Source organism: Streptomyces sp. SDT5-1 (assembly GCF_052245995.1).
GTDB lineage: Bacteria > Actinomycetota > Actinomycetes > Streptomycetales > Streptomycetaceae > Streptomyces.
In genome coordinates, this window is sequence record NZ_CM125963.1 from 6,585,360 (window position 1) to 6,696,786 (window position 111,427).

Here is a 111,427-nt window from a genome sequence, read left to right on the forward strand (position 1 = left end):
TTCGGCCCGCTGCTGCACGAGCCGTCGAAGGTCGGCTGGGGTCCCGACTTCTGGAAAGTCTTCTTCCCCGGCCTGATGGGCATGATCGGCTTCTGGTCGACGCTGTCCCTGAACATCCCGGACTTCACCCGCTTCGGGAAGGGGCAGCGGGCGCAGGTCTGGGGCCAGACCATGGGTCTGCCGACGACCATGACGCTCTTCGCGCTGATGTCGGTGCTGGTCACGGCCGGTTCCGAGAAGGTGTACGGGGCGCCGATCTGGGATCCGGTGGCGCTGGCGGGGAAGACGGACAACGTGTTCGGGCTGCTGTTCGCCCTGGTCACGGTGTTCGTGGCGACGATCTCCGTGAACGTCGCGGCGAACGTCGTGTCCCCGGCCTACGACCTGGCGAACCTGGCCCCGAAGCTCATCAGCTTCCGCACCGGCGCGATCCTCACCGGCGTGGTGGGCGTGCTCGTCATGCCGTGGAAACTGACGTCGACGCCCGAGCTGTACATCTTCACGTGGCTCGGCGTCGTCGGCGGCCTGCTCGGCACGGTCGCCGGCATCCTGATCGCGGACTACTGGATCGTGCGGCGCACGGTGCTGCACCTGGCGGACCTGTATGTGCGCGGCGGGCGCTACTGGTACCGGGGCGGCTGGAACTGGCGCGCCGTTCTCGCCTTCGCGGTCGGCGGCGTACTGGCCGTGGGCGGCTCGTACTCGACGCTGAACGCGAAGGGCGAGAAGGCGGGCCCGTTCCCCGTCGACGGCCTGATCCCGTTCCTCAAACCGCTGGCCGACTACGGCTGGGCGGTCGGCCTCGCGGCGTCACTCGCCCTCTACACGGGGCTGATGCTGGGGGAGCGCCGCTCCCAGTAGGCGCCGCTCTCAGTAGGCGCCGCTCTCAGTAGGCGACGGGCCACCCCGAGCTCCAGTCGAGCAGGTTGATGCCGAGCTTCGGGGTGCCGTTGTCCTGGCCGTCGTAGTAGTGGTAGACGATGAGATCGCCGTCGACGTCGCTCATGATCGACTGGCCGCCGGGGCCGATGTAGCGGCCGTGCGACTCGAGGACCGGGGTGCCGCCGTTGTTCGTCATGGCGACACCGTTCTTGTCGTAGTAGGGGCCGGTGACGCTGGTGGCGCGGCCGACCTTGACCTTGTACGTGGAGCTGGTGCCCGCGCAGCAGGTGTCGTACGAGGCGAACAGGTAGTAGTAGGCGCCGTGCTTGACGACGTACGGGGCCTCGACGGCCTTGGTGCCGGTGGGGCGCGCGGCCAGCGAGTAGCGCTTGGTGTCGCCCGCGTGCTGCTTGCCGGTCGCCGGGTCGACGCGGATCATCTTGATCCCGCTCCACCAACTGCCGAACGACAGCCACCACTTGCCGTCGCCGTCGACGAAGAGGTTCGGGTCGATGGCGTTGTAGTCGCTGGACGTGGTGGAGGTGTAGACGACGCCGTAGTCGGTCCAGGAGCCGGGCTCGCCGGTCGTCGAACCGGCGAGGCCGATCGCCGACTTGTTGGAACCGAAGGTCGAGACGGCGTAGTACATCAGGTACCTGCCGCCGTGGTACGAGATGTCGGGTGCCCAGGCCTCCGTCGCGTACGAGGACCACCACGAGGGTTTGGTGGTGAAGGCGTCGCGGCCCGCGGTGAAGGCGGTGCGGTCGGTCGACGAGCGTTCGGCGAGGCCGCCGCCGGTCGCGTAGAGCAGGTACGTGCCGGCGGAGGTGCGGATCATCGTGGGGTCGTGGACGACGGTGGCGCCGGTGACCGTACCGGGGTTGGGGTACGCCGACGCGGTCGAGGGGATCAGGGCCAGCAGCGCGGCGGCGGGGAGGGCGAGTAACGCGGTTCTTCGTGAAGCGCGGGGCATGGGGGGCTCCCTTGTTCGGCATGTCGAATGCCATTCGTGTGTCCGGACGGGAACGTAGGGTCGAAGGCTTCGCGCGTCAATGAATCGCGCAGCTTCCTCTGAATCCGCTTTCTGTGACGTGAGCCATTGACGGATCGCCCTCCGATCAGGTTTGGTATACCAAACTGGAGAGGCGGGCGCTGTGTGCACTGTGTGCGCCCTGCCCGTCAAATGCCCGAATTGGGCGGCCAGTTGGCGCGTGAGGAATCGGTGTTTTCTTCGCGTACACCTCTTGATTACCGCAAAACCCGCCAGTAGCGTCATCCCGCCAAGAGGAAGTCATATTCCTCATCGCGGAAATTGTGGACATCCAGGAGCGCGTCATGGCTGCCGTGCACGAACAGACCCCCACCGCCGCTGTCGACGGGCCCGCCCGTACCAGTCCGGGTCTCTACAGTCCCGATCTGGCCCCCACCAAGAAGGAGGGCCGCCGCTGGGGCGCGTACAACGTCTTCACGCTGTGGGGCAACGACGTGCACAGCCTCGGCAACTACGCCTTCGCCGTCGGGCTGTTCGCGCTCGGGCTCAGCGTCTGGCAGATCCTCATCGCCTTCGCCGTCGCCTCGCTGCTGCTCTTCGGGCTGCTCACGCTCTCCGGCTACATGGGCCAGAAGACCGGCGTGCCGTTCCCCGTGATGAGCCGGATCGCCTTCGGCATCCGCGGGGCGCAGATCCCCGCCGCCGTGCGCGGGGCCGTCGCCATCGCCTGGTTCGGCATCCAGACGTATCTCGCCGCCGTCGTCCTCGGCGCCGTGATCAAGAAGCTGGCGCCCGGCGCCGCCTCGCTCGATCACAACTCGATCCTGGGCCTGTCCACCCTCGGCTGGATCACCTTCCTGACCCTGTGGGTCGTCCAGGTCGTCATCGTCAGCTACGGCATGGAACTCATCCGCAAGTACATGGCGTTCGCCGCGCCGACCATCCTCATCACGATGTGCGCGCTCGCCGTCTGGATCTTCGTCAAGGCGGACATGACCATCGCCGTGTCCACCGGCTCCGCGCCCACCGGCTTCGACGCCTGGCGGCAGATCCTCGAGTCCGCCGCGCTGTGGGTCGTCATCTACGGCACCTTCGTGCTCAACTTCTGCGACTTCACCCGCTCCGCGAAGAGCCGCCGCGCCATCGTCACCGGCAACCTCGTCGGCATCCCGCTCAACATGCTGTTCTTCGCCGGCATCGTCGTCGTGCTCTCCGGCGGCCAGTTCCAGATCAACGGCAAGGTCATCGCGGGTCCCGAGGACATCGTCGCGACCATCCCCAGTACGCCGCTGATGGTCCTCGCCTCCCTCGCCTTCATCGTCCTGACCATCGCGGTCAACCTGCTCGCGAACTTCGTCGCGCCCGTCTACACGCTGGTCAACCTGTTCCCGCGCAGGCTCGACTTCCGCAAGGCCGGCGTCGTCAGCGCCGTCATCGGCCTCGTCATCCTGCCGTGGAACCTCTACAACAGCCCGACCGTCGTGAACTACTTCCTCGGCGGCCTCGGCGCCCTGCTCGGCCCGGCCTTCGGTGTGGTCATGGCCGACTACTGGCTCGTCCGCAGGACCCGCGTCAATGTGCCGGACCTCTACACCGACGCCCCGGACGCCGACTACCACTACAAGTCCGGCTTCCACCTGCGCGCCGTCGGCGCCTTCGCCCCGGCCGCCGCGGTCGCGGTGGTGATCGCCCTCGTGCCCGCCTTCAAGGCGGTCTCCGGGTTCTCCTGGTTCATCGGCGCCGGACTCGCCGCGCTGCTCTACGTTGTCGTCGCGGACCGCAGCAGGACCGCCGTCGACCAGGACGGCGAGGAGATCGCGGTACCCGCCGCCTGACCCCCGCCGTCCCCGCACCACCCCGAAGCACAACAAGAAGAAAGCTGTAGCCCGCCATGCGCATTCTCGTCTGCAACGTCAACACCACCGAGGACATGACCGAGAGCATCGGCGCGCAGGCCAGGGCCGTGGCCTCGCCGGGCACCGAGATCGTGCCGCTCACCCCGGCGTTCGGCCCCGACTCCTGCGAGGGCAACTACGAGAGCTACCTGGCCGCGATCGCCGTCATGGAGACGGTCCGCGCGTACCCGGAGCCCTTCGACGCCGTCGTGCAGGCGGGCTACGGCGAGCACGGCCGCGAGGGGCTCCAGGAGCTCCTCGACGTACCGGTCGTCGACATCACCGAGGCCGCCGCGAGCACCGCGATGTACCTCGGCCACAAGTACTCCGTGGTCACCACGCTCGACCGGGCCGTGCCGCTCATCGAGGACCGCCTCAAGCTGGCCGGGCTCACCGACCGGCTCGCCTCCGTACGGGCCAGTGGCCTCGCCGTGCTCGACCTGGAGCGCGACCCGGACGCCGCGGTCAAGGCCATCGTCGAGCAGTCGGCGCGGGCCGTGGAGGAGGACAGGGCCGAGGTGATCTGCCTGGGCTGCGGCGGAATGGCGGGCCTCGTGGACGAGGTCAAGGCGCGCACGGGTGTGCCCGTCGTGGACGGCGTCGCGGCGGCCGTGACCGTCGCGGAGTCGCTGGTCAGGATGGGCCTGAGCACGTCGAAGGTGCGCACGTACGCGCCGCCGCGCCCCAAGACGTTCACGAACTGGCCGCCCCGGCGGGGCTGAGTCAGGAGCCCTTGGCGGAGTCGAGCGCGGCCGCCGCGTCCTTGGCGGCCCGCAGGGCGCCCTTGCTCATCGTGCCGGCCGACGGGGCGCCCTTGGACTCGAAGTCGCTGCCGTTGTACGTGACGGTGACCAGCGCGTTCCCCTTGCGGAACGTCAGCACGGCCTCGCGGGTCTGCTGCTTGTCCTTGGACGTGGAGTCGGTCGTCAGGGCGGCCTCGTCGCCGATGTCCTGCTTGCTGCCCTGCGCGGCCTCACTGGCGGCGAACGCCTTCTTGGCGAGGTCGTCGGAGTCCTTCACCTCGAAGGAGACGTCGAGCCAGCGGTAGTCGTAGCCCTTCAGAGCGCTCCACGAGCAGCCGCGGCGGATCGACTCGTCGGTCGCCGACAGCTCCTTGCCGGCCGTCTTCGCGTCCGGCACCAGCGACTTCACGGTCGACGCGGGCAGCGTCCCGCACGGGGCGGGCGGCCGCTCGTACGTCTTCGCGGCGACGGTCTCGCCGGGCTCGTCGGGCGCCGCGGAGGACTCGGATGCCTCGGGGCGGTCCTCGCTGGCGGACGGGGCCGCCATCGGGCCCGACGAGTAGGCCCAGCCCGCGCAGGCGAGCACGGCGACGGGCAGCAGGCGTGCGGTCAGGGTGACCGGAAGCGGGAGAGAACGCACGGCGTACGTCCCTTGCGTCAGGGTGGGTGGGGGACGCCAGTCTCACACGAGTTCCTGTGCACCGATACCGCCACTTCCGTCACCGTGACATCACCCTGGGGCGTCACCCCTGAGGGTCCACGGGATCGCAGGTGCGGACGGGTAGGATCCGCACACGTTGTTGGTGGTCGCGGATGCAGGGTCCGCCGAGGTGGTTGGGGGTCGGTGTGGCAGCCGGTCGTGTGGTGCGCTTCGACGGAGCGCGTGGTTACGGATTCATCGCGCCGGACGACGGCGGCGAGGACGTCTTCCTGCATGTGAACGACCTCCTGATCCCCGAGTCGTACATCCGCACGGGCCTGAAGGTGTCGTTCGACATCGAGGAGGGCGACCGCGGGCCCAAGGCCTCGTCGGTGCAGCTCGCCGAGGGCGCCTCCGCGCCCGCGCCGGGACGGCACGCGGCGGACGGCGACGACGTGCTGTGCGACGTGCTGCGTGTCGACGAGTTCACCAACGAGGTCACGGAGCTGCTGCTGCGCGCGGCCCCCTCGCTGACGGGCGATCAGATCCTGGCCATCCGCAAGGAGTTGGTGCAGAGCGGCCGCAAGCACGGCTGGGTGGACAGCTGATCCCTGCGGGGGCGTCCCCGCCGCGGTGCCGACTCGTGAGGCCCGGCGACTGACCGATCGGTCAGCTGCCGGGCCGATTTGTTGATGCAGATCCGCTTTGTCGCGTGGGGTTATCCAATCTTCACCAAGGGTTGTCCGGATCCCGGACAACCCTCTTGTGTGCGGACTGTATGCGAAATACGTTCTTCCGTATTCCTTGATCGCTCACCGATCGCCCACCCCTCATCCCTGGCGGAGGTACGCCCTCGTGCGCCGAACAGCGGTTGCCCTGACGGCAGTTGTCCTGGCGATGTCCACTCTGGCGGGCTGCGGCTCCCTTCAGTCCTCGGCCACGGAGGTGGGCGGGGAGCGGATGACCGACGACCGTCCGGTCCGTGACGGCGGAACGCTCACCGTCGCCCTCAACGCCGACCCCGACAAGCTCGACCCGACGCTCGCCCAGACCCTCGTGGGCCGCACCGTCTTCGCGGGCATGTGCGAGAAGCTCTACGACGTCAACCGGAAGGGCGAGGTCGTCCCGCAGCTCGCCACCCGCCTGCCCAAGGTGTCGAAGGACGGCCGCACCGTCACCTTCGACGTGCGCAAGGACGCCAAGTTCAGCGACGGCACGAAGCTCACCGCCGACGCCGTCGTCACCTCCCTGCTGCGCCACCGCGACCTGTCGGGCTCCGCCCGCGCCACCGAGCTGACCCCGCTGAAGTCGGCGAAGGCCACGGGCCCGTACGGCGTGCGGCTCACCCTCAAGCAGCCCTACGTGCCGCTGACCGCCGTGCTCGCCGACCGCTCCGGCATGGTGATGTCGCCGACCGCGCTCAAGAAGTACGGCAAGAACTTCACCAACCACCCGTCCTGCGTCGGCCCGTTCCGGTTCGTGGAGCGCGTCGGCGGCGACCGCATCGTCGTCGCCAAGGACCCCCACTACTACGACGCCAAGGACGTCCACCTGGACCGGGTGATCTACAAGCCCATCCCCGACGGCAGCGTCCGCCTCGCCAACCTGCGCTCCGGCGACGTCCAGGTCGGCGACCAGATGGTCCCCGTCGACGTGAAGAGCGCCCTCACCGACAACAAGCTCCAGCTCTTCAACTCGCCCTCGCTCGGCTACCAGGGCATCGGCATCAACGTCGGCAACGTCAAGGGCCTCGGCCAGGCGCCCGGCAAGGTCGACACCCCGATGGCGAAGGACGTCCGCGTCCGCGAGGCCTTCGAGCTGGCCATCGACCGCACCCTCATCAACAAGGTCGCCTTCCAGGGCATGTACGAGCCGGCCTGCGGCCCGATGTCCCCGGCCTCCGCGATCGCGCCCGGCGTCAAGGCCTCCGAGTGCCCCAAGCGGGACGTACCGAAGGCCAAGAAACTGCTGAAGGAGGCGGGCGTCAAGGGCGCGGTCCACATCGAGCTGAAGATCCCCACGACGCCCGAGTGGAGCCGCATCGGCCAGGTCATCCAGGCGATGGTCAAGGACGCCGGCTTCGCCCTGACCCTGCGCCCCACCGAGTACGCCACGATGCTCGAGGAGACCGACGACGGCCACTACCAGGCCTTCCAGAGCGGCTGGTCGGGACGCCTCGACCCCGACGGCAACATCGCCAGCTTCCTCCAGACCAAGGGCGCGATGAACGCCTACGGCCTCGGCAACCCCAAGATCGACAAGCTGATCAAGCGCGGCCGCACCGAGTCCGACCCCGCCGAGCGCGACAGGATCTACGCCGAGCTGATCCGCGAGGTGAACGCCGAGCACGCCCTGATCTACCTCTACCGCCAGAAGAACTACGTCGTCACCGGGAAGGACGTCGCGGGCCTGCACGTCTACGGCGACGGCCTCGTCCGAGTCAAGGATGCGGGGTACGTCAAGTGACGACCGCTCAAGTGGCCCTCCAGAAGGCCGAGTCGAAGAAGGCGGGGTGGCTCGCCGGGCACCCCATGGCCAGGTACGTGCTGACCCGCGTGCGGCAGTCCGTGGTCACGATGTTCCTCGTGTCGATCGTCGTGTTCGCCGGCATCCGCGCGCTGCCCGGCGACCCGGCGCTCGCCCTCGCCGGTGAGGAGCGCAGCCCGAAGGCGCTGGCCGCGATCCGGGCCGCGTACGGGCTCGACGACAACATCGTCGTCCAGTACGGCCGGTTCATCGGGCACGCCCTCCAGGGCGACCTCGGCAACTCCTCGCGCACCGGGCTCCCGGTCTCCGACGCCATCGCGCAGGCGCTGCCCGTCACCCTCGAACTCGCCGCCCTGTCCCTGCTGTTGGCGATCGTCCTCGGCGTCGGCGCCGGAGTGGTCGCCGCCGTGCGGCGCGGCAGGACGGCCGAGTGGATCGCCAACGCCCTCGCGCTCCTCGGCCTTTCCGTGCCGACGTTCTGGCTGGGCATCGTCCTGGTCCTCGCCTTCGCGATCGCCGTACCGGTCTTCGCGGCCTCGGGCTTCGTCCCCTTCGGCACCGACCCGATCGACAACCTGCGCCGCATGGTGCTGCCCGCGATCGTCCTCGGCTCCGGGCTCGCCGCCGTCGTCATGCGCCAGACCCGCGCCGCGATGCTCGACTCGCTCTCCGCGGACTACGTGCGCACGGCCCGCGCCAAGGGCCTCTCGCGCCGCGAGGTGATCGGCGGGCACGCGCTGCGCAACTCGCTCGTCACCGTCGTCACCGTGCTCGGCCTCCAGCTCGGGCATCTGATCTCCGGCGCGGTCGTCACCGAGCAGATCTTCGTCCTCCCCGGCTTCGGCAAGCTCACCATCGACGCCGTCTTCACCCGTGACTACGCGACGCTGCAGGGCGTGGTGCTGTGCACGTCGTTCGCGTACATCTTCATCAACCTGCTGGTCGACGTGGCGTACTCGGTCATCGACCCGCGCATCCGGCTCGGAGGTGCCCGGTGACCACGCTGGCTCTCACAGGAATACGCGCCCGCGCCGCCGGGAACGCCAAGCTGCGCGCCCTGCGCAAGAACAAGCTCGCCATGACCGGCGCCGTCATCGCCGCGATCTTCGTGCTCGCCGCGCTGTTCGCGCCGCTCGTCGCCCCGTACGACCCGGCGCGCGCCGACTTCGACGACGTGCTCGCCGCGCCGAGCTGGGCGCACTGGCTGGGCACCGACGACCTCGGACGCGACCAGCTGTCCCGCGTCGTGTTCGGGGCCCGCGCCTCCATGCAGGTCGGCGTGCTCGCGGTCGTCCTCGCCTTCGTCGTCGGCGTCCCGCTCGGGCTGCTCGCCGGGTACTACGGCAAGGTGGCCGACAGCGTCGTCTCCCGCGTCACCGACACGATGCTCGCCTTCCCGTTCCTGGTGCTCGCCGTCGGCCTCGCCGCCGTCCTCGGCCCCTCGCTCACCAACGCGACGATCGCCATCGGCATCTCGCAGATCCCGGCCGTCATCCGCATCTCCCGCGCCGAGACGCTCCGCCTCAAGCACGTCGACTACGTGGCCGCGGCCGTCGCCAACGGCGGCGGTGACGGCACCATCCTGTTCCGGCACATCCTGCCCAACGCCACGTCGGCGCTGATCGTGCAGGCCACCGTCGGCATCCCCACCGCCATCATCGGCGAGGCCCTGCTCAGCTTCCTCGGCCTCGGCGTGCAGCCGCCCGCCCCGTCCCTCGGCGTGATGCTCTCCTCCGCCCAGTCCTTCCTCGCGCAGGCGCCCTGGATGGCGGTCTTCCCCGGCCTCGCCGTCGTCGCCGCGACCCTCGCGTTCAACCTGCTCGGCGACGGCCTGCGCGACGTCCTCGACCCCCGTGGAGCGACCCGATGACCACCGATCCAGTCCTCAGCGTCCGCGACCTGTCCGTCTCGTTCCGCTCCGACACGCGCACCGTGCACGCCGTCGACCAGGTCTCCTTCGACCTGCACGCGGGCGAAGTGCTCGCCGTGGTGGGCGAGTCGGGCTGCGGCAAGTCCGTCACCTCCATGGCCGTCATGGGCCTGCTGCCGCCCACCGCGCACATCACCGGATCCGTCCGGATCGGCGACAAGGAGCTCGCGGGCGCCGACGACAGGACGTACGGGAAGATCCGCGGCAACGACATCGCGATGATCTTCCAGGAGCCGATGACGTCCCTGAACCCGGTGCTCACCATCGGCCGGCAGATCGGCGAGGTGCTCCGCCGCCACCAGGGACTCACCAAGAAGCAGGCACGCGCGCGTGCCGTCGAACTCCTCGACCTCGTCGGCATCCCCGCGCCGGCCGAGCGCGTCGACGAGTACCCGCACCAGCTCTCCGGCGGCATGCGCCAGCGCGTCATGATCGCCATCGCGGTGGCCTGCGACCCGGCCGTCCTCATCGCCGACGAGCCGACGACCGCGCTCGACGTCACCGTGCAGGCGGGCATCCTGGAGGTGCTGCAGTCGCTGCGCGAGCGGCTCGGCACCGCCATCGTCCTCATCACGCACGACCTCGGCGTGGTGGCCGACACCGCCGACCGGGTGCTCGTCATGTACGCGGGGCGTCCCGTCGAACAGGCGCCGGTGCACGAGCTGTTCGCCGACCCCAAGCACCCGTACACACGCGGCCTGCTGTCCGCCGTGCTCCGCCCCGGCGGCGAGGGCAAGCGGCGGCTCCCCGAGATCCCCGGCCTCGTGCCGAGCCTCGACTCCCAGCCCGACGCCTGCACGTTCGCGCCGCGCTGCGCCCGCGCCGACGACACCTGCACGTCGAGCCGTCCCGGCCTCAAGGCCGTCGCCGCGGACGCCGGGGCCGACGCCCCGCACCGCGCCGCCTGCTGGCACCCGCACACCCTCCAGGAGACCGCGTCATGAGCCCCGAGCCCGTGCTTGAACTGATCGACCTGGAGCGGCACTTCGCGGGGTCCGGCGGCACCGTGCGCGCCGCCGACGGCGTCACCCTGAGCGTCGGCCGCGGCGAGGTCGTCGGCCTCGTCGGCGAGTCCGGCAGCGGCAAGTCGACCGTCGGCCGCTGCGCCGTCCGCCTCGACGAGCCGACCGGCGGCACCGTCCGCGTCAACGGCACCGACGTCACGTCGATGTCCCGGCGCGCCCTGCGGCCCCTGCGCAAGGACTTCCACCTCGTCTTCCAGGACCCGTCGTCCTCGCTCGACCCGCGGATGACGGTCGGCCAGATCATCGCCGAACCGCTCAAGCTGCACGGCCTGGCCAAGGGCGAGGCGGCCCGCGCTCGCGTGGCCGAACTCCTCGCCCAGGTGGGCCTGCGGCCCGAGCACGCCGACCGGCACCCGCACGAACTCTCCGGCGGCCAGCGCCAGCGCATCTCCATCGCGCGCGCGTTGTGCGTCGACCCCGACCTGCTGATCGCCGACGAGCCGACCTCCGCGCTCGACGTCTCCGTGCAGGCATCCGTCCTCAACCTGCTGGCCGACCTGCAGCGCGACCGCGGCTTCGGCTGCCTGTTCATCACGCACGACCTCGCGGCCGTCGAATACCTCGCCGACCGGATCGCCGTCATGTACCTCGGCCAGATCGTCGAACAGGCCCCCACGCGCGAGCTGTTCGCCGACCCCAAGCACCCGTACACGCAGGCGCTGCTCTCCGCCGCGCCCGTCCCGGACCCGGCCACGCAGCGCAGCCGCGAACGCATCGTGCTCAGCGGCGAACTGCCCAGCCCGCTGGCGCCTCCCGCCGGCTGCCGCTTCCACACGCGCTGCCCGCTCGCCGTCGACCGCTGCCGCACCGAAGTCCCGGCGCTGCGCACTCTCGACGGCGGCCGGGAGGTCTCCTGCCACCTCGTCGCCGAGGACGGCACGGCCCCCGACGCGGCAGCGTCCCCGGAGGCGCTGTCGGCAGCGTCTCGTACGATCCCCACCACCCGCACCGCCACCAGCTAGGAGCCTCCTTGTTCACCACCCGCCCGACCCTCCAGGGCACCTTCGGCATGGTGTCCTCCACGCACTACCTCGCCTCCCAGTCCGCCATGGCCGTCCTGGAGGACGGCGGCAACGCGTACGACGCCGCCGTCGCCGCCGGCTTCGTGCTGCACGTCGTCGAGCCGCACCTCAACGGGCCAGCGGGCGAGGTGCCGATCATCCTGGCGCCGACCGGGGGAGAGGTGCGGGTGCTGTGCGGGCAGGGCGGGGCCCCGGCGGGCGCCACCGTCGCGCACTACAAGTCCCTCGGCCTCGACCTCGTCCCCGGCACCGGACCGCTCGCCGCCGCCGTGCCCGGCGCGTTCGACGCCTGGATGCTGCTCCTGAAGGACCACGGCACCAAGACCCTCGCCGACGTCCTCAAGTACGCCATCGGGTACGCCGAGGACGGGCACGCGCCCGTGGAGCGCGTCGGCGAGACCGTCGAGACCGTCCGCGAGCTGTTCGAGACCGAGTGGCCCTCGTCCGCCGAGGTCTACCTCGTCGACGGCAAGTCCCCGAAGCCCGGCGAACTGCTGCGCAACCCGCAGCTCGCCGCCACCTGGAAGCGCCTCATAGCCGAGGCCGAGGAGACCGGCGGCGCCGACCGCGCCGCCCAGATAGAGGCCGCCCGCGCGGTGTGGCGCGAGGGCTTCATCGCCGAGGCCCTGGTCCGCCAGGCGCAGCGCCCCACCAAGGACACCAGCGGCGAGCGCCACGTCGGCACCCTGACGCTCGACGACCTCAAGGGCTGGTCGGCGTCGTACGAGGCCCCGGCGACGTACGACTGGAACGGCTGGACGCTGTGCAAGGCCGGCGGCTGGAGCCAGGGCCCCGCCTTCCTCCAGCAGCTCGCCCTGCTCCCGCCCGAGCTGCCCGCCTACGGGTCCGCCGACTACGTGCACCTGCTCGTCGAGGGCTGCAAGCTCGCCATGGCCGACCGGGAGGCCTGGTACGGCGACGCGGCCGACGTCCCCGTGGAGGCGCTGCTCTCCGACGAGTACAACGCCGCGCGGCGCGCCCTCATCGACCCCGACAAGGCCTCCCACGAGCTGCGCCCCGGCAGCCCGCTCGGCGTCGAGCCGAAGCTCAGCGCGCACGCCCACGCCGTCGCCTCCGGCGAGGAGGGCTTCGACGCCATGGGCGTCGCGGGCGCGGGCGAGCCGACCGTCGCCAAGAGCCCCACGTCCCCGGTGCCCGGCGAGCCCGACGTGCGCGAGGACGGGCTGACCCGCGGTGACACCTGCCACATCGACATCGTCGACCGCTGGGGCAACATGGTCGCCGCCACGCCCTCCGGCGGCTGGCTCCAGTCCAACCCGGTCGTCCCCGAGCTGGGCTTCCCGCTCGGCACCCGGCTCCAGATGACCTGGCTCGACGAGGGCCTGCCGAACTCCCTGACGCCCGGAAAGCGGCCCCGCACCACGCTCACCCCGTCCCTCGCCCTCAAGGACGGCGTCCCGGTGATGGCCTTCGGCACGCCCGGCGGCGACCAGCAGGACCAGTGGCAGGTGCACTTCTTCCTGGCCGTGGCGCTGCGCTCCGCGGTGCGCGGCGGGCTCGACCTCCAGGGCGCCATCGACGCCCCGAACTGGCACAACGACTCGTTCCCCGGTTCCTTCTTCCCGCGCGGCATGCGGCCGGGGTCGGTCACCGTCGAGTCCCGCATGGACGGCGACGTCGTCGCCGAGCTGCGCCGCCGCGGCCACGACGTGACCGTGGGCGATGCATGGTCCGAGGGGCGGCTGTGCGCCGTCGCCCGCGACCCGCGCACCGGCGTCCTGTCGGCGGCGGCGAACCCGCGCGGCATGCAGGGATACGCGGTCGGTCGCTGACCCGTCACGCAGCGTGTGGCCCCCGGAAATCATCCGGGGGCCACCTCCCGTTCACCTGCCATGAGGGCGCTGTCAGTGGAGTGTGTTCTCATGGAGTCATGATCGAAACAAAGACGGAAAGCATCGACGACTTTCCGACCATCGAAGAGTTCCTGAACACGCACATCGACCACCGGCTCACGACCGACGTCGAGAGCATCGTCCGAGCCGCCGCGGCGGCCGAGATCACCCCGCGCTTCCGCCGGCTCGACGCCGACGAGATCGAGGAGAAGAGCGCACCGCACGACCTCGTGACGGTCGCCGACAAGCGCGCTGAGGAACACCTCACGCGCGAGCTCGCCGCCCGCCTGCCCGGCTCCGTCGTGGTCGGCGAGGAGGCCGTCGCCGCCGACCCCCGCACGTACGAGGCGCTCAGGGGCGACGCCCCCGTGTGGATCGTCGACCCCGTCGACGGCACCCGCCAGTTCGTGCACGGCGACCCCGGCTTCTGCACCCTCGTCTCCCTCGCGGTCGACGGCGTGGTGCTCGCCTCCTGGACGTACGCACCCGCGCTCGACGAGATGGCCGTCGCCGTCCGCGGCAGGGGCGCGCGGCTCAACGGCGAGGTGCTGCACGCAGGACCCCCGGCGCCCGGCGCCGACCTGCGGATCGCGACCTCGCACCCCGACTTCACCACCGACGAGCAGAAGAAGGCCCTGCTCGGGCTGTGGACGGACGGCGTCGCGCCGCGCCCGTGCGGCTCGGCGGGCCTGGAGTACCTGGGCATCGCCCGCGGCACCGTCGACGCCATCGCGTTCAGCTGGGAGCTGGCCTGGGACCACGCGGCCGGCATGCTCCTCGTCGAGGAGGCCGGCGGCGCGCACCTCACGCGCGACGGCGAGCCCTTCTCGATCCGCGGCGGGAACGCGCTGCCGTTCACGGCCGCGCGGGACGCCGACACCGCCCGGCGCGTGGCCGGACTGCTCGCGGGCTGACCCGCGGACCGGCGCTGTCGGTGGCCCGGCATATCCTGTGCGGGCAGTGGCCATCGGCTGACAAAGGAGTCCGAAGGTGCCGTCGATGCTCGATGCCGTCGTGGTGGGTGCGGGGCCGAACGGGCTGACCGCGGCCGTTGAACTGGCCAGGCGCGGCTTCTCCGTCGCCGTGTTCGAGGCCGGGGGCACGGTCGGCGGCGGCGCGCGCACCGAGGAGCTGACGCTCCCCGGCTTCCGGCACGACCCGTGCTCGGCCGCCCACCCCCTCGGCATCAACTCCCCGGCCTTCCGCGACCTGCCCCTCGAGCGCTACGGGCTCGACTGGGTGCAGCACGAGCTACCGATGGCGCACCCCTTCCCCGACGGCACGGCGGCGACCCTGTCCCGGTCCGTCGCCGAGACCGCCGCGTCGTTCGGGCCGCGGGACGCGGGCACGTACCGGCGCCTGATCGAGCCGCTGCTGCCGCACTGGGACACCCTCGTGCGGGACTTCATGTCGCTGCCGCTCAGCGCGCTGCCCCGCGACCCGGTCACGCTCGCCCGGTTCGGCCTCGTCGGCCTGCCGCCGTCGACCTGGCTGATGCGCCGCTTCCGCGACGAGAAGGCCCCCGCGCTGCTCTCCGGGCTCGTCGCGCACGTCATCGCGCCGCTGTCCGGCTTCGCCACATCGGCGATCGGCCTGGTCTTCGCGCTGGCCGCGCACGCGCGCGGCTGGCCCGTCGCCCGCGGCGGCTCCCAGGCGATCTCCGACGCGCTCGCCGGATACCTGAAGGACCTCGGCGGCGCGATCCACACCGACTTCGAGGTGAAGCGGCTCGACGACCTGCCGCCCGCCCGTGCCTACATCTTCGACACGTCGCCGACGGCCGTCGCGCGGATCGCGGGCCTCGGCCGCTACTACGACCGCTTCCGGTACGGCGCGAGCGTCTTCAAGGTGGACTACGCGCTCGACGGGCCCGTGCCGTGGACCGCGAAGGAGGCGCGGAGCGCGGGGACGGTGCAGGTCGGCCCGTACCGCTCGGACATCGGCAGGGCGCTGAACGAGGCGTCGCGCGAGGGCCGGGGGCCCGAGGCGCCGTTCCTCATCACGGTGCAGCCGACCGTCGCCGACCCCACGCGCGCCCCCGAGGGCAAGCACACCTTCTGGGCGTACGGGCACGTGCCGAACGGCTGGGACGGCGACCTCACGGACGCCATCGAGCGCCAACTGGAGCGCTTCGCCCCCGGGTTCAGGGACCTCGTCCTCGCGCGCGCCACGGCGGGCCCGCCCGAACTCGCGGTCCGCAACGCCAACTACGTGGGCGGCGACATCGCCTCCGGCGCGGCCAGCGGCCTCCAGCTCCTGCTGCGCCCCAAGCTCTCCCTGTCCCCGTACACCACCCCGCACCCCGCCGTGTACATCTGCTCGTCCGCGACCCCGCCAGGGCCGGGCGTGCACGGCATGTCGGGGCACAACGCCGCGAAGGCGGTGTGGAGGAGGCTGCGCGCGTCATGACCACCCGACCCACCCGACTCGTACTGGTCCAGGGCGACATCACCGAGCAGGACGTGGACGCGGTCGTCAACGCCGCGAACTCCTCGCTGCTCGGCGGCGGGGGAGTGGACGGCGCCATCCACCGGCGCGGCGGCCCCGAGATCCTCGCCGCCTGCCGGGACCTGCGGGCCTCGCACTACGGCAAGGGCCTGCCCACGGGACAGGCCGTCGCGACGACCGCGGGACGCCTCCCGGCGCGCCACGTCATCCACACCGTGGGCCCCCGCTGGTCGACGACCGAGGACCGCTCCGAGCTCCTCGCCTCCTGCTACCGGGAGTCGCTGCGCGTCGCGGCCGAACTGGGCGCGCGCACGGTCGCGTTCCCCGCCATCTCCACGGGGATCTACGGGTGGCCGTTGGAGGACGGGGCGCGGATCGCCGTGGAGACGGTGCGGGCCGCGGCCCCCGCGTCGGTGGAGGAGGTCCGCTTCGTGGTCTTCGACGACCGGGCGCGCGAGGCGTTCGCGCGGTACGTGGACGGCGCTCGGTAGGCGGTACGCCGACGGAACCCGGTAAGGGCACCCGGCGGGACGACCCCGCCGGACCCCGCGAAGATCACCGAAGTGAGAATGACCGGTATGTCGACCACGACCACGCCGCGCCCCGCCGTCCCCGACGACGCGCCCGCGATCGGCCGCCTGCTCGCCCGCGCCTTCGCCGACGACCCGATGATGCGCTTCTTCTTCCCCGAGGGCCCCGCCCAACAGGCCTCCCTCGAGCGGTACTTCACCACCCTCTTCACCCGCCAGTACGTCCGCCACGGCCTGTGCGAGCGCACCGGGTCCGCCGCCGCGTTCTGGGTGCCCGCCGAGGACCAGGGCAAGGCCGTCCCCGACGCCGACACCATCCGCGAACTCCAGGACATCCTCGGCGAGCGCGCCCCGCTCTTCGGGCAGGCCGTCGAGGCCGCCGCCCGCCACACCCCCGCCGAACCGCACTGGTCCCTCGCCCTCATCGGCGCCGACCCCGCGGCCCAGGGCCGCGGCGAGGGCGCGGCGCTGCTGCGCTCCGGACTCGCCAAGGCCGACGCCGCGCGCATGCCCGTCCACCTGGAGTCCTCCAAGAAGGCCAACCTCCCCGTCTACGAGCACTTCGGGTTCACCGTCCGCGAGGAGCTGGGGCTGCCGGGCGGCGGCCCGCTCCTGTGGACGATGTGGCGGCCGGCCGCCGCCTGACCCGGGCTCCGCCGGGGCCGCACGTAGATGTCGGATTCTCGCCAGCCACCCCGCTCACCTTGCAGGATCCTTGACGCATGCACACCGACACGGATCGCTGCGTACGCGCGGTGCAGGCCAAGGACACCCGCTTCGACGGGGTGTTCTTCACGGCCGTCGTCACCACCCGCATCTACTGCCGCCCCGGCTGCCCCGTCGTGCCGCCCAAACCGCGCAACATGCGGTTCTACCCGAGCGCCGCCGCCTGCCAGCAGGCCGGATTCCGGGCCTGCAAACGGTGCCGCCCCGACGCAAGCCCCGGCTCCCCGGAGTGGAACCGGCGCGCCGACCTCACCGCCCGCGCCATGCGCCTCATCGGCGACGGCGTCGTGGACCGCGAGGGCGTCCCCGGACTCGCCCGCCGCCTCGGCTACAGCGCCCGCCAGATCGAACGCCAGCTCCTCGCCGAACTCGGCGCGGGACCGCTCGCCCTGGCCCGCGCCCAGCGCGCCCAGACGGCCCGCCTCCTCGTCGAGACCACCCGACTGCCGCTCTCCGACGTGGCGTTCGCGGCCGGCTTCGCCTCCATCCGCGCGTTCAACGACACCGTGCGCGAGGTCTACGCCCTGTCACCCAGCGAACTCCGCGCCCGCAGGCCGCAGCGCGCCGCGGACCCGGCGCCGGGATCGCTCGCGCTGCGCCTCCCGTTCCGCGCGCCCCTCAACCCCAGCAACCTCTTCGGGCATCTCGCCGCCACCGCCGTGCCCGGCGTCGAGGAGTGGCGCGACGGCGCCTACCGCCGCACCCTCCGGCTGCCGCACGGCCACGGCATCGCGACCCTGACCCCGCCCGCCGCCGGAGCCGCCCACGTCGACTGCCGCCTGGTCCTCGCCGACCAGCGCGACCTCACCGTCGCCATCAGCCGCTGCCGCCGTCTGCTCGACCTCGACGCCGACCCCGTCGCCGTCGACGAGCAGCTGCGCGCCGACCCGCTCCTCGCCCCGCTCGTCGACAAGGCGCCGGGCCGCAGAGTGCCGCGCACCGTCGACGAGGCCGAATTCGCGGTACGGGCCGTGCTCGGGCAGCAGGTGTCCACGGCCGCCGCCCGCACCCACGCCGCCCGCCTCGTCCTCGCCCACGGCGAACCCGTCGAGGACCCCGACGGCGGCCTCACCCACCTCTTCCCTTCCCCGACGGCGCTCGCCGCCCTCGACCCGGAGAGCCTCGCGCTGCCCCGCAGCCGCCGGACGACCCTCACCACACTCGTACGCGAACTGGCCGACGGCGAGCTGACGTTGGGGCCCGAGTCCGACTGGGAGGAGGCCCGCGTCCGGCTCGCCGCACTGCCCGGATTCGGCCCCTGGACCGTCGAGGCCATCGCCATGCGCGCTCTCGGCGATCCGGACGCCTTCCTCCCCACCGACCTCGGCATGCGCCGCGCCGCCCAGGAGCTCGGCCTGCCCCACACCCCCGCGGCGCTCACCGCGAGGGCCGCGGCCTGGCGCCCCTGGCGCGCGTACGCGACCCAGTACCTGTGGGCGACCGACAGCCACCCCATCAACGTCCTGCCCGAGTAAGGGAGATGCACGCGATGCACACGCAACGGCACCACACCGTCCTCGACAGCCCCTACGGCCCGCTCACCCTCGTGGCCACCGACGGCACGCTGTCCGGCCTCTACATGACCGAGCAGCGGCACCGCCCGCCGCAGGACACCTTCGGCGCCCGCGACGACCGGCCCTTCGGCGAGGTCGTCGACCAGCTGAACGCCTACTTCCAGGGCGAGTTGACGGAGTTCACCGTGGAGCTGAACCTGCACGGCACGCCGTTCCAGCGCGCCGTCTGGGCGCAGCTGCAGCGCATCCCGTACGGCGAGACCCGCACGTACGGGGAGCTGGCCGACGCCCTCGGCAAGCCCAACGCCTCCCGCGCCGTGGGCCTCGCCAACGGCAAGAACCCCGTCGGCGTCATCGTCCCCTGCCACCGCGTCATCGGCGCGAACGGCGACCTCACCGGCTACGGCGGCGGCCTCGACCGCAAGCGCCGCCTCCTCACCTTCGAGCGCTCCCACGCGGTCGAGTCGGTCTAACCCTCGTAGATCCCGTACGAGGGCAGCCCCGCCGTGTCGAAGACGTGCACGGACAGGCCGGCCTTCGTGGTGTGCTGGCTGACGGGCCGCAGGCCCGCCGGCGTGCTGCCCTCGGGGAACAGCCGGCGGCCACGGCCCACCACGACGGGGGCGATCGCCAGGCGCAGCTGGTCGACGAGGCCCGCCGCGAGCAGCGACTGGGCGAGCCGGGCGCTGCCGTGGATCTGGAGCTCGCGGCCCGGCTGCCGCTTCAGGGCGTCGACCTCGGCGACGATGTTCCCGGCCAGGATCGTCGTCGGATCCCAGTGGGCCTCGGTGAGGCTCTGCGTGGCGACGTACTTCGGCAGGCCGTTCATGATCGCGCCGTTCGGGTGATCCGTCATCGCCGGCCAGTCCCGCGCGAAGTTCTCGTAGGTGCGGCGGCCGAGCAGCAGCCCGTCCGCCTGGGCCAGCCAGCCGTCGACGATCTCCATGAACTCCTCGTCGACGAACGGCACGAACCAGCCGCCGCGCGTGAACCCGTCGCTGGTGTCCTCGTCCGGGGCCCCGGGCCCCTGCGAGACACCGTCCAGCGTCAGGAACTCCTGCACCACCAGCTTCATCGGGCACCGCCTCCGTCGTGGGTCGCTGGCCACAGCCTGCCGGAAGGACTACGCGGGGGCGAGTTCCCCGAGCAGGCGTGGCACGGCCGTGCCGATGGGCTCGCGGACGACCTCGTCGGCCACGTCGTCGTACGGGGTCGGCTCGGCGTTCACCACCACCAGACGGGCGCCGTGCTCGGCGGCGAGGCCCGCGAGGCCGGCCGCGGGGTGCACCTGGAGGGAGGAGCCGATCGCGAAGAACACGTCGCAGGCCTTGGTGATCTCGACGGCCTCGCCGAGGACGAGCGGGTCGAGCCGCTCGCCGAACATGACCGTCGTCGACTTGAGGATGCCGCCGCACACCAGGCACAGCGGATCGTCCTCGCCCGCGTCGAGCCGCGCCAGCGCCTCCGCCATCGGCCCCCGGGCGTCGCACTGCGTGCACATGAACTGCCGGGCGGAGCCGTGCAGTTCGAGCACCTTGCGGGCGGGGGTGCCGGCGAGCTGGTGCAGTCCGTCGACGTTCTGCGTGACGACCCGGGTGGGCACGCCGGCCGCGTCGAGGTCGGCGATCGCGCGGTGCGCGGCGTTCGGCTCCGCGGTCAGCGTGACCGCCCGACGCCGCACCTGCCAGGCGCGGCGCCGGATCTCCGGGTCGTTCATGTAGTACTCGTACGTGACGAGCTTCTCGGCGTCGGGATCCTTCGTCCACACGCCGTCCGGGCCGCGGTAGTCCGGGATCCCGGAGTCGGTGCTGATGCCGGCGCCGGTGAGGATCGCAACCAAGGTCATGCCACCGAGCGTAGGACAGCCCGGCGGCACGACCCCAGGGGCGGTCAGTCCTTCGCCTCCGCGTGCACCGGCTTCGGGATCAGCAGCGAGGCGAACAGGGCCGCCACGATGAGCACGAGGCCCGCCACGACACCGGCGCTGTAGCCGCCGACGGAGCTGCCGCCGGACGGCGCGACCGCGTCCGTCGCCGCGTACAGGACCACGAAGCTGAGGCCCGCGCCCAGGTTGAAGCAGCCCGCGTTGAGGCCGGGAAGGAAGCCGGGGTTCTCGGGCGGCGAGAGCACGATCCCGAGACCGTTCAGCATGATGTTGGCCATGCCCGCGTAGGTGACACCCAGCAGGATCGACACCGTGAGCAGCAGGCCCGCCGAGTCCGTCTGGAGGGTCAGCAGCGCGAGCACGGTGGCGACCGCCGTGGCGATCAGGCCGGTGCGCAGGACGCGGCCGTAGCCGAACGTCGCCGCGAGCCGCCCGGAGATCGGGCCCATGGCGAGGCCCGCGAGGGCGTACGGCGTGAGCGTCCACCAGGTCGCGCCCTCGGCGCCGAGGCCGAGGCCGACCGAGGTGTCCTGCGCGAAGCCCGGCAGCAGCCCGTTCATGATCGCGAAGACGCCGGTCATGGTGAGCATCGTCGACAGCAGCAGTGACCACGTGGCGCGCCGCTTGAGCAGACGCGTGGTGACCAGCGGGTGCGCGGAGCGGTTCTCCATCCGCCAGAACGCCCAGAACGCGAGGGCGGCCACGACGAGCAGGCCGATCGCGAGCGGCCAGTTCGCGGCGGCCAGCTTGCCCGCCTCGTTGAACGCGATGAGCAGCGCGCCCACGGAGACGACCAGGAGCAGCACGCCCGGCCAGTCCATCGGCGGCCGCTCGGCGGCGCGGGACTCCGGTGCGAAGGCGCGCACGAGCACGGCCGAGAGCACCGCGAAGGCGGTCATGACCCAGAAGATCGACGCGTAGCCGTAGTGCTCGGCGAGCGAACCGCCCGCGAAGGAGTCGACGCCCGCGATGCCGCCGTTGACGGCCGTGACGACGCCCATGAGGGTGCCGTACCGCTTCGGGTCGGGGACCTCGACGCGCAGCATGATCAGCGCGAGCGGGATCGTGGGGCCCGACGCGCCCTGGATGACACGGCCCACGGCGAGCATTCCGACGGACGTCGCGAGCGCGGAGAGCACGCAGCCGACGGCCATCAGGACCATCATCCCGGTGAGCACCTTGCGGCGGCCGATCAGATCGCCGAGGCGGGGCAGGAACAGCGAGAACAGCGCGGCGGCCGTGAAGAACGCGGTCTGCGTGACGCCGATCGCGGACGCGGTGGTGTCCAGCTCGTCCGCCATCGTGGCGAGCGCAGGGCTGAGCATCGACGCGTTGAGCTGGAAGGCGAAGCTGGCCGCGAGCAGCGCGACCATGAGGGCGCCGATCCGCACCGGGCGGCGCGCGTCGGGGCCGCCGGCCGAGGCGTGGGGGGAGGCGGCGACGTTCATGCGGTGGGCTCTCCGGTGACGGTCTCCTCGGCGACGGCCTCGGTGTCGGGCGCGGCGCCCACGGGCTCGCCGATCCGTTCCAGGGCGTCGACCACGAGATTCCAGAACCGCTCGTGGTCCAGGTCGACGGCGACCTGCGTGTGGCAGTCGTCGGGCGCGGGCGCGCGCAGGTCGGTGACGGTCATGCCGAGCGTGAGGGCGCCGCGCAGCTCGATGTCGACGGGCGCCTTGCGCACGGTCATGACGCTCGGGTCGATGACGTACGCGACGGCGCACGGGTCGTGCACGGGCGGGTGCTCGAAGCCCTGGTTCTCGCGGTACGCCTCGCGGAAGAACTCGAGCAGCTCGAGGACGAACCGCGCCGGCTTCGTGCCGACCGCCTTGATCTTCTCCTCGACGGCCGGGGTGGCGAGTGCCTGGTGGGTGAGGTCGAGGCCGACCATGGTCACCGGCCACGGCTCGTTGAAGACGATGTGCGCGGCCTCGGGGTCGATCACGATGTTGAACTCGGCGACCGGGCTCCAGTTGCCCTCGTGGAAGCCGCCGCCCATCAGGACGACCTCGCGGACCCGCTCGACGATGCGCGGCTCCTTGCGGGCGGCCAGCGCGATGTTCGTGAGACCCGCGGTCGGCACGATGGTGATCTCACCGGGCTCGTGCGCCATGACCGTGTCGATGATCAGGTCCACCGCGTGCCGCTCGTCGAGCGCGAAGGCGGCGTCCTGGAGCGCGGGCCCGTCGAGGCCCGAGTCGCCGTGGATGTCGGCGGCGGTCTCGATCGTACGGATCAGGGGCCGCGGGCATCCGGCGGCGAACGGCACCCCGGTGATCCCGGCGATGGCGGCGACGGACAGCGCGTTCCGCGTCACCTTCTCCAGGGTCTGGTTGCCGACGACCGTGGTGACGGCGACCAGCTCCACGTCGGGATTGCCGTGCGCGAGCAGCATCGCGACCGCGTCGTCATGACCGGGATCGCAGTCGAGGATGATCTTCCTGGCCAACGGTTCGAGCCCCTTTGCTCCGGTTGGTAAAAACTGTCCACGGAAACATTCCCCGCCGCCACAGGAGATGTCAACGCGCGTAGATGTTGGGCTGGATCACACGAATGCGCTGATAGGGACCCCGGGGGAGGGGCGACGGGACTCAGGCTCGGGTCAACGCGACGGTGCGCCCGGCGAGTTCGTCGATGGGGGTGCCGTCGAAGCCGAAGACGGCGCTGCGCACCCGGTTCTCCAGCGGCTCCGTCCACTGCGGCGGGATCGCCGCGGCGCCGCACAGCACACCGGCGAACGAACCGGCCGTCGCGCCGTTCGAGTCCGTGTCCAGGCCGCCGCGGACCGTGAGCGTCACGGTGCGGGTGAAGTCCCCGTCGCCGTACAGCAGCCCCGCCGTGATCACCGCGGCGTTCGGGACCGTGTGGATCCAGCCGAGGCCCGCCGTCTCGTCGGCGACCGTCGCGAGGGTCTCCTCCCAGCTCAGCCGCGAATCGTGCAGGGAGGCCGTGCGGCGTACGACGCGGGCCAGGCGGCTGCTCGCCGGGATCACGGAGAGCGCGGCGTCGAGGGCGGCGCGCGGGCTGTCCGCGGCGAAGGCGGCGGAGATCAGGGCGGCGGCCCACATCGCCCCGTACACGCCGTTCCCTGTGTGCGAGAGGACGGCGTCGCGGCGGGCCAGGGACGCGGCGCGGCGCGGGGCGCCCGGATTGGTCCAGCCGAAGACGTCGGCGCGGATCAGCGCGCCGATCCACTCCTGGTGCGGATTGTCGTACGTCGCCGTGAGCGGCGGCTTCAGTCCGTTCGCCAGATTCCGGTACGCGGCCCGCTCCGCGGTGAACGTCTGGAGATACGGCAGCCGCAGCAGCCACAGCTCGCCGACCTGCTCCGTGCTGAACGCGAACCCGTGGGTCTCCAGCAGATGCAGCCCCAGCACCGCGTAGTCCACGTCGTCGTCGCGGCAGCTGCCGTGGATCCGGCCGCGCACGCACTGGCGCCACTCCGGGCGCAGCGCGAGCGCCACGTCGTCCGACGGCGGCTCCGGCAGATAGTCGGTCAGCGGCAGCGCCTCGGCCTGCCGCAGATAGCGGTCGATGCGCTCGCGCGTCCACACCTCGCCCTGCTCGACGGGCTTGCCCAGCATGTTCCCCGCGATCCGGCCCAGCCAGCCGCCGAGCACGCGGTCGGTGAGGTCGCGGGGTGCGGGGCTCGAAGGCGTCATGCCTCCGGTGTACCCGCTTTTGAAGATCAACGGTCGTCCTGGTTTGCGGTCCGTTGTGGGGATATTTCGCCGGCGATCGCCGTCCCGCAGGCCGGACGACCATGGGCAGGGGCCCCCTCCTGCGGTTAAGGTCGCAGCGGCGCGACTGCCTTGCGTGAGCAAGGCGCAACAGCAAGGGGAGAGCAAGGTGGCGGACGCTGCACAGGCCGCGCGGCACGTGTTGATCGCGGCGGACAAGTTCAAGGGCTCGCTCACCGCGGTGCAGGTCGCACAGCGTGTGACGGCGGGCCTGCACCGGGTCGCGCCCGAGGTCACGGTCGAGTCCGTGCCCGTCGCGGACGGCGGCGACGGGACGGTGGCGGCGGCGGTCGCCGCCGGGTTCGAGCGCCGCGAGGTGCCGGTGACCGGGCCGGTCGGGGAGCCGGTGGTCGCCGCGTACGCGCTGCGCGAGGGGACGGCCGTCGTCGAGATGGCGGAGGCGTCCGGGCTCCAGCTGCTGCCGGAGGGCGAGTTCGCGCCGCTCACGGCGACGACGTACGGGTCCGGAGAGGTGATCACCGCGGCGCTCGACGCCGGGGCGCGCACGATCGTGTTCGGCGTCGGCGGCAGCGCCACGACGGACGGCGGGGCGGGCATGCTGTCCGCGCTCGGCGCGAGGTTCCTCGACGCGGACGGGGCCCCGGTCGGGCCCGGCGGCGGCGCGCTCGCGAACCTGGCGTCGGCCGATCTGTCCGGCCTCGACGCGCGGCTCGCCGACGTCGAGTTCGTCCTCGCCAGCGACGTCGACAATCCGCTGACCGGGCCGAAGGGTGCGCCCGCGATCTACGGTCCGCAGAAGGGCGCCACGCCCGAGGACGTCGCCGAACTCGACGACGCGCTCGGGCACTTCGCGAAGGTGCTGTCCGAGTCGGTCGGGCCGAAGGCGCTCGAGTACGCGGAGTCGCCGGGGGCGGGTGCCGCGGGCGGTATCGGGTACGGGGCGCTGGTCGGGCTCGGCGCGAGCTTCCGGCCCGGGATCGAGGTCATGCTCGACGTACTGGGCTTCGCGCCCGCGCTCGCCCGGGCCGAACTGGTCATCACGGGTGAGGGTTCGCTCGACGAGCAGACGCTGCACGGCAAGGCGCCGGCGGGGGTCGCGGCGGCGGCGCGCAAGGCGGGCATCGAGGTGGTCGCGGTGTGCGGTCGGCTCGCGCTTGCGCCGGAGGTCCTCGGCCGGGCCGGCATCCGTCGGGCGTACGCCCTCACGGACGTGGAACCGGATGTCTCCCGCTGCATCGCGGAGGCGGGGCCCATCCTGGAGGACGTCGCGGAGCGCATCGGGTCGGACTTCCTCCGGTAGGGGGCGGGTTCCGGTGGCCGGGGGGCCGGGTTACGCCCCGAGCAACGGTGCCCCGTACCGGGGCGCCGGGCCCGCGCCGTCGCCTGCCGCGCCGAGCCCTTCGGCTTCGCCGTGCCCGGTCATCTCCCGCCCTCCCGCCCCCTCCGGGGGCTCGGCCCCCGTGGGTGGTGCTCACGGGTGACGCCCGTGGTTGTGGTGCGCGGCGCCGGGGCTCCGAGTTACGCCCTGAGCAACGGCGCCCGCCGCGCCGGGACGTCGGACCCGCGCTGACGCCCGCCGCGCCCCGCCCCCGCGCGAAAAATGGCTGAGCGTCGGGAGCGCGCGAGTGTAGCGTCGCCCGCATGCCAGAACTGGTTTCGCCCACCGCTCGGCTTCACGCCTCATGGATCGCGGCGCGTGACGAGTGGTCGTCGGGCGGGTACCAACCGGGCACCGGCTTGCGTCTCGTGCCGGGGGCCGACCTCGACGACCCCGTCGTCTTCGCGGCGTGGGTGGAGCGGTTGAAGCAGCAGGCGGATGAGTCGACCGACTTGAAGGACGGGTGGGTTCACGCCACCCAGTGGTGGATCGTCGAGGGTGACACGTACCTGGGAGCCATCGATCTGCGGCACCGTCTCAACGCGTACCTGCTGCAGTGCGGCGGGCACATCGGCTACAGCGTCCGGCCCTCCGCCCGAAGGCGCGGCCTGGCCACGTGGGCTCTCGGGGCCGTACTTCCCGAAGCCCGTGCGCTCGGTCTTGACCGTGTCCTCATCACCTGCGACGAGGACAACGTCGCCTCGGCGCGCATCATCGAGCGCAATGGCGGCGTGCTGGAGGACGTCCGCGACACCGACGAGGGCGTCAAGCGCCGGTACTGGATCACGCTGTAGGCAGCCGGTGCAGAGCTCAGGGCGACGACGGCGACGTCAGCGACGTCAGCGCGTCGGCCATCGCCGCGTCGAACTCCTCCGGCCTCAGCGGCAGTCGGGACTTGACGTCGCGGCTCCACTGGTCCGCGAGGACCTCCGCGTCGCCCGTCTCGACGCCGTCGAGCGCCGCGTCGGCCAGGTCCGACGGCGAGATCTTGGCCACGGGCCAGCCCGCCGCCATGTCGGTGTCGGCCAGGCCGAGGTGAACCGCCGTCACGAGTGTTCCCTGATCGGCGAGTTCGAGGCGGACGCCGTTGGTCATGGCCCAGGCGGCGGCCTTGGTCAGGTGGTAGGCGTTGGCGCCCTTGCCGGCGAACCACGACATGGCGGAGAGGATGTTGACGACCGCACCCCCGCCGTTCCCTGCCAGTGCCGGCGCGAACGCGCGGATCATTCCCAGGTGGCCGAACATGTTGGTCTCCAGCTCCCGCCGCACCGCGTCGAGCGAACCCGTCAGCAGGTCGGTACCCGTGCTGATTCCCGCGTTGTTGATGAGTAGAGAGACGTCGGGGGCGGCCTTGGCGGCGGCCTGCACCGACGCGGGATCGGTGATGTCGAGCGGCAGCACCTCGGCCCCGGGCAGGTCCACGGTCTCCGGGCGGCGGGCCGTCGCGTAGACCGTGCGGGCGCCCCGTTCGAGCAGGCGCTGGGCGAAGGCGCGGCCCAGGCCGCGGTTGGCTCCGGTGACCAGAGCGACTGCGTTGTTGATGTCCATGCCCGGTACGCTAAAACCTGACGTTGACGTCAGAGGCAAGCGTCAGCCGAAGCGCCAACCATGAAGACTTCGAAGGAGGCGCCATGACCGTCGGGCAGGCCGCAGGTGAGCGGCTCATGCGCATCGGTGAGGTGGCGCGCGGCGCCGGCGTCTCCGTGCGGGCCGTGCGCTACTACGAGGAGCAGGGGCTGCTCGTCGCGGAGCGCAGCCCGTCGGGCCAGCGCCTCTACCGGCAGGACGCCGTCCCCAGGGTCCGGTTCTTCCAGCAGATGTACGCCGCCGGGCTGACCAGCCGAAGGATCACGGAACTCCTGCCGTGCTGGGACTCCGGACACACCGACGCCGAGCAGCGCGCCATGCTGCGCGCCGAGCGCGACCGCATCCAGGCCAAGGTCGACGACCTCCAGGGCGCCCTCGCCCGCCTCGACGAGGTCATCGCCATCACCGACGCGCACCCGTGAGAGCGATCGCCTTCAGCGGCCCCATCGGCATCGTCAACCCCCGTCAGGAGCAGGTGACTTGAAGCGGTACGTGCGAAGCGTCGACGACGTGATGGACATGCTCGACCGGCTCTTCGTGAGTACTGGCGGGGGCGACTGGTGGGATCGGTTCTACGCCGATCGGGAGCGCGACGTGCCGTTCTTCGTGGAGAAGGCCGACGAGAACCTCGTCGCCCGGCTCGACGACGGCACACTCGCCCCACCGGGTCGCGCCCTCGACCTCGGATGCGGGCCGGGGCGCAACGCCGTTCACCTCGCCGCCCGCGGATTCGACGTCGACGCCGTCGACCTGTCCGCCACCGCCGTGGCCTGGGGGCGGGAACGGGCCGTCGCGGCCGGTGTGGAGGCGCGTGTGCGGTTCCATCACGCGGACCTCTTCGACTGCCCGCAGCTCACCCACCGTACGTACGACGTGGTGTACGACTCCGGGTGTCTGCACCACCTCCCACCCCACCGCCGCGTCACCTACCTCGAACTCCTCGACCGCGTCCTCGCCCCCGGCGGACACTTCGGCCTCGTCTGCTTCGCCGCCGGTGCGGAGGTGGGGTCCGAGGTCGACGATCACGCGCTCTATCGGGAGCGCGGACTCGGTGGCGGGCTCGCCTTCTCACCCGACGAACTGCGTCATCTGTTCCGGGAGTTCGAGGACGTCGAGATGCGGGGCATGGTCGCGCAGGGCCAGGACGCGGCCACGTACGGCGTTCCCTATCTCCTCACCGCGCTCTTCCGGCGCCCGGTCGGCGACGACGGCGCCTCATCCCGATGACGACGGCGCCTCATCCCGATGACAAAGGTGACAAGCGGTACGCGTCCAGCGCCAGCGTCATCTCCATCAGGTCCCGGGGGCGTGACAGCGAGCGCGACGTCAGCTGTTCGAGGCGGCGGAGGCGGTTGAAGACCGTGTTGCGGTGGCAGTACAGGCGGCCCGCCGCACGGCCCGCCGAGCCCTCGCACGCCAGCCACGCGTCCAGCGTCTCGAGCAGGACCGCCCGGTCGGCCGGTTCGAGGGAGAGGAGTTCGCCGAAGACGCCGGAGACCAGGCGCTGCGCCAGGTCGGGCTGGCTCACCACCAGCGCCGTCGGCATCCGCTCGTCCAGGCGTACGACGCCGGTGGTGTCCGGAGGACAGGTGCGCAGGGCGAGTTCGGCGAGGCGGCGGGCGTGGCCCAGTTCGGCGAGACCCTTGACGACCGGGCTCACCCCGCCGGGGCCAGGGCACCGGCCGTCGAGCAGCACCGAAAGCTCGTCCAACGCGCTCCCCGGGCCGAGCGCCACCACCCCCACCTCGCAGTCGGCCCGCATCCGCCACACGAACCGGAACCCCGGGTCCTGGAGCCGCCGGTGGAACGCCTCCCGGCCGCCCTGCCGTTCCACCCGCAGCACGACGACCGCGTACGGGCCGTGCTCCGGAAGGTCGAGGCCCGCCGCCGCACGCGCCGCGAGGCCCGGTGCGGGGCGGCCGTCGAGAAGCGCGTCGAGCAGCGCCTGCGTCTGCTCGTCGGTGCGGCGGCGCAGCTCCAACTCCGTCGCCCGGTACGCCTCCGACGCCGCCTCCGCCTGTGCGTCGACCGCCGCCCACACCATCGTCGCCGAACGCATCAGCGCCTTCAGACGGGCCGGTTCGCCGCCCGCGCTCTCCATCAGGGCGTCCCAGACGAGATAGCCGGCGTTGCGGTACGCGTGCACGAGCAGGTCGAGCGGGAGGCCCTGCCCTGCCCGGCGGCGGCCCGACTCCTCCGCGTACTCCAGATCCCTGCGCGGCGAGTCGCGGGGCGCCGAGATCGTCTCGATGCCGATCCGCATCGCCTCCTCGGCCTCCCGCCACTGCGCGTCGTACGGCAGCACGCGCGCGTAGACGTCCGAGTACGCGAAGAGCTGCCGCAGGTGCTCGTCGACCAGCTCCGGCACCCGTTCGAGCAGCGCGCCGCACGCCTCCTTCACCAGTTTCCAGTCCTGACCCGTGCGGTGCTTGCGCGCGCCCATCGCCCCTCCCCAAGCAGTCCAGCGAGTCCAGCGAGTCGTAAAGCGACGGCAAAGGGCTCGGCCGCTTGTGCGGAGGATGCCACCCGCTCCGCGTCCCCGGCAGGCCCCTGACACGCGGTCTTGTGCGCGGGCACAACGCGGGCGGGCGGGCGCTGGGCCCGCGCAGCGATTCCCGGGCCGCCCGTGGACGGGCCGTCCGCGCGGTGCTGTCGTGAGCGCCACCGGTCCAGGGCCACCGGGCCAGGGGAGGGACGTACGCAGTGACCTACGCGAAAACCGATGCAGTGACCGATACGGCGGCGGAAAGCGGCCTGAACGTCGACGACATGTCTGTCGGCTACGGGCCCGTCCGCGCCCTGCGCCACGTCTCGCTGGAGGTGCCGGCACGCTCGGTCGTCGCCGTGCTCGGCGGCAACGGAGCGGGCAAGTCGACCCTGCTGCGCGCCGTCTCGCGCACCCTCGGCTTCCACGGCGGCGCCGTGACCTCCGGCGCCGTGCGCTTCGGCGGGCGCCGGATCAGCGGGCTCTCCGCCGACCGGGTGGTGGCCGCCGGAGTGTGCCAAGTGCCCGAAGGGCGGCGGGTGTTCGCGCGGATGACCGTCGCGGACAATCTGCGGGCCGGGGCGCTCGGCTCGCACGGTTCGCGCGCCGACAAGGCCAGGGCGCTGCGCCGCGTGCACGAACTGTTCCCCGTGCTCGCCGACCGGGCCCAGCAGCGCGCCGGGCTGCTGTCGGGCGGCGAGCAGCAGATGCTCGCCGTGGGCCGCGCCCTGATGGCCGCGCCGAAGCTGCTGCTCCTCGACGAACCGTCCCTGGGGCTCGCGCCGTTGATGGCGGCGCGCATCGCGGACACCATCCGCGAGATCAACGCGCAGGGTGTCTCCGTCCTCCTCGTCGAGCAGAACGCGGCGCTCGCGCTGCGCCTCGCCTCGCACGCGTACGTCCTGGAGGTCGGCGAGATCACCCTCCACGGACCGGCCGACGAACTCGCCGGGTCCGACGAGGTGCGCCGCCGCTACCTGGGCGTCGTCGACGAGACGGCCGCCGCGGACGCCTCCGGCGGCGCCGCGCACGCGCCGACGCTGAGCCGCTGGGGAGGCACCCGATGACCGGGGCACAGGCCGTGACCGCGGACGTGCCGCCGCTGTACGTACGGGACCTGACCGTGCGGTTCGCCGGGCTCACCGCCCTCGACGCGGTCGGCCTCACCGTCGAACCGGGCACCGTGCACGCCGTCATCGGCCCGAACGGCGCGGGCAAGTCCACCACCTTCAACGTGCTGTCCGGCGTGTACCGGGCGACCTCCGGCACCGTCCACCTCGGCGACCGCGAGCTCACCGGCCTCCCGCCGCACCGCATCGCCGAACTCGGCGTCGCCCGCACCTTTCAGAACCTGGCCCTGCCGCCGACCGCCACCGTCGCCGACAGCCTGCTCCTCGGCCGGCACCGCCTCACCCGCGCGGGCTTCGTCGCGGCAGGACTGCGGCTGCCGTCCGCGCTGCGCGAGGAACGCGCCCACCGCGAACGGGTACGGGAGATCGCCGATTTCGTCGGCATCGGCGACCAACTCGCCGCGCCCACAGGCTCGTTGCCGTACGGGGCGCAGAAGCTCGCCGAACTCGCCCGCGCCCTGTGCATGGAGCCCAAGGTGCTGCTCCTCGACGAGCCGGTCGCCGGGATGACCGCCGACGAACGCCGCCGCACCGCCGCCGTCATCGCCGGCGTCCGCGACAGCCTCGGCATCTCCATCGTCCTCGTCGAGCACGACATGGGCGTCGTCATGCGGCTCGCCGACGAGGTGACCGTCCTCGACTTCGGCCGCCGCATCGCGGGCGGCGCCCCCGACCGCGTACAGAACGACCCGGCGGTGGTCCAGGCGTACCTGGGCGCCCCCGAAGCCCCCGACGAACCGCAGGACCACGCCGGAGAGGCCTCCGCATGACCACGTTCCTCGAACTCCTCATCAACGGCGTCTCCATGGGCTCCGTCTACGCCCTGATCGCGCTCGGCTTCGTCGTCATCTTCCGGGCCACCGAGGTCGTCAACTTCGCCCACGCGTCGCTGCTGCTCGCCGGCGGCTACGTCACCGCGTCGCTCCACGACGACATCGGGTTCTGGCCCGCGCTCGGCGTCGGCATCGCGGCGGCCGCCGTCGTCGGCGCGGCCGTCGAGTTCTTCGTCATGCGGCGCTACCGGGGGCGCGACCACAGCGTCCTCGCCATCGTCACCATCGGCGTCGACATCCTCCTGACCACCGAACTCACCCGGCGCCTCGGCACGGACGTGCTCGCCATGGGCGACCCGTGGGGCGACGCCGTGCTCACCGTCGGCGGGGTGTCGATCGCGCACACCCGGATCGCCGCGCTCGCCGCCGCCGCGCTGCTCATCACGGCCTTCCTGCTCACGTTCCGCTACACGTCCTGGGGCGTCGCCATGCGCGCCGCCGCAGAGAGCGGCGAGACGGCAGCGCTGATGGGCGTACGGCTCGGAAGGGTGTCGCTCGGGGCGTGGGCCGTGGCGGGCGGCCTCGCCGCCGTCGCCGCCCTGTTCCTCACCGTGTTCCCTACGCCGGGGCTCGAACGGGCCACGTCGCTCGCCGCGCTGAAGGCGTTCCCCGCGGCGATCCTCGGCGGCCTCGACTCCACCACCGGCGCCCTCGTCGGCGGACTGATCGTCGGCGTCACCGAGTCCCTCGCCGCCGGCTACCAGAGCGAACTCGCCTTCATGGGCCGCGGGCTCGGCGACCTCGCGCCCTATCTCGTCATGACCGTCATCCTGCTGCTGCGGCCCTCCGGGCTCTTCGGGACGAAGGAGCTCGCCCGTGTCTGACGCCCTCGCCTCCGAGGCCCGCCCCACCAAGTCCCGTCCGGCGTACGGGAGTTCCCTCCGGGCGCTGCTCGGCCGCCGCCGTACGTACGTCGTCGCGGCCTGCGCGGTGCTGCTGCTCGCCCTGCCGTTCTACCTGGACCGCTTCTGGCTCCAGGCCGGTCTCTTCGCGATGGCCGCCGCCGTCGGCGCCATCGGCCTCAACCTGCTGACCGGCGCCACCGGACAGCTGTCCATGGGGCACGCCTTCTTCCTCGCGGTCGGCGCGTACGGGTACTGCGTGTTCGCCGGGGAGCGCGGGCAGCCGCTCGACGGTCTGGGGCTTCCGGCGTGGCTCGCCGCCGTGCTGGCGGTGCTCCTCGCGGGTCTCGCGGGCGGCCTCTTCAGCCCCATCGCGGGCCGGCTCAAGGGCGCGTACCTCGGCATCGCGACCCTCGCGCTCATCTTCATCGGGCAGCACGTCCTCTTCAACGCGGAGGAGCTGACCGGCGGAGCCAACGGGCGCGACGTGCCCGCCATGAGCTTGTTCGGCCTCACCTTCGACGACAGCGAACTCACCGTCGCGGGCGTCCCGTTCGGCGCGTCCGAGAAGCTCTGGTACCTGGGACTGCTGCTCACCCTCGGCTGCGGCCTCTTCGCCCGCGGCGTGCTGCGCGGACGGCCGGGGCGCGCCCTCAACGCGATCCGCGACCACCGGATCGCCGCAGGCGTGCTCGGCGTGCCCGTGGCCCGCTACCGGGGCGCCGTGTTCGTCCTCTCGTCGATGTACGCGGGGCTCGCCGGTGTGCTGCTCGCCCTCGTCTTCCAGCGCACCGTGCCCGACTACTTCGGCATGGTGCTCTCCCTGGAGTACCTCGCCATGATCGTCATCGGCGGCCTCGGCTCGGTCGCGGGCGCCGTCGTCGGCGCGGCCTTCGTCTCGCTGCTGCCGCAACTGCTCACCCGGTACAGCGACGCCCTGCCGCTGGTCTCCGACCCCGGCACCGGCGGCGTCGCCCCGGGCGAGGCGTCCCGCTATCTGTACGGCGCCGCCGTCGTGGCGGTCGTCCTTTTCCTACCCGGCGGCATCGTGCGGCTGACCGCCTCGCGCGCCAGGAAACACCCTCAGGAGGACACCCGATGAACCCAAGGAACCGCCGCACCCGCATGCTCACGGCCACCGCCGTGGCCACACTGCTCGCCCTGACCGCCGCGTGCAGCTCGAAGGCGAAGGACGAAGGGGACGGCGACAAGCAGAGCGCGGGCGGCGTCAAGACCGGCAAGGGCGTCACAGGCAAGACCATCGACCTCGGCGTCCTCACCGACATGACCGGCGTCTACGCCACCCTCGGCAAGTCCGTCACGCAGGCGCAGCAGCTGTACGTGAAGCAGTTCAACGCGGCAGGCGGCGCCTGCGGCTACAAGGCCAAGCTCACCGTCCGCGACCACGGCTACGACCCGCAGAAGGCCGTCGCCGCGTACACCGAACTGGCGCCCGACGTGCTCGGCTTCCCGCAGTTCCTCGGCTCGCCGTTCGTCGCGGCCGTCAAGCAGCGCATCGACGGCCAGGACAAGGCGCTCGTGCTGCCGCAGGCCTGGTCGGCGCATCTGCTCGGCAGCAAGTACGTGCGGGTCATCGGCTCCACGTACGACATCGAGACGATCAACGCGATCGACTTCCTGATGAAGGAGAAGGGCCTCAAGAAGGGCGACAAGCTCGGCCACGTCTACTTCGAGGGCGACTACGGCGAGAACGCGCTCCAGGGCTCGCAGTACATGGCCAAGGAGGCGGGCCTGACCGTCGTCGAGCAGAAGATCAAGCCGACCGACAACGACATGACCGCACAGGTCGCCGCCCTCAAGAAGGCCGGCGTCAAGGGCGTCGTCATCAGCGCGGGACCGCGCCAGGCCGCGTCCCTCGTCGGCGTGGCGGCCGCGGCGAAGCTGAACGCGCCGATCATCGGCAACAACTCGGCCTTCTCGCCGCAGCTCCTCGGCACCCAGGCGGCCCCCGCCCTCCTCAAGAACTACTGGGTGGCCTCGCCCTCGCTGCCCATCGGCGCGGACACCCCGGAGGCGAAGAAGCTGGTCGCCGACTACAAGAAGGCGTACCCGAAGGACTCCCTCGACAACGGCGTCGTCGCCGGCTGGACCGCGATGTCCGTGTTCGGCGAGGCCCTGAAGAAGGCGTGCGAGAACAAGGACCTCACCCGCGAGGGCGTCGACAAGGCGCTGCTGTCCCTCAACGCCTACGAGAACGGCTTCGGTGTCACGCAGGACTTCTCCGACCCCGCGGCCCCGTCCTCGCACGGCTCCGCGATCCTCCAGCCCGACAAGTCGGCCGTCGGCGGCATGAAGGTCGTCCGGCAGCCGTCGGAGTCCGCGGAGGCCAAGGGCTTCACGCCGAAGGCCGGCTGACGCCGGGGCGCGGTCGGCCGGACCGGGGCATTCGTACGCGCCCCGGCCCGGCCGATTTGCATACGCCCGCCCCGAAAACACATGGACCGCCCGCACTCCGCCACGGGACACTCCGATGCCCGGCCCCCATCTCGGCCGGAACCCACACCCATCCAACACCCAAGGGACGGGATCGGATTGACCTCTTCACGCGAAGTGCCACCGAGCCGCGGCTCGGTACTGCTCGCACTCCGCTACTACGGACGGGAGCTGGCCCGCGCGCGCCGGTTCGCGGCCCCCGCGATGCTGCTGCCCGCGCTCGGCAACATCGGACTCAACTACATCGCGCCGCTCGTCGTCGCCAAGCTCGTCGGCCACCTCGCCGACGGCGGCGAGCGGAGCCTCGGCGCCCTCATGCCGTACGTCCTCGGCTTCGCCGGGGTGCTGCTGGCCGCCGAGGCGCTGTGGCGGATCGGCTTCCACTGCATCAACCGCCTGGAGGCGGGCGCCATCTCCCGCCTCTACGTGATCGGCATGGACGAGCTGTACGCGAAGGACGCCACGTTCTTCCACGACAACTTCGCCGGCTCGCTCACCAAGCGCGTCCTCGGCTTCGCCGCGCGCTTCGAGGAGTTCGCGGACGTCCTCGTCTTCAACGTGATGGCCAGCTTCGTACCGCTCGTCTTCGGATCGGTGGTGCTGTGGCGGTACGAGCCGTGGCTGGTCGTCGTCCTCCTGGCGATGATCACGATCACGGGGCTGTGCGTGCGGCCGCTGATCAGGCGCCGGCAGAAGCTGGTCAACGCGCGGGAGGCGGCGTTCACCCGGATGTCGGGGCACGTCGCCGACAGCCTCATGAACATGGAGACGGTCCGCGCGTTCGCCGCTGAGCGGCGGGAGGCCGACGAGCACCGGGAGCGGGTCGCGGACGCGCGCGGCCACATCCTCCGCGCCTGGGACTACGGCAACCTCCGTGTCGACACCCTCGTCGCGCCGCTGTCCGTGCTGACCAACGCGCTCGGGCTGCTGCTCGCCGTCGCCCTCGCGGGCAGCGGGCACGGCGTCGAGGCGATCGTCGTCGCGTTCACGTACTTCAGCAACGCGACGCGCATCATGTTCGAGTTCAACCAGATCTACCGCCGCCTGGAGCGGGCCATGACGGAGGCCGCGCAGTTCACCGAGCTGCTGAGCGACCAGCCGAAGGTGCTCGACCCGGCGGACCCGGAGCCGCTGGTGCCGTCGGCCGCCGACGTCCGCTTCGAGCGGGTCTCCTACGCGCACGCGGGCGCGGAGCCGCTGTTCACCGGGCTCGACCTGACGGTGCCCGGCGGCACCCGGATCGGCCTGGTCGGGCGCTCGGGCGGCGGCAAGACGACGCTGACGCGGCTGCTGCTGCGGATGATGGACATCGACTCGGGGCGGATCCTGGTCGGCGGCCAGGACATCTCCCGGCTGCGCCAGGCCGACCTGCGGTCCCTCATCGCGTACGTGCCGCAGGACCCGGCCATGTTCCACCGGACGCTGGGCGAGAACATCGCCTTCGCCCGGCCGGGCGCGAGCGAGGCGGAGATCCGGCGGGCGGCGGAGGCGGCGCACGTCACGGAGTTCGCCGACACACTGCCGGACGGCTTCGACACGATGGTGGGGGAGCGGGGCATCAAGCTCTCCGGCGGCCAGCGGCAGCGGGTCGCGCTGGCCCGGGCGATCCTCAGGGACGCGCCGATCCTGCTCCTCGACGAGGCGACGAGCGCGCTCGACTCGGAGAGCGAGGTGCTGGTGCAGGAGGCGCTCTGGCGCCTCATGGAGGGCCGCACGGCCCTGGTCGTCGCGCACCGGCTGAGCACGGTGGCCGGCATGGACCGCCTGGTGGTCCTCGACCGCGGCCACATCGTGGAACAGGGCACCCACGAGGACCTCCTCGCCGCCCAGGGCCCCTACGCCCGCCTCTGGCACCACCAGTCCGGCGGCTTCCTGAAGGAAGCCGCGTAGGGCGTCGCACCAAAAAAGCGGTGGGCCCGAGCCGAAGTGGCTCGGGCCCACCGCTCACACGGTCCGACGGGCTACGGCAGCTGCGCCGCACGCGCCTCGCGGCGGTTGTCCCGGAAGTTGTTGACCCGCCGCGCCGTGGCGAACAGCGGAATCACCGCGCCGAGCACGAGCTGCAGCGCACACCCCGTGGCGAGGAGCAGCTGACCGCCGGGCGCGTCGAACGCCCACGCCGCGAGCAGCCCCATGCTCGCCACGATCCACGACAGCATCGCCACGGCGAGCCGCCCCCGCGGCTTCGGGTACTCGACCCGGCTCACCATGAGCCACGCCGTACCGATGATCGCCAGCAGCGTCGCGACGAACGGCAGCTCGAGCAGCACGATCGAGACGACCGTGAGCGCGCCGAACGGCGACGGCATGCCCTGGAACGTGCCGTCCTTCACGGTCACGCACGAGAACCGCGCAAGCCGCAGCACCACCGCCAGCAGCACCACGATGGCCCCGACGGCCGCCACTCTCTGGTGCGCGTCGTCGGCGACCATGCCGTAGACCAGCACGAAGTACGCGGGCGCGAGCCCGAAGCTGATCAGGTCGGAGAGGTTGTCCAGCTCCGCGCCCATCGGCGAGGACCGCAGCTTGCGCGCCACCAGACCGTCGAACAGGTCGAAGATCGCGGCGGCGAGCATCAGGATCACGGCGGTCGCGGCGGAGTGCCGCGCCATGCCGGAGTCCTGGCTGCCCTGGATGTGCGGGATCAGGATCCCGGTCGTCGTGAAGTAGACGGCCATGAAGCCGCACGTGGCGTTGCCCAGCGTGAGGGTGTCCGCTATCGACAGGCGGAGCGACAGCGGCATCTCCTCCGCGTCGTCCGCGATGTCGTCGTCGGCCCAGGCCGGAGTCTCGGGGTCAGTCACGGTCAATTCGGGTCACCCCAGCCACCGTCTTCTGCCCGACCTCGACGTCGACCTCGACGCCCTCGGGAAGGTAGATGTCGACACGCGAGCCGAACCGGATCAGACCGATGCGCTCGCCCTGCTCGACCTTCGTGCCCTGGGGGATGTACGGCACGATGCGGCGGGCGACGGCGCCGGCGATCTGGACCATCTCGATGTCACCGAGCTCGGTGTCGAAGTGCCACACCACCCGCTCGTTGTTCTCGCTCTCCTTGTTGAAGGCGGGAACGAAGCCACCGGGGATGTGCTCGACCGACGTGACCGTGCCCGCGAGGGGAGCGCGGTTCACGTGGACGTTGAGCGGGCTCATGAAGATCGCGACACGGGTGCGACCGTCCTTCCACGGCATGATGCTCTGCACCACGCCGTCGGCCGGGGAGATGACCCGGCCGGGAGCGATCTCGCGCTCGGGGTCGCGGAAGAACCACAGCATGCCGGCCGCCAGAGCGGTGGTCGGGACGGCGAGTGCTGCTGCCTTCTTCGAGCGGCGCGAGCGCGCCAGGCTGAGGGCAGCCGTGGCGACGGTCGGGAGAAGCCACGGCGAGGCTCCGCGCGCAAGACGTCCCTTGAGAACGCCGTCGCGTGGTGCAGAGGTTTGGCTGTGGGGCATGGATGACCTTCGTAGCGGATGAGGCCGCGCAGTTTACGGGGGGACGGCGGCTTTTCCGGGGATGCTATCGGTTGCGAGCCACAACTGGGCAAGCCAGGAAGCCACATCGGACGGCAGGCGTCCCCCGGAGTGTGCCTACGGGGTGTGATCTTCTTCGCGAAGAAACACCCCGTAAACGGACATCTTGCCCAGGTTCAGCCTTGGGATCGGTACTCCTCGAGGAGCCGACGACCAATGATCATTTTCTGGATCTCGGCGGTACCTTCGCCGATCAGCAGCATCGGTGCCTCGCGGTAGAGGCGCTCGATCTCGTACTCCTTGGAGAAGCCGTAACCGCCGTGGATCCGGAACGCGTCCTCCACGACTTCCTTGCAGTATTCGGAGGCCAGGTACTTGGCCATCCCTGCCTCGAGGTCGTTACGTTCCCCGGAGTCCTTTTTGCGTGCTGCATTGACCATCATCGCATGGGCGGCCTCGACCTTGGTGGCCATCTCGGCCAACTTGAACTGAATGGCCTGGTGCTGCGCGATCGGCTTTCCGAAGGTGTGCCGTTGCTGCGCGTAATCGACGCCCAGCTCAAAGGCACGCTGTGCGACGCCGCAACCACGCGCCGCGACATTCACCCGGCCGACTTCCACCCCGTCCATCATTTGGTAAAAGCCGCGACCGGTTTCCCCGCCCAGCACGCGATTGGCCGGAATGCGCAGGTCATCCATGATGAGTTCGGTCGTGTCGACGCCCTTGTACCCCATCTTGTCGATCTTTCCGGGGATCGTCAGGCCCGGACGGACCTCACCGAATCCCGGTTCCTTCTCGACGAGGAATGTGGTCATCGACTTGTGCGGGGCGGAGCCCTCCGGGTGACCTTCATCACTTCGCGTGAGAACCGCCACAAGCGTTGACGAACCGCCGTTCGTCAGCCACATCTTCTGGCCGTTCAGGACGTAACTGTCGCCGTCCTTGACCGCCTTCGACGTGATTGCCGACACGTCGGAACCAAGTCCCGGCTCCGACATGGAGAATGCGCCGCGCACCTCGCCGAGTGCCATGCGCGGCAGGAAGTGGTCCTTCTGTTCCTGCGTGCCGTGCTGCTTCAGCATGTACGCCACGATGAAGTGGGTGTTGATGATGCCGGAGACCGACATCCAGCCGCGCGCGATCTCCTCCACGCACAGCGCATAGGTGAGCAGCGACTCGCCCAGACCCCCGTACTCCTCGGGAATCATCAGCCCGAACAGGCCCAACTCCTTGAGCCCGTCGACGATCTGCTGCGGGTACTCGTCGCGGTGCTCGAGTTCGGTCGCTACCGGGATGATCTCTTTGTCGACGAAGTCCCTGACCGTGGAGAGGATTTCCTGCTGCACATCGGTCAGGCCGTGGGTCTGCGCGAGTCGGCTCATGACTACTTCTCCTGCTGCTTCAGTTCCGGACGGCCGGGCTGTTCGCCGCCGCGCTCCTTGATGTACGTCTCGGTGGGCACCATCACCTTGCGGCGGAAGACGCAGACGAGCGTGCCGTCCTGCTTGTAGCCCTTGGTCTCCACGTGGACGATTCCGCGGTCCGACTTGGACCTGGACGGCGTCTTGTCCAGGACCGTCGTCTCGCCGTAGATGGTGTCGCCGTGGAAGGTCGGTGCCACGTGCCTGAGCGACTCGATCTCCAGATTGGCGATCGCCTTGCCCGACACGTCCGGCACGGACATCCCGAGGAGCAGCGAGTAGATGTAGTTCCCGACGACGACGTTCTTGCCGAAGTCCGTCGTCTTCTCCGCATAGTTCGTGTCCATGTGGAGCGGGTGGTGGTTCATCGTCAAAAGACAGAACATGTGGTCGTCGTACTCGGTGACCGTCTTTCCCGGCCAGTGCTTGTAGACGTCCCCGACGGTGAACTCTTCGTAGGTGCGGCCGAACTGCATCTCGCTACGCCTCCGGGATCTCGAACTTGGACGTGCGCTGCATTCCGGCCGCGCGCCCCTTCCCGGAGATGACGAGCGCCATCTTCCGGCTGGCCTCGTCGATCATCTCGTCGCCGAGCATCGCGGAGCCCTTCTTGCCGCCGGCCTCGGACGTGCAGTACTCGTACGCGTCCAGGATCAGCTCGGCGTGGTCGTAGTCCTCCTGGGACGGCGAGAACACCTCGTTGGCGGCCTCGACCTGGCCGGGGTGCAGCACCCACTTGCCGTCGAAGCCCAGCGCGGCGGCGCGGCCCGCGACCTCGCGGAAGCCGTCGACGTTCTTGATCTGGAGGTAGGGGCCGTCGATCGCCTGGAGGTCGTTGGCGCGGGCCGCCATCAGGATCTTCATCAGGATGTAGTGGTAGGCGTCGGCGCCGTAGCCGGGCGGCTGCTCGCCGACGACCAGGGACTTCATGTTGATGGAGGCCATGAAGTCGGCCGGGCCGAAGATGATGGTCTCGGTGCGCGGCGAGGCCTCGGCGATCGCGTTGACGTTGTTGAGGCCGGCCGCGTTCTCGATCTGCGCCTCGATGCCGATCTTGCCGACCTCGAAGCCCATCGTCTTCTCGATCTGGGTGAGCAGGAGGTCGAGCGCGACGACCTGCTCGGCGTTCTGCACCTTCGGCAGCATGATGCAGTCGAGGTTCTGGCCCGCGCCCTCGACGACGGTCACGACGTCCCGGTAGGTCCACTCGGTGGTCCAGTCGTTGACCCGCACGACGCGCGTCTTGCCCGTCCAGTCACCCTCGTTCAGGAACTTCACGATGGTGTGCCGGGCCTCCGGCTTGGCGAGCGGCGCGCAGGCGTCCTCCAGGTCGAGGAAGACCTGGTCGGCGGCGAGGCCCTGGGCCTTCTCCAGGAAGCGCGGGTTCGAGCCGGGCACAGCCAGACACGAACGGCGCGGGCGAAGGCGGTTGACCTGGGTCATGCGGGGACCTCCAGTGGGTCGAGGTGGTTCGCTGTGCGGATCTCGTCGACGATACGGCCGATGATCTCCGTGATGCCGAAGTCCTTGGGGGTGAAGACGGCGGCCACACCCGCCCGCTTCAGTTCCTCGGCGTCGGCGTTGGGGATGATGCCGCCGACGATCACGGGGATGTCGGTGGCGCCCGCCTCGCGGAGGCGGGCGAGCACGTCGGGCACCAGCTCGGCGTGCGATCCGGACAGGATCGACAGGCCGACGCAGTGCGCGTCCTCGGCGAGAGCCGCGGAGACGATCTGCTCGGGCGTGAGCCGGATGCCCTGGTAGACGACCTCGAACCCGGCGTCGCGGGCCCGCACGGCGATCTGCTCGGCGCCGTTCGAGTGCCCGTCGAGGCCCGGCTTGCCGACCAGGAGGCGGAGCTTGCCGCCGAGTTCCTCGCCGGTGCGTCGGACCTTCTCGCGGACCTCCGCGAGCGGCGTGCCCTCCTCGGCGGCGACCGCGACCGGCGCCGACGAGACGCCCGTGGGGGCGCGGAACTCGCCGAACACCTCGCGCAGGGCCGCCGACCACTCGCCGGTCGTGACACCGGCGCGGGCGCACTCGAGGGTGGCCTCCATGAGGTTCTCGGTGCCCGCGGCGGCCTCCTTGAGGCGGTCGAGCGCCTGCCGGGTGGTCGGGTAGAGGAACGGATCGCCCATGCCCTGCCGGTCCGTGGACTCCTCACGGGTGGTGCGCCACTCGTCGATGGCCCGGACGACCCTGGCCTCCACGTCGTGGTCCACCGTCATGATGGCGGTGTCCAGGTCGGCGGTGAGCGGGTTCGGCTCGGTCGACTCGTAGACGTTCACGCCGACGATCTTCTCCTCGCCGGCCTCGATCCTGGCCCGGCGCTCGGCGTGCGAGGAGACGAGCTGCGACTTGAGGTAGCCGGACTCGACGGCGGCCATCGCGCCGCCCATCTCCTGGATCCGCTCGATCTCGGCGAAGGCGTCGGTGACCAGCTCGTCGACCTTCTTCTCGATGACGTGCGAGCCCGCGAAGATGTCCTCGTACTCCAGCAGGTCGCTCTCGTGGGCGAGGACCTGCTGGATGCGGAGCGACCACTGCTGGTCCCACGGCCGGGGAAGGCCCAGGGCCTCGTTCCAGGCCGGGAGCTGGACGGCGCGGGCGCGCGCGTCCTTGGAGAGCGTCACGGCCAGCATCTCGAGCACGATCCGCTGGACGTTGTTCTCCGGCTGGGCCTCGGTCAGGCCGAGCGAGTTGACCTGCACCCCGTACCGGAAGCGGCGCTGCTTCGCGTTCTCGATGCCGTACCGCTCGCGCGTGATCCGGTCCCAGATCCGCCCGAACGCCCGCATCTTGCACATCTCCTCGATGAAGCGGACGCCCGCGTTCACGAAGAAGGAGATGCGGGCCACGACGTCCCCGAACTTCTCCTCGGGGACCTGCCCCGAGTCGCGTACGGCATCGAGAACAGCGATGGCGGTGGACATCGCGTAGGCGATCTCCTGGACCGGAGTGGCCCCCGCCTCCTGGAGGTGGTAGCTGCAGATGTTGATCGGGTTCCACTTCGGCATGTTCGCCACGGTGTACGCGATCATGTCGGTGGTCAGCCGGAGGGAGGGCCCCGGCGGGAACACGTGGGTGCCCCGCGACAGGTACTCCTTGACGATGTCGTTCTGCGTCGTGCCCTGGAGCGCGGCGAGGTCCGCGCCCTGCTCCTCCGCGACGACCTGGTAGAGCGCCAGAAGCCACATGGCGGTGGCGTTGATGGTCATCGAGGTGTTCATCTGCTCCAGGGGGATGTCCTGGAACAGCCGCCGCATGTCACCGAGGTGGGACACCGGGACGCCGACCCGGCCGACCTCGCCGCGGGCGAGGATGTGGTCGGGGTCGTACCCGGTCTGGGTCGGCAGGTCGAAGGCGACCGACAGACCCGTCTGCCCCTTGGCGAGGTTGCGCCGGTACAGCTCGTTGGACGCCTCGGCCGTGGAGTGCCCGGCGTACGTGCGCATGAGCCACGGCCGGTCCTTCTGGCGCTCAGTCATCTGCTGGATCTCCTACGGGAGTTCAGACGTTCCGGAACCGGTTGATGGCGTCGATGTGCTGCGCGCGCTTCTCGTGGTCGCGCACGCCGAGGCCCTCCTCGGGGGCGAGCGCGAGGACGCCGACCTTGCCCTGGTGGAGGTTGCGGTGCACGTCGTACGCGGCCTGGCCGGTGTCCTCGAGGGAGTACGTCTTCGACAGCGTCGGGTGGATCTTGCCCTTCGAGATCAGGCGGTTGGCCTCCCACGCCTCGCGGTAGTTCGCGAAGTGCGAGCCGATGATCCGCTTCAGCGACATCCACAGGTAGCGGTTGTCGTACTCGTGCATGTAGCCGGAGGTGGAGGCGCAGGTGGTGATCGTGCCGCCCTTGCGGGTCACGTACACACTGGCGCCGAAGGTCTCGCGGCCGGGGTGCTCGAAGACGATGTCGATGTCCTCGCCGCCGGTGAACTCGCGGATGCGCTTGCCGAAGCGCTTCCACTCCTTGGGGTCCTGGGTGCGCTCGTCCTTCCAGAACTTGTAGCCCTCGGCGTTGCGGTCGATGACCGCCTCGGCGCCCATGGCCCGGCAGATGTCGGCCTTCTCGGGGGAGGAGACGACACAGATCGGGTTGGCGCCGCCGGCCAGCGCGAACTGGGTGGCGTACGAGCCGAGGCCGCCGGAGGCGCCCCAGATCAGGACGTTGTCGCCCTGCTTCATGCCGGCGCCGTTGCGCGAGACGAGCTGGCGGTAGGCGGTGGAGTTCACCAGGCCGGGGGCCGCGGCCTCCTCCCAGCTGAGGTGGTCCGGCTTCGGCATCAGCTGGTTCGACTTGACCAGCGCGATCTCGGCGAGGCCGCCGAAGTTGGTCTCGAAGCCCCAGATGCGCTGCTCGGGGTCGAGCATCGTGTCGTTGTGCCCGTCGCTGGACTCCAGCTCGACGGAGAGGCAGTGCGCGACGACCTCGTCGCCCGGGTTCCAGGCGTTGACGCCGGGGCCGGTGCGCAGGACGACGCCCGCGAGGTCGGAGCCGATGATGTGGTACGGCAGGTCGTGGCGCTTGGTGAGCTCGCTCAGCTTGCCGTAGCGCTCCAGGAACGCGAACGTCGGCAGCGGCTCGAAGATCGAGGTCCACACCGAGTTGTAGTTCACGGAGGAGGCCATGACGGCGACGAGGGCCTCGCCGGGGCCGAGCTCGGGGACCGGCACGTCGTCCAGGTGGATGGACTTGCGCGGGTCCTTGTCGCGGGTGTCGAGCCCTTCGAACATCTCCGTCTCGTCCTTGTGCACGGTGATCGCGCGGTACGAGTCGGGGAGCGGCAGGGCGGCGAAGTCGGCAGACGTGGCGGTCTGCGACTGAATCGCGTCCAGGATGTCCTTCACGGTGGTGCCTCCGGCGTTTCGCGTTTGAGGGGAACGCTGAGTCGGGTGTGGCTGCTGAGGGTTTTGAGGGTGTGCCGTCGGTTCGGCGGGGGTGGTGCTGTGGCAGCGCTTGGTGTGGCGCGGAAGGTTGCCTGTGACGCAGGCGCCCGGGCGCACGAATCACGGTCGTTCATGACTCGCGGGGACAGCCGTCGCACGGAAGTTCTCTGTGCGCCGGCCGCCCGGACACCTTCAACGTATGGCACGCCGTGACAACGCACAAGGCACTGCGTGCCATGAATTTCGCTCAGCTGTCATTTTTCCCGTTCAGGTGAGCGATGATCGATCAGGCGAGGTCAGAGGCGGGTTTCCGGGCCGGGAAAGGATCGATGATCGATCGCCGGGGCGGCGCGGGGGAGGTTTGGGCAACGAGAAGGGCGCCTCACCTGGCACTGCGTGCCAGGTGAGGCGCCCTTCGGGAAAAGAGTGCCGTGTCAGCGGTTGCGGAGCGCGTCCTCGATCGTCCGCATGACCTCCGGAAGCGGCGCGTCCGTGCGCGCCACCGTCACCAGGACCTCGCCCGACTGCGAGACCTGCGCGGGCGCCGAGGGGGAGGCCGGCGTGCGGCCCGCCCCGATGCCCGTGCCGAACGTGCGGCGCACGATCGCGAACGCGTGGTCCAGCTGGCTCTCCACGTCGCCCTGGCCGTCCGCCCGCAGCCAGCGGCGCAGCACGTGGTTGTGGGCGGTGACGACGGCGGAGGCGGCGACCTCGGCGAGCAACGGATCGTCGTTGCCGTCGTGGTGGGCCTGCTCGTCGAAGTGGCCCAGCAGATAGCGGGTGAACAGCCGCTCGTAGCGGGCCACCGAGGCGATCTCCGCCTCGCGCAGCGTCGGCACCTCGCGGGTCAGCTGGTAGCGCGCCACGGACACCGCGGGCTGCGCGGCGTACATCTTCATGACTTCCTTGATGCCCCGGCAGACCGTGTCGAGCGGGTGCTCGGAGGCCGGCGCCGCGTTCAGCACCGCCTCCGCGCGCACCAGGGTGTCGTCGTGGTCGGGGAAGATCGCCTCTTCCTTGGAGCGGAAGTGGCGGAAGAACGTCCGCCGGGCCACCCCGGCGGTCGCGGCGATCTCGTCGACCGTCGTCGCCTCGTACCCCTTCGTGGCGAAGAGCTCCATCGCCGCGGCCGCCAGCTCGCGGCGCATCTTGAGCCGCTGCGCGGCGGCTCGACTGCCCGCGGCGCTCTCCGGGGCGTCGGGCGTGGCGGGGGTACGGGAGGACTGGTCGGCCTTGGACATGACCCGAACGTACTGCATGTACGTGCCCGGTGGTGCCCCGGTCAGCGGGCCACCCGCCTCCCCGAGCAGCCCACCCCAACCGGATCCGCCCTCTCCGACCGCCCCCTCGACCGGCTCCCCGAACGAATCAGCGCTTGGCATATTCGCGGAAACCACGGCCCGTCTTGCGGCCGAGGCAGCCCGCGGCCACCAGGTGTTCCAGGAGCGGGGCGGGGGCGAGGCCCGGGTCGCGGAACTCGCGGTGCAGCACGCGCTCGATGGCCAGGGAGACGTCGAGGCCGACCACGTCGAGCAGTTCGAACGGGCCCATCGGGTAGCCGCCGCCGAGCTTCATCGCGGCGTCGATGTCGTCGAGCGAGGCGTAGTGCTCCTGGACCATCTTGATCGCGTTGTTCAGGTACGGGAAGAGCAGCGCGTTCACGATGAACCCGGCCCGGTCCCCGCAGTCCACCGGGTGCTTGCGGATCTTCTGCGTCAGCTCGCGGACGGTGGCGTGCACGTCGTCGGACGTGAGGACCGTGCGCACGACCTCGACCAGCTTCATCGCCGGCGCCGGGTTGAAGAAGTGCATCCCGATGACGTCCTGCGGCCGCGAGGTGGCGCGGGCGCAGGCGACGACGGGCAGCGAGGACGTCGTCGTCGCGAGGATCGCCCCCGGCTTGCAGACCTTGTCGAACGTCGCGAACAGCTGCCGCTTCACGTCCAGGTCCTCGGCGACGGCCTCCAGGGCCAGGTCGACGTCGGCGAACGCGTCGTAGGACCCGGCCGGGGAGATCCGCCCCAGCGTCGCCTCCGCGTTCTCCGGCGTCATCCGGCCCTTGTCGACGGAGCGCTTGAGCGACTTGCCGATACGGGCCTTCGCCGCCTCCGCCTTCTCCTCGCTGCGGGCCGCGAGCACCACGTCGTACCCGGCCTTCGCGAACACCTCGGCGATGCCGGAGGCCATCGTCCCGGAGCCCGCGACACCGACGGAGCGGACCTCGCGGGCCGGGCCCGCGAGCGAGTCGCCGAGCGGCGTCAGGGCGTCGCGCACCACGACGGCGCTGCCCGGCGCCTCGTACGTGTAGAAGCCGCGCCCCGCCTTGCGCCCGGTCAGACCCGCCTCACTGAGCTGCTTGAGGATCGGCGCGGGGGCGTGCAGCCGGTCGTGCGACTCGGCGTACATGGCGTCCAGGACGGTACGGGCCGTGTCCACGCCGATCAGGTCGAGCAGCGCGAGCGGGCCCATCGGCAGTCCGCAGCCCAGCTTCATCGCGGCGTCGATGTCCTCGCGCGAGGCGTACTTGGCCTCGTACATGGCGGCGGCCTGGTTGAGATAGCCGAACAGCAGCCCGTCCGCGACGAAACCGGGCCGGTCGCCGACCGCCACCGGGTCCTTGCCCAGCTCGATGGCGAGATCGGTGACCGTGGCGACGGCGGCCGGCGCGGTGAGCACGCTGGACACCACCTCGACGAGCTTCATCGCCGGCGCCGGGTTGAAGAAGTGCAGGCCGAGAACGCGCTCGGGCCGCTCCGAATCGGCGGCGAGCCGGGTGACCGACAGCGCGTTCGTGCCGGTCGCCAGGATCGTCTCGGGGCGCACGATTCCGTCGAGCGCACGGAAGATCTGCTGCTTGATCTCGTACGACTCCGGGGCTACCTCGATCACCAGATCGGCGTCGGCCGCGGCCTGCAGGTCCGTGAACGTACGGAAGCGGGAGTGCAGCTCGGCCCGCTGCTGCTCGGTGAGGTGCCCGCGGCGCACCGCACGCGCCGTCGAGGCCTCCAGGGACGCCACGGCCTGCGCGGTGGCGGATTCGCTGATGTCGATGCCGATGACCTCGCGCCCGGCACGGGCCAGGACTTCGGCGATGCCGGTGCCCATGGTGCCGAGGCCGACGACGGCCACAGTAGAGATGCGGGACAGGGGAGCGTCCATGCGGGAACTCCAGAGAATGAGGGGTGACGACTGCTGCGAACGAACCGCCGCACACGCGCCGCCAACAGGCGTGGGAAGTGCGGGAGTTGAAGCGAACCGGCGGCCCTGTCCCGGGGCCCTGCCGTACTGCGGTACACACGCGTACCGAACCGACCGACACTCACGACGGCTGCGTCACCAGGCCGCGTGAGCGGTGCTGCGGGAAGTATGCCCCGCTCACCTGAGCTTAACCAGTGAGTAACGAGCGCGCCAGCCCTGACGGTTGAAAGGTCGCTGTGATCTACGTCGCCGCAGGCCGAGCGAGTCTACCCTCGACGTCATGGACGAAGAGTCGCGAACGGTCACGGAACGCATCCGGAAGGAATCCGGCGGAACCCCCGCCTTCGAGCGGCTGGCCGCCACGCACGACACGGACGAGCTGGCCGCGGTGCTCGTCGCGCCCGAACAGCCGCTGTGGGCGCGCGAACTGGCGGCGTACCGGCTCGGCATGGCGGGCGACGGCCGCGCCTTCGAGTCCCTCGTCCTGCTGCTCAACCACCGTGACCCGCAGCGCTGCGCCGCGGCGGCCAAGGCCCTGGCCGCGCTCGGCGACCCCCGCACCGCGCGGGCGGCGGCGGCCCTCGCCACGAACGAGCTGCGCGTCGCCTACGCGCTGCACCCCGTACGCCTGCTCACCCAGCTACGGGCCCCCGAGTCGGCCCCGGCCCTGATCACCACGCTCCGCCGCCGCCTCGCCCCCCACGACCCGTACCGCACGGTGGCGCTCGCCTGCGTCGAGGGCCTCGGCAGCCTCGCGGACCCCCGCGCCCGCGACGTCCTCAAGGAGGCCGCCACCCACCCCCGCCTCGCGATGGCGGCGGAGGCGGCGTTGGCACGGTTGCCGCGCGAGTGAGGGCGGTCCGCCGTCACTCGGGCGTGACGGCGAGCGCCTCGATCTCCATCAGGAACTGCGGCCCCATCAGCGCGGCGACCTGCACCGCGGAGGCGGCGGGCAGTCGCGCGGGGTCGAGGAACTCGTCGCGGGCCTGCCGCACGGCGGGCATGTGGGCCACGTCCGTCACGAAGTACGTCAGCTTCACCACGTCCTCGAAGGACGCGCCCGCGGCGGCGAGGCATCGCCGCAGGTTCTCGAACACCTGCCGAGCCTGCGCCAACGGGTCGCCGGGGCCGACGAGTTCGCCCTTCTCGTCGAGGGCGAGCTGCCCGGACACGGCGATGAGGCGGCCGCTGCCCATGACCACATGACTGTAGGCGGGGGCGGGGGAGAGGCCTTCGGGGGCGGGGATGTGCGTCAGGTGAGTCATGCGCCCATCCTCACAGCAGCGTGAGTTGCGTCGGCGTCTCGGGGGTCGGGGTCTCCTCAGGGGTGGGCAGGCGGCGGTGGGTTGCCGCTCGGCTTGGGCCGATGCCGAACTCTTCGGCCAGTTCGTGGACCTGGCGGGTGACGCGGCGCTGGTACCACTTGGGGGCGTAGGCGCCCTCCGCGTAGAGGCGTTCGTAGCGGCGGACCAGGTGCGGGTGGTGCCCGCCGAGCCAGCCCATGAACCACTCGCGGGCGCCGGGGCGCAGATGCAGGACGAGTGGGGTCACGGACGTCGCGCCGGCGCGGGCGATGGCGCGGACCGTCGCGCGCAGCTGGTCCGGGTGGTCGCCGAGGAACGGGATCACCGGCGCCATCAGGACCCCGCAGCCGATGCCCGCGTCGCTCAGGGCCCGTACGACGTCGAGGCGGCGCTCCGGCGCGGGCGTGCCCGGTTCCACCGTGCGCCACAGCTCCTGGTCGACGAAGCCGACCGACACCGAGATCCCGACGTCCGTGACGTCGGCGGCCTGGCGAAGGAGCGGCAGATCGCGCAGGATCAGCGTGCCCTTGGTCAGGATCGAGAACGGGTTCGCGTAGTCGCGCAGCGCCTCGATGATGCCGGGCATCAACCGGTAGCGCCCCTCGGCCCGCTGGTAGCAGTCGACGTTCGTGCCCATGGCGACGTGGTCGCCGTGCCAGCGCCGCGACGCGAGGTGGTGGCGCAGCAGCTGCGGCGCGTTCACCTTCACCACGATCTGGCTGTCGAAGCCGAGCCCCGTGTCGAGGTCCAGATAGCGGTGGGTGTTGCGGGCGAAGCAGTAGACGCACGCGTGCGTGCAGCCCCGGTACGGGTTGACCGTCCATTCGAACGGCATCCGGGACGCCCCCGGCACCCGGTTCACGATCGACCTGGCCCGGATCTCGTGGAACGTCACGCCCGCGAACTCAGGCGTGTCGAACGTACGACTGACCACCGCATCCGCGCCGAACAGCGCGGCGTCCCGGACCCGCCCGTGGTCGGCGGGCTCCTCCGTGAGGTTCTCCCAGCGCATGACGCCTCCTCGGTAGCACTGACCACAGAATAGAACATGTGTTCCCTTGATCGTGCGAACCCCGTGCGAACCCCGTACGAACCCCGAGCGATGCGGCCTCGGGCCCCGATTTGGGCGGTGAGTACGGAGGGTGGTTGGCTTGACACCGCCCATCGCGATCCCTGAAGAACCAATTGCTGGAGGAAGTGTCATGGCGCAGGTCGAAGCCACCACGGAACGTGTCGTCGCCGCGAAGCCGGACGACGTCTTCGACGCCCTCGCCGACTACAGCGGCACGCGCGCGAAGGTGCTGCCCGAGCACTTCAGCGAGTACGAGGTCCGCGAGGGCGGCGACGGCGAGGGCACGGTCGTGCACTGGAAGCTCCAGGCCACCAGCAAGCGCGTCCGCGACTGCCTGCTCGACGTGACCGAGCCCACCGACGGCGAGCTCGTCGAGAAGGACCGCAACTCCTCGATGGTCACGACGTGGCGCGTCACCCCGGCCGGCGACGCCCAGTCCCGCGTCGTCGTCACGACCGTCTGGAACGGCGCGGGCGGCATCGGCGGCTTCTTCGAGAAGACCTTCGCCCCCAAGGGCCTCGCCCGCATCTACGACGCCGTGCTCGCGAAGCTCGCCACCGAAGTCGAGAAGTGACGCGCGGGACGTGACCCACGAGAAGTGACCCGACGGCGCCGATCTACCGCTCACCGTTTCGAGTGGTTTTCGTTTCGGCGCCGTTGTACGCCGTAGGACGCCTACCGGCGGATATGTCCATCGGGCCCACCTGAACAGCGACTCGTCGCGCTTGCCCCCAGTTGTCGCGCAATGCGAGAAATGGCCGCGCAAGGGCTGACGAGGGGAGCTTCAGGTGGGCACGGTGACGCTGGTGACCGATCCGGTCGAGGATCCGGTGACCCCGGCGGAGCCCCAACAGGCCGCCGCCCCCGAGCCGTTGCCCGCGCAGCCGCTCAGCCCGCGCCGCGTCCGCATGGTCTTCGTCGGCCTGATGCTCGCGCTGCTGCTCGCCGCGCTCGAGCAGATGATCGTCGCCACCGCGCTGCCCCGCATCGTCGGCGAACTGCACGGCCTCGACAAGATGTCCTGGGCGATCACCGCCTACCTGCTGACCTCCACCGTCGGCCTGCCGATCTACGGAAAGCTCGGCGACCTCTTCGGCCGCAAGGGCGTCTTCCAGTTCTCCATCGTCGTCTTCGTCGTCGGCTCCGCGCTCGCGGGCCGCGCGCAGACGATGGACCAGCTCATCGCGTTCCGCGCGCTCCAGGGCGTCGGCGCGGGCGGCCTCATGATCGGCGTACAGGCGATCATCGGCGACATCGTGCCGCCGCGCGAACGGGGCCGCTACATGGGCCTGATCGGCGCCGCGTTCGGCCTCGCGTCGGTGGCGGGCCCTCTGCTCGGCGGCTACTTCACCGACCACCTGTCCTGGCGCTGGTGCTTCTACATCAACGTCCCGTTCGGCCTGCTCACCCTCGTCGTGACGGCCGTCGTCCTCAAGCTGCCCAAGCCCACGAAGAAGCCCCGACTCGACGTCCTGGGCGCGCTGTTGCTGGCGTCCGCCTCGACCTGCCTGGTCCTGCTGACCAGTTGGGGCGGCACCGAGTACGCGTGGGGCGACCGCGTCATCATCGGCCTGGGAGTCGGCGCCCTCGCCTCGACCCTCCTGTTCCTCCTCGCGGAGAAGTTCGCCGCGGAACCCCTCATCCCGCTGCGGCTGTTCCGCGACTCGGTGTTCAACGTCAGTGGACTCGTCGGCATGGTCGTCGGCGTCGCCCTGTTCGGCGCGGCGAGCTATCTGCCGACGTTCCTCCAGATGGTCGACGGGGCCTCGGCGACCGAGTCGGGCCTGCTGATGCTCCCCATGATGGGCGGAGTGGTCGTCGCCTCGATCGTCTCCGGCCAACTCATCAGCCACACGGGCAAATACAAGGCGTACCCGATCCTGGGCGGCGCCCTCTCGACGGCGGGCATGTACCTCCTCTCCCGCCTCGAAGTCGACACCCCACGCCTCGAATACAGCGTCTACATGGCCGTGTTGGGCGCGGGCATCGGCCTGATCATGCCGGTCCTGGTCCTCGCCGTGCAGAACTCCGTACGCGCATCGGACCTCGGCACCGCCACCAGCGCCAACAACTACTTCCGGCAGATCGGCGGCAGCGTCGGCGCCGCGATCTTCGGCACGCTCTTCGCGAACCGGCTCACCGACGCGCTCGCCGAGCGGGTGCCCGCCGCGGGGGACGTACCCGACGCCGAGTCCATCACCCCGCAGCTCGTGCACGCGATGCCGGAGGCCCTGCGCGCCCCGTACATCGAGGCGTACGCCGACGCGATGCCGCGGATCTTCCTCTACTTGGTGCCGGTCCTCGTCCTGGGCCTGCTCCTCGCCTTCTTCCTCAAGGAGACACCCCTGTTGTCCAGTTCGCCCGGCTCCGAGACCCATGCCATCCCCGCGCAGGAGCGCACCGGCTCCGCGTCCTACGCCGCCGGGGTCCCGGTCGGCGGGACCGTACGGCACACCGACGGGACGCCCGTGCCGCGGGCCGCGCTCACGCTCATCGACGCGGGCGGCACGCAGATCGGGCGCGGCGCGAGCGGCGACGACGGGCGGTACGCGCTGGCCACGCCGGGCACCGGGGCGTATGTCCTGATCGCGGCGGCGGGCGGGCATCAGCCGCAGGCCGTGACGGTGACGGTGAGGGAGCGTCCGGTCGACCTGGACGTGGTCCTCGGCGGCGCGGGCCGCCTCACGGGTTCGGTCGTCACGGCGGACGGAACCCCGGTCCGCGACGCGATCGTCACCCTCACGAACGTGCACGGCGAGGTGGTCTCGACGACGCGCAGCGGGCGCGAAGGCGGCTACGTCATCACGGAGTTGGTGGCCGGCGAGTACACGCTGGCCGCGAGCGCTCCCGCGTATCGGCCCGCCGCGCTGCCGGTGACGGTGATGGCCTCCCGTGAGACGCGGCAGGACGTGGAGCTGGCGGGTGGGGCGATTCTGCGGGGGACCGTACGGGCGGGTGGGGGCCGGCCCGTGGAGGAGGCGCGGGTGACGCTGCTCGATGTCGCGGGGAACGTGGTGGACACGATGACCACGGGGGCGGACGGTACGTTCCGGTTCGTCGACCTCGCGTCGGGCGAGTACACGGTGATCGCCGCGGGGTACCCGCCGGTGGCCACGGTCCTCCAGGTCGCCTCCGCCACCCGCACGGACCGCGACCTCCAACTGGGCCACGACGACTGAAACCTCCGGCGGTTCCACGGCACCGTTCCGGTGGTAGTTCGCCGGAGGCGGGGTGTGGCTACCCGTAGCCGTTGCGGCTCCCCGTGGGGCCTACGCCCCGGGAGGGGGCGGCGGAGTCAATGGGCCCGGCGACGGGTGCGTGGCGGGGGCGGCGCAGGTGGGTAGATCAAGCCCCTGCGGCGATTGAGCAGCGGGGTCCGGGGCGGAGCCCCGTGGCGTAGGGACCGACGGCCCCGTGGTCAAGGGGGACGGGGGAAAAGTGCGTAACGTGGTACCCGTCGCCCGGCGGAGCCGTACCGTGGAAAAAGGCGGCACGCACCCCCGGCGTGCCGGAGGGAAGGAACGCGGCGATGCACGGCACCGGTCAAGCCCCGCAGGGCCGCGTCCCACTTGCCGTAGTGGTGATCGACCAGGCGGGCCTCGTATCCCACTGGAGCACCGGCGCACGCCGGCTCTTCGGCCCGCCCAAGGAGGACGCGGTGGGCCGCCCCGCCGCCGACCTCCTCCCCGTCTCCGGCGCCCTCCCCGACCTCGAAGAGGGCCCCGCCCCGCACGACTTGGAGGAATCCCTCGGCGGCCACCTCTCCTACCCGGCCGCGGGCCGCGCCCGCCTGGACACCAGCGCGGGTCCCCGGAACCGTATCGACGTCCTCTGGTGGGCGTACCCCCTCGTGGGCCCCGGCCCGGAGCGCCTCCTCGTCCTCGCGGCCGACGCCCACAAACTCGGCGCGGAGGACGACGACCCCACGGGGCCGGAGGTCGAGCGGATCGCCCCCGCCTTCGCCCTGCACACCGACTTCCCCGTCGCCGACGACCTCGCCCGCAAGCTCCCGGAGATCCTCCCGAGCATGAGCGTCGCCGAGAGCGCCCGGATCGTCTCGCAGATCCTCGAACTCGGCTACCCGGTCCTGGAGTTCAGCCAGCACGACCGCGTCCCCGTGACGGCGGACTGGGGCGTCTCCCGGCGCACGGAACGCAAGGCGCGCCGCGCGGAGGCCGCCCTCGCCACCGCGTCCGGCGTCCCGTCCCCGCGCTCGCCGCTCGACGACTCCGACGAGGACCTGGAGTACGCGGCCGTCCGCGACCGCCTCGAGTTCCTCAACGAGGTGAGCGGCCGCATCGGTTCGTCCCTCGACCTCTCCCGCACCATCGTCGAGGTCAGCCGCGCCGTCGTCCCCCGCTTCACGGACGTGGCGGGCACCTACCTCCGCGAACAGGTCGTCGCCGGCGAGGGCTTCCCCGAGGGCGCGCCCGACGCCACCACGATGTGGCACCGCGTCGCGCTCGAGCACACCGACGAACCGGGCCGCTGGGACGATGTCGTACCGGTCGGCGAGTCCATGCCGTTCCCGGTGCACACTCCGTTCTTCCAGTGCATGACCAGCGGCGAACCCGTCCTCGTGCCGTACATCTCGGAGGAGATGGGCAACGCGATCGCGTCGCAGTTCGAGAAGCGCGACATCCGCCCGCTGATCAACCACCGTTCGATGCTGGTCGTGCCCCTCAAGGCGCGCAACGTCGTGCTGGGCTTCATGATCCTGCTCCGCCACCAGGAGCGGCCGGTCTTCAACGACATGGACCGCGCGACCGGCGCCGAACTCGCCGCACGCGCCGGGCTCGTACTCGACAACGCGCGCATGTACACGTACCAGGAGGCCGTCGCGGAGACGCTCCAGGACAGCATGCTGCCGCAGATCGAGCCGCACATGCCGGGCTGCGACATCGCCACCCGGTACCTGCCGGGCACGCTGCTCGGCCGGGTCGGCGGCGACTGGTTCGACTCCATCAAGCTGCCGGGCGCCCGCACGGCGCTCGTCGTCGGCGACGTCATGGGGCACGGCCTCAACTCTGCGGCGATGATGGGACAGTTGCGCACCGCCGTGCAGACGATGGCGGCGCTCGACCTGCCGCCCGCCCAACTCCTGCGCAATCTCGACGACCTGGCGCAGCGCCTCGGCGACAACTATCTCGCGACCTGCCTGTACGCGGTCTACGACCCGATCGCGGGCGAGCTGCACCTCGCCAACGCCGGACACATCCCGCCCGTCCTGGTGCGCGCGGCGGACGGCGGCAGCCAGCTGCTCGAACTGCCCACGGGCGCCCCGATAGGGGTCGGCGGCGTGCCCTTCGAGTCCGTACGCGTCCCGGTCTCGCCCGGCGACCGCCTGGTGATGTGCACGGACGGCCTGGTCGAGGTGCGCGGCGAGGACATCGGGGTCGGCCTCGCGACGCTCTGCGAGTCCGCCGCCCACCCGGCCGCCTCCATGGACGACGCCTGCGACACCATCATCCGCTCGCTGGCCACGCGCGGCGGCCGCAAGGACGACGTGGCGCTGCTGCTCGCCCGGCTCAACGGCTTCGAGGGCGAGGACGTCGCCCACTGGACGTTCGACCCGGAACCCTCCGAGGTGCCCCGCGCGCGTGGTCTCGTACGCGAACGCCTGGAGAGCTGGGGCCTGTTGGGCATCGTCGACACCGCCGAGCAGATCGTCAGCGAGCTTGTCGGGAACGCGGTGCGGCACGCGCCCGGCGGCCCGGTGCAGCTGCGGCTCGTGCGGTCGGGGACGCTGCTGTGCGAGGTCGAGGACACCGAGCACGCGCTCCCGACGCTGCTCAACGCGGGGCCGGGCGACGAGTTCGGGCGCGGCCTGCGCGTGGTGGCGCGGCTTTCGCGGGCGTGGGGCACGAGTCGTACGGCGACCGGCAAGACCGTGTGGTTCGAACTTTCCGCGTCGTCCCGGTGAAGGTGTGCGCCGCGTTCTTGTGGGGCGTGCCCGGGAGCGGTAGACCGATCTGACACTTCGGCAGCCGCACCCCGGGGAGGGTTCCATGAGCGTGAGCGAGCGCTACAAGGGAGCGTGGGAGAGCTTCTGGGAGGACGCCTCACCGGAACCGGGCGCGGTGTTCTGGGACGCCGACCCCGCCCTCACCGTCGGCGTCCATCTCGCCCTGTTCGAGCCGGAGTTGACGTCACCCGGCCTGCCCATGGTCGACCTCGGCTGCGGCAACGGCACACAGACCCGCTTCCTCGCCGACCGCTACCCGAGAGTCGTCGGCGCCGACCTGTCGGCCGCGGCCGTCGGCAGGGCCCGCGGCGCCGACCCCGCGGGACAGGCCGACTACCGGGAGCTGGACGCCACCGACCAGGACCAGATGGGCTCCCTGCACGCCGAGCTGGGCGACGTGAACGTCTACATGCGCGGCGTGCTGCACCAGAGCGAGCCCGCCGACCGGCAGCTGCTCGTCGACGCCGTCGCGGCCCTCGTCGGCGAGCGCGGGCGCGGCTTCGTCGTCGAGCTGTCGGAGCGGGCGCGCCCCACCCTGGAGGGGCTCGCGGCGGCGCCCTCCGGGCCGCCGCCGAAACTCGGCGCGGTCTTCTCGCACGGCATCGCCCCCGGAGAGGTCGCCGACGAGGTGGTCCCCACGTACGTCGCCGAGGCGGGCCTCACCGTCATCGCCCAGGGCGAGCTGCCGCTGATGACGACGGACTACTCCCCGGAAGGCACCCGGATCGAGCTGCCGTCGACCTGGCTCGTGGTCGGCCGGACGGGTTGATGCGGCGGCTTCGCGCAACGCGCTGACGAGCGGGAACTCCTCCCAACGGGTGTGAAATTGGTCTACACCACTGAGAGTTATCCACAGGTCTGGTGCGGGCTCGCCCGATCCGCGTACGGTTCTGGCCATGAAGATCCTCATCAGCGCCGACATGGAGGGCGCCACGGGCGTGACCTGGCCCGCCGACGTCCTCCCCGGCACACCGCAGTGGGAGCGCTGCCGGTCCCTGTTCACGTCGGACGTGAACGCGGCGGCGCTCGGTTTCTTCGACGGCGGCGCCGACGAGGTGCTGATCAACGAGGCGCACTGGACGATGCGCAATCTGCTGCTCGAACAGCTCGACGAGCGGGTGGAGATGCTCACGGGCCGCCACAAGTCGCTGTCCATGGTGGAGGGCGTCCAGCACGGCGACGTCGACGGCATCGCGTTCATCGGCTACCACGCGGGCGCGGGCATGGAGGGCGTCCTCGCCCACACCTACCTGGCGAACCAGATCACGGGCGTCTGGGTCAACGACGTACGGGCGAGCGAGGGCCTGCTGAACGCGCATGTGGTCGCCGAGTACGGCGTCCCCGTCGTCCTCGTCACCGGCGACGACCACGCCTGCGACGACGCGCTCGGCTACGCGCCGGAGGCCCGCAAGGTCGCCGTCAAGGACCACGTCTCCCGGTACGCGGCCGTGTGCCGCACCCCCGCGCGCACCGCGTCCGACATCCGGGCCGCGGCCAAGGACGCCGCGTCGATCGCGGTGCGGCACGAGCCCGTCCAGGGCGGCCCGTTCACCATCGAGGTGGAGTTCGACGCCGAGCACCTCGCCATGGCGTCGACCGTCGTGCCGGGCGTGACCCGCATCGGCGAGCGCAGGATCGCGTACACGCACGAGACCATGTACGAGGGCATCCGCACCTTCAAGGCGGTCACCACGATCGCCTCGGCCGCGGTGGAGGAACAGTATGGCTGAGCAGGACCACGGCGCGGCGTCCCTGGGGACCGTCGACCAGCAGGCGCTCGACGAGGTCGTGACCTTCACGTCCGAGCTCATCCGCATCGACACCACGAACCGGGGCGGCGGCGACTGCCAGGAGCGGCCCGCCGCCGAGTACGCGGCCGAGAAGCTGTCCGAGGCGGGCCTCAAGCCGACCATCCTGGAGCGCACGGCGGGCCGGGGGAACGTCGTGGCGCGCATCGAGGGCACCGACCCCACCGCCGACGCCCTCCTCGTCCACGGCCACCTCGACGTCGTGCCCGCCGAGGCCGCCGACTGGAGCGTCGACCCGTTCTCCGGAGAGGTCCGCGACGGCGTCGTGTGGGGCCGCGGCGCCGTCGACATGAAGAACATGGACGCGATGATTCTCGCGACCGTACGCGAGTGGGCCCGCGTCGGGTTCCGGCCGCGGCGCGACATCGTCATCGCCTTCACCGCCGACGAGGAGGCCAGCGCGGAGGACGGCTCCGGCTTCCTCGCCGACCAGCACCCCGACCTCTTCGAGGGCTGCACGGAGGGCATCAGCGAGTCCGGCGCCTTCACCTTCCACGACGGCGCGGGCAGGCAGCTGTACCCGATCGCGGCGGGCGAGCGCGGCACCGGCTGGCTCGAACTCACCGCGCGCGGCAAGGCGGGCCACGGCTCGAAGGTGAACAAGGCCAACGCGGTGGGCAGGCTCGCCGCCGCGGTCGCCCGGATCGACTCGCACGAGTGGCCGGTGCGGCTCACCCCGACGGTGCGCGCCGCGCTCACCGAGATGGCCGCCCTGTACGGCATCCCGGCCGACGTGGACGCGCCGGACTTCGACGTCGACGCGCTGCTCGCCGCGCTCGGCCCGGCCGCCGCGCTCGTCGAGCCGACCGTGCGCAACAGCGCCAACCCGACGATGCTGTCCGCCGGATACAAGATCAACGTGATTCCGGGGGAGGCCACCGCGCACGTCGACGGCCGCTATCTGCCCGGCGGCGAGGACGAGTTCAAGGCCACTCTCGACCAGCTCACCGGGCCCGACGTCGACTGGAAGTACCACCACCGCGAGGTCGCGCTCCAGGCGCCGGTCGACTCGCCGACGTACGCGCGGATGCGGGCGGCCGTCGAGGAGTTCGCCCCCGAGGGGCACGTCGTCCCGTACTGCATGTCGGGCGGCACGGACGCCAAGCAGTTCTCCCGCCTCGGCATCACCGGCTACGGCTTCGCCCCGCTCAAGCTGCCCGAGGGCTTCGACTACCAGGCGCTGTTCCACGGCGTGGACGAGCGCGTTCCGGTCGAGGCCCTGCACTTCGGAGTGCGGGTGCTCGACAGATTCCTGCGCACGGCCTGACCCGCCCGTGCCGGCATCGATCCGACCACCCGCGGAACACGACTAGGAAAAGAAGGCGGACGCGAAGAACATGGGGGACAGCGAACACATGCTGGGCGGGGACGAGATGCTGCAGACGCAAGAGTACGGAGCCTGGCCGTCGCCGATCGACGCCGGACTCGCGGCGGCGCACGACGGGCAGCCCGAGTACGTCGGGTTCGTCGGCACCGAGGCCTGGTGGACCGAGCCGCGGCCCACCGAGGCGGGCCGCCGCGCCCTGGTGCGCCGCCTCGCCGACGGCACGGAGCGCTCGGTGCTGCCCGCGCCGTGGAACGTGCGCAGCCGCGTCATCGAGTACGGCGGTCGCCCCTGGGCGGGCGCGGAGCGCCCCGAGGGCCCGCTCGTGGTCTTCGTGCACTTCGCCGACCAGCGGCTGTACGCGTACGAGCCCGACGCGCCCGGAGCCGAGCCGCGCCCCCTCACGCCCGAGTCCGGCGTCGGTGGCGGGCTGCGCTGGGCCGACCCGCAGGTGCACGTCGAGCGCGGCGAAGTGTGGTGCGTTCTCGAGGAGTTCACCGGCGAAGGGCCCGCGGACGTGCGGCGCGTGGTCGCCGCCGTGCCGCTCGACGGATCGGCGGCGGAGGACCGGACGGCGGTGCGTGAACTCACCGACGGCAGACACCGGTTCGTCACCACCGCCCGGCTCTCGCCCGACGGGCGGCGTGCCGCGTGGATCGCCTGGGACCACCCCCGGATGCCGTGGGACGGCACCGAGCTGCTGCTCGCCGAGGTCACCGACGACGGCTCCTTCGGCCCCGCGCAGACCGTCGCCGGCGGCACCGAGGAGTCCGTCTGCCAGGTCGAGTGGGCGCCCGACGGGGGCCTGCTGTTCGCGAGCGACCGCAGCGGCTGGTGGAACCTGTACCGGCTCGACGTGCGGATCGCCCCCGTGCCGGGCGGTCCTCCGGAGCCCGGGACGCCGCCCGCGCTGCTCACGCGGGAGCGACCGCTGTGCGCCCGCGACGAGGAGTTCGGCGGGCCGCTGTGGAAGATCGGCCTGAGCTGGTTCAAGCCGCTGGAGGCCGGGCTCATCGCCGTCGTGCACGGCGTCGGCGCCACCTCGCTCGGCATCCTCGACCCGGAGACCGGCGAGGTCGTCGACACGGCCGGGCCCTGGACCGAGTGGTCGGCCACGCTCGCCGTGTGCGGCAGCCGCGTCGTCGGCGTCGCCGCGAGCCCGCGCACCGCGCCCGAGGTCGTCGAGCTCGACACCGGCACCGGACACACCCGCGTGATCGGCGCCGCGCACGACGACCCCGTCGACCCCGTGTACTACCCCGAGCCGCAGATCCGCACCTTCGAGGGGCCCGACGGCCGGGACATCCACGCCCACATCTACCCGCCGCACAGCCCCACCCACGTCGCGCCCGACGACGAGCTGCCGCCGTACGTCGTGTGGGCGCACGGCGGGCCCACGGGGCACGCGCCGCTCGTCCTCGACCTGGAGATCGCCTACTTCACGTCGCGCGGCATCGGTGTCGCCGAGGTCAACTACGGCGGCTCGACCGGGTACGGGCGCGAGTACCGCAACCGGCTGCGCGAGCAGTGGGGCGTCGTCGACGTCGAGGACTGCGCGGCCGTCGCGCTCGCCCTCGCCGAGGAGGGCACCGCCGACCGTGAGCGGCTCGCCATCCGCGGCGGCAGCGCCGGGGGCTGGACCAGCGCCGCCTCCCTGACCAGCACGGACGTCTATGCCTGCGGCACGATCATCTACCCCATCCTCGACCTCACCGGCTGGGCCGAGGGCGAGACCCACGACTTCGAGTCCCAGTACCTGGAGTCGCTCGTCGGCCCGCTCGCCGAGGTGCCCGCGCGGTACGCGGAGCGCTCGCCGGCCGAGCACGCGGACCGGCTCACCGTGCCGTTCCTGCTCCTCCAGGGGCTCGACGACGTGATCTGCCCGCCCGTGCAGTGCGAGCGGTTCCTGGCGCGGGTGGAGAGCGAGGGGCGGCGGGTGCCGCACGCGTACATCGCGTTCGAGGGCGAGGGCCACGGCTTCCGCCGCGCGGACACGATGGTCCGCGCCCTGGAGGCCGAACTCTCTCTCTACGCCCAGGTGTTCGGCCTTCAACCGGCGGGGATCCCGACGCTCGAGCTGACCAAGTGAGGCCCCTGCACCGCCCCGCACGGCTCACGGCCGGGGCGCGGGTCGCCGTCGTCGCGCCCAGCGGGCCCGTGCCGGAGGAGGCGTTGCAGACCGGGCTCGACATCCTGCGCGGCTGGGACCTGGAGCCGGTCGTGGCGCCGCATGTCCTGGACGTGCACCGGGAGTTCGACTACCTGGCGGGCGCGGACGCCGACCGGGCGGCGGACCTCCAGCGGGCCTGGTGCGATCCGGACGTCTCGGCCGTGATGTGCGCGCGAGGGGGGTACGGGGCGCAGCGCATGGTCGACCTGCTCGACTGGGAGGCGATGCGGGCGGCTCCGCCGAAGGTCTTCGTCGGCTACAGCGACATCACGGCGCTGCACGAGGCGTTCGCGGTGCGGCTCGGGGTGAGTACGTTGCACGGGCCCATGGTGGCCACCGCGGACTTCCTCAAGCACCCGCGGGCGCAGGAGCACCTGCGGGCGACGCTGTTCGAGCCGGAGTCGGTGCGGGTGGTGTCGGCGGTGGGTGGAGGTGGCGCTCCGCTGGTGCCGGGGGTGGCGAGCGGGGTGACCTTCGGCGGCTGCCTGTCGCTGCTCGCGGCGGACGTGGGGGTGGCGGGGGCGAGGAGGCCTTCGCCGGGTGGCCTGCTGTGCCTGGAGGACGTGGGGGAGGAGGCGTACCGCGTCGACCGGTACCTCACGCAGCTTCTGCGTGGGGGTTGGTTGGACGGGGTGGCGGGCATCCTGCTCGGTTCCTGGGCGGACTGCGACCCGCTGCGCCCGCTCCTGACGGACCGTTTGGCGGGCCTGGGCGTCCCGGTGACGGGGGACTTCGGCTTCGGCCACTGCGACGGGGCGTTGACGCTGCCGCTGGGGGTATCGGCCCAACTGGACGCGGTGTCCGGATCCTTGACGCTGTCCGTCCCGGCCCTGACCTGACCCGTGGCGGGGGCCGTCGCCCTGTTGCGCCGCACCGGGCGGGAAGCCGTTCCGGCGGAAGAAACACCCCGTAGGGGCATTGCTCCTTGATGACACGTGACACACCATTGCTCCGCGCTCACCGTTACCCGCCGGTAAGCAAATACCTGGAGGTCGCCGTGTCCAGACCCCGTACCACGCTCACCGCCGCCGCCCTGACCGCCATGTCAGCCGTAGCCACCCTCACCGCAACCGCGCCCGCCCACGCCGACGCGCCCCACGTCACGGCCACCCCGCTCACCTTCACCGTCAGGACAGCGGAGCGCACCTGCACCGTCGACGCCGACCTCTACCGACCCGCCGGCGTCGACCCCGCCCACCCCGCCCCCGCCGTCCTGACCACGAACGGTTTCGGCGGCAGCAAGGCCGACGGCTCCACCGACGCCACCGCCCGCGCCTTCGCCGAACGCGGCTACGTCGCCCTCGCCTACTCCGGCCTCGGCTTCGGCAGGTCCGGCTGCCTGATCTCCCTCGACGACCCCCGCATCGACGGCCACGCCGCCTCCGCCCTCGTCGACTTCCTCGCCGGCACCCGCCCCGCCGACGACGGCACCACCATCGACTACGTCACCACCGACAAGAAGGGCGACCCGCGCGTCGGCATGATCGGCGGCTCGTACGGCGGCGCCATCCAACTCGCCACGGCCGCCGTCGACCACCGCGTCGACGCCCTGGTCCCGCTCATCACCTGGAACGACCTCGCGTACTCCCTCGACCCGCAGAACGCCCGCGGCGCCGAGGCCGCCGACGTCCCCGGCGCCTTCAAGTGGCAGTGGACGAACGGCTTCTACCTCATCGGCGAGGGCCAGCCCCTGCTCTCCCCGTCCCTCGACCCGTCCCGCATCAACAAGCTCGGCTGCCTGCACTTCGTCGACGACGCCTGCGCCACCATCCGCACCCTCAACTCCGGCCGCTACCCGGCCGCCGACACCCGCCGCCTCCTCGACTACGCGCGCAGCGTGTCCCCGGTGTCGTACCTGAAGCAGGTGAAGGCGCCGACGCTGCTCGTGCAGGGCCAGGCCGACTCCCTGTTCAACCTGAACGAGGCGCAGGCGACGTACGACGCGCTCACCGCCCAGGGCACCCCCGCCAAGATGATCTGGCAGTCCTGGGGCCACAGCGGCGGCCTCACCGACCCCGCCGCGGGCGAACTCAACCTCTCCGAGGGCAACCTGGAGACCAGCTACACGGGGCGCCGCATCCTGTCCTGGTTCGACCGCTACCTGCACAAGAAGACCGGCACCGACACCGGCCCCGCCTTCGCCTACTACCGCGACTGGATCACCGACCCGAACCGCACCTACGCGACCGCCCCGAGCGTCCCCGCCCTCAGCCGCACGCTCTACCTCTCCGGCGACGGCAAACTCGTCGACCAGCCTACGAAGGTGGCGCGCGGCAGCCGCGAGTACCGCAACCGGCTCGTCCCGACCAGCCACTCCGAGTCCTCGCTCGCCGGCACCATCGGCCTGCCCGACCCCGCCCCGTACGACACCAAGGGCACGTACCTCGACTGGACCACCGAGCCGCTGGCCTCCGCCACGGACGTCGTCGGCGCCCCGCGGGCGAGGCTCGAGGTGATCTCGCCGACGGCGGAGCGCACCCAGGACTCCGGCGACGCGGCCGACAAGCTGGTGCTCTTCGCGAAGCTGTACGACGTCGCGCCCGACGGGAAGCAGACGCTGGTGCACCGGCTCGTCGCCCCGGTCCGCGTCCCCGACGTCACCCGCCCGTTCACGGTGTCCCTGCCCGGCATCGTGCACCGCTACGAGAAGGGGCACCGGATCCGGTTCGTGATCGCCGCCAGCGACGACGCGTACGGCGGCAACAAGGGCATCAAACCGGTCACCGTCACCAGCGCTCCCGACGACACGGGCACCCTGCGGCTGCCCGTGGTGCCCTAGCGGCCCGCGCGGCCGTCACCCGTACGGGCCCCTGACCTGTGCGTTCGTGCCGTCTCCCCGCCCATCCTTGGCAGGGGAGGCGGCGACCGCCGCCGCGGGAACGACGGAAGGGTCCACCGATGAGTCCCAAGGGCAGCGCGAGCACGAGGAACGCGTTCACCCCCGCCAGGATCGGTGTGCTCGTCCTGGCCGTCCTCGGCCTGGTCTTCATCTTCGAGAACACCCGGCACGTGAAGATCCGGCTCATCATCCCCGAGGTCACCGTCCCGCTGTACCTGGCGCTGCTGGCCACGGCGCTCGTCGGCGCCGTCTGCGGCGGCTACTTCATGAAGCGCCGGCAGAAGCAGTGAACCCCCGCACCCCCCGAGCGCCGGACCTCGCGCACGCTTCCTAAGCTGGCGCGATGGCCGACTACCTCGCCACGGGCGACCGCGTGGGCATTCACCCGTACTCCCTCGACGAAGCCGACGTCGCCGAGTTCACCGACCGTGCCCGCGAGAGCGTCGAGCTGCACCGCCCCTGGCTGTTCCCGCCGACCGGCGCCGAGGTCTACACCGACTACGCGCGGCGCCTCATCGAGGACCCGACCAAGCACGGCTTCCTGCTGTACGAGCGGAACGGCGCAACCCGCGACACCCTCGCCGGATTCATCAACATCAACAACGTGGTGCTCGGCGCGTTCCGCTGCGGCGCCCTCGGATACGGGGCCTTCGCGCACGCCGCCGGGCGCGGACTGATGTCGGAGGGGCTCGACCTCGTCGTCCGGTACGCGTTCGGCCCGCTCGGACTGCACCGCCTGGAGATCAACGTACAGCCCGGCAACGAGGCGTCGATCGCGCTCGCCCGCCGCGCCGGATTCCGCCTCGAAGGCCTCTCGCCCGACTTCCTCTTCATCGACGGCGCCTGGCGCGACCACGAACGCTGGGCCCTCACCGCCGACATGGTGGGGGCCGAGGACAGCAGGCCCTAGCGGCGCGACTTCCGATTGATCTTCATCGTGTCCATGTCGGTCACCGTCGAGCGCAGCTCCCCGTGCCCGTACCCGCGCTCCCGCAGATACGCCTCCGCCTTCTCCTCGGCGAGCGCCCCCGCCATCTCGTCCCCGTCGTCCGGGTCGGACTCCACGACGTAGCGCATCGAGAAGTGCTTCAGCGTCCTGTCGTACGCGAGCGAGCCCTCCGGGCCGAACTTCATGCCCGCGATGCCCTCGTGCTCGGCGACCTCCGCGAGCAGCCGCTCCCGCGCCGCGTCGGTCAGGTCCTCGAACGTGGCGCGGACGATGACTCGGTAGGTGTGGCTCTCGGGCATGGTGGTGCTCGCTCCTCGGGAACGCGGACAGGTGACCGGGCTGGTCACGGCGGTGTGCCGAAGCGGCCAGGGTACGCGGGGACGGGCGGGACGCCCACGGAATATCGGGGCGCCCGACGCGAGCCGGTGTCCGGCTTTGCGCAATCCTGACCGGAGACCACCCTGGTCAGCTCCCGCACGACCATGTTCCATGGTCATCGGGGGCGGGCCGCGCCCCGTGGCGACGGGAGGCACACGTGACCGAGATCCGCCGTGCGGTACTGACCCTGCCTGGCGTTCCCCTGGGGCCCGACAACCCGCTGCCACCACTGCGGCCCCTCGACGAGATGCACGAGGTCGACGAGCGGGCCAAGGACGACATGCCGCTCGACATGGCACGGCAGGTCGGCTACCGGCCGCTGACCAGCGTGCTGCCCGAGCGGATCCGTGACGGGTACGGGCGCGACCGGGCGCCGGTCGAGCTCGACACGATCGTGATCGAGAACGACCGGCTGCGGGCGACCGTGGCGCCGGGCCTCGGCGGTCGCGTGCTGTCCCTCTTCCACAAGCCGACCGCACGCGAACTCCTGTACCGCAACCCGGTGTTCCAGCCCGCCGACTTCGCGCTCAACGGCGCGTGGTTCTCCGGCGGCATCGAGTGGAACATCGGCGCGACCGGGCACACCGCGCTGTCCTGCGCGCCGCTGCACGCCGCGCGCGTGCCCGCCCCGGACGGCGGCGACATGCTGCGCCTGTGGGAGTGGGAACGCCTGCGCGACCTCCCCTTCCAGGTCGACCTGTGGCTCCCCGACGGCTCCGACTTCCTCTACGTCGGCGTACGGATCCGCAATCCGCACGAGAAGCCGGCCCCCGCCTACTGGTGGTCCAACATCGCGGTGCCCGAGGAGCACCGGGTGCTCGCGCCCGCCGACGAGGCGTGGTACTTCGCGTACGAGCGGACGCTGACCCGCGTGCCCGTGCCGGAGTACGACGGCGTCGACCGCACCTACCCGCTCAACAGCGAGTTCCCCGCCGACTACTTCTACGAGGTGGCGGACGGGCAGCGGCGCTGGATCACGGCGCTCGACGACGCCGGGCGCGGCCTCGTGCAGACGTCGACGGACCTGCTGCGCGGCCGGAAGCTGTTCGTGTGGGGGTCGGGGCCCGGCGGCCGGCGCTGGCAGGAGTGGCTGACCGAGCCGGGCACGGGTGGCTACTCGGAGATCCAGGCGGGTCTCGCGCGCACGCAGCTCGAGCACGTACGCCTGGAGGCGGAGGGGGAGTTCAGCTGGCTCGAGGCGTACGGGCCGCTGGCGGCGGACGCCGGTGCCGTGCACGCGTCCGGGGACTGGGGGCGGGCCGTCGACGAGGTGGAGCGCCGCCTGGAGGAGGCCCTTCCGAGGGCGGACGTCGACGCCGCGTACGAGGCGTGGCGGGCCTGCGCGGACGTGGAGCCGGGGGAGCGGCTCGCGGTCGGGTCCGGGTGGGGTGCGCTCGAAGTGCTGCGTACGGGATGGAAGTTGGCGGGGACGCCGTTCGACGAGTCGACGCTCGGGGAGGAGCAGGCGCCGTGGCGCGCGCTCCTGGAGACGGGGGCGTTCCCCGAGCAGCGGAAGGTCGGGCCGCCCGGGCCGACGCTGGTGGCTCCGGCGTGGCGGGACATGCTGGAGACGGCGCCCGCGCGGCCGCTGTCCGAGTACCACCTCGGCGTCGCGCAGTGGCACGCGGGAGATCGGGCGCAGGCCGTACGCAGCTGGGAGCGCGGCCTCGAACTCGCGCCCTCGCTCTGGCCGTTCCTGCGGTGCCTCGCTGCGGCGGACGGCAACTCCTCGCGGGCGGCGGACCGTTACGTGGAGGCGTTCGACGACTTGTGCGCGGAGCGACGGGACGACGGCGAACCGTGGCGTGCGGCGTGCGCGGCGCTCGGTCGGGAGGCGATCGAGGTGCTGCTCGCGGTGGACCGGGTCGCGGACGCGCGCCACGTGTGGTCCCGCCTGCACCCGGAGACCCGGGCGCGGGGCCGCTTCCGCCTCCTGGAGGCCCAACTCCTGTGTGTGGAGGGCGACTTCGCCGCGGCCCGCGCCATCTTCGACGCGGGCTTCGAGGTGGCGGACCTCCGCGAGGGCGCGGAAACCCTCACGGAGACGTGGTCCCGGGTGTCGCCCCCGGGCGACCGCCTCCCACCCCGCTACGACTTCCGGATGCGGCCCGCCGGGGGCGCGTGACCCCGTTTCTTGCAGGGGGCGTTCGGTCGGTTGGCGTGGTGGGGCATCTGGGGTGGTGGGGCGGCTGGGGTGGTGGGTCGGTTGCACGGCGCGGCCCTTCGCCGCTCCCGCCGGTCTTGTGCCGTCACCGGTCCGCCCCCGCGGCACCTCTCCTCCGCAGGTGCCCCTGCGGGTGCCTCGCTCACCTCCCACCCACCCGCCCCCTCCGGGGCGCCGGTCCCCGGGGGCGAGGCCCGGGGTGGTTGCTTCCGTTGCCCTTGTGCGGCGCCGGGGGGGGCGGTGCCGGGGTTGGCGTGGTGGGTTGGCGGTGCGCGGTGTGGTGTGCCGCCGGGTCGTCGGCGGTGACACCAGCCGATGTGCTCCTGCCGGTTCCCGGCCCACCTCCCACCCGTCCGCCCCCTCCGGGGGCGTCGGCCTCACGGGGCGTTCCCCCGGGGTGGGTGCCTCCGCCGGCCCTGCACGGAGCCGGGGCTCCCGAACCGTGCTCGGCGCTGACCATTCACGTTGTGCGGTGCCGGGGGCGAGGGCCGTGGTTGCGGCGCCCCGTGGGGCCCAGCCCCCGGAGGGGGCGGGTGGGTGGGAGATGGGCCCGAGGCGGGGAGAAGCAGCCGGAGCCCGGAGCCCGGAGCCCGGAGCCCGGAGGCCGGAGCCCGGAGGCTGGAGGCTGGGGGAGGGGCGCAGGGGAGCCGGGCGGAGACCCCGTGGCGTGGGTTTTGGTGGGCGCCACGCCACGGGGTGGTCAGACCAGCTCTCCGTTGCGGGCCACCACGTGGCCCCCGTGGACGACCATGTCGCGCTGCGGCATGTCGACCACGACCTGCGGCACGCACTCGCCGCGCACGAGGACGAAGTCCGCCGGGTCGCCGGACTCGAAGTTCACCCGCGGCAGGCCCATGACGTCCGCGCCGCCGTGCGTGCCCGCCGTGTAGCACGCGGTGAGTTCGTCGTCGAGGCGGATGTCCGTGACCCACCCGAGGATGTGCGCCCGGTGCAGCATGTCCGCGTTGCCGAACGGGCTCCACGAGTCCCGGACGCCGTCCGAACCGAGCCCGACCCGCACCCCGTACTCCTTCAACTTGGCGATGGGGAGCACCAGTTCCGCGCTCGGCGCGACCGTGGTCAGGGCGATGTCCAGGTCGGACAGGTCCTTCGCCATGGAGGCGAGTTCGGCGTCCTTCAGGAGGGGCAGGCAGAAGACGTGACTCACCGTCACCCGGCCGCGCAGCGACAGCGCCTTGGTGCGCTCGATGATGCCGCGCAACACCTTCGTGCCCTTCTCGTCCCGGTCGTGGAGGTGGATGTCCACCCCGACGTCGTACCGGTCCGCCAGGTCGAAGATCAGGTCGAGCTGTTCGTCCATCGCCTGGTCGAAGCTGATCGGGTCGATGCCGCCGATCATGTCGACGAGCCCCTGGCGCGCGGCGTCCCGCAACAGTTCCGCCGTGCCGGGCGTGCGCACCACACCGTGCTGAGGGAACGCCACGATCTGCACGTCGAGCGCGTCCGCGAGGCGTTCCCGCGCCTGCGCCACCCCCTCGACCCCGGCGAGCCCGTACGCGGGCGCCACGTCGGCGTGCGCCCTCATGGCCCGCGTGCCCCGGGTCACGGCGTGCGCCATCAGGCCGTACGCCCGCTCGCCGACCGGCCTCTTCTGCGTACGGAACACCTCGACGTCCTGCTCGCAGTAGTCCGCGATGCCGTTCGCGGGCCTGCGTGTGATCCAGTCGCTGCCCCACGTCGTCTTGTCGGGGTGGATGTGCGCGTCCACCAGCGACGGCAGGGCGATCCGCCCGCCACCGTCGACGATCTTCGCGTTCGCCGGGGCGGGCCCGTCCGTGAACTTCCCGTCGACCACGGTCAGATCCACGGACTCACCGGCACCGAACGGCCGCACGTCGCGGAACACCACCGCCTTCGCGGGGCGGCGGGACTCGGCGGCCGTCGCCTGGGCCTGGGCCTGGGCCTGCGTCGCCGTCGCCGCGCCGAGGGCCGCGCCCCCGAGCGAGGCCGCGCCCGCGAGGACACCGCGCCGGGACAGGGGAGGAGTCATGCCGTTCTCCTTCGTTCGATGGGGAATTCGAGGGGAGACGATCTCTCTGAGCGCTCACAGAGCGCTCACAGAGCGCTTCGCGCCGTGCGCTCAGAGCGCCACCGCGACGCCCGAACGCACCACGCCCACCGGCTTCTTGAGCACCGACACGTCGGCCAGCGGGTCGCCGTCGACGAGCAGGACGTCGCCCGCGAAGCCGCGCGCGAGGCGGCCGACGGTGTCCTCGAGGCCGAGCAGCTTCGCCGCGCCGGTGGTCGCCGTGCGGATCGCGTCGAGCGCGCCGAGGCCCGCCGAACGCATCAGCTCGACCTCGCCGCCGATCGGGTCGACGGTGCCTCCGGAGGAGTCCGTGCCCGCGGCGAGCGGCACGCCCATCTCGTGCGCGGCGACGGCCGCCTTCTTGAGCAGCGGCAGGTAGGTGCGGCCGCGCTCGTCGAGGACCGGGTCGTCGGAGCCGATCATGCCGGCGATGGCGCCGAGGGTCGGCGTGAAGAACGTGCCGCGGCGGCGCATCTCGGCGAGCGTGCGCTCACCGACGTACGCGCCGTGCTCCAGGGAGCGGATGCCCGCGCGCACCGCGTCGTCGCAGCCCTTCTCGCTGTAGCTGTGGCAGAGCACGCCCTTGCCGCCGCGCCTGGCCGCCGTGACGATCTCGGTCAGCTGCTCGCGCGAGTAGACCTGCTCCAGCGGGTCCTGCTCGGCGAGCCCGGCGCGCGGGTTGACGCGGGTCTTGATGACGTCGGCGCCGCGCGCGAGGTTCACCTCGACGACGCGGCGCAGCGCCTCCGCGGACTGAACGCCGTCCTTGAGGCGGGCCAGCGGGGTGAGGTCCGGGTCGCCGAGCACGGTGTCGCCGAGGTCGGGCGTGACGAAGATGCCGGCGGCCTTCAGGCGGGGCGCGAGCTCGGGGGCCTGGCGGGCCAACTCCCGTACGGCGATGTCCTGGTAGAAGTTCGTGGAGCCGCTGCGCGCGCTGGTGGCGCCCTTGCGGACCGCGTCGCGGGCCTCGGTCGCGGTGTTGAGGTGGATGTGCGCGTCGACGAGTCCGGGCAGCACCCAGCGGCCGTGCGCGGCCAGGCGCTCGACGCCCGCGGGGACCTCCACGCGGCCACGGGCCCCGGCGGCGCGCACCACGCCGTCGCGGATGACGACGACCGCGTCCTCGGTGACCTCGCCGGTCGCCGGGTCCAGCAGGGTGCCGCCGTCGACGACCAGGTCACCGGCGCGGGGCGCGGTGGCGGGACGGCGCGATGCGGCGGCGGACGCCGGGGCCGCGCCGGAGCCGAGGGCGGCCGCGGTGCCGGCGAGCGCGGCGGACGCGGCGAGGACGCCGCGGCGGGTCAGTCGGCTGGACGGGGGCTCGGCGGGCTCGACGCACATGACGGCTCCAGAAGGGGTTCTACGAGGATGAGCTGGCCCGCCTTTTTGTATACCAAAGAGGGGTGAGCGACAAGGGAGCCTATGCGTATGCGGCTCAATGACCTGTTTGTGACGACAATGAGCCCGGCGATCCGGAGGGTTATTCGCCCTCGGTATACAAAGTGCTGTCGCCGAAGAGCGACCGCAGGGCCACCGCCCGACTGTCCCTGACATGCAGCAGCGTGCTCGCCACCGCCAGCTCCTCGTCGCCCGCTTCGATGTGCCGGTAGATGTCGGCGTGCTGCGCCCGCATGTGCGCCGGCTCCTCGCGCAGCCCGAACAGCAGCTGGAGCTGCCAGCTCAGCTGCTCCATCGTGCGGGCGAGCAGCGGGTTCCCCGCGAGCGCCACGATCTCCTCGTGGAACGCGGTGTGCTCGGCCACCTCGCGCGTTCCCTCGTCCGCCGCGGCCGCCCGCTCGGCCCGGTCGAGGCAGGCCCGCAGCGCGTCGAGGGACGGCGGGTCCTGTGCGGTGCGGGCCCGCGCCGCGAGCCGCGACGCCTGCACGGCGAGCGGCTCCCACACCTCGTACAGATGCCGCACGTCGGTGCGCTCCAGGCGGCGAACCCGCACGCCGCTGCGCGGCAGCAGTTCGAGCAGGCCCTCGGCGACGAGCGCGCGCAGCGCCTCCCGCACGGGCACCCGCGACATCCGCAGCTCCTCGGCGACCTCCCGCTCCACGAGCCGCGCGCCCATCGGGTAGCGGCGGTCCACGATGCGCTGCCGCACCGCCTCCCGCGCCTGCGCGCTCAGGGGCGCCTTCCCCTGGGACCCCTCGTCCGCACCCGCCGTGCTGCCCGCCACGTGCACCGCCCTTCACCCGTCGTGACTCCGGGCGAGGATACGTGCATCACGGGAGTTTCCCCGCGCCCCACAGGGCACCCGTGCGCGACCGCACGGACCGAAAGGGGGCAGGCATGACCAGGCCGCACGATCCGGGGGCCGACCCGGAGGACGAGGGGATGCCCGACCTTCAGGACGGCACTCCCCAGCAGCAGGAGGCGAACGATCCGCAGCGGCTGCCCGTCGCGGGCGACGAGCCGACCGTCGCCGAGGAACGGGACACCACCGTCGACGAGGTGATCGAGGACCGCTCGCTCGACGACCGGCTGGCCGACGAGACCCCCGACATCGGCCCCGAGTCGGGCGACGGGCCGCCCGCGCCCCCGGCGGGACTCCTCTACGACGAGCCCGACCCCGACCTGCCGCGCAACCAGGACGTGTTCGCGCAGGAGGGCAGCGTCAGCGGGCTCAGCGCGGAGGAGGACGCGGTGCGCGTCGAGGACGACGAGGAGTTCGGCGTCGGCGACGACCTCGTCATCGACGACGTCGAGGCCGATCAGCTCGCCTTCGACCAGGAACCCGTGGACGAGCTGGTCCTCCAGGACGACGAGGACGAGGGCGCGTAGCTGCGCGTCGGACACCCGCGGAAGGAGGGGGCCCGGGCGCTCAGGCCTGCGCCTCCTCCGGCGCGTTCCTGTCGACGTACTCGAAGATCGAGCCGTCGGGGTGCAGCGCGATCAGATTGCGGCCCACCGGCGTCGGCACGGGGCCCGCGATGACCTTGGCGCCGGACGCGGTGAGCAGCGTGTTCGCCTCGTCGACGTCCGGGACCGCGATCGTCGCCGACACCTTGCGCAGCACGTCGATCTCCGCCTTGGGCCCGCTCATCAGGAGGAAACAGCCGACGGCGGCCACGGAGACCCCGCCGCGCTCGAACCGCATCGCTCTGGTGCCGGTGAGGTTCTCGTAGAACATGACCGAGGACTCCAGGTCCTCGACGCAGACGCGCAGCGTGGTTCCCAGGATTTCCATGGGGAGGAGCCTAGTCGGAGCCGCCGGGGGCGCGTGATCGTTTCCAGGAAGCGGACCGGCCGGCGCTCGTTACGCGATCCGGCCGCCGGGTACCCGGCGCGCATGGAACGCATGGGCGAACACATCAACGAGCAGGTGACCGACGAGCTGGCCGGACGGGTCACGCACGCCGTGCGCGAGACGCTCCGCGAGGAGTTCACCGCGAGCGTCCGGGCGCAGCGCCGCCGCGCCACCCTCTACGCGGGAGCCGGCGCCGCCGCGCTGTACGCGGGGGCCGCAGCGGCGCTCGCCCTCGGCCTCGTCCTCTCCCTCGGCATCCCCGACTGGGGTGCGGCCCTCGTGGTCGCCGCCGTGCTGGGCGTCACGGCCTTGCTGCTGCGGAACGCGGCACGGCCCGCCAAGCCCGCCGCGCCCGCCGTGCCGCCGATGCCGACAGGACCCCCGACCACGGGAGCGTGACCCGCAGTGAACCGATCCCGCGTCGTCATCGTCGGAGCCGGATTCGCCGGCTACCGGGCCGCCCGCATGCTGTCGCGGGTGGCCCGCGACACCGCCGATGTCACCCTGCTCAACCCCACCGACTACTTTCTGTACCTGCCGCTGCTGCCCCAGGTCGCCGCGGGCTCCCTCGAACCCCGCCGGGTCACCGTGTCGCTGTCCGGGACGCTGCCGCACACGCGGCTCGTGCTCGGCGAGGCCGACGGCGTGGACCTCGACGAGCGGACCGTCTCGTACACCGACCCCGAGGGCGGGCGCGGCACCCTGGAGTACGACCGCCTCGTCCTCGCCGTCGGCAGCGTGAACAAGCTGCTGCCGGTGCCGGGCGTCGCCGAGCACGCGCACGGCTTCCGCGGCATGCCGGAGGCGTTGTACCTGCGCGACCACGTGACCCGGCAGATCGAGCTCGCCGCGGCCGCCGACAACCCGGAGGAGTGCCGGGCCCGCTGCACCTTCGTGGTGGTCGGCGCCGGCTACACCGGCACCGAAGTCGCCGCTCAGGGCCAGCTGTTGACCGACGCGCTGGTGAAGAAGCAGCCGCTGCGCCGGGGCATCAGGCCGCGCTGGATGCTGCTCGACATCGCGCCGCGCGTCCTTCCGGAACTCGACCGCCACCTGTCCCGCACCGCCGACAAGGTGCTGCGGGAGCGGGGCGTCGAGGTGCGGCCGAAGACCTCCGTGAAGGAGGCCACGAAGGACGGAGTCCTCCTCGACGACGGCGAGTTCGTCGACACCCGTACGCTCGTGTGGTGCGTCGGCGTCCGCCCCGACCCGCTCGTCGCCGACCTCGGCAGGCCGCTGGAGCGCGGCCGGCTGGTCGTCGACCCGTACCTGAACGTGCCGGGACACCCCGAGGTGTTCGCGTGCGGCGACGCGGCCGCCGTGCCCGACCTGGAGAAACCGGGCGAGTACACGCCGATGACCGCGCAGCACGCCTGGCGGCAGGGGCGCGTCGCAGGGCTGAACGTCGCCGCGTCCCTCGGCAAGGGCGAGCGCCGCGACTACCGGCACAAGGACCTCGGCTTCACCGTCGACCTCGGTGGAGTGAAGGCCGCCGCCAACCCGCTCGGCGTCCCGCTCTCCGGGCCGCTCGCGGGCGCCGTCACCCGCGGCTACCACCTCGCGGCGATGCCGGGCAACCGGGTGCGGGTCGCCGCCGACTGGCTGCTCGACTCCGTACTGCCGCGCCAGGCCGTCCAGTTGGGCCTCGTGCGCTCCTGGTCGGTGCCGCTCGACACGGCGTCGCCCGAGCTGGCCCGCGTGCCCGACGACAGCCGCGACAAGAAGGACGACCAGGGAGGTGCCTCGTGACCACCACCTACAGCGAAGCCGAACTCCAAGCCCTCGGACAGCAGTTGAGGGTGGACTCGGTGCGCGCGGCGGACGCCGCCGGCTCCGGGCACCCCACCTCGTCGATGTCCGCGGCCGACCTGATGGCCGTCCTCCTGGCCCGCCATCTCCGCTACGACTTCGACCGCCCCGACCACCCCGGCAACGACCGCTTCGTCCTCTCCAAGGGCCACGCGTCGCCGCTGCTCTACGCGGCGTACAAGGCGGCCGGTGCGATCAGCGACGCCGAACTGCTCACCTTCCGCAAGCTCGGCAGCCGCCTGGAGGGCCACCCGACGCCGCAGCGCCTCCCGTGGGTCGAGACGGCCACCGGATCGCTCGGCCAGGGGCTGCCCGTCGCCGCCGGCATCGCCTGGGCGGGCAAGCGGCTCGACCGGGTCGGCTACCAGGTGTACGCCCTGTGCGGCGACAGCGAGCTGGCCGAGGGATCCGTGTGGGAGGCCGCCGAGTACGCCGGGTACGAGCAGCTCGACAACCTGATCGCGATCGTCGACGTCAACCGGCTCGGCCAGCGCGGACCCACCCGGCACGGCCACGACCTCGACGCGTACGCCCGCCGCTTCGAGGCCTTCGACTGGCACACCGTCGTCATCGACGGGCACGACGTCGCCGACATCGACCGCGCGTACGCCGAGGCCGCTTCGACCGTCGGCAAGCCCACCGTCATCCTCGCCCGCACCTTCAAGGGCAAGGGCGTCGAGGCCGTCGAGGACCGCGAGGGCGCGCACGGCAAGCCGCTGCCCGACGCCGCGGAGGCCATCGAGGAGCTCGGCGGCGACCGCGGCGTCCGGGTCTCCGTGCAGGCGCCGCCCGCCGCGCGGATCCTGCACGCCGTGCGCAGCGGGCGGATCGAACTGCCGCGCTTCGAGGTCGGCGACGAGGTCGCCACCCGCGACGCGTACGGCCAGGCGCTCACCGCGCTCGGCTCGGCGCGCGGCGACGTCGTCGCGCTCGACGGCGAGGTCGGCGACTCCACGCGCACCGAGATGTTCGCGAAGGAACACCCCGAGCGGTACGGCGAGTGCTACATCGCCGAACAACAACTCGTCGCCAGCGCCGTCGGGTTGAGCGCGCGCGGCTGGCTCCCGTACGCGGGCACCTTCGCGGCGTTCCTCACCCGCGCCCACGACTTCATCCGGATGGCGTCCGTCAGCGGCGCGAACCTCAACCTCGTCGGCTCGCACGCGGGTGTCGCCATCGGGCAGGACGGGCCGTCCCAGATGGGCCTGGAGGACCTGGCGATGCTCCGCACGGTCCACGACTCCACGGTCCTCTACCCGTGCGACGCCAACCAGACCGCCAAACTCGTCGCCGGAATGGCCGAGTTGGACGGCATCCGCTACCTGCGCACCTCGCGCGGCGCCGCTCCCGTCATCTATCCGCCGCACGAGGAGTTCCCGGTGGGCGGCAGCAAGGTGCTGCGGTCCGGGGACGACGACCGGGTGACGGTCGTCGCCGCGGGCGTCACCGTGCACGAGGCGCTGAAGGCGGCGGACGAGCTGGCGGCGGCCGGCATTCCGGTCCGGGTCGTCGACCTGTACTCGGTGAAGCCCGTCGACCGGCGTACGTTGCGGGACGCGGCGCGGGCCACCGGGTGTCTGCTCACCGTCGAGGACCACCGGGAGCAGGGCGGCATCGGGGACGCGGTGGCGGAGGCCTTCTCCGACGCGGAACCGGCGCCCCGGCTCGCGCGCCTGGGTGTCCGTACGATGCCGGGCTCGGCGTCCCCGGCCGAGCAGTTGGCCGCCGCCGGAATCGACGCGGCGGGCATCGTCGCGGCGGTGGGTCTTCTGGTGGGGCACGCGGTGACGGCGTGAGCCGGAGATTTCAAGCCCCGCGAAACCAAGGAGATCCGCTATGGGCGCCAGCCACACCGTTGAGATCAAGCGACCCGACAAGCACCTCTTCCCCGGTGTCACCAAACAGGACCTCGCCGACTACTACCGTGCCGTGGCCCCCCACATGCTGCCGCACCTCCGCGGCCGCCCCCTGATGCTGGAGCGCCACCCCGACGGCGTCGACGGCCCCCGCTTCATGCAGAAGGACACCCCCGACCACTACCCCGACTGGATCCACCGGGTGGAGGTGCCGAAGGAGGGCGGCACCGTCACGCACACCGTGTGCGACGACACCGACACCCTGATGTTCCTCGTCGACCAGGCCGCCATCACCCTGCACCGCTGGCTGTCGCGCGCCGACGACATCGACCGCCCCGACCGTCTCGTCTTCGACCTCGACCCGACGAAGGACGACTTCGAGACCGTCCGTGAGGCGGCCCGCCTGCTGCACGGGATCCTGGACGACATCGGCCTGCCGGCCGCCCCCATGACCACGGGCTCCCGCGGCGTCCATGTCGTCGTACCCCTCGACGGGCAGCAGGACTTCGACGAGGTGCGGGACTTCGCGCGGCAGGTCGCCGACACCCTCGCCGACGAGCACCCGGACGAGCTGACGACGGCCCCGCGCAAGAAGGACCGCGGCGACCGCCTCTTCCTCGACGTGCGCAACGCCTACGCGCAGACCGCCGTCGCCCCGTACACCGTGCGCGCCAGGCCGAACGCGCCCGTCGCCACCCCGCTCACCTGGCAGCAGCTCGGCTCGCCTTCCGTCGACGCCCAGCACTGGACCGTCGAGAACGCCGTCGAGCAGGCGCGCACCGACCCGTGGCAGGGCCTGCTCGGCCGGGGCCGCTCGCTCGGCCCGGCCTGGCGCAAGCTCCGCGCTCGGCAAGGGAGTTGAGGTTTGCCCCGGCCCTTCGTGGAGACCCGGTGACCGAGGCTGCCATGACGAACACAAAAAAGACGCAAGCGTCGTCGGAGCGAGAGCCCGGCGACGACAAGACCACCGAGGCGGGCGGCGCGCCGGGCCCCATGGAGGTGCTGCGCGAAGCGCGCACCCAGCTGGCGGAGCTCACCGGCATGGCGGCCGAGACCGTGTCGTCCTTCGAACGCACCGAGGACGGCTGGGAGTTGGAGATCGAGGTCCTCGAACTGGCCCGGGTCCCCGACACCATGAGCCTGCTGGCGAGCTACCAGGTGACCCTGGACCCGCACGGCGTCCTGACCGGCTACCGGCGCATCCGCCGCTACGAGCGGGGGCGTTCCGAGCCGGCACACAGGTCGGGCGGCCAGTAGGCCGCCGCGCACCGCCTCGAACCGATCACTACACAGACAGGGAGGACCGGCCTCCATGACCGTTGTCCCCGCACAGCAAGGCGGTGGCGGTGGCGGCACCAGCGGACTGTACGACGTCCTCGAACTCGTCCTGGACCGCGGGCTCGTCATCGACGCCTTCGTCCGTGTCTCGCTGGTCGGCATCGAGATCCTGAAGATCGACGTCAGGGTCGTCGTCGCCAGTGTCGACACCTACCTCCGTTTCGCCGAGGCCTGCAACCGGCTCGACCTGGAAGCAGGGCCGCACCGCGATCCCGGACTGCCCGACCTCGTCGGCGAGATGACCGAGTCCGGCGCGCGCGGCAAGTCCAAGGGGGCGCTGTCCGGCGCCGCGCAGACCATCTCCGACGCCTTCAACCAGGCCCGCGACGAGGGCCAGCAGGAGCCGAAGCGGTCCTCGTCCGGCGGGCGCAGGACCACGAGCCGCCGTAAGGAGGAGCAGGAGTGAGCAGCACGTACATCTACGCCATCGCGAGCTCCGAACACCCCTCGCTGCCGGCCGGCATGGGAGGCATCGGCGAACCCGCGCGCGAGGTGCGCGTCGTCAAGGAGGGGCCGCTCGCCGCGCTCGTCAGCGAGGCCCCCGAGGGCCTGCGGCCCAAGCGTCGCGATCTGCTCGCCCACCAGAGCGTGCTCTCCGAGGCGGGCTCGGGCGGCCCCGTGCTGCCGATGCGGTTCGGCTCCCTCGCACCCGACGACGAGTCGGTGGCGGCCGTGCTCGCCGAGCGGGCCGACCACTACCAGGAACGGCTGCGCGCCCTCGACGGCAAGGTCGAGTACAACGTGAAGGCGCAGCACGACGAGGAGGCCGTGCTGCACAAGGTGATGGTCGACAACCCCGACGTCCGTACGCTCACCGAGGCCAACAGGAAGGCGGGCGGCGGCACGTACGAGGAGCGGCTGCGCCTCGGCGAGCTGGTCGTGGCGGCCGTGCAGGCCCGTGAGGCGGAGGACGCCGTCGAGCTCCAGCGCCTCCTCGAACCCGCCGCGGCCGCCGTGTCCGCGGGGCCGGAGAGCACCGGCTGGCTCGCGAACCTGTCGTTCCTCGTCGAGAAGAAGACGGCCGAGCAGTTCCTCGCCGCCGTCGAGGAGGTCCGCGCCGGCCATCCGCACCTCGAACTCACCGTGAACGGGCCGCTGCCCCCGTACAGCTTCGTCGAGCCGGGGCCGTCCGAGCCCGCGGCGACGGACTGAGCCCATGGGCCTCATCACCGAAGTGCTGCTGCTGCCGCTCGCTCCGGTGCGCGGATCCCTGTGGGCGGTGCAGCAGGTGCTCGCGGAAGCGGAGCGGCAGTACTACGACCCGGCGGCCGTGCGTGCCGAACTCGCTCGCCTCGAGGAACGACTGGTCTCGGGCGAGATCGACCAGGAGACGTTCGACCGCGTCGAGGACGAGCTCCTCGACCGTCTGGAGGGACCTTGAACCGCACAGCGATCGGCCTCGCGGTAGGGGCCGGGTACGTCCTCGGGCGTACGAAGAAGATGAAGCTGGCCTTCGCCGTCGGCACGATGGTCGCCGGCAAGCGACTGAATCTGAGCCCGCGCGGGATCGCCGAGCTCGTGAGCACCCAACTGGAGAAGAACCCCCAGTTCAAGGAGATCGGCGACCAGCTGCGCGAGGACCTGCGCGGCGTCGGCAAGGCGGCCTCCGGGGCGCTCGTCGAGCGCCAGATCGAGGGCCTCGCGGGACGCCTGCACGACCGTACGCAGGGCGTCCGCGACCAGATCCAGGGTGTCGCCCCCGACGCGGACGACGTACGGGACGCGGGGGAGCGGGTCACAGGAGTCGCCACCGGCCGAGGCCGCGACCGCGGGCAGGACGAGGAGCGGTACGACGACGAAGCCGCCGACGAGCCCGACGAAGAGCCCGAGGAGGAGCGCCGCCCGGCCCCCTCCAGGACCGCCACGAAGAAGGCGGCCAAGAAGGCTCCCGCCAAGAAGAAGGCGCCCGCCCCCGCGAACAAGCGCGCCGCGGGCCCGCAGGCGGCCAAGAAGACCGCGGCGAAGAAGAAGGCCGCCGCGAAGGGAGGCCGTGGCCGTGGCTGACCGTTCGAAGGACATGCTCGGCGGCCTCGCGAAGAGCGAGGCCGCGGACCACCTCAAGGCGGAGCTCCAGGACTTCCTCGCCGCGCAGGCCCAGCGCATGCTGATCGGCGCGGGCCGCAAGCTCGGCGAGACCACCGTGAAGCTCAACGACATCGCCGAGGGCAACAGCCCGGGATTCGCCAAGCTGGCGCTCGACGGCGGCCGCAAGCTCGCCGAGGGCAAGGGTCCGCTGCGCAGCGCGGTGGAGCTCGGCGCGAGCCACCTCAAGGACAACGTCGTCGGCGCCTTCAAGGGGCTCGGCGGCAAGGGCAAGGGCGGCAGGAAGGGCGGCGCGGGAAAGAAGCCCACCGTCATCATCGAGTTCATCGACGTCGGCGTCGACCTGCGCACCGCCTACGACCAGTGGACGCAGTACCAGGACTTCAGCACCTTCGCCAAGGGCGTCAAGAACGCGAACCGCGCCGACGACGTCACGTCCGACTGGCAGCTCAAGGTCTTCTGGTCCAACCGCAGTTGGAAGGCGCACACCACCGAGCAGCACCCCGACGACCGGATCGCCTGGACGTCGGAGGGCGCCAAGGGCACCACGAAGGGCGTCGTCTCCTTCCATCCGATGGGCGAGCGGCTCACCCGGGTCCTGCTGCTCATCGAGTACTACCCGAAGGGCCTGTTCGAGAAGACCGGCAACATCTGGCGCGCCCAGGGCCGCAGGGCCCGGCTCGACCTCAAGCACTACGCGCGGTTCGTGACGCTGCGCGGCGACACCCCCGAGGGGTGGCGCGGCGAGATCGAGGAGGGCGAGGTCGTGCGCACGCACGAGGACGCGCTCGCCGAGGAGGAACAGGAACACGAGCAGGACCAGCGGGACCAGTCGGCTGAGCCCGATGAGGAGCCGGACGAGGAGTACGAGGACGAGGCCGACGAGGAACCGTACGACGAGGAGCCGGAGGAGCCCGAGGACGAGTACGAGGAAGAGAAGTACGAGGACGAGGACGAGGGCGACGAGTACGAGTACGAGGACGAGGAACCCGCGTCCGAACGGCAGCCCGCCGGGAGCGGAGCCCGCCGATGACGACAGCGAGCCGCTTCCCCGACACCTACCGGGGTGACGGCGGGGCCAATCTCGCCGACATCCTGGAGCGCGTCCTCGACAAGGGCATCGTGATCGCGGGCGACATCCGCATCAACCTGCTCGACATCGAACTCCTCACCATCAAACTGCGCCTGATCGTCGCCTCCATCGACAAGGCCAAGGAGATGGGCATCGACTGGTGGGAGGACGACCCGGCCCTCTCGTCGGGCGCCCGCCGCAAGGAACTCGCCCGTGAGAACGCCGAGTTGAAGCAGCGCATCGCCGACCTCGAACTCGACGAGGGCAGCACGCGACGTGCCAGAGAGAACGAGAGGGGATCGCCGTGACCGCCGACGAACCGCGCCAGCTGCGCTACGTGTACGCCGTGTGCCATCCGCTCGACGCCCCGCTCCAGGCCGAACTCACCGGCGTGGCCGACGCCCCGCCGCGCCAGCTCGAGCACCACGGCCTGGTCGCCGTCGTCGGCGCCGTGCCCGAGCGCGACTTCGCGGAGGAACCGCTCCGCGCCCACCTGGAGGACCTGGACTGGCTGACCGGGACCGCCCGCGCCCACCAGAACGTGATCGCCGCGCTCACCACGGTCACCAGCCCCCTCCCGCTCCGCCTCGCCACGGTCTTCCGTGACGACAGCGGCGTACGGGCCATGCTGGAGCAGGAGGAGGAACGCTTCCGGGACGGCCTCGACCGGCTCGCGGGCCGCGTCGAGTGGGGCGTCAAGGTGTACGTCGAGGAGCCCGAGCCCGAGGCGAAGGCGCCACCGGCTCCGGCGGCATCGGGCCGTGACTATCTGCGCCGCCGCCGCGCCGAGCGCACCGCGCGCGACGACACCTGGCGGCGCGCCGAACGCTTCGCGCAGGAGCTGCACGACGAGCTGGCCGAGCACGCCGCGCACACCCGGCTGCACCCGCCGCAGAACCCGGAACTGTCCCGCGCGAGCGGCCTGAACGTGCTCAACGCGGCGTATCTCGTGGAGCGTTCGGCGGCGGAGGAGTTCGTGGAGCGCGTCGACGCCACCAAGGACCGGGAGCCCGGCCTGCGCGTCGAGCTGACCGGGCCGTGGGCCGGCTACTCGTTCACGGCCGACGAGGAGGGGGAGCGGGCATGACGGTCGTCGAACGGCGCGAGATCGCCCTGGTCGACCTCCTCGACCGGCTGCTCGCGGGCGGCGTCGTCCTCGCGGGCGACGTCACCCTGCGCATCGCCGACGTCGACCTGGTGCGCATCGATCTCAACGCGCTGATCAGCTCGGTCAACGAACAGGTCCCCTCGCCCTGGCCGGAGGTACTGGACGGTGAGTGAACGGCGCCGCATCGAACTCGAACCCGACACCGTCGAGCGCGACCTGATGAAGCTCGTGCTCACCCTTGTCGAGCTGCTGCGCCAGCTCATGGAGCGGCAGGCGATCCGCCGCTTCGACGTCGGCGACCTCACGGAGGACCAGGAGGAGCGGGTCGGTCTGACCCTGATGCTCCTGGAGGACCGCATGGAGCAGCTGCGGGAGCGCTACGGGCTGCGGCCCGAGGACCTGAACATCGACCTCGGACCGCTGGGCCCGCTGCTGCCGCGCTCCTGAGCCGGTTCAGGCGGTGCGGGGCTTGCGCGCGAGGATCTCCCCGTGCAGCACGCCGAACCAGGCGTCCTCGTGCGCGCCCCATTCCCGCCAGGCCGCGGACACGGCCGCCAGCTGCTCGGGGGTCGCGTGGCCGCCGCCCGTCGCGCGGTCGGCGTAGGCGGAGGCGAGCGTGCGGTCCGCCCACAGCTCGCTCCACCAGGCGATCTCCTCGGGCGTCGAGTAGCACCACGTACCGGCGGAGCACGTCAGGTCCTCCTGGGCGAAACCGGCCTTCAGGGCCCAGGACTTCAGGAACCGCCCGGCGTCCGGCTCGCCGCCGTTGGCGCGGGTGACCCGCTCGTACAGGTCGAGCCACTGGTCCATGGCGGGCAGTCGCGGGAACCAGGAGAACGCCGCGTAATCGGATTCCCGTACCGCGATGATCCCGCCGGGCTTCGTCACCCGGCGCATCTCGCGCAGCGCCTGCACGGGGTCGCCGACGTGCTGGAGCACCTGGTGGGCGTGCACGACGCAGAACGTGTCGTCGGGCCAGTCCAGCGCGTGCACGTCCGCCGTCGTGAAGTCGACGTTCGTCAGGCCCCGCTCGGCCGCCGTGGCGCGCGCCTGGTCCAGGATGCCCTCGGCGTGGTCGGCGCCGGTGACATGCCCGTCGGGGACCAGGGCCGCCAGGTCGGCGGTGATGGTGCCGGGGCCGCAGCCGACGTCGAGGATCTTCATGTGCGGCTTGAGCGAGTCGAGCAGGTAGGCCGCCGAGTTGGCGGCGGTGCGCCAGGTGTGCGAGCGGAGCACCGACTCGTGATGTCCGTGCGTGTATACGGCGGTCTCCTGCGGCATGACCGGATCCCTTCGTCTAGGCGTGACGATCACGGTACGCCGGTCACCCGCATTTTGAGATACCCGTATTGCCATGTGGACTGACGGCGAGTCAGAGAATCGCGTGCGGGCGGTACACGCGCAGCGCCTCGTGCTCCTTGTCGACCAGCAACTCGCCTCCGCACTCGGTGACTTCGCCGTCGAACGCCAGCGGAGTGCCCGGCTCGACGCCGTCCACCCGCAGCCGCGTCAGCCGGGTCGCCGTGTGGAACGGGGAGCGCGACAGCGGCCCCGAGACGGCCGCCGCGAGCAGCCGCACCCCGGGCAGCCGGCCGCCGTCCACGGTCCGCACGTCGAGCAGCCCGTCGGCCAGGCTCGCCCGGCGGCCCGCGGTGAGCCCCATCCGCCGGTACGTGCAGTTTCCGGCGAACAGCAGCCACAACGGCCGCTTCCTGCCGTGCAGTTCGACGCTCAGCGGGTGGTCGCGGCGCAGCACGTGCACCGCCGCCACGACGTCCGCGAGCCGCCCGCCGATCCGCCCCGACCAGCGCTGCCGCTCCCGCACCAGCTCCGGGTACGCGCCGAGGCTCAGCGTGTTGAGGAAGATCCCCGACCCGTGCTCCGACGTGAAGCGGCCGACGTCCACCGCGACCGCGTGCCCGGCCTGCACCGCACGCGCCAGATCCCCGGCGTCCTCGATGCCGAGGTCGTACGAGAAGTGGTTCAGGGTGCCGCCGGGCAGCACCGCGAGCGGCAGGCGGTGCCGCAGCGCCACCCGCGCGGCCGTGTTCACCGAGCCGTCGCCGCCCGAGATGCCGAGCGCGCGGGCGCGCGGCGCCGCCTTCTCCAGCTGCTGCTCCAGCTCGTCGCCCGCGCACTCGACGTACTCGGCGTGCGGCAGCACGTCCCGCAGCGCCCGCACCCGCTCAGGAGTGCCCGCCCCGGAGTTCACGACCATCACCAGGCCCTCGCCGCCCGGCAGCGCCGGGACGTCGTCCACCAGGGGGCGGCCCGGCGACGGCATCTGGTCGCGCGTCGGCACCAGGCCGCGCACCGCGAAGGCCGCGCCCGCGCCGAGCGCCGCGCCCGCGAGGACGTCGGCGGGGAAGTGGGCGCCGGTGTAGACGCGGGACGCCGCCACCGAGAACGCCACGGGGGCGACCAGCGCGCCGAGGCCACGGGACTCCAGGGCCACGCCCGTCGCGAAGGCGGCGGCCGACGCCGAGTGCCCGGAGGGGAACGACGTCGTGAACGGTTGCCGCTTCAGGCGGCGTACCAGCGGCACCGGGTCGATCGCGGGCCGCGCCCTGCGCACCGAACGCTTGCCGAGCGTGTTGATGGTGGCCGACGCGAGCGCCAGGGAGGCGAGCCCGCGCACCGCGGCGCGGCGGGCGCGCGGCGAACCGGTGGCGGCGAGCGCCCCGCCCACGGCGAACCACAGCACGCCGTGGTTCGCCGAGCGGCTCAGCCGCGGCAGGATCCGCTCGGCGCCCGGCCAGTGCGCGCCCGCGGCGAACTCGAACACCTTCAGGTCGAGCGCGGCCAGCCGGTCGCGCACCGTGGGCGGCGCCGGCGGGGGCGTGTCGAACGGCGGGACCTGGGGGAGCGGACGGGTGAGCGGCTTGGGTCGCTTCAGCGGAGACATGGATGACTGGTACCCCGGCCCGTCGCCCGCACCCCGGCCAATTCGTTTGCCCGTCACCCGCACGGGCGTCCAGAATGCGGGATCATGGGACATCTGGAAGCGGCACATCTCGAGTACTACCTCCCCGACGGGAGGGCCCTGCTCGGCGATGTGTCGTTCCGGGTCGGCGAGGGCGCGGTCGTCGCGCTGGTCGGTCCGAACGGCGCGGGCAAGACGACGCTCCTGCGGCTGATCTCCGGCGAGCTCCAGCCGCACGGCGGCTCCGTCACCGTCGGCGGCGGCCTCGGCGTGATGCGCCAGTTCGTGGGCTCGGTGCGCGACGAGACGACGGTCCGCGACCTGCTCGTGTCGGTGTCGGCGCCGCGCATCAGGGACGCGGCGAAGGCGGTCGACGAGGCCGAGCACCTGATCATGACCGTCGACGACGAGGCCGCGCAGATGAGGTACGCGCAGGCCCTCGCCGACTGGGCGGAGGCGCAGGGGTACGAGGCGGAGACCCTCTGGGACATGTGCACGACGGCGGCGCTCGGCATGCCGTACGACAAGGCCCAGTTCCGCGAGGTCCGCACGCTGTCCGGTGGCGAGCAGAAGCGGCTCGTCCTCGAAGCCCTGCTGCGCGGCACCGACGAGGTGCTGCTCCTCGACGAGCCGGACAACTATCTCGACGTGCCCGGCAAGCGGTGGCTGGAGGAGAAGCTCCGCGAGACCCGCAAGACGGTCCTCTTCGTCTCGCACGACCGGGAACTCCTCGCCCGCTCCGCCGAGAAGATCGTCAGCGTCGAGCCGAGCCTCGGCGGGGCCGACGCGTGGGTGCACGGCGGCGGATTCGCCACGTACCACGAGGCGCGCCGCGAGCGCTTCGCCCGCTTCGAGGAGCTGCGCCGTCGCTGGGACGAGAAGCACGCGCAACTGAAGAAGCTGGTCGTGAACCTCCGGCAGGCGGCCTCCGTCAGCCACGAGATGGCCTCCCGGTACGCCGCGGCGCAGACGCGACTGCGGAAGTTCGAGGAGGCGGGCCCGCCGCCGGAGCCGCCGCGCGAGCAGGACATCACGATGCGGCTCAAGGGAGGCCGCACCGGCGTCCGGGCGGTGACCTGCGAGAACCTCGAACTCACCGGCCTGATGAAGCCCTTCTCCCTCGAGGTCTTCTACGGCGAGCGGGTCGCGGTCCTCGGGTCGAACGGTTCGGGCAAGTCGCACTTCCTGCGGCTGCTGGCGGGTGACGAGTCGGTCGCGCACACCGGGGCGTGGAAGCTCGGCGCGCGCGTCGTGCCGGGGCACTTCGCCCAGACCCACGCCCACCCGGAGCTCCAGGGGCGGCCGCTCCTCGACATCCTGTGGCGCGACCACGCGAAGGACCGGGGCGCGGCGATGGCGCTGCTGCGGCGGTACGAGCTGACGGCGCAGGCGGAGCAGAAGTTCGAGCGGTTGTCCGGTGGCCAGCAGGCCCGCTTCCAGATCCTGCTCCTGGAGCTGGAGGGCGCGACGGCGCTGCTCCTCGACGAGCCGACGGACAACCTCGACCTGGAATCGGCCGAGGCGCTCCAGGAGGGGCTCGAATCCTTCGACGGGACGGTGCTCGCGGTCACCCACGACCGCTGGTTCGCCCGCGCGTTCGACCGTTACTTGGTCTTCGGCTCGGACGGCAACGTCCGCGAGTCCACGGACCCCGTCTGGGACGAACGCCGCGTCGAACGAACCCGCTGAATCGCCGGCGGGGCCTGTGCGATCCAGCGGGGGTGAGTAATTCAAGCCCCTGCGGCGCTTGAGCAGCGGGGCCCGGGGCGGAGCCCCGAGGCGTGAGGACGGTGCCGCGGAACCTACTCCGACCAGCGGAGGAGCGCGCCCAGGCCGCCCGCGGGCGCCGCCGAAGGATCGGCGCCCGCGACGGAAAGCCCCGCCGCACCGCTCGCGGAAGCGCACCGCATGAGCGCGTCGTCGGCCCGCGCCGACACCACGTCGCCCCCGCCCAACGCCTCCGCGTCGGTCCGCCGCACCCCGAGCTGGTCCGGACTGTCACCGACCCACACCTCACGGTGCGCGTCGGGCCCGTCCGAGCGGATGAGGAGCTCCGCGATCCGGTGCTCACGCGCCGCGTCCACGAGCGCGGGAACGCCCTCCGCCGCGGCCTCTCCCTGTCCGCGCGCCTCGGCGAACAGCGCCAGGTCGTGCGCGGCGCGCATCGCCACCTGTTCCGCCCTGGCCTGCTCGAGCTCGCTGTTGAGGAGCCGGCTCTCCGCCCCGTGCCTGGCCCGGACCGCGGAGTCCTTCAGCTGGTGCGGCAGCCGGTCCCGTACGGCGACGCACTCCCGGTCGTCGCCGACCAGGACGACGAGCTCGGCCCGCGTCTCGGCCTGGCAGCGGGCGAGCGCCTCGGCGATCTCCCCGGCGTTGTGCTCCCAGGTGTTCTCCACCCGCAGCTGGAAGTGCCGCTCGGACCAGTCGGCGGAGCCGGTGCGGTGGACCGGCCACTGCTGCCCGGTCACCTTGCCCGCCGTCGATTCGCCGCGCGCGGAGCGCAGCTCGAAGTCGGCCCCGGTCCTGTCGATGTACGCGACGAGGCACAGCGGGTCCTCGCCCACGAGGTCGAGCAGCGGCGTGGTGTGCGGGAGTGCCGCCCAGTGCGCCGACGTCTGCCCCGGCGGGGTGCTCAGCGCCGGATCGAGGACGACCTCGCCGTCGCGGCCGAAGAAGGCCCGCCCGACGGGTTCGCTGGAGTGCTTCAGGTCCTCGACGGCGGCCCGCATCGCCTGCGCGGTCGCCTCGTCGGCGCCGGCCGCGGCGAGCGCGCGCTGCACGCCGAGCGCCTCCAACGACCGCTCTTCGGCGGTGGATTCGGTGTGCCGTGACGTGTCGACGTACACGGAGGCCCAGGGGCCGGGCCGATTGCAGAGGGGGGTGAGGAACGCGAGGTCCATGGCTGCCTCCTGAAGGTCGTGGGTGCGGTGGGCCGACCCCGGCTCAGGTGCCGCTGACCTGCTTGAGCAGGGCCGCGTCGAAGGCCTTGAGGTCGTCCGGACGGCGGCTGGTGACCAGCACGTTCGGTCCTGCGGTGCAGACCTTGACCTGCTCGTCGACCCAGGTGCCGCCCGCGTTGCGGATGTCGGTGGCGAGGCTGGGGAACGAGGTCAGCGTCCGGTCGCGCACCACGTCGGCCTCGACGAGCGTCCACGGCGCGTGGCAGATCGCCGCGACCGGCAGCCCCTTCGTGAAGAAGTTCTTCACGAACGCCACCGCGTCGGGGTCGGTTCGCAACAGGTCGGGGTTGGCGACGCCGCCCGGCAGCACCAGCGCGTCGAAGCCGTCCGCCGACGACTTCAGCGCCGCCACCGTCTCGTCGACGGGGAACTTGTCCGCCTTGTCGAGGTGGTCGAAGGCCTGGATCTCGCCCTGCTGCGTGGACACGAGCACGGGCTCGCCGCCCGCGTCCCGCACCGCCTGCCAGGGGTCGGTCAGCTCGATCTGCTCGGTCCCCTCCGGTGCCACCAGGAACGCGATACGCATCGTCGTCAACTCCCTTGCTGTGTACTGCTGTTCATTGGCTCGGGGCCGGGCGGGGCGCCCGCCCTCAGGCGGGGCCCTCGTCCGTCCGGCCGTCGGGCAGGGCGCCGCTGATGTCGGCGAGCGCGGACTCCGGGTCCTGGCTCAGCGCCAGATCGCCCAGGCTGACCATCCCGACCGGGTGCCCGTCCTGCACGACCGGCAGCCGGCGCACCGCGTACTCCCGCATCAGCGCCACCGCGGCGGCCACGTCGTCGTCCGGGCCGATGGCCACCGGGTGCGGAGTGCACACCGCCTCGGCGCTCACCGTGAGCGGATCGGCCCCGTCGGCGACGGCCCGCAGCGCGATGTCACGGTCCGTGAGCACGCCCACGACCTGTGCCTCGTCCGCCACCAGTACATCGCCGATGTCCTGCGCCCGCATCAGCTGGGCGGCCTCGACGAGCGAGGCGTCGGGACGCACCGTGACGACGCCGGGTGTCATGACTTCCCTCACCACATCGGCCATCGGTATCCGGCCTTTCTGATCTTCGGGTGCACCGTGAATGTCGGCCCATGTACCCGACCGATCCGGAGCTATTCCCCGCTGTTTGTAAGGGCCTTGGCCAGGTCCGAGGCCGTGCGGAAGACGGTCTTCCCGGGCAGTGCCGCCACCGGTTCGACGAGCCGGTCGGGTGCGGACCGCTCGCGCAGCAGCTGCGCGAGCGTCGGCGGTGTGGCCGGAAACGAACTCCGGCCGAGCAGCCGGCCGAGCTCCGAGCGGACGGCGTCGAGCCGCTCGGGTCCTGGGCCCGGTTCCACGGGGCCGCCCGCCACCTCCGGATCGTCGTCCGCGGCGGGCTCGGGGTCGTTCCACTCCTCGGCCCTGGTGTGGTGCCCGGACCGCAACAGGCCCTGGAGCTCGTGCTTCATCTCGTCGTCGCGGTGGACGCTCAGCCGGTCGCTGCCTCGCTGCATCGTTTCCTCCAGTGACTCGGCGGTGCCCGACGCGTACCCGACCGCTTCGCGGTGACACCTGGTGGTTTGCACCGCGGGACGGGGGGACCCGTGGCGGAGCGTTCCTCCCTGGGGGCGACTGGCTGGAAGGACAGGTCATGGAGCTGCTGACGGTCCTGATCCCCGCGGGCATGCTGGGCCTGGTGCTGGTCCTCGGACGTTACGAGGAGTGGTTGCTGCCCCGGCCGGAAGAAGTGGAATCCCGCGAACGTGCGGGACGGGCCCGTTGAGTGCACGCTGGAAACAAGCCGCGTGTTTGCGGCGATGCCCCAGGGGCAGGCGAAGGACAGTGCTTCGGACAGGAGGCACGTCCGTGGGAGGGATACGACCTCGCGTCGTATCCAGTGGATCCGCAGGATCGCCCCGGGTGTGTCCGACTGTTTTGCGGGCGCGACTCCCACGGTGACCACCGAAACCAAGGCACCCTTCCAGGGAGTTGCGATCCAGATGCGTACGCGTACCAGCGCACCCCAGAACCCGGTGAAGCCCGGTGGACGCCACCCGCACGACGACGCCCCCGACACCGCTGAGGCCTTCGCCCAGCTTTCCGACATGCCGGACGGACCCGAGCGCGACGAACTGCGCCAAGAGGTCGTCGAGGCATGGCTGCCGATGGCCGACCGACTGGCCGGCCGCTTCCGCAACCGTGGCGAGTCCTACGAGGACCTTCGCCAGGTGGCGGCATTGGGCCTGGTCAAGGCGGTGGACCGATACGACCCGGAGCGCGGCAACGCCTTCGAGAGCTACGCCGTGCCCACCGTGACCGGTGAGATCAAGCGGCACTTCCGCGACCACATGTGGACGCTGCACGTGCCGCGTCGCGTGCAGGATCTGCGCAACCGGGTCCGGTTCGCGCAGCACGAACTCTCCCAGACGATCTCGGGGCGCGCCCCGACCCTCACGGAGATCGCCGAGCACGCGAACATGACCGAGGAAGAGGCCCGTACGGGCCTGGAGGCGCTCGAGAGCTTCACCGCGCTCTCCCTCGACGCGGAGCTGCCCGGCAGCGAGGACGGCTACTCGCTGTCCGACGCCCTGGGCGACGCCGACCCGGCGCTCGACGTCGTCGTCGACCGCGAGGCCGTCAAGCCGCGCATAGCGGAACTCCCCGAGCGGGAACGGGAGATCCTCTACATGCGGTTCTTCGGCGACATGACCCAGAGCCGGATCGCCGAGCGGCTCGGCATCTCGCAGATGCACGTGTCCCGGCTGATCAGCCGCTGCTGCGACAGGCTGCGCGACCAGGTCCTCTCGGACGCCGCGTAGCCGGGGGTGCGACGTCCGGCATCGCGGCCTACGACGCCTCTATTTCCTTATGGCCAGCGCTATGTGACGGGCCATCATGTCCAGTGTCTTCGCCTCCGCCATCGAGAAGGCGAGCCGGCCCGCGGACCGGAACAGGGTGAGCACACCCTGGACCGGTTCGCCGGGCTCCGGGATCAGCGGCACGCACAGCAGAGACGTGACGTCGGCGCGCACGAGCACCGGCGCCCCCGACGCGTCCTCGCCCAAAGCCCGCAGGTCCTCCGGGCGCACGAGGAGCGTGGGGGCGCCGCCGCGGGCCGCCTCGACGACGAGCGGGCTGTCGGCGGGGTCCTGCGCGGCGATGTCCCGCACCACCGCGTCGTCCGCGCCGAGCACCGCCGTGCGCTCCAGACGGGCCGCCCCCTTGTCGGCGACGACCCAGTCGGCGAACCGGCCGTGCAGCACGTGCGCGGCGCGCCGCAGCAGCTCGTCCGGATCGCCCACGGGCCCGCCGAGCAGCTCCCGCGTCATCGCGTCCAGCAGGTCGGTGAGCGCGGCGTGCCGGGTGGTCTCGGCGAGGTCGGGCACCGGCGCGCTGGGGCGAGCCGCCGCGGCGCCGACCTGCGCGTCGTCGGCGGGCTGCAGCACCGCGAGGACCGTGGTGCGCGGCTCGTTGCCCGGCCGCAGGCCCGTCAGGACGGCGCGGACGGGGGAGCGCGGGTTCTGCTGGAGGTGCACGGTGAGCCCGCGGTCGCCCTCGCCCCTGGCCACGGCGGCCACCTGCGAGCGGAACGCGGCCCGGTCGGCGTGCGCCAGGAACCCGGTCATCGGGCGGCCCGTCGCGTATCCGGCGCGTACGCCCGTGAAGGTCGTCGCCGCGAAGTTCAGACGGCGTACGACGGCCTCGCGGTCCACGAGCGCGACCGGCAGCGGAAGGCGCTGGAAGACGGCGCGCAGCAGCTGCTGCTCATGCTTGTCGGCCGCCGCGTTCCGGCTCCCGTTCCCGCCGGTGGCGGGCTCGGCCGCCCGGGGCCGCGGCCACAGCGCCGTGGCCACGTGGTCGAGTTCGAAGAGCGCGGCGTCCAGGACGGCGGGCAGCTCGTCCGGCGACACCGAGCGCGCCGCCTTCAGCTCCGCCACACGGCGCACGAAGTCCGCGAGCTCTTCATCGAATTCCTCCGTCTGCGCCATGCTGAGAACGTATCCCGTACCGCGGTTTTCGGGAGCCGGGTGCGGGAAGCCGACCGCCAAGGAGGCTTGAACCCGATGCGACAGTACGTGCCGGCCGAGCAGGGCGAGGACCCGGCCCATGTCGGACCGGAATCGCCCGCGCCGGGTCAACCTGACCGCCGGGTGCCGGAGTCGGGCCTGCCCGCCCGGCGCCTCTCCGAACTCGCCGAGGAAGCCGTCCGCTGCACCGCCGAGTGCTGCGGCGCCGTCGCCACGGCGAGCGACGGAAGCGACGAGCGGCCCACCGCGGTGACCCACCCGGACCTCGCCGCCCTCGTCACCGTGCAGGACCGCTCGGGCGACGGGCCGATACCGGCCGCCGAGCGGGGCGGATGCCCCGTCGACGCCCGTGACCTGCTGAACGATCGGCGCTGGCCCGACTACCGCGCGCTCGCCCTCGACTCCGGCGTGCGCTCCAGCGTCACCATCCCGTTCCGCAGCGGCGATCTCACGGTCACGCTCAGTCTCTACAGCTTCCGCCCCGGCTCCCTCGGCGACGCCCCGCACGGCCCGGTCCGCGCGCTCGGCGACCTCGCGGCGAGCTGCCTCGTGCGCGACCGCTCCTACCAGGCCGCCCTCACCGAGGTCGACCAGCTGGGCTCGGCGCTGTGCTCCCGGCCCGTGGTCGACCAGGCCTGCGGCATCGTCATGCACGTACTGGGCTGCGGCCCCGACGACGCGTTCACCGTGCTGCGCCGAATATCGCAGCGCACCAACCGCAAACTGGCGGACGTCGCCTCCGCCGTCGTCCAGCGGCGCGGACGCGGCCTGGAGCGCGAGTTCACCGCCCTTGCGGACTGAACCACTCCGCCCCGTCCGCGCGCGACCGCTCACCCGTCCGGGCCACGCCGCGCGCGGACGACCGCCGGGATGTGACGCTGGTAGGGCAACCTCACCCGCTCGGAGGCAGCATGCGGCAGTCGGAACCCACGGCCCCGACCCCCGGACCCGCCAGGGCACAGGCCCCTGAGGGGCGTGGCCCCGTGCGGTACGGGCCGCCGCTGCCCGAGCCGGGCCTGCCGGTGCTGCCCGAGCTCGCCGCCGTCGCGGCGGGGGCGGCGGGGCGGGCCGCGTCGGAGCCGCCCGGGGGTCCTCCCGCCCTGCTCGAAGCGGCGTGCGGCTACTGGCGGCGCCGCGGCCTCGACGCCGAACGCGAGCAGCTCGGCGCCGCGCCCGGCGCCGCCCCGCTGCTGCTCGCCCTCACCGCCGCGCTCGGCGGCGACGTCCTGGTGCCGCGTCCCTGCTCGGCGTGGTGGGTGCCGCAGGCCCGGCTGCTGGGCCGCGCCGTGTTCCACGTGCCGACGCCGGCCGAGTGCGGCGGCGTCCCGGACTCCTCCGCGTTCCTGGAGACGGTCCGCCGGGTCAGGGCCGAGGGCGGCGACCCGCGGCTCCTCGTGCTGTCCGTGGCCGACGACCCCACCGCGACCGTGCCGCCGCCCGAGATGCTGCACGAGGCCGTGGAGGCGGCAGCCGCCGAGGGCCTGCACGTGGTCAGCGACGAGACCTGGCGGGACACCGTGCACCCGGGCGCCGACCCGGTGCTCTTCAGCCCCGCCGAGATGTACCCGCGCGACGTCACCGTCCTCACCGACCTCGTCGGACCGTTCCTGCCGCCCTCGCTGCCCGCCGCCTGCGCCCGCTTCCCCGCCACCGAGCGGGGCGCCCGGCTGCGGGCCCGCGTCCTCGACGTCCTCACCGCGACGGGCGCGCTGCTCCCCGCGCCGGTCGCGGCGGCGGCCACGTACGTCCTGAACGAGAACGAGGACGTCACCGAGCGCCGCACCGCGGGTGTCGCGCTGCACGCGCGGGTGGCGCAGGCGCTGCACGGCGCCGTGCTCGCGGCGGGCGGCCTCGCCAGACCGCCGTGCGCGGGCCGGCACCTCTACATGGACCTGGAGGAGCTGCGGCCGCCGCTCGCCGCGCTCGGCGTCAGCGACTCCCAGGACCTGGAGGACTTCCTCGGCGAACGGCTCGGCATGCCGGTCCCCGGCGGCCACCGCTTCGGCGACGAACAGGGCGCGCTGCGGGCGCGCCTTTCGACGGGACCGTTCCTCGGGTCAACCCCCGAGGAACGCAGGGCGTCTCTCACCTCACCGGCGCCCTTGGAATTGCCGCACGTGGCACGGGTGTTGACGATGGTGGGATCGACGCTCCGCGCCATCGGCGGGGAACCGGCGGACGAGGGATGGGAGACCGAGCGATGACGCAAGCGTCCGAGGCACCGTCTGCCGAGGAGACCGCGGAGCGGCCCGACGCCACCGCGGCCCGGCCTCCCCTCGTCGAGCCGCGACCGCTCGGCGGGGGAGAGGACGGCGTCGCGGACGTGCCGCGCCGGTGGCCCAAAACGTTCGCCCACCGGCTGACGGCGCCGCTTCCGGGGCTGCGGGCCTTCGCCAGATTCGCCCGCGAGGGCGCGCTGCGGCCGCCCGCCGACACCCTCGCCGACATCCCGAAGCTGCCCTACGCACCGGAGCCGCTGCCCCGCGTCGATGCCCGCACCGCGGCCGTCACCTGGGTCGGGCACGCCAGCTGGGTCGTCCGCATCGGCGGCCTCACCGTCCTCACCGACCCCGTCTGGTCCCGCAAGATCCTCGGCACCCCGGCCCGCGTCACCCCCGCCGGTGTCGCCTGGAGCGCGCTGCCGCCCGTCGACGCCGTCGTCATCAGCCACAACCACTACGACCACCTGGACTGGCCGACCGTCAAAAGACTCCCGCGCGACACCCCGGTCCTGGTGCCGGCCGGCCTCGCGCGCTGGTTCACGCGGCGCGGCTTCACCCGGGTCACCGAACTGGACTGGTGGGAGGCCGTCGAGCTGAAGGGCGTCCGCTTCGACTTCGTGCCCGCCCACCACTGGTCCAAGCGCAGCCTCGTCGACACCTGCCGCACCCTGTGGGGCGGCTGGGTCCTCACCGACTCCGAAGGACAGCGCATCTACTTCGCCGGCGACACCGGCTACGGCCACTGGTTCTCACAGATCGGCCGCCGCTACCCCGGCATCGACCTCGCGCTGCTGCCCATCGGCGCGTACGACCCGCGCTGGTGGCTCAAGGACGTGCACTGCGACCCCGAGGAGGCGGTCCGCGCGGCCCAGGACGTGGGCGCGCGCCGGATGGCCCCGATGCACTGGGCGACGTTCCTGCTCTCGGCCGAACCGGTCCTCGAACCGCTCACCCGCCTCCGTACGGCCTGGGAGAAGGCGGGCCTGCCGCGCGCCTCCCTGTGGGACCTGCCGGTCGGCGGCTCCCGCGTCCTCACGCCGGCGGGCGCCGACTAGGTCGCGTGCCGGCTGTCCGACTCCCGGCCGCGCGCCTTGCGCCACAGGCTCGGGGCCGCGCTGATCAGGACGGTCAGGGCGATCGCCGCGACGACGCCCTGCCACGGCTCGGGGAAGAGGGAGCCGCCGAGGATGCCGATGACCTGGTACGTCGCCGCCCACGCCAGGCACGCGGGCAGGTTGCCGCGGGCGAACCGGCGCAGCGGCATCTTCGCCAGCAGACACGCCAGCATCACCGGGATCCGCCCCGCCGGCACCAGACGGGAGAGCACCAGCACCGTCACGCCGTGATCGGCGAGCTTGTCCTGGGCCTGCGCGAGCCGCTCCTCGGGCGCCCGCGACCGGATCGCCTCCAGCCACCGCGACCCGTTCTTCGACCTCATGCCGCGCCGCCCCAGCCAGTACAGGACGATGTCGCCGAGGAACGCGGCGAGTGCCGCCACCACGAACACGAAGAGCAGCGACAGCGGCTCGCTGTGGTGGAACGCGACGACCGCCGCCGAACTCACCAGCGCGCCCGTCGGGATCACGGGGACGAGCGCCCCGAAGAACACCAGCAGGAACAACGACGGGTAGCCGACGGCCTGTTGGGTCGTCTCGGGCGTCACCTGGCTCGCGGCGGACAGCATCATCGGCCCGCTCCCGTCCGCCGACGGGCGCGGCTCATCCGGCCACCTCGGGCCGTACGCTCTCGCCCTGCGTCAGCCGGTGCACCACCACGCCGGGCGCCCGCAGCGCCGCCTGCCGGACGAACTCGTCGCCCGGCGCGTGGAACTCGTGCGGCCGCACCGCGTCCATGCCGATCGGCCAGTACGTCCCGTAGTGCACGGGCACCGCGCTGCGCGGCGCGATCCGGGCCAGCGCCTCGGCGGCCCGGCCCGCGTCCAGATGCCCGGAGCCGAGGTACGGGCCCCAGCCGCCCACCGGGAGCAGCGCGATGTCCACCTCGCCCACGGCCTCCGCCATCCCGTCGAAGAGCCCGGTGTCGCCCGCGAAGTACGTCCGGGCCTCGCCGCTCACCACGTAGCCGAGCGCGGGCGTGGTGTGCGGCCCGACGGGGAGCCTGCGTCCGTCGTGCTCGGCGCGGACCGCCTCGATCGCGACCCGCCCCACCTCGACGCGCTCGCCCGCCTCCACCTCGATGATGTCCAGCGTGCCGAGCCTGCGCAGGCCCGGCACCGCGCGCGGGGCGCCCTTCGGCACCAGCACCCGGGTGCCCGGGGCGAGGCGGCCGAGCGAGGGCACGTGCAGATGGTCGGCGTGCAGGTGGGAGACGAGGACGACGTCCGCCTCGGCCGCGCGCGGCGGCGGGGGCGCGCCGCGCCGACGGCGCAGATGGGCGAGGCGCCGTGCGAAGAGCGGATCCGTCAGAACACGTGTGCCCGTGTCCTCGACGGTGCAGGTGGCATGACCCCACCAGGTGATCTCCACCGGCACGCGCTCCTCCTTGTGCTCCTTCGGGCGACTCCCTTGAGCCTACGTGCAGGAGTAGGGTCGACGCCGAAAGCTGTGGTGAGGGGGGACGCATGGGGGCATCCGAGGGGAGCGGCGCGGCCGTGCGGGTCGCGGCGATCGCCAGCCTGATCCCGCTGGAGGAGCTGGACGCCGACCCCTTCCTGGTCGATTCGCGCAGCCAGCACGCCATGTGCGCGCGCTGGGCCGCCGAGCGCGGCTACGTGATCACCCGCGAGCTCCTGGTCCACTCCGTCCGCCCCGACCACGAGGTGCTGTGGGCGGACGTCGACGCGGGCCAGGTCGACGTGTTCGTCGCGCCCTGCGAGCGGGTCCTGAAGGCGGCCCTGCGCTCGGTCGACGCGTTCGCCGCGGAGTGCGAGCGGCGCGGCATCCGCCTCGAGACGGCGGGCCTCGCGGAGCCGTCGTACGACGCGCAGATGAAGGCGAGGGTCCATCGCCGCTTGTCGATGCCGACGGCGGGTTACGACGGCTGCTGAAGCCCCACCCCTCTCGAGCCCCGCCGGCGATTGAGGCGCGGGGTCAGGGGCGGAGCCCCGTGGCCGTAACAACGGGTGGCGTCAAAAGGTGTGAAACCCTGACCACACGTGACCAACTGAGGGGAGCCGAATCGTGGCCGGAGGCCGGTGGTGGAGGCGGGCCGGGAGCACCGCCTGGCGCTCGGTCACCGTCTGGGCGGCCTGCACGGTCACCATGATGGTGCTCGCGGGGCTCCTGCCCGACTTCAAACTGACGTCCGACGACGGCGACAGCATGACCCGCGTGGCGATCACCGCCGCCCTCGGCGCCGCCGCCTTCGCCCTGCTCTCGGCCCTGGTCTGGCCCCTCCTCGTCCGCGCCCTGCTCCTCGTACCGGCGCTGGTCCTCGGCCTCGTCGTGTTCTTCCTCAACGGCGTCCTGCTGCTCGTCGCGCTGCACCTCATCCCGGACGGCAGGGGCGAGGCGGGCCCGGAGACCGCGGTCGTCGTGGCCGCGGTGATGTCGGCCGTGGCCTCCGCGGTCGGCGGCGCGCTCGCCGTCAGGGACGACGACGCCTACCGCAGACGCCTGTACCGCCTCGCCGACCGCAGACGCCGCAGAGGCGCCGACGACACCGCGGGCTGCCCGCCCACCCCCGGCACCGTCTTCATCCAGCTCGACGGCGTCGGCCACGAGGTCCTGCGCGCCGCCGCCCGCGACGACGTGATGCCGACGATCGGCTCCTGGCTGAGCGACGGCAGCCACCGCCTCACCCCCTGGCGCACCGACTGGTCGAGCCAGACGGGCGCCAGCCAGCTCGGCATCCTGCACGGCTCGAACCACGACGTCCCCGCCTTCCGCTGGTACGAGAAGGACACCGGCGAGACCCAGGTGTCGAACCGGCCCACCAGCGCCGCCGAGCTCCAGCGCCGTGCCGTCGCGCACACCGGCGACGGCGGCCTGCTCACCGTCGACGGCGCGAGCCGCGGCAACCTGTTCAGCGGCGGAGCAGGACAGGTCGCGCTCGTCCTCTCGGTGGCCGCGCGGCGCGGCAAGGAGAACCGCTCGCGCGCCGGCTACTTCGCGTACTTCTCCGACCCTGCGAACGCCGTGCGCACCGCCCTGTCCTTCTTCGCCGAGGTCGGCCGCGAGATCGGCCAGTCGACCCGGTCCCGCATCCGCAAGGAGCGGCCGCGGATCGGGCGCGGCGGCCTGTACCCGTTCATCCGCGCCTTCGCCACGGTCGTCGAGCGGGACGTCGTCGTCGCGGCCGTCATCGGCGACATGCTCGCGGGCCGCAGCGCCGTCTACGCCGACCTCGTGGCGTACGACGAGGTGGCGCACCACTCCGGACCGTTCGGCCGCGACGCCCGCAAGGTGCTCGAACGGCTCGACCGTTCGCTCGCGCTCCTCGTCAAGGTCGCCGAGCACGCCCCGCGCCCGTACCGCATCGTCGTCCTGTCCGACCACGGCCAGAGCCCCGGCGAGACCTTCCGCGGCCGCTACGGGCTCACCCTCCAGGACCTCGTCCGAGCCGGCTGCGGGCTGCCCGTGTCCCGCAAGGCGGGCCGCACCCGCAGCGGCGCCGAGGCCCGCGCCGCCGTGCGCGCCGCGCTGCACCGCCCCGTCGAGGAGGCCGCCGGAAAGGGCAAGCACAGCGAGCCGATCGTGCTGGCCTCCGGCAACCTCGGCCTCGTCTCGTTCCCCGACGTGCCGCACCGCATGACCCGCGAGGAGATCGACGCCCGCAACCCCGCCCTCCTGCCGACCCTCGCCAACCATCCCGGCATCGGCTTCCTCCTCGTCCGCAGCGAGGAGCACGGCGCGGTCGTGCTCGGGGCGCAGGGCGCCGAGGTGCCGCTCGCCGACCTGGCCGACGGGCAGGGCCCGCTCGCCGACTTCGGCCCCGGCGCCGCCGACGCCGTGCGCCGCACCGACTCCTTCCCGCACACCGCCGACATCATGGTCAACTCCATGTACGACCCCGTGGACGGTGAGGTCCACGCGTTCGAGGAGCAGATCGGCTCGCACGGCGGCCTCGGCGGCGCCCAGAGCCGCCCCTTCCTGCTCTCCCCGAAGGAGCTGTCCGCGCCGGTCCCCGAGGGAGAGACGCTGGTCGGCGCCGAGCAGGTGCACCGGGTGCTGCGCCGCTGGCTGACCGAGGGCCACGGGCCGCAGATCCCGATGGAGGTGAGCCCGCTGCCCCTGGACCCACCTGCGAAGACGCCCCTCGGACGGCCCGTGGAGAATTCCCTCCGACGCGAGCCCGGCGGTGCATCATTTGCGGCCACGCCCCCCGAGCCGCAGGACAATTCCGCCTGATTTGGAGCGGGGCGCCGGCCCACCGGAGCATGGGTCGGTCATCCGGCGATCCCGCGGTGGCATCAGCACGATCGAGAGGCACTTCCCCCCATGCTCGACACCGGGGCCGCCCCCGCGCCCGAGACGACACCGGCATCCGCACCGGCCGAGGACGCGCACCAGGACAGCAAGCACGCCCGCAGGTTCGGCCTGCCCGTCGCCACCGCCCTGGTCATGGGCAACATCATCGGCGGCGGCATCTTCCTCCTGCCGGCCTCCGTGGCCCCGTACGGCACGATCTCGCTCGTCGCCTTCGGCGTCCTGACCGTCGGCGCCATCGCGCTCGCGCTCGTCTTCGGGCGGCTCGCCAGGCGGCACCCGCAGACCGGCGGCCCCTACGTCTACGCCCGTGAGGCCTTCGGCGACTTCGCCGGGTTCCTCGCCGCGTGGAGCTACTGGATCACCTCGTGGGTGTCGAACGCGGCGCTCGCCGTCGCCGCCGTCGGCTACCTCGACGTACTGCTGCCGATCCACGCCTCGAAGTTCTGGACGATCGTCGCGGCGCTCGCCTGCCAGTGGCTGCCCGCCCTCGCCAACCTCGCGGGCACCCGCTACGTCGGCGCCGTCCAGCTGATCTCCACGGTCCTGAAGTTCGCGCCGCTCGTGCTCGTCGCGATCGGCGGCCTGTTCTTCTTCGACGTCGACAACCTCGGCCCGTTCCAGGGCAACGGGGACTCCGCCGTCGGCGCTGTCTCGGCCTCCGCCGCGATCCTGCTCTTCAGCTACCTGGGCGTCGAGTCCGCCTCCATGAGCGCGGGCGAGGTCCGTGACCCGGAGCGCAACGTCGGCCGCGCCACCGTCCTCGGCACGGTGCTCGCCGCGCTCGTCTACCTGCTGTGCACGGTCTCCGTCTTCGGCACGGTCGCCCACGACAAGCTGGTGGACTCCACCGCGCCGCTGACCGACTCCGTCAACGTGATGTTCGGCGGCACCTGGGGCGGCACCGCCGTCGCCATCGCCGCGGTCGTCTCCATCCTGGGCGCGCTCAACGGCTGGACGCTGCTGTCCGCGCAGGCCCCCTACGCGCCCGCCAAGGACGGCCTCTTCCCGGCCGCGTTCGCCCGCAAGAAGCGCGGCGTCCCGACGTTCGGCGTCCTCGTCTGCGTCGTCCTCGCCTCGCTCCTGACGCTCTACAACTACCTCGCCGGTTCCGGCGGCGTCTTCGAGTCCCTGGTGCTCATCACGACGTTCACGGCGACCGTCCCCTACCTCCTCGCGACCGCCGCGCAGATCTACTTCCTGCTGTCGGGCCAGGGCCACCGGGTGAGCAAGGGCCGCCTCGCGCGCGACATGGTCCTCTCGCTCGCCGCGTTCGGCTTCTCCATGTGGCTGGTCGGCGGCGCCGGCTACGCGGCCGTCTACCAGGGCGTGATCTTCCTGTTCGTCGGCGTCCTCGTCTACGCCTGGATGGCGGCCCGCAAGAAGCGGACCGCCACCGACTGACCTGGACGGGTCCGTCACCTGGCAAGCGGCGCGTTCACCCAGCGCAGCTTCTTGAACATGCCGTCCCGCGAGCCGATCTCGATCAGCTTGCGGGCCGCCGGGTACGCCTCGTTGCCCTCGATCTCGTAGCCGACCTCGAGGGAACCGGGGACGTCCCTGACCTCCAGCTGCTCCTCGATCTCGGCTGCCGACCGCTCACTGTCCGCGGCCATCGCCGTCAGATGGCTGATGCGCCGCTGCTGCGCCTCGTCGAGCGCCTGCCGCGGATCACGCGAGCCGGGCGAGGCCAGTGCCTGCTGACCCTGGCCCGAAGGCGGCGCCACCGCGGACGCGGGCGTGCGCGTCTCGCCGGTGGGGCGGCGCGTCGACAGGGTCGCCTGGACGACCGTGCCGTCGTTGTCGAGCGCGACCCGGAACTCGCCGCGGCCCGGCGTGATCACCGGTACGCCGTCGAAGGCCTGCCGGAACGTGACGTGCGTCTGGAGCGACACCGGCTCACCGATCTGCGAGCCGTCCTTCTTGCCGCTGTTCTGCATCAGGTCGTGCACGCCGTCCACGACCAGTTCGGCGCCGTCCGCGTGCTCCTCGGCGAACCGCCGCGCGATCTCCACCGCGCGGTCGGTCGGCAGCTGCCGCGTGTTGCGGTGGTTGGCCTCGGCGAGCTTCACCCAGCGCACCGCCTGCGGCGCCGTCGACACGTACCGGTCGCCCGAGCTCGCGCTCAGCACGCCCTGCCGCTCGACCTGCACCTCCTGCAGCGCCGCCGCCGGGAAGTGCGCCAGCTCGCCGAGCCCGGCCAGCTCCTCGCTCGGGTCACGGGGCGCGAGCTGCACGATCTGCGGCGTCTGCGGCGCCTGCGTCAGCGGATCGCGCAGGCCCTCCCGCGCGTAGTACCAGCGCCACGCGTACCAGTTGTCCGGCACGTGCTCGCGGTAGAAGTTGCGCTCGGAGTTCAGCCGGTTCTGCGCCTCGGCCTGGGTCGATCCGGTCGCGCACACCGACGGGGCCTGACCGTGGTAGATGTCCCAGCTCGCGTTGAGCCACGCGTCGCAGAACGTCTGGCCCGCCCGCCACTTCTCCCAGAACTTCTTGCCGTAGTCGCCGCTGTCGATGCTCGTCGTCTCGAACCCGAAGATCATCCGGGAGCCGAGGTTCGGTCCCGCCCAGGTGCGGACGGGGGAGTGCCCGTCGAGGACGCGCAGCGAGTTGCACGTCGACCAGAACACGTAGTTGGCCTTCTCGTTGCCGAACGCCATCCGGTTGGAGATCGCGTCCGAGCGGTTGTCCCACTTGGCGCCGAGCGGCGCGAAGAACACCCCGTTGCCGTCCATGCCGCCGTGCCCCGAGTGGTACACGGCGACCACGGCGTCCACGCCGTAGCGGTCCTGCCAGTTGTCGTAGGTCTCCTCGTACGCCCACACCTGGACGCCGCTGTCGGCGAACCAGAAGTTGCGGTCGTAGAACTGCTGGAGGTACGCGAGCCAGCCGGTCGCGTCCTCGTGCGTGTGGGAGAGCGGATTCTGGTTGACGAACTTCTGGATGCTGAACGCGCCCCACCAGCCGAACGTCGAGTCCCGGTCGGTCGCGCCCGGCTTCCCGGTCTCCAGCGGCGACGGACCCCGGTCCGCGTAAATCATGCGCATGATCTGACCCCCTGCGATACCCCCTGGGCCCCCCTGGCCGGGGGGCCTCAAAGTGTCACCGCGAGGCCCACTTGCCCAGCGCGCTTTCCAGCCAACGACGAGCCCCTCCGGCGATTGAGGAGCGGGGCCCGGGGCAGAGCCCCGAATCCGCAACCACGCCTCCCGCAAACAAGACTCGCCACCCCGGATGTGGTCGGATGGAACAGCACACGTACACCCACAAACCCGGAAAGGACCCCCCCGTGGCAACGACCCGCTCCGCCCACACCGTGTGGGAAGGCAACCTGTTCGAGGGCAACGGCACCGTCACCTTCGACTCGTCCGGCATCGGGCAGCAGCCGGTGTCCTGGCCGTCCCGCGCGGAGGAGGCGAACGGCAAGACCAGCCCCGAGGAGCTGATCGCCGCCGCGCACTCCTCCTGCTTCTCCATGGCGCTCTCCAACGGCCTGACCGGCGCCGGCACCCCGCCCACCAAGCTGGTCACCTCCGCGGACGTGACGTTCCAGCCGGGCGAGGGCATCACCGGCATCCATCTCACGGTCGAGGGCACCGTGGACGGCCTCGACGAGCAGGCCTTCCAGGCGGCCGCCGAGGACGCCAAGAAGAACTGCCCGGTGAGCCAGGCCCTGACCGGCACGACGATCACCCTCACCGCGAAGCTCGGCTGACCAGGGAAAACCTCGTTCACAGGGTGGGTTGATCACCTCCAAACAGGGAGCTAGGCAAGCTGCCCGACAGACAGTGGCTTGCCTAGCGACCGGACTGGGATACCCCGTGAACGAGCTGAGAAGCCCTCTGCGGACCGCAACGCACCGCGCCCCTATAAGGCCCCTGACGCTGCGGCCCGAGACGGCACAAAGCGACCCATGGAATCAGGCCAGAGCAGCCCAAGTAGACGAGCTGGTCGTGTACTTGAGCACGGCGGTCAACTCAAAGGGGCGACCGTACGCCCCTCGTACCATCACGGCGTACCGTGACGCTGCCGTGTCCTTCAACACCTGGCTGACGCTGGAGGAACGGCACGTAGGTGACTTCACGACCATCACCACGGACGTGCTGAACAGGTACTTCCTGTGGTACCTGAAGACTCACTCAGGACCGGCGGCGACAAACACCAGGCAACGCAACCTCCACCCGTTGTTCTTGTACCTAGTTGAGGACTACGGGCACCCGGACCCCTACTCCGGGCCGTTCCGCTGGTACTCCGGAGAGAGCAGCACCCCGAAGACCCTCAGTCCGGAGTTCATCTCCGCGATGCTGGCTGCCACAGGTGGCGGGTCCGCTCAGATCAGGGACTTCCAGACCGTGCGGGATCACGCCATCGTCCGTGTCCTCACAGAGGGGTTGCGGGCTGAAGAACTGCTCTCGCTGACTGTCAACTCAGTGGACCTTCCCCGAGGGGTTGTCACAGTGGTGCCACTCAAGGAAGCCCGAGCAACCGGTACAGGGCGCATCGTGCCAATCCAGCCCCCAACCGTGCAGGCGGTTCGCCGCTACCTCCGTGTCCGTCAAGGCCACAAGTATGCGGAGGTTGATTGGCTGTGGCTCGGTACCCGGAACCGGGGCCACCTGAAGTACAACGGCTTGTGGAGGCTGATCAAGCGTCTCGCAGAGGAGTGCGGATATGACCCCTCGCTGTGCTCTCCCCACGGGTTCCGGCACTCCTGGGCCTCCGATCTGATGGAAGCCGGTATCTCGGACGGAGACATAATGCAGGCGGCCGGTTGGAAGTCGAGCGACATGCTTCGCACGTACGGCCGGGACGTGGCCGGAGACCGCGCCATAGCGGCCATTCACCGGCTCGGAAGCCGGTACTAGCTCCGGACAGCAAAAAGCCCCTAGACGCCAATCTAGGGGCTTTGTTGTGCCGCCCTACTGCTGTCGGCGGCGTCGTACACGTTCTCGGAGACGGTTGTCACGATCTCTTTTGCACGTGCGGCAAGCACGGAATTGCCGGGCACCTCTTGAGTACGTGTAGGTGTTCTCGTCGCTATAGGCGTGCCCCCTAGGGCAGTGCACCTTTATCACCTGATGGTGCGTGCGGTGTCGCAAGCTGTCAGCCATATTCTCTGCATGAGACCCCCACCGTAGATTCCACAGGTGGTTGTTCACCTGGATTCCGTCTCCGTGTAGTACGCAGGGCTTGCCGTCCGGAGCGGGGCCGAGGAACACGAGAGCCACGAGCCGGTGTACTCGATAGCTGCACTGTTTTCCGTCCACACACAGCGTCACACGGGGGTACCCGTCGCTTCCGGGGGTGGTCGCAAGCCACCGACCCGATATATCAGACCACACGCGCCCATCATCTGTGATCTTGTATCCGGGTGCCCACGGTACCTTCTGCATTCGCAAAATCGTTTCCATGCACGAGATAACCCGTGGGTGCAGATACATCATGCGTTCCCCAGGATTGATTCTCCCGTCGGCATGATCGGCTCGCCCGCAAGGTCCACAGGAGGAAGAAGCCAGGCGAAAACGCGGTAACTGATTCGCGGAAGAGTGTTGCGGCAAGGCGCAAGCCCCACCAGGACCAAGTTCCAGACCAATTCCCTTAATGAAAATGATGTTCAATAGGGCTGGCCTGCACAAATGACCTTCCAGGGCCCATTTAAGTTACTTACCAGTAACAACCAAATTGACTCCGACACATTGTGCAGAAACCGGCCCGGATGGCTCCCCGAATGCGACCCCGTTCCTGTGACCGTTCCGCGTTCCCCACCTAGGGGTGGGGAACGCGCGGAACACGGGGCGTTCCGGAGCGTTCCGCGATTTTCCGGAACGCTATAAGTGCAGGTCACAGCGTTTTGCGGGTGTTCCTGATGATCTTGGGGAACGTTCCGGGAACGCTTTGCGGAACACCCCCTCGGGAACGCTCTCCGGAACACCTATCGCTACATAACGTCACAAGACGGACGCGCTCCGAAGTCGCCGGCCTCGGGCCGCATATCGTCTACGTTTCCGTCGTTATACGTCAGTATGAACACTGTTTTTGAGTCCAAGAAGGTTCCCGGTCTCCGGTGCAAGGTCACCGATACCGGTTTTGTCTACGGCCACAAGTACGGCTTCGACAGACCCGTGAAGGCCACCGTGCGCCCCGACGGGAGGCTGCGTGTAAACGTGCTCGCGATGGACGGCACGACGCGATACAAGGACGTCGACAAGCTTGTCTGTGAAGCATTCAATGGCCCGCCGCCGCGACCGCGAGCCCGTGTTATCCATCTGGACGGAGACCTCACGAACAATCGCGCATCGAACCTCGTGTGGGGCGATTGATGATCCGTGCGGAACGCTTATCGCTTTCCGATGATGTTCTGTGGGTATTACCGATGAGAGGGCAGTCCGGGCGAAACCCTGTCCGCCTGGGCTGCCCTATCGCGGCACTATCTCACGGGATTGCGGATAGCGCTCCGGGGTTGAATCTGTCCGTTTATCGAGCGTGTCCGAATTGCCCCGAGATATGTTAGAATATAACCAGAGGGTTGGATGTACTAAGAAAGGAAACATAGAAATGGCTAGAAATGCGCCGCGTGCGCTTGGTCGAAATCTGACGGAGACTCTCTCGGTCAAGCTCACGGAAGATATGAAGAAGCGCCTACTGGAAATATCCGAGGCCACTGACGTTACGGCCGGAGAGATAATCCGTAAGGCCCTCATTGCAGCTCTCCCGGAGCTGAAAGAGGGGTCTGACGGCTGATGAGTGAGAACAACAGCGGCGCCCCTTCCGGAACGGAAGAGACGCCTTATGAGAGGGCCGCAAACCCTGAGTCAATTATAACAAGCCACAAGCTTTACGAGACCGGTAACAGTGCTGCTGACGCGCTCCTGCACCTTCTGTGGGGCGGCCCGGAGTCCGAAGGTGCTTACGGCGCCATCATCCTTCCTGGTAAGCGCCTCAAAGACGGAACGCTGAACTTTGCGACCGGCACGCAGTTCGCCCAGATAACTCCGTCCGACGACAGTGACCCGCTCAGCTTCGATATCCCGGATGACGACACTGACGTCTACTTCTGTCCCGCACTGTTCAGCACGGATGAGAACCGCAGGCGAGGGAACATCAAAGGTTCCTACGCCCTGTGGATTGACTACGACCAGCCCACAACGCTGGACGCCATCCTGAACGAGACGCCAATGCAGCCGACGGCGGTAGTGGAGTCCAGCCCAGGGAAGTTCCACGCGTATTGGGTCCTTCACGAGTTCGTCTCCGATATCGAGCTGATCCAGCGCGCGAACTACGCGATCATGATCAACACCCCCGGATGCGCGGACGCCGATGAGTCGGGTTGGGATGCCGCGCAGGTGCTCCGCCTGCCCCTCGGGGTGAACTCCAAGAGCGGCTATACGGACGCTCACCGGCCCGCGATCCGCTTCATGGACGACGGGGCCGTCTACCCCCTGCAAGCCTTCCTGTCGCTCCCACACGAGCCCGTAGGGCCGTGGCAGCTCAACGTGAGTCACGTCGAGGTGGAGTGGGACGGGGAGATCCCCGAGGTTCCGGCCGGTCTCACCGGCCGGGCGCGCGACTACCTCACGGGGGAGTCGTCGAGCGGCGACCGGTCCAACGACTGTTACGCGGTCATCCGGGCGCTGGGGGAGCTGGGGACTGACCCCGGCGACATTGTGGGGCTGCTGTACGGAAGCCCTCTCGCCGCGCGGTACGGCAGCTCAGAGGGGCGCATCGTCCGGGACGTCGAGCGGGTCTTGGGCAAGGCGGAGCACGACGGGAGCGGGCCCGAGCCGGCGACCTCGCCTCACACCCCCACAGACGATGAAGTCGAGGCGCTGCTAGCCGAGTTGAAGACCATGGCTGATCTCGGCAACCAGCCTCCGACGGCATACGTCGTCAAGGGCTACCTGTACCGCGACACGCTCTCCCGCGCCTTCGGGGCCTCGGGCTCGATGAAATCGTTTCTGGTGCTGGATATAGCCATCCATGTTGCGAACAACATGCCCTGGAACGGCCACAGGGTGAATGGCGGCCCGGTCGTCTACATCGTGGCGGAGGGTTCGGCCGGTGTCGGCAAGCGCGGCTTGGCATGGGAGCAGTATCACGAGCGGGAGATCGGCCCGAATCTCCACATCTTGCCTAGGCCAGTACAGACCAAAGGCGATGAGTGGGACGTACTGATCAAGGTCTGTGAGCGAATACAGCCCGTGCTGATCGTGCTTGACACCCAAGCGCGGATCTCGGTTGGTATCGACGAGAACGACAACACGCAGATGGGCGAGATGGTGGCCCAGGTCGACAGGCTGAAAGCTGCAACTGGCGCGTGCGCCCTTCTTGTTCACCACTCGGGGAACAAGAACACGGACCGCTCTCGCGGAGCATCTTCTGTGAAGGGTGCCGTAGATACAGAGTTGTCGGTAGAACGTTCGGGCGGCAAGGCGCTGAACGAGACAGTCATCACCTTCGGGGTAGCGAAGCAGAAGGACGCCGAGGAACTTCCTGACTTCAAACTCAAGCCCGTACACGTGGTGTTGGACGGTCGATTTGATGACGACGGAGACCCGATCACGTCTGTGGTCCTGGTAGCCGAAGCTTCCGAGTTCACTACCGCCAACGTGATCGGAACGAAGGAGCACGCCATTAAGGCCCTGGATGAAGAGGGCGTGCCTGACAATGCGAGCAACCGAGCGGTCAAGGAAGCCCTAAAGAAGCTTGGTCTCCGTCTGGGCAACGAAAAGATCGCGGAAGTGGTCCGGATTCGTCAGGGCCGCCACGAGAGTAATGTGAATGACAACGAAACGGAGTGAACGCCATGTTTGGCAAGCAAGATAGGCAAGAAAAGCAGGCTGCGAAGAAGGTCGCGAAGGATCGCCAGCAGAGTGTCGACTACCTTTCGATAAAGATCATTAGGACGACGCTGATGGATGGTGGCGTGGCTGACTGCAAATTTGAAATCACGAACGGCTACGGCTACATCGTTAAGAGTGGTGTCTGGCCGGGCTACAACAGGACCCTGACGCACGCTAGGAAGGTCGCTGACAAGCTCCGGGCCAAGGCCGGGCTAGGGCCCTTGGACTACGCCGTACAGACCGTCAGTGTGGCTCGCACGGTGTCGTGATGGACCGCAGTCTGAACGCCCGCAGGAAGTACCCCGACGACTGCCCTGGCTGCGGCGGGTCGAGGATTCCCAACAAGCCGCCGGAGCGGGCTTCCGGAAAGACGCTTTACAACTGCTCCCGATGCCAGAAGCGTTGGGTCCGGTGGCTTCGCTGAGTGGCGTTGAGATGTGGGGTCCCCGTTTGCGGGACCACACTGAAAGGAGGCGGCGCCAACCGGGCGCCCCACTCGAAAGGTCTCCCTCATGGGTAGTTACCTGTCAGCATCCGAAGCTAGGCAAGCGCTCTGGCGTAGCTGCATTCAAGCGGCCGGGGCGATGCACGGCCCCAACGCGTCCGTGTCAGCGGTCATCACCACAGCCAAGTCCCTGTATTACCTGGCCGTGGATTCCGAGCTGTAAGAACGGCCCTAGAAGGCCCCGAGATTCGAAATCCGGGGCCTTCCTCATGTGAATTCGCAGGTCAAATGCAATTCATGCCAACATACCAGTGAGTATGCCCGGAGAGGGGTTTTATGCGCTATAATTAGAGTAGCGAATAAGTTAATCCAAGTTAAATTCTCGAATTCGAGGAGTGGAAATGCCCGGAGATCGGGACAAGATGAAAAGCTACGTGGGGGTTTCCGCGTACCTGACCAAGCAGCAGACAGACTTCCTGCACGCACTCGCAGACGCTCGGGGGATACCCACCTCGCAGATTTTCCGCGAGGCCATCGGCCACTTCATGAGGCAGTACGGCCACCAGGACTGAGCAACAACCCCACAGCAACACAAGCGCTGACACCGAGTCAGCGAGCCTTGATGGCAACTAACACCGACGGCCAGGAGCCGACGGAGAGACGAGGGCAGAAGAATGATCCACCACGAATTTTTTAGCGAGGTTCAAAATGAATTTTATGAAAATCAGCAAGAGCCCCACGATCTGGCCGGACGAGATAGCCCGGGTCGTGTACGAGGAAGACCCCGACAGGTACGTGGTCCCGGAAGAGTACGCCGAGGACGGTGTACCGCTCCCTGACCCCGCGACGTACAACCCATACCACGCCTTCCTTCAGGACCCGTTCCTCAGGGGATGGGACTTCACATATTTCCAGCAGTTCAAGCCCACCTCCCCCTGTGGCTGTGGCCGGGAGTTCGAGCGAGCCGACCAGTACGTCGACCACGCAGAGGACTGCCTCCAGGCCGACGGCAGTTACCGCAACGACCCCATGTACCGGGGCGTCTGGGCGCGCCGCCAGTACCTCGCGCAGAAGCTGCGCATCGAGGGGCGTGCCTGATGGACTTCGAACTCATCGATCCCAGCAAGCCCGAGGCGATCATGGGTCTGACGGACCTTCAGTCGGCCCACTTCTTCAAGCCCGTTCGTCCGTGCGACGACTGCGGAAAGCCCTTCGCGACAGCCCCGCTGTACTGGATGCACCTGGACACCTGCGCCGAGTTCCTTCGGAAGCCCGTCGCTGACGTCAGTGACGTCGAGATCGCGACCACCCGAGCCTGGCTCAACGACGTGATGGCCGGTCTCAACAAGCCCAACCTGCCTGACACCTTCCGGAGGACCGCAGCATGACCGACATTCGCCAACACCCCACGCTTGACCTGTCCATCGATGTGAACAACGGCGACCTGGCTTCAGGGCCGTATTTCTCGTTCTTCAATACGGACACGAAGCGGAAGTTCGTCCCGATCAACCATGTCCAGCACGACCTGGCGCGACTGGTCGTCGAGTGCTTCCTAGGGCGCGAGTTGAGCGCCGACGAGCACGTGCACCACATCAACGGGCAGACCGCCCACGACAGCATCGTGAACCTGGAAGTCCGGGACTATCCCGAACCTCTACCCCCTGTGGGGACAGTGCCGACCGCCTCGCGGGACTTCAAGTCCAGCCGGACCCTTGGAGTGTGGGCACGATGACCGAAGACCTGTTTGCAGACCTGCGGAAGAACGACCCCGAGCGCGAGGCCAAGGAAGCGGCTGTGGCAGCCGGTCGAAAGGCCAAGCTCGCCAAGGCTGAAGCGCTCGCCCAAGGCGACCTTGTGGCCGCCGCCATGGTTGAAGTCCAGCGCATCGACGCGGAGTTGAAGTCCGCGGAGGAAGCCGAAGGCGAGATGCTGTTCCGGCTGACGTCGGGGACTGGAGCCCCGGTCAGCCAGGACGCGTACGAGAAGGCTCGGAGGGACGTCCAGTTCCTCGCTCAGCAGCTCACAGGAGCCTGGGCCAAGGTCGAGCGAGCCAAGGACGAGATGCGCATCGCTGAGATGGAGCAACTCGCCGACGAGATAGCCGAGTTCGCCGACGACACCAACTCGCCGGCTCGGCGAGCGGCCAAGGCGTACAAGGCTGCTGCTGCCTCCCTTCGGGAAGCGCTCGACGCTGTG

At 71.3% G+C, this 111,427-nt stretch carries 109 protein-coding genes (2 of these 109 only partly in view); 73 read left to right on the forward strand and 36 right to left on the reverse strand.

Annotated elements, in window-relative coordinates:
• Positions 1–861: the 3' portion of an NCS1 family nucleobase:cation symporter-1 gene (locus ACTWJ8_RS30205; protein WP_443260799.1), read on the forward strand. It extends 654 nt beyond the left edge of the window; 861 of the gene's 1,515 nt are visible here — the last part of the coding sequence; its start codon lies off the left edge, out of view; its stop codon occupies positions 859–861.
• Between the two features lie 25 nt (positions 862–886).
• Here ACTWJ8_RS30205 and ACTWJ8_RS30210 read toward each other — a convergent pair whose 3' ends face one another.
• Entirely contained in the window at positions 887–1,855 is a 969-nt protein-coding gene (locus tag ACTWJ8_RS30210; protein WP_443260800.1) for an arabinan endo-1,5-alpha-L-arabinosidase, read from the reverse strand.
• A gap of 362 nt (positions 1,856–2,217) precedes the next feature.
• Between ACTWJ8_RS30210 and ACTWJ8_RS30215 the strand changes: the two genes are divergently transcribed.
• Together ACTWJ8_RS30215 and ACTWJ8_RS30220 are read left to right on the forward strand one after the other, a co-directional pair.
• Positions 2,218–3,708: an NCS1 family nucleobase:cation symporter-1 gene (locus tag ACTWJ8_RS30215; protein WP_356379204.1), complete on the forward strand. Its 1,491-nt coding sequence runs from the start codon at positions 2,218–2,220 to the stop codon at positions 3,706–3,708.
• A 56-nt stretch (positions 3,709–3,764) separates the two neighbouring features.
• Positions 3,765–4,490, forward strand: a complete 726-nt coding sequence (locus tag ACTWJ8_RS30220; protein ID WP_356379207.1) for an aspartate/glutamate racemase family protein — start codon at positions 3,765–3,767, stop codon at positions 4,488–4,490.
• Between the two features lies 1 nt (position 4,491).
• On the opposite strand, the gene ACTWJ8_RS30225 is transcribed toward ACTWJ8_RS30220, so the two are convergent.
• Complete coding sequence (locus ACTWJ8_RS30225) at positions 4,492–5,151, reverse strand: hypothetical protein (RefSeq protein ID WP_443260801.1); 660 nt, start codon at positions 5,149–5,151, stop codon at positions 4,492–4,494.
• Positions 5,152–5,357: 206 nt separating this feature from the next.
• On the opposite strand from ACTWJ8_RS30225, the gene ACTWJ8_RS30230 reads away from it, so the two are divergent.
• The 13 genes from ACTWJ8_RS30230 (at position 5,358) to ACTWJ8_RS30290 (ending at position 19,159) form a co-directional block, all read left to right on the forward strand.
• Complete coding sequence (locus ACTWJ8_RS30230; protein WP_356379213.1) at positions 5,358–5,759, forward strand: cold-shock protein; 402 nt, start codon at positions 5,358–5,360, stop codon at positions 5,757–5,759.
• A gap of 289 nt (positions 5,760–6,048) precedes the next feature.
• Positions 6,049–7,617, forward strand: a complete 1,569-nt coding sequence (locus ACTWJ8_RS30235) for an ABC transporter substrate-binding protein (RefSeq protein ID WP_356379216.1) — start codon at positions 6,049–6,051, stop codon at positions 7,615–7,617.
• Positions 7,618–7,682: 65 nt separating this feature from the next.
• Entirely contained in the window at positions 7,683–8,636 is a 954-nt protein-coding gene (locus ACTWJ8_RS30240) for an ABC transporter permease (RefSeq protein ID WP_356379707.1), read from the forward strand.
• 5 nt (positions 8,637–8,641) lie between these two features.
• On the forward strand, positions 8,642–9,508 hold the full coding sequence (locus ACTWJ8_RS30245; RefSeq protein ID WP_443265031.1) for an ABC transporter permease: 867 nt from the start codon (positions 8,642–8,644) through the stop codon (positions 9,506–9,508).
• Positions 9,505–10,512, forward strand: coding sequence for an ABC transporter ATP-binding protein (locus ACTWJ8_RS30250; RefSeq protein ID WP_356379222.1), 1,008 nt, complete (start codon positions 9,505–9,507; stop codon positions 10,510–10,512). Before ACTWJ8_RS30245 ends, ACTWJ8_RS30250 begins: the two co-directional genes overlap by 4 nt.
• On the forward strand, positions 10,509–11,555 hold the full coding sequence (locus tag ACTWJ8_RS30255; RefSeq protein ID WP_443260802.1) for an ABC transporter ATP-binding protein: 1,047 nt from the start codon (positions 10,509–10,511) through the stop codon (positions 11,553–11,555). Before ACTWJ8_RS30250 ends, ACTWJ8_RS30255 begins: the two co-directional genes overlap by 4 nt.
• A gap of 8 nt (positions 11,556–11,563) precedes the next feature.
• Positions 11,564–13,408, forward strand: a complete 1,845-nt coding sequence (locus ACTWJ8_RS30260; RefSeq protein ID WP_443260803.1) for a gamma-glutamyltransferase family protein — start codon at positions 11,564–11,566, stop codon at positions 13,406–13,408.
• Between the two features lie 98 nt (positions 13,409–13,506).
• Entirely contained in the window at positions 13,507–14,382 is an 876-nt protein-coding gene (locus ACTWJ8_RS30265; RefSeq protein WP_356379229.1) for an inositol monophosphatase family protein, read from the forward strand.
• A gap of 76 nt (positions 14,383–14,458) precedes the next feature.
• Positions 14,459–15,877 (forward strand): phytoene desaturase family protein, encoded by a 1,419-nt coding sequence (locus ACTWJ8_RS30270; RefSeq protein ID WP_443260804.1) that lies wholly within the window; start codon positions 14,459–14,461, stop codon positions 15,875–15,877.
• The gene (locus ACTWJ8_RS30275; RefSeq protein ID WP_443260805.1) at positions 15,874–16,407 is read left to right on the forward strand and encodes an O-acetyl-ADP-ribose deacetylase; all 534 of its coding nucleotides are present in this window, start codon (positions 15,874–15,876) and stop codon (positions 16,405–16,407) included. The genes ACTWJ8_RS30270 and ACTWJ8_RS30275 overlap by 4 nt, the downstream gene beginning before the upstream one ends.
• A gap of 87 nt (positions 16,408–16,494) precedes the next feature.
• Complete coding sequence (locus ACTWJ8_RS30280) at positions 16,495–17,091, forward strand: GNAT family N-acetyltransferase (RefSeq protein ID WP_443260806.1); 597 nt, start codon at positions 16,495–16,497, stop codon at positions 17,089–17,091.
• Between the two features lie 77 nt (positions 17,092–17,168).
• A complete protein-coding gene (locus tag ACTWJ8_RS30285; protein WP_443260807.1) occupies positions 17,169–18,647 on the forward strand; it encodes an AlkA N-terminal domain-containing protein in 1,479 nt (492 codons plus the stop codon).
• Positions 18,648–18,661: 14 nt separating this feature from the next.
• A complete protein-coding gene (locus ACTWJ8_RS30290; RefSeq protein ID WP_443260808.1) occupies positions 18,662–19,159 on the forward strand; it encodes a methylated-DNA--[protein]-cysteine S-methyltransferase in 498 nt (165 codons plus the stop codon).
• Here ACTWJ8_RS30290 and ACTWJ8_RS30295 read toward each other — a convergent pair.
• The 5 genes from ACTWJ8_RS30295 to ACTWJ8_RS30315 form a co-directional block, all read right to left on the reverse strand.
• Complete coding sequence (locus tag ACTWJ8_RS30295) at positions 19,156–19,761, reverse strand: dihydrofolate reductase family protein (protein ID WP_443260809.1); 606 nt, start codon at positions 19,759–19,761, stop codon at positions 19,156–19,158. The genes ACTWJ8_RS30290 and ACTWJ8_RS30295 overlap by 4 nt on opposite strands.
• Positions 19,762–19,809: 48 nt before the next feature.
• Complete coding sequence (locus ACTWJ8_RS30300) at positions 19,810–20,532, reverse strand: SIR2 family NAD-dependent protein deacylase (RefSeq protein WP_356379248.1); 723 nt, start codon at positions 20,530–20,532, stop codon at positions 19,810–19,812.
• 44 nt (positions 20,533–20,576) lie between these two features.
• Positions 20,577–22,019 (reverse strand): uridine transporter UriT, encoded by a 1,443-nt coding sequence (gene uriT / locus ACTWJ8_RS30305; protein WP_443260810.1) that lies wholly within the window; start codon positions 22,017–22,019, stop codon positions 20,577–20,579.
• Complete coding sequence (uriH, locus tag ACTWJ8_RS30310; protein WP_443260811.1) at positions 22,016–23,020, reverse strand: uridine-preferring nucleoside hydrolase UriH; 1,005 nt, start codon at positions 23,018–23,020, stop codon at positions 22,016–22,018. The genes uriT and uriH overlap by 4 nt, the downstream gene beginning before the upstream one ends.
• Before the next feature lie 142 nt (positions 23,021–23,162).
• Positions 23,163–24,233: an ADP-ribosylglycohydrolase family protein gene (locus tag ACTWJ8_RS30315; protein WP_443260812.1), complete on the reverse strand. Its 1,071-nt coding sequence runs from the start codon at positions 24,231–24,233 to the stop codon at positions 23,163–23,165.
• A gap of 217 nt (positions 24,234–24,450) precedes the next feature.
• Here ACTWJ8_RS30315 and ACTWJ8_RS30320 point away from each other — a divergent pair, with 217 nt between their 5' ends.
• Together ACTWJ8_RS30320 and ACTWJ8_RS30325 are read left to right on the forward strand one after the other, a co-directional pair.
• Complete coding sequence (locus ACTWJ8_RS30320; protein ID WP_356379710.1) at positions 24,451–25,572, forward strand: glycerate kinase; 1,122 nt, start codon at positions 24,451–24,453, stop codon at positions 25,570–25,572.
• Positions 25,573–25,913: 341 nt separating this feature from the next.
• Entirely contained in the window at positions 25,914–26,444 is a 531-nt protein-coding gene (locus ACTWJ8_RS30325) for a GNAT family N-acetyltransferase (protein WP_443260813.1), read from the forward strand.
• Positions 26,445–26,460: 16 nt separating this feature from the next.
• On the opposite strand, the gene ACTWJ8_RS30330 is transcribed toward ACTWJ8_RS30325, so the two are convergent.
• Positions 26,461–27,198, reverse strand: coding sequence for an SDR family oxidoreductase (locus ACTWJ8_RS30330; RefSeq protein WP_443260814.1), 738 nt, complete (start codon positions 27,196–27,198; stop codon positions 26,461–26,463).
• A gap of 83 nt (positions 27,199–27,281) precedes the next feature.
• Here ACTWJ8_RS30330 and ACTWJ8_RS30335 point away from each other — a divergent pair, with 83 nt between their 5' ends.
• Both ACTWJ8_RS30335 and ACTWJ8_RS30340 read left to right on the forward strand, forming a co-directional pair.
• Positions 27,282–27,659 carry a MerR family transcriptional regulator gene (locus ACTWJ8_RS30335; RefSeq protein WP_356379266.1) on the forward strand — a complete coding sequence of 126 codons (378 nt, stop codon included), beginning with the start codon at positions 27,282–27,284 and terminating at the stop codon, positions 27,657–27,659.
• 58 nt (positions 27,660–27,717) lie between these two features.
• A complete protein-coding gene (locus ACTWJ8_RS30340; RefSeq protein ID WP_356379269.1) occupies positions 27,718–28,464 on the forward strand; it encodes a class I SAM-dependent methyltransferase in 747 nt (248 codons plus the stop codon).
• A gap of 10 nt (positions 28,465–28,474) precedes the next feature.
• On the opposite strand, the gene ACTWJ8_RS30345 is transcribed toward ACTWJ8_RS30340, so the two are convergent.
• Positions 28,475–29,680, reverse strand: a complete 1,206-nt coding sequence (locus ACTWJ8_RS30345; RefSeq protein WP_356379272.1) for a PucR family transcriptional regulator — start codon at positions 29,678–29,680, stop codon at positions 28,475–28,477.
• Positions 29,681–30,006: 326 nt separating this feature from the next.
• On the opposite strand from ACTWJ8_RS30345, the gene ACTWJ8_RS30350 reads away from it, so the two are divergent.
• The 6 genes from ACTWJ8_RS30350 to ACTWJ8_RS30375 all read left to right on the forward strand — a co-directional run bounded on the left by ACTWJ8_RS30350 (position 30,007) and on the right by ACTWJ8_RS30375 (position 36,871).
• Entirely contained in the window at positions 30,007–30,789 is a 783-nt protein-coding gene (locus tag ACTWJ8_RS30350) for an ABC transporter ATP-binding protein (protein WP_356379713.1), read from the forward strand.
• Positions 30,786–31,622: an ABC transporter ATP-binding protein gene (locus tag ACTWJ8_RS30355; protein WP_443260815.1), complete on the forward strand. Its 837-nt coding sequence runs from the start codon at positions 30,786–30,788 to the stop codon at positions 31,620–31,622. Before ACTWJ8_RS30350 ends, ACTWJ8_RS30355 begins: the two co-directional genes overlap by 4 nt.
• A complete protein-coding gene (locus tag ACTWJ8_RS30360) occupies positions 31,619–32,509 on the forward strand; it encodes a branched-chain amino acid ABC transporter permease (protein WP_443260816.1) in 891 nt (296 codons plus the stop codon). Before ACTWJ8_RS30355 ends, ACTWJ8_RS30360 begins: the two co-directional genes overlap by 4 nt.
• A complete protein-coding gene (locus ACTWJ8_RS30365; RefSeq protein ID WP_443260817.1) occupies positions 32,502–33,629 on the forward strand; it encodes a branched-chain amino acid ABC transporter permease in 1,128 nt (375 codons plus the stop codon). The genes ACTWJ8_RS30360 and ACTWJ8_RS30365 overlap by 8 nt, the downstream gene beginning before the upstream one ends.
• Complete coding sequence (locus ACTWJ8_RS30370) at positions 33,626–34,903, forward strand: ABC transporter substrate-binding protein (RefSeq protein WP_356379280.1); 1,278 nt, start codon at positions 33,626–33,628, stop codon at positions 34,901–34,903. Before ACTWJ8_RS30365 ends, ACTWJ8_RS30370 begins: the two co-directional genes overlap by 4 nt.
• Positions 34,904–34,984: 81 nt before the next feature.
• Positions 34,985–36,871: an ABC transporter ATP-binding protein gene (locus ACTWJ8_RS30375; protein WP_443260818.1), complete on the forward strand. Its 1,887-nt coding sequence runs from the start codon at positions 34,985–34,987 to the stop codon at positions 36,869–36,871.
• Positions 36,872–36,942: 71 nt separating this feature from the next.
• Here the strand turns inward: ACTWJ8_RS30375 and pssA are convergent, their stop codons facing one another.
• From pssA to ACTWJ8_RS30420, 9 genes are all read right to left on the reverse strand, one after another.
• A complete protein-coding gene (gene pssA / locus ACTWJ8_RS30380; protein ID WP_356379722.1) occupies positions 36,943–37,725 on the reverse strand; it encodes a CDP-diacylglycerol--serine O-phosphatidyltransferase in 783 nt (260 codons plus the stop codon).
• 52 nt (positions 37,726–37,777) lie between these two features.
• Positions 37,778–38,434: a phosphatidylserine decarboxylase gene (locus ACTWJ8_RS30385; RefSeq protein ID WP_356379283.1), complete on the reverse strand. Its 657-nt coding sequence runs from the start codon at positions 38,432–38,434 to the stop codon at positions 37,778–37,780.
• Between the two features lie 194 nt (positions 38,435–38,628).
• Entirely contained in the window at positions 38,629–39,834 is a 1,206-nt protein-coding gene (locus ACTWJ8_RS30390) for an acyl-CoA dehydrogenase family protein (RefSeq protein ID WP_422472360.1), read from the reverse strand.
• A 2-nt stretch (positions 39,835–39,836) separates the two neighbouring features.
• Positions 39,837–40,349: a MaoC family dehydratase gene (locus ACTWJ8_RS30395; RefSeq protein ID WP_356379289.1), complete on the reverse strand. Its 513-nt coding sequence runs from the start codon at positions 40,347–40,349 to the stop codon at positions 39,837–39,839.
• Between the two features lie 4 nt (positions 40,350–40,353).
• Positions 40,354–41,316 (reverse strand): HpcH/HpaI aldolase/citrate lyase family protein, encoded by a 963-nt coding sequence (locus ACTWJ8_RS30400; RefSeq protein WP_356379292.1) that lies wholly within the window; start codon positions 41,314–41,316, stop codon positions 40,354–40,356.
• Positions 41,313–43,361, reverse strand: a complete 2,049-nt coding sequence (locus ACTWJ8_RS30405) for a protein meaA (protein WP_356379295.1) — start codon at positions 43,359–43,361, stop codon at positions 41,313–41,315. The genes ACTWJ8_RS30400 and ACTWJ8_RS30405 overlap by 4 nt, the downstream gene beginning before the upstream one ends.
• 22 nt (positions 43,362–43,383) lie before the next feature.
• A complete protein-coding gene (gene ccrA / locus ACTWJ8_RS30410) occupies positions 43,384–44,721 on the reverse strand; it encodes a crotonyl-CoA carboxylase/reductase (protein WP_443260819.1) in 1,338 nt (445 codons plus the stop codon).
• A gap of 473 nt (positions 44,722–45,194) precedes the next feature.
• Complete coding sequence (locus tag ACTWJ8_RS30415; protein ID WP_443260820.1) at positions 45,195–46,019, reverse strand: TetR family transcriptional regulator; 825 nt, start codon at positions 46,017–46,019, stop codon at positions 45,195–45,197.
• A gap of 109 nt (positions 46,020–46,128) precedes the next feature.
• Entirely contained in the window at positions 46,129–47,919 is a 1,791-nt protein-coding gene (locus ACTWJ8_RS30420) for a 3-hydroxyacyl-CoA dehydrogenase family protein (protein ID WP_443260821.1), read from the reverse strand.
• 319 nt (positions 47,920–48,238) lie between these two features.
• Here ACTWJ8_RS30420 and ACTWJ8_RS30425 point away from each other — a divergent pair, with 319 nt between their 5' ends.
• Positions 48,239–48,811: an adenylosuccinate lyase gene (locus ACTWJ8_RS30425; protein ID WP_443260822.1), complete on the forward strand. Its 573-nt coding sequence runs from the start codon at positions 48,239–48,241 to the stop codon at positions 48,809–48,811.
• A 13-nt stretch (positions 48,812–48,824) separates the two neighbouring features.
• On the opposite strand, the gene ACTWJ8_RS30430 is transcribed toward ACTWJ8_RS30425, so the two are convergent.
• Positions 48,825–49,223 carry a RidA family protein gene (locus tag ACTWJ8_RS30430; RefSeq protein WP_443260823.1) on the reverse strand — a complete coding sequence of 133 codons (399 nt, stop codon included), beginning with the start codon at positions 49,221–49,223 and terminating at the stop codon, positions 48,825–48,827.
• 10 nt (positions 49,224–49,233) lie between these two features.
• Positions 49,234–50,274 (reverse strand): Rv2578c family radical SAM protein, encoded by a 1,041-nt coding sequence (locus ACTWJ8_RS30435; protein WP_443260824.1) that lies wholly within the window; start codon positions 50,272–50,274, stop codon positions 49,234–49,236.
• Between the two features lie 190 nt (positions 50,275–50,464).
• Here ACTWJ8_RS30435 and ACTWJ8_RS30440 point away from each other — a divergent pair, with 190 nt between their 5' ends.
• From ACTWJ8_RS30440 to ACTWJ8_RS30490, 11 genes are all read left to right on the forward strand, one after another.
• Positions 50,465–50,908 (forward strand): SRPBCC family protein, encoded by a 444-nt coding sequence (locus ACTWJ8_RS30440; protein ID WP_356379316.1) that lies wholly within the window; start codon positions 50,465–50,467, stop codon positions 50,906–50,908.
• 214 nt (positions 50,909–51,122) lie between these two features.
• Positions 51,123–53,513: an MFS transporter gene (locus ACTWJ8_RS30445; RefSeq protein WP_443260825.1), complete on the forward strand. Its 2,391-nt coding sequence runs from the start codon at positions 51,123–51,125 to the stop codon at positions 53,511–53,513.
• A gap of 350 nt (positions 53,514–53,863) precedes the next feature.
• On the forward strand, positions 53,864–56,257 hold the full coding sequence (locus ACTWJ8_RS30450) for a SpoIIE family protein phosphatase (protein ID WP_443260826.1): 2,394 nt from the start codon (positions 53,864–53,866) through the stop codon (positions 56,255–56,257).
• An 85-nt stretch (positions 56,258–56,342) separates the two neighbouring features.
• Entirely contained in the window at positions 56,343–57,068 is a 726-nt protein-coding gene (locus ACTWJ8_RS30455; protein ID WP_443260827.1) for a methyltransferase domain-containing protein, read from the forward strand.
• Between the two features lie 127 nt (positions 57,069–57,195).
• Positions 57,196–58,029: a M55 family metallopeptidase gene (locus ACTWJ8_RS30460; RefSeq protein ID WP_356379325.1), complete on the forward strand. Its 834-nt coding sequence runs from the start codon at positions 57,196–57,198 to the stop codon at positions 58,027–58,029.
• A complete protein-coding gene (locus tag ACTWJ8_RS30465; protein ID WP_443260828.1) occupies positions 58,022–59,374 on the forward strand; it encodes a M20/M25/M40 family metallo-hydrolase in 1,353 nt (450 codons plus the stop codon). Before ACTWJ8_RS30460 ends, ACTWJ8_RS30465 begins: the two co-directional genes overlap by 8 nt.
• Positions 59,375–59,480: 106 nt before the next feature.
• Positions 59,481–61,520, forward strand: coding sequence for a dipeptidyl-peptidase 5 (locus ACTWJ8_RS30470; RefSeq protein ID WP_443260829.1), 2,040 nt, complete (start codon positions 59,481–59,483; stop codon positions 61,518–61,520).
• Positions 61,517–62,440, forward strand: a complete 924-nt coding sequence (locus ACTWJ8_RS30475; protein WP_443260830.1) for a S66 peptidase family protein — start codon at positions 61,517–61,519, stop codon at positions 62,438–62,440. The genes ACTWJ8_RS30470 and ACTWJ8_RS30475 overlap by 4 nt, the downstream gene beginning before the upstream one ends.
• A 203-nt stretch (positions 62,441–62,643) precedes the next feature.
• Positions 62,644–64,380, forward strand: a complete 1,737-nt coding sequence (locus tag ACTWJ8_RS30480; RefSeq protein WP_443265033.1) for a CocE/NonD family hydrolase — start codon at positions 62,644–62,646, stop codon at positions 64,378–64,380.
• 119 nt (positions 64,381–64,499) lie between these two features.
• Entirely contained in the window at positions 64,500–64,730 is a 231-nt protein-coding gene (locus ACTWJ8_RS30485; protein WP_356379337.1) for a DUF1049 domain-containing protein, read from the forward strand.
• Positions 64,731–64,783: 53 nt separating this feature from the next.
• Complete coding sequence (locus ACTWJ8_RS30490) at positions 64,784–65,350, forward strand: GNAT family N-acetyltransferase (RefSeq protein WP_443260831.1); 567 nt, start codon at positions 64,784–64,786, stop codon at positions 65,348–65,350.
• On the opposite strand, the gene ACTWJ8_RS30495 is transcribed toward ACTWJ8_RS30490, so the two are convergent.
• Complete coding sequence (locus ACTWJ8_RS30495; RefSeq protein ID WP_443260832.1) at positions 65,347–65,688, reverse strand: DUF6204 family protein; 342 nt, start codon at positions 65,686–65,688, stop codon at positions 65,347–65,349. The two genes, ACTWJ8_RS30490 and ACTWJ8_RS30495, sit on opposite strands and share 4 nt — an antisense overlap.
• A 236-nt stretch (positions 65,689–65,924) precedes the next feature.
• Here ACTWJ8_RS30495 and ACTWJ8_RS30500 point away from each other — a divergent pair, with 236 nt between their 5' ends.
• Positions 65,925–67,892: a DUF5107 domain-containing protein gene (locus ACTWJ8_RS30500; RefSeq protein WP_443260833.1), complete on the forward strand. Its 1,968-nt coding sequence runs from the start codon at positions 65,925–65,927 to the stop codon at positions 67,890–67,892.
• A 739-nt stretch (positions 67,893–68,631) separates the two neighbouring features.
• Here ACTWJ8_RS30500 and ACTWJ8_RS30505 read toward each other — a convergent pair.
• The 3 genes from ACTWJ8_RS30505 to ACTWJ8_RS30515 all read right to left on the reverse strand — a co-directional run bounded on the left by ACTWJ8_RS30505 (position 68,632) and on the right by ACTWJ8_RS30515 (position 72,163).
• On the reverse strand, positions 68,632–69,942 hold the full coding sequence (locus ACTWJ8_RS30505; protein ID WP_443260834.1) for an amidohydrolase: 1,311 nt from the start codon (positions 69,940–69,942) through the stop codon (positions 68,632–68,634).
• A 90-nt stretch (positions 69,943–70,032) separates the two neighbouring features.
• Complete coding sequence (locus ACTWJ8_RS30510) at positions 70,033–71,322, reverse strand: amidohydrolase family protein (protein WP_443260835.1); 1,290 nt, start codon at positions 71,320–71,322, stop codon at positions 70,033–70,035.
• 139 nt (positions 71,323–71,461) lie between these two features.
• Positions 71,462–72,163: a GntR family transcriptional regulator gene (locus ACTWJ8_RS30515; protein ID WP_443260836.1), complete on the reverse strand. Its 702-nt coding sequence runs from the start codon at positions 72,161–72,163 to the stop codon at positions 71,462–71,464.
• Between the two features lie 113 nt (positions 72,164–72,276).
• On the opposite strand from ACTWJ8_RS30515, the gene ACTWJ8_RS30520 reads away from it, so the two are divergent.
• Complete coding sequence (locus ACTWJ8_RS30520; RefSeq protein ID WP_443260837.1) at positions 72,277–72,768, forward strand: DUF5709 domain-containing protein; 492 nt, start codon at positions 72,277–72,279, stop codon at positions 72,766–72,768.
• Between the two features lie 40 nt (positions 72,769–72,808).
• Here the strand turns inward: ACTWJ8_RS30520 and ACTWJ8_RS30525 are convergent, their stop codons facing one another.
• Positions 72,809–73,174 (reverse strand): VOC family protein, encoded by a 366-nt coding sequence (locus ACTWJ8_RS30525; RefSeq protein ID WP_356379359.1) that lies wholly within the window; start codon positions 73,172–73,174, stop codon positions 72,809–72,811.
• A gap of 102 nt (positions 73,175–73,276) precedes the next feature.
• On the opposite strand from ACTWJ8_RS30525, the gene ACTWJ8_RS30530 reads away from it, so the two are divergent.
• Genes ACTWJ8_RS30530 through ACTWJ8_RS30595 form a run of 14 tightly spaced genes read left to right on the forward strand, consistent with a single transcriptional unit; the run spans position 73,277 to position 82,907 of the window.
• Positions 73,277–73,633, forward strand: a complete 357-nt coding sequence (locus ACTWJ8_RS30530; RefSeq protein WP_443260838.1) for a phage holin family protein — start codon at positions 73,277–73,279, stop codon at positions 73,631–73,633.
• 6 nt (positions 73,634–73,639) lie between these two features.
• Positions 73,640–74,983, forward strand: a complete 1,344-nt coding sequence (locus ACTWJ8_RS30535; RefSeq protein ID WP_443260839.1) for an NAD(P)/FAD-dependent oxidoreductase — start codon at positions 73,640–73,642, stop codon at positions 74,981–74,983.
• Positions 74,980–76,839: a transketolase gene (locus ACTWJ8_RS30540; RefSeq protein ID WP_443260840.1), complete on the forward strand. Its 1,860-nt coding sequence runs from the start codon at positions 74,980–74,982 to the stop codon at positions 76,837–76,839. Before ACTWJ8_RS30535 ends, ACTWJ8_RS30540 begins: the two co-directional genes overlap by 4 nt.
• Before the next feature lie 40 nt (positions 76,840–76,879).
• The gene (gene ligD / locus ACTWJ8_RS30545) at positions 76,880–77,761 is read left to right on the forward strand and encodes a non-homologous end-joining DNA ligase (RefSeq protein WP_443260841.1); all 882 of its coding nucleotides are present in this window, start codon (positions 76,880–76,882) and stop codon (positions 77,759–77,761) included.
• 44 nt (positions 77,762–77,805) lie between these two features.
• Positions 77,806–78,156: a gas vesicle protein GvpO gene (locus ACTWJ8_RS30550; RefSeq protein ID WP_356379374.1), complete on the forward strand. Its 351-nt coding sequence runs from the start codon at positions 77,806–77,808 to the stop codon at positions 78,154–78,156.
• A 55-nt stretch (positions 78,157–78,211) separates the two neighbouring features.
• Positions 78,212–78,643: a gas vesicle structural protein GvpA gene (locus ACTWJ8_RS30555; RefSeq protein WP_356379377.1), complete on the forward strand. Its 432-nt coding sequence runs from the start codon at positions 78,212–78,214 to the stop codon at positions 78,641–78,643.
• Positions 78,640–79,389 (forward strand): GvpL/GvpF family gas vesicle protein, encoded by a 750-nt coding sequence (locus tag ACTWJ8_RS30560; protein ID WP_443260842.1) that lies wholly within the window; start codon positions 78,640–78,642, stop codon positions 79,387–79,389. Before ACTWJ8_RS30555 ends, ACTWJ8_RS30560 begins: the two co-directional genes overlap by 4 nt.
• Before the next feature lie 4 nt (positions 79,390–79,393).
• Positions 79,394–79,618, forward strand: coding sequence for a gas vesicle protein GvpG (locus tag ACTWJ8_RS30565; protein ID WP_356379383.1), 225 nt, complete (start codon positions 79,394–79,396; stop codon positions 79,616–79,618).
• Positions 79,615–80,241: a DNA primase gene (locus ACTWJ8_RS30570; RefSeq protein ID WP_356379386.1), complete on the forward strand. Its 627-nt coding sequence runs from the start codon at positions 79,615–79,617 to the stop codon at positions 80,239–80,241. The genes ACTWJ8_RS30565 and ACTWJ8_RS30570 overlap by 4 nt, the downstream gene beginning before the upstream one ends.
• 13 nt (positions 80,242–80,254) lie before the next feature.
• Positions 80,255–81,313, forward strand: a complete 1,059-nt coding sequence (locus tag ACTWJ8_RS30575; protein ID WP_443265035.1) for an SRPBCC family protein — start codon at positions 80,255–80,257, stop codon at positions 81,311–81,313.
• Entirely contained in the window at positions 81,310–81,660 is a 351-nt protein-coding gene (locus ACTWJ8_RS30580; protein WP_443260843.1) for a gas vesicle protein, read from the forward strand. Before ACTWJ8_RS30575 ends, ACTWJ8_RS30580 begins: the two co-directional genes overlap by 4 nt.
• Positions 81,657–82,439: a GvpL/GvpF family gas vesicle protein gene (locus tag ACTWJ8_RS30585; RefSeq protein ID WP_443260844.1), complete on the forward strand. Its 783-nt coding sequence runs from the start codon at positions 81,657–81,659 to the stop codon at positions 82,437–82,439. The genes ACTWJ8_RS30580 and ACTWJ8_RS30585 overlap by 4 nt, the downstream gene beginning before the upstream one ends.
• On the forward strand, positions 82,436–82,633 hold the full coding sequence (locus tag ACTWJ8_RS30590) for a gas vesicle protein (protein ID WP_356379395.1): 198 nt from the start codon (positions 82,436–82,438) through the stop codon (positions 82,631–82,633). The genes ACTWJ8_RS30585 and ACTWJ8_RS30590 overlap by 4 nt, the downstream gene beginning before the upstream one ends.
• Positions 82,626–82,907, forward strand: a complete 282-nt coding sequence (locus ACTWJ8_RS30595) for a gas vesicle protein K (protein ID WP_356379398.1) — start codon at positions 82,626–82,628, stop codon at positions 82,905–82,907. Before ACTWJ8_RS30590 ends, ACTWJ8_RS30595 begins: the two co-directional genes overlap by 8 nt.
• A 6-nt stretch (positions 82,908–82,913) precedes the next feature.
• On the opposite strand, the gene ACTWJ8_RS30600 is transcribed toward ACTWJ8_RS30595, so the two are convergent.
• Entirely contained in the window at positions 82,914–83,741 is an 828-nt protein-coding gene (locus tag ACTWJ8_RS30600; protein ID WP_443260845.1) for a class I SAM-dependent methyltransferase, read from the reverse strand.
• A 91-nt stretch (positions 83,742–83,832) separates the two neighbouring features.
• A complete protein-coding gene (locus ACTWJ8_RS30605) occupies positions 83,833–85,365 on the reverse strand; it encodes a bifunctional phosphatase PAP2/diacylglycerol kinase family protein (protein WP_356379404.1) in 1,533 nt (510 codons plus the stop codon).
• Positions 85,366–85,449: 84 nt separating this feature from the next.
• Here ACTWJ8_RS30605 and ACTWJ8_RS30610 point away from each other — a divergent pair, with 84 nt between their 5' ends.
• Complete coding sequence (locus tag ACTWJ8_RS30610) at positions 85,450–87,072, forward strand: ABC-F family ATP-binding cassette domain-containing protein (protein ID WP_443260846.1); 1,623 nt, start codon at positions 85,450–85,452, stop codon at positions 87,070–87,072.
• Between the two features lie 113 nt (positions 87,073–87,185).
• Here ACTWJ8_RS30610 and ACTWJ8_RS30615 read toward each other — a convergent pair whose 3' ends face one another.
• From ACTWJ8_RS30615 to ACTWJ8_RS30630, 4 genes are all read right to left on the reverse strand, one after another.
• Positions 87,186–88,283: a baeRF2 domain-containing protein gene (locus ACTWJ8_RS30615; RefSeq protein WP_443260847.1), complete on the reverse strand. Its 1,098-nt coding sequence runs from the start codon at positions 88,281–88,283 to the stop codon at positions 87,186–87,188.
• Positions 88,284–88,326: 43 nt separating this feature from the next.
• Positions 88,327–88,869 (reverse strand): type 1 glutamine amidotransferase domain-containing protein, encoded by a 543-nt coding sequence (locus ACTWJ8_RS30620; RefSeq protein WP_443260848.1) that lies wholly within the window; start codon positions 88,867–88,869, stop codon positions 88,327–88,329.
• Positions 88,870–88,933: 64 nt separating this feature from the next.
• The gene (locus tag ACTWJ8_RS30625) at positions 88,934–89,374 is read right to left on the reverse strand and encodes a CBS domain-containing protein (RefSeq protein WP_443260849.1); all 441 of its coding nucleotides are present in this window, start codon (positions 89,372–89,374) and stop codon (positions 88,934–88,936) included.
• 68 nt (positions 89,375–89,442) lie between these two features.
• On the reverse strand, positions 89,443–89,823 hold the full coding sequence (locus tag ACTWJ8_RS30630; RefSeq protein WP_356379419.1) for a DUF2795 domain-containing protein: 381 nt from the start codon (positions 89,821–89,823) through the stop codon (positions 89,443–89,445).
• Positions 89,824–89,960: 137 nt separating this feature from the next.
• Between ACTWJ8_RS30630 and ACTWJ8_RS30635 the strand changes: the two genes are divergently transcribed.
• Positions 89,961–90,092, forward strand: a complete 132-nt coding sequence (locus tag ACTWJ8_RS30635) for a hypothetical protein (protein WP_443260850.1) — start codon at positions 89,961–89,963, stop codon at positions 90,090–90,092.
• A gap of 217 nt (positions 90,093–90,309) precedes the next feature.
• Positions 90,310–91,128, forward strand: coding sequence for an RNA polymerase sigma factor SigF (locus ACTWJ8_RS30640; protein ID WP_443260851.1), 819 nt, complete (start codon positions 90,310–90,312; stop codon positions 91,126–91,128).
• A 39-nt stretch (positions 91,129–91,167) separates the two neighbouring features.
• On the opposite strand, the gene ACTWJ8_RS30645 is transcribed toward ACTWJ8_RS30640, so the two are convergent.
• Entirely contained in the window at positions 91,168–92,298 is a 1,131-nt protein-coding gene (locus ACTWJ8_RS30645; protein ID WP_443260852.1) for a PAS domain-containing protein, read from the reverse strand.
• A 75-nt stretch (positions 92,299–92,373) separates the two neighbouring features.
• On the opposite strand from ACTWJ8_RS30645, the gene ACTWJ8_RS30650 reads away from it, so the two are divergent.
• From ACTWJ8_RS30650 to ACTWJ8_RS30660, 3 genes are all read left to right on the forward strand, one after another.
• On the forward strand, positions 92,374–93,138 hold the full coding sequence (locus ACTWJ8_RS30650; protein WP_443260853.1) for an ANTAR domain-containing response regulator: 765 nt from the start codon (positions 92,374–92,376) through the stop codon (positions 93,136–93,138).
• 110 nt (positions 93,139–93,248) lie between these two features.
• Positions 93,249–94,541: an aminotransferase class I/II-fold pyridoxal phosphate-dependent enzyme gene (locus tag ACTWJ8_RS30655; RefSeq protein ID WP_443260854.1), complete on the forward strand. Its 1,293-nt coding sequence runs from the start codon at positions 93,249–93,251 to the stop codon at positions 94,539–94,541.
• The gene (locus ACTWJ8_RS30660) at positions 94,538–95,614 is read left to right on the forward strand and encodes an MBL fold metallo-hydrolase (RefSeq protein ID WP_443260855.1); all 1,077 of its coding nucleotides are present in this window, start codon (positions 94,538–94,540) and stop codon (positions 95,612–95,614) included. Before ACTWJ8_RS30655 ends, ACTWJ8_RS30660 begins: the two co-directional genes overlap by 4 nt.
• Here the strand turns inward: ACTWJ8_RS30660 and ACTWJ8_RS30665 are convergent.
• Positions 95,611–96,246 (reverse strand): DedA family protein, encoded by a 636-nt coding sequence (locus tag ACTWJ8_RS30665; protein WP_443260856.1) that lies wholly within the window; start codon positions 96,244–96,246, stop codon positions 95,611–95,613. The genes ACTWJ8_RS30660 and ACTWJ8_RS30665 overlap by 4 nt on opposite strands.
• A gap of 31 nt (positions 96,247–96,277) precedes the next feature.
• Complete coding sequence (locus tag ACTWJ8_RS30670; protein ID WP_443260857.1) at positions 96,278–97,051, reverse strand: MBL fold metallo-hydrolase; 774 nt, start codon at positions 97,049–97,051, stop codon at positions 96,278–96,280.
• A gap of 89 nt (positions 97,052–97,140) precedes the next feature.
• Between ACTWJ8_RS30670 and ACTWJ8_RS30675 the strand changes: the two genes are divergently transcribed.
• The 3 genes from ACTWJ8_RS30675 to ACTWJ8_RS30685 all read left to right on the forward strand — a co-directional run bounded on the left by ACTWJ8_RS30675 (position 97,141) and on the right by ACTWJ8_RS30685 (position 101,350).
• Positions 97,141–97,566: a hypothetical protein gene (locus ACTWJ8_RS30675; protein WP_356379441.1), complete on the forward strand. Its 426-nt coding sequence runs from the start codon at positions 97,141–97,143 to the stop codon at positions 97,564–97,566.
• Between the two features lie 133 nt (positions 97,567–97,699).
• Positions 97,700–99,868 (forward strand): alkaline phosphatase family protein, encoded by a 2,169-nt coding sequence (locus ACTWJ8_RS30680; protein ID WP_356379444.1) that lies wholly within the window; start codon positions 97,700–97,702, stop codon positions 99,866–99,868.
• Positions 99,869–99,958: 90 nt separating this feature from the next.
• The gene (locus ACTWJ8_RS30685) at positions 99,959–101,350 is read left to right on the forward strand and encodes an amino acid permease (protein WP_443260858.1); all 1,392 of its coding nucleotides are present in this window, start codon (positions 99,959–99,961) and stop codon (positions 101,348–101,350) included.
• Between the two features lie 14 nt (positions 101,351–101,364).
• Here ACTWJ8_RS30685 and ACTWJ8_RS30690 read toward each other — a convergent pair whose 3' ends face one another.
• Positions 101,365–102,993 carry a DUF6345 domain-containing protein gene (locus ACTWJ8_RS30690; RefSeq protein WP_443260859.1) on the reverse strand — a complete coding sequence of 543 codons (1,629 nt, stop codon included), beginning with the start codon at positions 102,991–102,993 and terminating at the stop codon, positions 101,365–101,367.
• Between the two features lie 242 nt (positions 102,994–103,235).
• Between ACTWJ8_RS30690 and ACTWJ8_RS30695 the strand changes: the two genes are divergently transcribed.
• On the forward strand, positions 103,236–103,661 hold the full coding sequence (locus ACTWJ8_RS30695) for an OsmC family protein (RefSeq protein WP_443260860.1): 426 nt from the start codon (positions 103,236–103,238) through the stop codon (positions 103,659–103,661).
• A gap of 316 nt (positions 103,662–103,977) precedes the next feature.
• A complete protein-coding gene (locus tag ACTWJ8_RS30700; RefSeq protein WP_443260861.1) occupies positions 103,978–104,811 on the forward strand; it encodes a tyrosine-type recombinase/integrase in 834 nt (277 codons plus the stop codon).
• Between the two features lie 54 nt (positions 104,812–104,865).
• Here the strand turns inward: ACTWJ8_RS30700 and ACTWJ8_RS30705 are convergent, their stop codons facing one another.
• The gene (locus ACTWJ8_RS30705; protein WP_443260862.1) at positions 104,866–105,390 is read right to left on the reverse strand and encodes an HNH endonuclease; all 525 of its coding nucleotides are present in this window, start codon (positions 105,388–105,390) and stop codon (positions 104,866–104,868) included.
• A gap of 579 nt (positions 105,391–105,969) precedes the next feature.
• On the opposite strand from ACTWJ8_RS30705, the gene ACTWJ8_RS30710 reads away from it, so the two are divergent.
• The 8 genes from ACTWJ8_RS30710 to ACTWJ8_RS30745 all read left to right on the forward strand — a co-directional run.
• Positions 105,970–106,266 carry an HNH endonuclease gene (locus ACTWJ8_RS30710; protein WP_443260863.1) on the forward strand — a complete coding sequence of 99 codons (297 nt, stop codon included), beginning with the start codon at positions 105,970–105,972 and terminating at the stop codon, positions 106,264–106,266.
• A 235-nt stretch (positions 106,267–106,501) separates the two neighbouring features.
• Positions 106,502–106,687, forward strand: coding sequence for a ribbon-helix-helix protein, CopG family (locus ACTWJ8_RS30715; protein WP_443260865.1), 186 nt, complete (start codon positions 106,502–106,504; stop codon positions 106,685–106,687).
• Positions 106,687–108,744: an AAA family ATPase gene (locus ACTWJ8_RS30720; RefSeq protein WP_443260866.1), complete on the forward strand. Its 2,058-nt coding sequence runs from the start codon at positions 106,687–106,689 to the stop codon at positions 108,742–108,744. Before ACTWJ8_RS30715 ends, ACTWJ8_RS30720 begins: the two co-directional genes overlap by 1 nt.
• A gap of 5 nt (positions 108,745–108,749) precedes the next feature.
• Positions 108,750–109,055 carry a hypothetical protein gene (locus ACTWJ8_RS30725; RefSeq protein ID WP_443260867.1) on the forward strand — a complete coding sequence of 102 codons (306 nt, stop codon included), beginning with the start codon at positions 108,750–108,752 and terminating at the stop codon, positions 109,053–109,055.
• A gap of 893 nt (positions 109,056–109,948) precedes the next feature.
• Positions 109,949–110,329: a hypothetical protein gene (locus ACTWJ8_RS30730; protein WP_443260868.1), complete on the forward strand. Its 381-nt coding sequence runs from the start codon at positions 109,949–109,951 to the stop codon at positions 110,327–110,329.
• Positions 110,329–110,619, forward strand: a complete 291-nt coding sequence (locus ACTWJ8_RS30735) for a hypothetical protein (RefSeq protein ID WP_443260869.1) — start codon at positions 110,329–110,331, stop codon at positions 110,617–110,619. Before ACTWJ8_RS30730 ends, ACTWJ8_RS30735 begins: the two co-directional genes overlap by 1 nt.
• Complete coding sequence (locus tag ACTWJ8_RS30740) at positions 110,616–110,963, forward strand: hypothetical protein (RefSeq protein WP_443260870.1); 348 nt, start codon at positions 110,616–110,618, stop codon at positions 110,961–110,963. The genes ACTWJ8_RS30735 and ACTWJ8_RS30740 overlap by 4 nt, the downstream gene beginning before the upstream one ends.
• A protein-coding gene (locus tag ACTWJ8_RS30745; protein WP_443260871.1) for a hypothetical protein crosses the window boundary here: on the forward strand, positions 110,960–111,427 show its 5' portion. The gene runs 450 nt beyond the window's last position; only the first 468 of its 918 coding nucleotides appear in the window; its start codon is at positions 110,960–110,962; its stop codon lies off the right edge, out of view. Before ACTWJ8_RS30740 ends, ACTWJ8_RS30745 begins: the two co-directional genes overlap by 4 nt.

Coding starts and splice junctions, on each gene's coding strand:
- ACTWJ8_RS30210 (WP_443260800.1), bottom strand. CDS start 1,855: ATGCCCCGCGCTTCACGAAGAACCGCGTTACTCGCCCTCCCCGCCGCC.
- ACTWJ8_RS30215 (WP_356379204.1), top strand. CDS start 2,218: ATGGCTGCCGTGCACGAACAGACCCCCACCGCCGCTGTCGACGGGCCC.
- ACTWJ8_RS30220 (WP_356379207.1), top strand. CDS start 3,765: ATGCGCATTCTCGTCTGCAACGTCAACACCACCGAGGACATGACCGAG.
- ACTWJ8_RS30235 (WP_356379216.1), top strand. CDS start 6,049: ATGTCCACTCTGGCGGGCTGCGGCTCCCTTCAGTCCTCGGCCACGGAG.
- ACTWJ8_RS30240 (WP_356379707.1), top strand. CDS start 7,683: ATGGCCAGGTACGTGCTGACCCGCGTGCGGCAGTCCGTGGTCACGATG.
- ACTWJ8_RS30250 (WP_356379222.1), top strand. CDS start 9,505: ATGACCACCGATCCAGTCCTCAGCGTCCGCGACCTGTCCGTCTCGTTC.
- ACTWJ8_RS30255 (WP_443260802.1), top strand. CDS start 10,509: ATGAGCCCCGAGCCCGTGCTTGAACTGATCGACCTGGAGCGGCACTTC.
- ACTWJ8_RS30265 (WP_356379229.1), top strand. CDS start 13,507: ATGATCGAAACAAAGACGGAAAGCATCGACGACTTTCCGACCATCGAA.
- ACTWJ8_RS30275 (WP_443260805.1), top strand. CDS start 15,874: ATGACCACCCGACCCACCCGACTCGTACTGGTCCAGGGCGACATCACC.
- ACTWJ8_RS30280 (WP_443260806.1), top strand. CDS start 16,495: ATGTCGACCACGACCACGCCGCGCCCCGCCGTCCCCGACGACGCGCCC.
- ACTWJ8_RS30285 (WP_443260807.1), top strand. CDS start 17,169: ATGCACACCGACACGGATCGCTGCGTACGCGCGGTGCAGGCCAAGGAC.
- ACTWJ8_RS30290 (WP_443260808.1), top strand. CDS start 18,662: ATGCACACGCAACGGCACCACACCGTCCTCGACAGCCCCTACGGCCCG.
- ACTWJ8_RS30295 (WP_443260809.1), bottom strand. CDS start 19,761: ATGAAGCTGGTGGTGCAGGAGTTCCTGACGCTGGACGGTGTCTCGCAG.
- ACTWJ8_RS30300 (WP_356379248.1), bottom strand. CDS start 20,532: ATGACCTTGGTTGCGATCCTCACCGGCGCCGGCATCAGCACCGACTCC.
- uriT (WP_443260810.1), bottom strand. CDS start 22,019: ATGAACGTCGCCGCCTCCCCCCACGCCTCGGCCGGCGGCCCCGACGCG.
- ACTWJ8_RS30315 (WP_443260812.1), bottom strand. CDS start 24,233: ATGACGCCTTCGAGCCCCGCACCCCGCGACCTCACCGACCGCGTGCTC.
- ACTWJ8_RS30325 (WP_443260813.1), top strand. CDS start 25,914: ATGCCAGAACTGGTTTCGCCCACCGCTCGGCTTCACGCCTCATGGATC.
- ACTWJ8_RS30330 (WP_443260814.1), bottom strand. CDS start 27,198: ATGGACATCAACAACGCAGTCGCTCTGGTCACCGGAGCCAACCGCGGC.
- ACTWJ8_RS30335 (WP_356379266.1), top strand. CDS start 27,282: ATGACCGTCGGGCAGGCCGCAGGTGAGCGGCTCATGCGCATCGGTGAG.
- ACTWJ8_RS30345 (WP_356379272.1), bottom strand. CDS start 29,680: ATGGGCGCGCGCAAGCACCGCACGGGTCAGGACTGGAAACTGGTGAAG.
- ACTWJ8_RS30350 (WP_356379713.1), top strand. CDS start 30,007: ATGTCTGTCGGCTACGGGCCCGTCCGCGCCCTGCGCCACGTCTCGCTG.
- ACTWJ8_RS30355 (WP_443260815.1), top strand. CDS start 30,786: ATGACCGGGGCACAGGCCGTGACCGCGGACGTGCCGCCGCTGTACGTA.
- ACTWJ8_RS30360 (WP_443260816.1), top strand. CDS start 31,619: ATGACCACGTTCCTCGAACTCCTCATCAACGGCGTCTCCATGGGCTCC.
- ACTWJ8_RS30370 (WP_356379280.1), top strand. CDS start 33,626: ATGAACCCAAGGAACCGCCGCACCCGCATGCTCACGGCCACCGCCGTG.
- ACTWJ8_RS30375 (WP_443260818.1), top strand. CDS start 34,985: ATGGACCGCCCGCACTCCGCCACGGGACACTCCGATGCCCGGCCCCCA.
- pssA (WP_356379722.1), bottom strand. CDS start 37,725: ATGCCGCTGTCGCTCCGCCTGTCGATAGCGGACACCCTCACGCTGGGC.
- ACTWJ8_RS30385 (WP_356379283.1), bottom strand. CDS start 38,434: ATGCCCCACAGCCAAACCTCTGCACCACGCGACGGCGTTCTCAAGGGA.
- ACTWJ8_RS30390 (WP_422472360.1), bottom strand. CDS start 39,834: ATGAGCCGACTCGCGCAGACCCACGGCCTGACCGATGTGCAGCAGGAA.
- ACTWJ8_RS30395 (WP_356379289.1), bottom strand. CDS start 40,349: ATGCAGTTCGGCCGCACCTACGAAGAGTTCACCGTCGGGGACGTCTAC.
- ACTWJ8_RS30400 (WP_356379292.1), bottom strand. CDS start 41,316: ATGACCCAGGTCAACCGCCTTCGCCCGCGCCGTTCGTGTCTGGCTGTG.
- ACTWJ8_RS30405 (WP_356379295.1), bottom strand. CDS start 43,361: ATGACTGAGCGCCAGAAGGACCGGCCGTGGCTCATGCGCACGTACGCC.
- ACTWJ8_RS30415 (WP_443260820.1), bottom strand. CDS start 46,019: ATGCAGTACGTTCGGGTCATGTCCAAGGCCGACCAGTCCTCCCGTACC.
- ACTWJ8_RS30420 (WP_443260821.1), bottom strand. CDS start 47,919: ATGGACGCTCCCCTGTCCCGCATCTCTACTGTGGCCGTCGTCGGCCTC.
- ACTWJ8_RS30425 (WP_443260822.1), top strand. CDS start 48,239: ATGGACGAAGAGTCGCGAACGGTCACGGAACGCATCCGGAAGGAATCC.
- ACTWJ8_RS30430 (WP_443260823.1), bottom strand. CDS start 49,223: ATGACTCACCTGACGCACATCCCCGCCCCCGAAGGCCTCTCCCCCGCC.
- ACTWJ8_RS30435 (WP_443260824.1), bottom strand. CDS start 50,274: ATGCGCTGGGAGAACCTCACGGAGGAGCCCGCCGACCACGGGCGGGTC.
- ACTWJ8_RS30440 (WP_356379316.1), top strand. CDS start 50,465: ATGGCGCAGGTCGAAGCCACCACGGAACGTGTCGTCGCCGCGAAGCCG.
- ACTWJ8_RS30450 (WP_443260826.1), top strand. CDS start 53,864: ATGCACGGCACCGGTCAAGCCCCGCAGGGCCGCGTCCCACTTGCCGTA.
- ACTWJ8_RS30455 (WP_443260827.1), top strand. CDS start 56,343: ATGAGCGTGAGCGAGCGCTACAAGGGAGCGTGGGAGAGCTTCTGGGAG.
- ACTWJ8_RS30460 (WP_356379325.1), top strand. CDS start 57,196: ATGAAGATCCTCATCAGCGCCGACATGGAGGGCGCCACGGGCGTGACC.
- ACTWJ8_RS30465 (WP_443260828.1), top strand. CDS start 58,022: ATGGCTGAGCAGGACCACGGCGCGGCGTCCCTGGGGACCGTCGACCAG.
- ACTWJ8_RS30470 (WP_443260829.1), top strand. CDS start 59,481: ATGCTGCAGACGCAAGAGTACGGAGCCTGGCCGTCGCCGATCGACGCC.
- ACTWJ8_RS30480 (WP_443265033.1), top strand. CDS start 62,644: ATGTCAGCCGTAGCCACCCTCACCGCAACCGCGCCCGCCCACGCCGAC.
- ACTWJ8_RS30485 (WP_356379337.1), top strand. CDS start 64,500: ATGAGTCCCAAGGGCAGCGCGAGCACGAGGAACGCGTTCACCCCCGCC.
- ACTWJ8_RS30490 (WP_443260831.1), top strand. CDS start 64,784: ATGGCCGACTACCTCGCCACGGGCGACCGCGTGGGCATTCACCCGTAC.
- ACTWJ8_RS30495 (WP_443260832.1), bottom strand. CDS start 65,688: ATGCCCGAGAGCCACACCTACCGAGTCATCGTCCGCGCCACGTTCGAG.
- ACTWJ8_RS30505 (WP_443260834.1), bottom strand. CDS start 69,942: ATGACTCCTCCCCTGTCCCGGCGCGGTGTCCTCGCGGGCGCGGCCTCG.
- ACTWJ8_RS30510 (WP_443260835.1), bottom strand. CDS start 71,322: ATGTGCGTCGAGCCCGCCGAGCCCCCGTCCAGCCGACTGACCCGCCGC.
- ACTWJ8_RS30520 (WP_443260837.1), top strand. CDS start 72,277: ATGACCAGGCCGCACGATCCGGGGGCCGACCCGGAGGACGAGGGGATG.
- ACTWJ8_RS30525 (WP_356379359.1), bottom strand. CDS start 73,174: ATGGAAATCCTGGGAACCACGCTGCGCGTCTGCGTCGAGGACCTGGAG.
- ACTWJ8_RS30530 (WP_443260838.1), top strand. CDS start 73,277: ATGGAACGCATGGGCGAACACATCAACGAGCAGGTGACCGACGAGCTG.
- ligD (WP_443260841.1), top strand. CDS start 76,880: ATGGGCGCCAGCCACACCGTTGAGATCAAGCGACCCGACAAGCACCTC.
- ACTWJ8_RS30550 (WP_356379374.1), top strand. CDS start 77,806: ATGACGAACACAAAAAAGACGCAAGCGTCGTCGGAGCGAGAGCCCGGC.
- ACTWJ8_RS30555 (WP_356379377.1), top strand. CDS start 78,212: ATGACCGTTGTCCCCGCACAGCAAGGCGGTGGCGGTGGCGGCACCAGC.
- ACTWJ8_RS30565 (WP_356379383.1), top strand. CDS start 79,394: ATGGGCCTCATCACCGAAGTGCTGCTGCTGCCGCTCGCTCCGGTGCGC.
- ACTWJ8_RS30575 (WP_443265035.1), top strand. CDS start 80,255: ATGCTCGGCGGCCTCGCGAAGAGCGAGGCCGCGGACCACCTCAAGGCG.
- ACTWJ8_RS30580 (WP_443260843.1), top strand. CDS start 81,310: ATGACGACAGCGAGCCGCTTCCCCGACACCTACCGGGGTGACGGCGGG.
- ACTWJ8_RS30590 (WP_356379395.1), top strand. CDS start 82,436: ATGACGGTCGTCGAACGGCGCGAGATCGCCCTGGTCGACCTCCTCGAC.
- ACTWJ8_RS30600 (WP_443260845.1), bottom strand. CDS start 83,741: ATGCCGCAGGAGACCGCCGTATACACGCACGGACATCACGAGTCGGTG.
- ACTWJ8_RS30605 (WP_356379404.1), bottom strand. CDS start 85,365: ATGTCTCCGCTGAAGCGACCCAAGCCGCTCACCCGTCCGCTCCCCCAG.
- ACTWJ8_RS30610 (WP_443260846.1), top strand. CDS start 85,450: ATGGGACATCTGGAAGCGGCACATCTCGAGTACTACCTCCCCGACGGG.
- ACTWJ8_RS30615 (WP_443260847.1), bottom strand. CDS start 88,283: ATGGACCTCGCGTTCCTCACCCCCCTCTGCAATCGGCCCGGCCCCTGG.
- ACTWJ8_RS30620 (WP_443260848.1), bottom strand. CDS start 88,869: ATGCGTATCGCGTTCCTGGTGGCACCGGAGGGGACCGAGCAGATCGAG.
- ACTWJ8_RS30625 (WP_443260849.1), bottom strand. CDS start 89,374: ATGGCCGATGTGGTGAGGGAAGTCATGACACCCGGCGTCGTCACGGTG.
- ACTWJ8_RS30630 (WP_356379419.1), bottom strand. CDS start 89,823: ATGCAGCGAGGCAGCGACCGGCTGAGCGTCCACCGCGACGACGAGATG.
- ACTWJ8_RS30635 (WP_443260850.1), top strand. CDS start 89,961: ATGGAGCTGCTGACGGTCCTGATCCCCGCGGGCATGCTGGGCCTGGTG.
- ACTWJ8_RS30640 (WP_443260851.1), top strand. CDS start 90,310: ATGCGTACGCGTACCAGCGCACCCCAGAACCCGGTGAAGCCCGGTGGA.
- ACTWJ8_RS30645 (WP_443260852.1), bottom strand. CDS start 92,298: ATGGCGCAGACGGAGGAATTCGATGAAGAGCTCGCGGACTTCGTGCGC.
- ACTWJ8_RS30650 (WP_443260853.1), top strand. CDS start 92,374: ATGCGACAGTACGTGCCGGCCGAGCAGGGCGAGGACCCGGCCCATGTC.
- ACTWJ8_RS30655 (WP_443260854.1), top strand. CDS start 93,249: ATGCGGCAGTCGGAACCCACGGCCCCGACCCCCGGACCCGCCAGGGCA.
- ACTWJ8_RS30660 (WP_443260855.1), top strand. CDS start 94,538: ATGACGCAAGCGTCCGAGGCACCGTCTGCCGAGGAGACCGCGGAGCGG.
- ACTWJ8_RS30665 (WP_443260856.1), bottom strand. CDS start 96,246: ATGATGCTGTCCGCCGCGAGCCAGGTGACGCCCGAGACGACCCAACAG.
- ACTWJ8_RS30675 (WP_356379441.1), top strand. CDS start 97,141: ATGGGGGCATCCGAGGGGAGCGGCGCGGCCGTGCGGGTCGCGGCGATC.
- ACTWJ8_RS30685 (WP_443260858.1), top strand. CDS start 99,959: ATGCTCGACACCGGGGCCGCCCCCGCGCCCGAGACGACACCGGCATCC.
- ACTWJ8_RS30690 (WP_443260859.1), bottom strand. CDS start 102,993: ATGCGCATGATTTACGCGGACCGGGGTCCGTCGCCGCTGGAGACCGGG.
- ACTWJ8_RS30705 (WP_443260862.1), bottom strand. CDS start 105,390: ATGATGTATCTGCACCCACGGGTTATCTCGTGCATGGAAACGATTTTG.
- ACTWJ8_RS30710 (WP_443260863.1), top strand. CDS start 105,970: ATGAACACTGTTTTTGAGTCCAAGAAGGTTCCCGGTCTCCGGTGCAAG.
- ACTWJ8_RS30715 (WP_443260865.1), top strand. CDS start 106,502: ATGGCTAGAAATGCGCCGCGTGCGCTTGGTCGAAATCTGACGGAGACT.
- ACTWJ8_RS30720 (WP_443260866.1), top strand. CDS start 106,687: ATGAGTGAGAACAACAGCGGCGCCCCTTCCGGAACGGAAGAGACGCCT.
- ACTWJ8_RS30725 (WP_443260867.1), top strand. CDS start 108,750: ATGTTTGGCAAGCAAGATAGGCAAGAAAAGCAGGCTGCGAAGAAGGTC.
- ACTWJ8_RS30730 (WP_443260868.1), top strand. CDS start 109,949: ATGAAAATCAGCAAGAGCCCCACGATCTGGCCGGACGAGATAGCCCGG.
- ACTWJ8_RS30735 (WP_443260869.1), top strand. CDS start 110,329: ATGGACTTCGAACTCATCGATCCCAGCAAGCCCGAGGCGATCATGGGT.
- ACTWJ8_RS30740 (WP_443260870.1), top strand. CDS start 110,616: ATGACCGACATTCGCCAACACCCCACGCTTGACCTGTCCATCGATGTG.